The organism is Streptomyces sp. CG4 (assembly GCF_041080655.1).
Lineage (GTDB): Bacteria > Actinomycetota > Actinomycetes > Streptomycetales > Streptomycetaceae > Streptomyces.
In genome coordinates this window covers 7,457,959-7,571,210 of sequence record NZ_CP163525.1, presented here as the reverse complement: position 1 = coordinate 7,571,210, position 113,252 = coordinate 7,457,959, and the positions used below count along the sequence as shown (strand labels likewise).

Annotated in this window: 102 protein-coding genes, 1 tRNA gene and 2 pseudogenes (2 of these 105 only partly in view); 57 read left to right on the top strand and 48 right to left on the bottom strand. The window is 71.4% G+C overall.

The features are described 5' to 3' along the window. A protein-coding gene (locus AB5L52_RS34595) for a LacI family DNA-binding transcriptional regulator (RefSeq protein WP_369367579.1) crosses the window boundary here: on the top strand, positions 1–284 show its end. It extends 733 nt beyond the left edge of the window; 284 of the gene's 1,017 nt are visible here — the last part of the coding sequence; its start codon lies off the left edge, out of view; the stop codon is at positions 282–284. A 99-nt stretch (positions 285–383) separates the two neighbouring features. Here the strand turns inward: AB5L52_RS34595 and prcA are convergent, their stop codons facing one another. The 6 genes from prcA to arc form a co-directional block, all read right to left on the bottom strand. Beyond that, complete coding sequence (gene prcA / locus AB5L52_RS34590) at positions 384–1,136, bottom strand: proteasome subunit alpha (RefSeq protein ID WP_023551936.1); 753 nt, start codon at positions 1,134–1,136, stop codon at positions 384–386. A gap of 63 nt (positions 1,137–1,199) precedes the next feature. After that, a complete protein-coding gene (prcB, locus tag AB5L52_RS34585) occupies positions 1,200–2,045 on the bottom strand; it encodes a proteasome subunit beta (protein ID WP_351021950.1) in 846 nt (281 codons plus the stop codon). Further along, complete coding sequence (locus AB5L52_RS34580) at positions 1,997–2,293, bottom strand: endonuclease VII domain-containing protein (RefSeq protein WP_351021953.1); 297 nt, start codon at positions 2,291–2,293, stop codon at positions 1,997–1,999. The genes prcB and AB5L52_RS34580 overlap by 49 nt, the downstream gene beginning before the upstream one ends. Positions 2,294–2,445: 152 nt before the next feature. Continuing rightward, positions 2,446–2,664 carry a ubiquitin-like protein Pup gene (locus AB5L52_RS34575; RefSeq protein WP_020939002.1) on the bottom strand — a complete coding sequence of 73 codons (219 nt, stop codon included), beginning with the start codon at positions 2,662–2,664 and terminating at the stop codon, positions 2,446–2,448. 172 nt (positions 2,665–2,836) lie between these two features. After that, positions 2,837–4,348, bottom strand: a complete 1,512-nt coding sequence (gene dop, locus AB5L52_RS34570) for a depupylase/deamidase Dop (RefSeq protein WP_351021955.1) — start codon at positions 4,346–4,348, stop codon at positions 2,837–2,839. 232 nt (positions 4,349–4,580) lie between these two features. After that, positions 4,581–6,347, bottom strand: a complete 1,767-nt coding sequence (arc, locus tag AB5L52_RS34565) for a proteasome ATPase (protein WP_351021958.1) — start codon at positions 6,345–6,347, stop codon at positions 4,581–4,583. Between the two features lie 521 nt (positions 6,348–6,868). On the opposite strand from arc, the gene AB5L52_RS34560 reads away from it, so the two are divergent. Next, the gene (locus tag AB5L52_RS34560) at positions 6,869–7,171 is read left to right on the top strand and encodes a ferredoxin (RefSeq protein WP_351022347.1); all 303 of its coding nucleotides are present in this window, start codon (positions 6,869–6,871) and stop codon (positions 7,169–7,171) included. Between the two features lie 70 nt (positions 7,172–7,241). Here the strand turns inward: AB5L52_RS34560 and AB5L52_RS34555 are convergent, their stop codons facing one another. The 3 genes from AB5L52_RS34555 to AB5L52_RS34545 form a co-directional block, all read right to left on the bottom strand. After that, positions 7,242–7,820, bottom strand: a complete 579-nt coding sequence (locus AB5L52_RS34555; RefSeq protein ID WP_369367578.1) for a hypothetical protein — start codon at positions 7,818–7,820, stop codon at positions 7,242–7,244. A gap of 247 nt (positions 7,821–8,067) precedes the next feature. Further along, complete coding sequence (locus tag AB5L52_RS34550) at positions 8,068–8,970, bottom strand: tRNA (adenine-N1)-methyltransferase (protein ID WP_067050546.1); 903 nt, start codon at positions 8,968–8,970, stop codon at positions 8,068–8,070. Positions 8,971–9,008: 38 nt separating this feature from the next. Beyond that, on the bottom strand, positions 9,009–10,679 hold the full coding sequence (locus AB5L52_RS34545) for a site-2 protease family protein (RefSeq protein WP_369367577.1): 1,671 nt from the start codon (positions 10,677–10,679) through the stop codon (positions 9,009–9,011). Positions 10,680–10,858: 179 nt separating this feature from the next. Between AB5L52_RS34545 and AB5L52_RS34540 the strand changes: the two genes are divergently transcribed. Both AB5L52_RS34540 and AB5L52_RS34535 read left to right on the top strand, forming a co-directional pair. Continuing rightward, positions 10,859–11,989 (top strand): RecB family exonuclease, encoded by a 1,131-nt coding sequence (locus AB5L52_RS34540; protein ID WP_351021965.1) that lies wholly within the window; start codon positions 10,859–10,861, stop codon positions 11,987–11,989. 14 nt (positions 11,990–12,003) lie between these two features. Further along, positions 12,004–12,675 (top strand): response regulator transcription factor, encoded by a 672-nt coding sequence (locus AB5L52_RS34535; protein WP_351021968.1) that lies wholly within the window; start codon positions 12,004–12,006, stop codon positions 12,673–12,675. Positions 12,676–12,798: 123 nt separating this feature from the next. On the opposite strand, the gene AB5L52_RS34530 is transcribed toward AB5L52_RS34535, so the two are convergent. The 4 genes from AB5L52_RS34530 to metH all read right to left on the bottom strand — a co-directional run bounded on the left by AB5L52_RS34530 (position 12,799) and on the right by metH (position 20,943). Next, the gene (locus AB5L52_RS34530; RefSeq protein ID WP_351022350.1) at positions 12,799–14,379 is read right to left on the bottom strand and encodes an ABC transporter substrate-binding protein; all 1,581 of its coding nucleotides are present in this window, start codon (positions 14,377–14,379) and stop codon (positions 12,799–12,801) included. A 95-nt stretch (positions 14,380–14,474) separates the two neighbouring features. Then, positions 14,475–16,079, bottom strand: coding sequence for an ABC transporter substrate-binding protein (locus AB5L52_RS34525; RefSeq protein WP_351567375.1), 1,605 nt, complete (start codon positions 16,077–16,079; stop codon positions 14,475–14,477). Positions 16,080–16,511: 432 nt separating this feature from the next. Beyond that, positions 16,512–17,213 (bottom strand): HAD family phosphatase, encoded by a 702-nt coding sequence (locus tag AB5L52_RS34520; RefSeq protein ID WP_351021974.1) that lies wholly within the window; start codon positions 17,211–17,213, stop codon positions 16,512–16,514. Positions 17,214–17,427: 214 nt separating this feature from the next. Continuing rightward, positions 17,428–20,943, bottom strand: coding sequence for a methionine synthase (gene metH, locus AB5L52_RS34515; protein ID WP_369367576.1), 3,516 nt, complete (start codon positions 20,941–20,943; stop codon positions 17,428–17,430). Positions 20,944–21,292: 349 nt separating this feature from the next. On the opposite strand from metH, the gene AB5L52_RS34510 reads away from it, so the two are divergent. From AB5L52_RS34510 to AB5L52_RS34480, 7 genes are all read left to right on the top strand, one after another. Further along, positions 21,293–22,057 (top strand): IclR family transcriptional regulator, encoded by a 765-nt coding sequence (locus tag AB5L52_RS34510; protein ID WP_351021978.1) that lies wholly within the window; start codon positions 21,293–21,295, stop codon positions 22,055–22,057. Between the two features lie 365 nt (positions 22,058–22,422). After that, the gene (locus AB5L52_RS34505; RefSeq protein ID WP_351021981.1) at positions 22,423–23,217 is read left to right on the top strand and encodes an MIP/aquaporin family protein; all 795 of its coding nucleotides are present in this window, start codon (positions 22,423–22,425) and stop codon (positions 23,215–23,217) included. Positions 23,218–23,277: 60 nt separating this feature from the next. Beyond that, positions 23,278–24,816 (top strand): glycerol kinase GlpK, encoded by a 1,539-nt coding sequence (gene glpK / locus AB5L52_RS34500; protein WP_351021984.1) that lies wholly within the window; start codon positions 23,278–23,280, stop codon positions 24,814–24,816. A gap of 42 nt (positions 24,817–24,858) precedes the next feature. Then, the gene (locus AB5L52_RS34495; RefSeq protein ID WP_351021987.1) at positions 24,859–26,475 is read left to right on the top strand and encodes a glycerol-3-phosphate dehydrogenase/oxidase; all 1,617 of its coding nucleotides are present in this window, start codon (positions 24,859–24,861) and stop codon (positions 26,473–26,475) included. A gap of 107 nt (positions 26,476–26,582) precedes the next feature. Next, complete coding sequence (locus AB5L52_RS34490) at positions 26,583–27,128, top strand: SMI1/KNR4 family protein (protein WP_369367574.1); 546 nt, start codon at positions 26,583–26,585, stop codon at positions 27,126–27,128. Positions 27,129–27,195: 67 nt separating this feature from the next. Next, on the top strand, positions 27,196–27,867 hold the full coding sequence (locus AB5L52_RS34485) for a FadR/GntR family transcriptional regulator (RefSeq protein WP_351021993.1): 672 nt from the start codon (positions 27,196–27,198) through the stop codon (positions 27,865–27,867). A 164-nt stretch (positions 27,868–28,031) separates the two neighbouring features. After that, entirely contained in the window at positions 28,032–29,036 is a 1,005-nt protein-coding gene (locus AB5L52_RS34480; RefSeq protein WP_351567389.1) for a PAC2 family protein, read from the top strand. Between the two features lie 115 nt (positions 29,037–29,151). On the opposite strand, the gene mshC is transcribed toward AB5L52_RS34480, so the two are convergent. From mshC to AB5L52_RS34460, 4 genes are all read right to left on the bottom strand, one after another. Further along, entirely contained in the window at positions 29,152–30,381 is a 1,230-nt protein-coding gene (gene mshC, locus AB5L52_RS34475) for a cysteine--1-D-myo-inosityl 2-amino-2-deoxy-alpha-D-glucopyranoside ligase (protein ID WP_369367573.1), read from the bottom strand. Positions 30,382–30,535: 154 nt separating this feature from the next. Next, positions 30,536–31,375: an SCO1664 family protein gene (locus AB5L52_RS34470; RefSeq protein ID WP_369367572.1), complete on the bottom strand. Its 840-nt coding sequence runs from the start codon at positions 31,373–31,375 to the stop codon at positions 30,536–30,538. Next, positions 31,339–31,929 carry a DUF3090 domain-containing protein gene (locus AB5L52_RS34465; RefSeq protein ID WP_351022003.1) on the bottom strand — a complete coding sequence of 197 codons (591 nt, stop codon included), beginning with the start codon at positions 31,927–31,929 and terminating at the stop codon, positions 31,339–31,341. The genes AB5L52_RS34470 and AB5L52_RS34465 overlap by 37 nt, the downstream gene beginning before the upstream one ends. 98 nt (positions 31,930–32,027) lie before the next feature. After that, complete coding sequence (locus AB5L52_RS34460) at positions 32,028–32,726, bottom strand: histidine phosphatase family protein (RefSeq protein WP_369367571.1); 699 nt, start codon at positions 32,724–32,726, stop codon at positions 32,028–32,030. 62 nt (positions 32,727–32,788) lie between these two features. Between AB5L52_RS34460 and AB5L52_RS34455 the strand changes: the two are divergent. Continuing rightward, positions 32,789–33,818: pseudogene (locus AB5L52_RS34455) on the top strand (magnesium and cobalt transport protein CorA). A 31-nt stretch (positions 33,819–33,849) separates the two neighbouring features. On the opposite strand, the gene AB5L52_RS34450 reads toward AB5L52_RS34455, so the two are convergent. Then, positions 33,850–34,638: a ferritin-like domain-containing protein gene (locus tag AB5L52_RS34450; RefSeq protein ID WP_351022009.1), complete on the bottom strand. Its 789-nt coding sequence runs from the start codon at positions 34,636–34,638 to the stop codon at positions 33,850–33,852. Positions 34,639–34,904: 266 nt separating this feature from the next. Continuing rightward, positions 34,905–35,960, bottom strand: a complete 1,056-nt coding sequence (locus AB5L52_RS34445; RefSeq protein ID WP_369367570.1) for an LLM class F420-dependent oxidoreductase — start codon at positions 35,958–35,960, stop codon at positions 34,905–34,907. A gap of 158 nt (positions 35,961–36,118) precedes the next feature. Between AB5L52_RS34445 and AB5L52_RS34440 the strand changes: the two genes are divergently transcribed. Together AB5L52_RS34440 and AB5L52_RS34435 are read left to right on the top strand one after the other, a co-directional pair. Further along, the gene (locus AB5L52_RS34440; RefSeq protein ID WP_351022013.1) at positions 36,119–37,102 is read left to right on the top strand and encodes an aldo/keto reductase; all 984 of its coding nucleotides are present in this window, start codon (positions 36,119–36,121) and stop codon (positions 37,100–37,102) included. Next, positions 37,099–39,573, top strand: a complete 2,475-nt coding sequence (locus tag AB5L52_RS34435) for a helix-hairpin-helix domain-containing protein (RefSeq protein ID WP_369367569.1) — start codon at positions 37,099–37,101, stop codon at positions 39,571–39,573. The genes AB5L52_RS34440 and AB5L52_RS34435 overlap by 4 nt, the downstream gene beginning before the upstream one ends. Positions 39,574–39,694: 121 nt before the next feature. Here AB5L52_RS34435 and AB5L52_RS34430 read toward each other — a convergent pair whose 3' ends face one another. Then, positions 39,695–40,387: a hypothetical protein gene (locus AB5L52_RS34430; protein ID WP_351022018.1), complete on the bottom strand. Its 693-nt coding sequence runs from the start codon at positions 40,385–40,387 to the stop codon at positions 39,695–39,697. A gap of 47 nt (positions 40,388–40,434) precedes the next feature. On the opposite strand from AB5L52_RS34430, the gene AB5L52_RS34425 reads away from it, so the two are divergent. Then, positions 40,435–40,623, top strand: coding sequence for a DUF5703 family protein (locus AB5L52_RS34425; RefSeq protein ID WP_014671721.1), 189 nt, complete (start codon positions 40,435–40,437; stop codon positions 40,621–40,623). 62 nt (positions 40,624–40,685) lie between these two features. Here AB5L52_RS34425 and AB5L52_RS34420 read toward each other — a convergent pair whose 3' ends face one another. From AB5L52_RS34420 to AB5L52_RS34410, 3 genes are all read right to left on the bottom strand, one after another. Further along, positions 40,686–41,504: a chaplin gene (locus tag AB5L52_RS34420; RefSeq protein WP_369367568.1), complete on the bottom strand. Its 819-nt coding sequence runs from the start codon at positions 41,502–41,504 to the stop codon at positions 40,686–40,688. Positions 41,505–41,713: 209 nt separating this feature from the next. Next, entirely contained in the window at positions 41,714–41,947 is a 234-nt protein-coding gene (gene chpH, locus AB5L52_RS34415) for a chaplin ChpH (protein ID WP_351022024.1), read from the bottom strand. Positions 41,948–42,093: 146 nt separating this feature from the next. Further along, complete coding sequence (locus AB5L52_RS34410) at positions 42,094–43,419, bottom strand: M20/M25/M40 family metallo-hydrolase (protein ID WP_351022027.1); 1,326 nt, start codon at positions 43,417–43,419, stop codon at positions 42,094–42,096. Positions 43,420–43,635: 216 nt separating this feature from the next. Here AB5L52_RS34410 and AB5L52_RS34405 point away from each other — a divergent pair. The 4 genes from AB5L52_RS34405 to polX all read left to right on the top strand — a co-directional run bounded on the left by AB5L52_RS34405 (position 43,636) and on the right by polX (position 51,116). Continuing rightward, positions 43,636–43,723, top strand: a tRNA-Leu gene (locus AB5L52_RS34405). A 275-nt stretch (positions 43,724–43,998) separates the two neighbouring features. Further along, entirely contained in the window at positions 43,999–47,967 is a 3,969-nt protein-coding gene (locus AB5L52_RS34400) for a Pls/PosA family non-ribosomal peptide synthetase (RefSeq protein WP_369367567.1), read from the top strand. A gap of 80 nt (positions 47,968–48,047) precedes the next feature. Further along, entirely contained in the window at positions 48,048–49,385 is a 1,338-nt protein-coding gene (locus AB5L52_RS34395; protein WP_369367566.1) for a M1 family metallopeptidase, read from the top strand. A gap of 9 nt (positions 49,386–49,394) precedes the next feature. Next, positions 49,395–51,116, top strand: a complete 1,722-nt coding sequence (polX, locus tag AB5L52_RS34390; RefSeq protein ID WP_369367565.1) for a DNA polymerase/3'-5' exonuclease PolX — start codon at positions 49,395–49,397, stop codon at positions 51,114–51,116. A 6-nt stretch (positions 51,117–51,122) separates the two neighbouring features. Here polX and AB5L52_RS34385 read toward each other — a convergent pair whose 3' ends face one another. Then, complete coding sequence (locus tag AB5L52_RS34385) at positions 51,123–51,440, bottom strand: dsRBD fold-containing protein (RefSeq protein ID WP_351022038.1); 318 nt, start codon at positions 51,438–51,440, stop codon at positions 51,123–51,125. Positions 51,441–51,529: 89 nt separating this feature from the next. On the opposite strand from AB5L52_RS34385, the gene AB5L52_RS34380 reads away from it, so the two are divergent. Further along, complete coding sequence (locus AB5L52_RS34380; protein WP_369367564.1) at positions 51,530–51,904, top strand: YchJ family protein; 375 nt, start codon at positions 51,530–51,532, stop codon at positions 51,902–51,904. 10 nt (positions 51,905–51,914) lie between these two features. On the opposite strand, the gene AB5L52_RS34375 is transcribed toward AB5L52_RS34380, so the two are convergent. After that, the gene (locus tag AB5L52_RS34375) at positions 51,915–52,616 is read right to left on the bottom strand and encodes a FadR/GntR family transcriptional regulator (RefSeq protein ID WP_351022044.1); all 702 of its coding nucleotides are present in this window, start codon (positions 52,614–52,616) and stop codon (positions 51,915–51,917) included. 141 nt (positions 52,617–52,757) lie between these two features. Between AB5L52_RS34375 and AB5L52_RS34370 the strand changes: the two genes are divergently transcribed. From AB5L52_RS34370 to AB5L52_RS34355, 4 genes are read left to right on the top strand one after another with little or no spacing between them, the layout of a single operon-like run. Next, entirely contained in the window at positions 52,758–53,276 is a 519-nt protein-coding gene (locus AB5L52_RS34370; RefSeq protein ID WP_369367563.1) for a gluconokinase, read from the top strand. Positions 53,277–53,324: 48 nt separating this feature from the next. Further along, positions 53,325–54,722, top strand: a complete 1,398-nt coding sequence (locus AB5L52_RS34365) for a gluconate:H+ symporter (protein WP_351022050.1) — start codon at positions 53,325–53,327, stop codon at positions 54,720–54,722. 10 nt (positions 54,723–54,732) lie between these two features. Beyond that, the gene (locus AB5L52_RS34360) at positions 54,733–55,494 is read left to right on the top strand and encodes an SDR family oxidoreductase (protein ID WP_369367562.1); all 762 of its coding nucleotides are present in this window, start codon (positions 54,733–54,735) and stop codon (positions 55,492–55,494) included. Positions 55,495–55,508: 14 nt separating this feature from the next. Beyond that, the gene (locus AB5L52_RS34355; RefSeq protein ID WP_369367561.1) at positions 55,509–56,528 is read left to right on the top strand and encodes an L-idonate 5-dehydrogenase; all 1,020 of its coding nucleotides are present in this window, start codon (positions 55,509–55,511) and stop codon (positions 56,526–56,528) included. 19 nt (positions 56,529–56,547) lie between these two features. Here AB5L52_RS34355 and AB5L52_RS34350 read toward each other — a convergent pair whose 3' ends face one another. The 3 genes from AB5L52_RS34350 to AB5L52_RS34340 all read right to left on the bottom strand — a co-directional run bounded on the left by AB5L52_RS34350 (position 56,548) and on the right by AB5L52_RS34340 (position 58,974). Continuing rightward, positions 56,548–57,174 (bottom strand): cytochrome b/b6 domain-containing protein, encoded by a 627-nt coding sequence (locus AB5L52_RS34350; protein WP_351022058.1) that lies wholly within the window; start codon positions 57,172–57,174, stop codon positions 56,548–56,550. Continuing rightward, positions 57,158–57,886, bottom strand: coding sequence for a molybdopterin-dependent oxidoreductase (locus AB5L52_RS34345; RefSeq protein ID WP_351022061.1), 729 nt, complete (start codon positions 57,884–57,886; stop codon positions 57,158–57,160). Before AB5L52_RS34345 ends, AB5L52_RS34350 begins: the two co-directional genes overlap by 17 nt. 101 nt (positions 57,887–57,987) lie before the next feature. Then, positions 57,988–58,974: a hypothetical protein gene (locus tag AB5L52_RS34340; RefSeq protein ID WP_369367560.1), complete on the bottom strand. Its 987-nt coding sequence runs from the start codon at positions 58,972–58,974 to the stop codon at positions 57,988–57,990. Positions 58,975–59,303: 329 nt separating this feature from the next. Between AB5L52_RS34340 and AB5L52_RS34335 the strand changes: the two genes are divergently transcribed. From AB5L52_RS34335 to AB5L52_RS34300, 8 genes are all read left to right on the top strand, one after another. Continuing rightward, on the top strand, positions 59,304–60,200 hold the full coding sequence (locus AB5L52_RS34335) for a DMT family transporter (RefSeq protein WP_351567445.1): 897 nt from the start codon (positions 59,304–59,306) through the stop codon (positions 60,198–60,200). 36 nt (positions 60,201–60,236) lie between these two features. Continuing rightward, positions 60,237–60,752, top strand: coding sequence for an NUDIX domain-containing protein (locus tag AB5L52_RS34330; protein WP_351022353.1), 516 nt, complete (start codon positions 60,237–60,239; stop codon positions 60,750–60,752). A 21-nt stretch (positions 60,753–60,773) separates the two neighbouring features. Further along, the gene (locus tag AB5L52_RS34325) at positions 60,774–61,166 is read left to right on the top strand and encodes a DUF202 domain-containing protein (protein WP_351567447.1); all 393 of its coding nucleotides are present in this window, start codon (positions 60,774–60,776) and stop codon (positions 61,164–61,166) included. After that, the gene (locus AB5L52_RS34320) at positions 61,154–61,477 is read left to right on the top strand and encodes a DUF202 domain-containing protein (RefSeq protein ID WP_351022071.1); all 324 of its coding nucleotides are present in this window, start codon (positions 61,154–61,156) and stop codon (positions 61,475–61,477) included. Before AB5L52_RS34325 ends, AB5L52_RS34320 begins: the two co-directional genes overlap by 13 nt. A gap of 109 nt (positions 61,478–61,586) precedes the next feature. Then, complete coding sequence (locus AB5L52_RS34315; RefSeq protein ID WP_351022073.1) at positions 61,587–61,886, top strand: hypothetical protein; 300 nt, start codon at positions 61,587–61,589, stop codon at positions 61,884–61,886. 167 nt (positions 61,887–62,053) lie between these two features. Next, complete coding sequence (locus AB5L52_RS34310; RefSeq protein ID WP_369367559.1) at positions 62,054–63,076, top strand: phosphotransferase family protein; 1,023 nt, start codon at positions 62,054–62,056, stop codon at positions 63,074–63,076. A gap of 7 nt (positions 63,077–63,083) precedes the next feature. After that, on the top strand, positions 63,084–64,298 hold the full coding sequence (locus AB5L52_RS34305) for an acyl-CoA dehydrogenase (protein ID WP_369367558.1): 1,215 nt from the start codon (positions 63,084–63,086) through the stop codon (positions 64,296–64,298). Between the two features lie 172 nt (positions 64,299–64,470). Then, positions 64,471–65,436: a LysR family transcriptional regulator gene (locus AB5L52_RS34300; protein WP_369367557.1), complete on the top strand. Its 966-nt coding sequence runs from the start codon at positions 64,471–64,473 to the stop codon at positions 65,434–65,436. Here the strand turns inward: AB5L52_RS34300 and AB5L52_RS34295 are convergent. From AB5L52_RS34295 to AB5L52_RS34285, 3 genes are read right to left on the bottom strand one after another with little or no spacing between them, the layout of a single operon-like run. Beyond that, positions 65,375–65,968 carry a TetR/AcrR family transcriptional regulator gene (locus AB5L52_RS34295; RefSeq protein WP_351022084.1) on the bottom strand — a complete coding sequence of 198 codons (594 nt, stop codon included), beginning with the start codon at positions 65,966–65,968 and terminating at the stop codon, positions 65,375–65,377. The two genes, AB5L52_RS34300 and AB5L52_RS34295, sit on opposite strands and share 62 nt — an antisense overlap. Positions 65,969–65,994: 26 nt before the next feature. Continuing rightward, complete coding sequence (locus tag AB5L52_RS34290; RefSeq protein WP_351022087.1) at positions 65,995–67,674, bottom strand: AMP-binding protein; 1,680 nt, start codon at positions 67,672–67,674, stop codon at positions 65,995–65,997. Continuing rightward, the gene (locus AB5L52_RS34285) at positions 67,671–68,444 is read right to left on the bottom strand and encodes an SDR family NAD(P)-dependent oxidoreductase (RefSeq protein ID WP_351022089.1); all 774 of its coding nucleotides are present in this window, start codon (positions 68,442–68,444) and stop codon (positions 67,671–67,673) included. Before AB5L52_RS34285 ends, AB5L52_RS34290 begins: the two co-directional genes overlap by 4 nt. Positions 68,445–68,634: 190 nt before the next feature. Between AB5L52_RS34285 and AB5L52_RS34280 the strand changes: the two genes are divergently transcribed. Both AB5L52_RS34280 and AB5L52_RS34275 read left to right on the top strand, forming a co-directional pair. Next, a complete protein-coding gene (locus AB5L52_RS34280) occupies positions 68,635–69,855 on the top strand; it encodes an exo-beta-N-acetylmuramidase NamZ domain-containing protein (RefSeq protein ID WP_369367556.1) in 1,221 nt (406 codons plus the stop codon). Between the two features lie 92 nt (positions 69,856–69,947). Then, entirely contained in the window at positions 69,948–71,243 is a 1,296-nt protein-coding gene (locus tag AB5L52_RS34275) for a serine-threonine protein kinase (RefSeq protein ID WP_369367555.1), read from the top strand. A 38-nt stretch (positions 71,244–71,281) separates the two neighbouring features. On the opposite strand, the gene AB5L52_RS34270 is transcribed toward AB5L52_RS34275, so the two are convergent. After that, the gene (locus AB5L52_RS34270) at positions 71,282–74,068 is read right to left on the bottom strand and encodes a penicillin acylase family protein (RefSeq protein ID WP_369367554.1); all 2,787 of its coding nucleotides are present in this window, start codon (positions 74,066–74,068) and stop codon (positions 71,282–71,284) included. A 218-nt stretch (positions 74,069–74,286) separates the two neighbouring features. On the opposite strand from AB5L52_RS34270, the gene AB5L52_RS34265 reads away from it, so the two are divergent. The 3 genes from AB5L52_RS34265 (at position 74,287) to AB5L52_RS34255 (ending at position 77,049) form a co-directional block, all read left to right on the top strand. Next, positions 74,287–74,889, top strand: a complete 603-nt coding sequence (locus AB5L52_RS34265; protein ID WP_351567474.1) for a hypothetical protein — start codon at positions 74,287–74,289, stop codon at positions 74,887–74,889. A gap of 214 nt (positions 74,890–75,103) precedes the next feature. Continuing rightward, positions 75,104–75,829: a 3-keto-5-aminohexanoate cleavage protein gene (locus AB5L52_RS34260; protein ID WP_369367553.1), complete on the top strand. Its 726-nt coding sequence runs from the start codon at positions 75,104–75,106 to the stop codon at positions 75,827–75,829. A 152-nt stretch (positions 75,830–75,981) separates the two neighbouring features. Next, the gene (locus tag AB5L52_RS34255) at positions 75,982–77,049 is read left to right on the top strand and encodes an RNA ligase (ATP) (RefSeq protein WP_369367552.1); all 1,068 of its coding nucleotides are present in this window, start codon (positions 75,982–75,984) and stop codon (positions 77,047–77,049) included. Between the two features lie 62 nt (positions 77,050–77,111). On the opposite strand, the gene soxR is transcribed toward AB5L52_RS34255, so the two are convergent. After that, positions 77,112–77,570: a redox-sensitive transcriptional activator SoxR gene (gene soxR / locus AB5L52_RS34250; RefSeq protein ID WP_351567483.1), complete on the bottom strand. Its 459-nt coding sequence runs from the start codon at positions 77,568–77,570 to the stop codon at positions 77,112–77,114. Between the two features lie 105 nt (positions 77,571–77,675). Here soxR and AB5L52_RS34245 point away from each other — a divergent pair, with 105 nt between their 5' ends. Next, entirely contained in the window at positions 77,676–78,137 is a 462-nt protein-coding gene (locus AB5L52_RS34245) for a MaoC family dehydratase (RefSeq protein ID WP_351022111.1), read from the top strand. A gap of 13 nt (positions 78,138–78,150) precedes the next feature. On the opposite strand, the gene AB5L52_RS34240 is transcribed toward AB5L52_RS34245, so the two are convergent. From AB5L52_RS34240 to AB5L52_RS34230, 3 genes are all read right to left on the bottom strand, one after another. Beyond that, positions 78,151–78,774, bottom strand: a complete 624-nt coding sequence (locus AB5L52_RS34240) for a TetR/AcrR family transcriptional regulator (protein ID WP_351022114.1) — start codon at positions 78,772–78,774, stop codon at positions 78,151–78,153. Between the two features lie 93 nt (positions 78,775–78,867). After that, positions 78,868–79,155, bottom strand: a complete 288-nt coding sequence (locus AB5L52_RS34235; RefSeq protein WP_351022116.1) for a YiaA/YiaB family inner membrane protein — start codon at positions 79,153–79,155, stop codon at positions 78,868–78,870. A gap of 75 nt (positions 79,156–79,230) precedes the next feature. Next, the gene (locus AB5L52_RS34230) at positions 79,231–80,382 is read right to left on the bottom strand and encodes an acyl-CoA dehydrogenase family protein (protein ID WP_369369016.1); all 1,152 of its coding nucleotides are present in this window, start codon (positions 80,380–80,382) and stop codon (positions 79,231–79,233) included. A gap of 90 nt (positions 80,383–80,472) precedes the next feature. Here AB5L52_RS34230 and AB5L52_RS34225 point away from each other — a divergent pair, with 90 nt between their 5' ends. The 3 genes from AB5L52_RS34225 to AB5L52_RS34215 all read left to right on the top strand — a co-directional run bounded on the left by AB5L52_RS34225 (position 80,473) and on the right by AB5L52_RS34215 (position 82,961). After that, positions 80,473–81,120 carry a TetR/AcrR family transcriptional regulator gene (locus AB5L52_RS34225; protein ID WP_369367551.1) on the top strand — a complete coding sequence of 216 codons (648 nt, stop codon included), beginning with the start codon at positions 80,473–80,475 and terminating at the stop codon, positions 81,118–81,120. Between the two features lie 41 nt (positions 81,121–81,161). Further along, positions 81,162–81,875 carry a winged helix-turn-helix domain-containing protein gene (locus AB5L52_RS34220; protein WP_351022122.1) on the top strand — a complete coding sequence of 238 codons (714 nt, stop codon included), beginning with the start codon at positions 81,162–81,164 and terminating at the stop codon, positions 81,873–81,875. Between the two features lie 147 nt (positions 81,876–82,022). Further along, positions 82,023–82,961 (top strand): DMT family transporter, encoded by a 939-nt coding sequence (locus tag AB5L52_RS34215; RefSeq protein ID WP_351567494.1) that lies wholly within the window; start codon positions 82,023–82,025, stop codon positions 82,959–82,961. Between the two features lie 3 nt (positions 82,962–82,964). Here AB5L52_RS34215 and AB5L52_RS34210 read toward each other — a convergent pair whose 3' ends face one another. The 8 genes from AB5L52_RS34210 to AB5L52_RS34175 form a co-directional block, all read right to left on the bottom strand. After that, positions 82,965–84,047: a Zn-dependent alcohol dehydrogenase gene (locus AB5L52_RS34210; protein WP_369367550.1), complete on the bottom strand. Its 1,083-nt coding sequence runs from the start codon at positions 84,045–84,047 to the stop codon at positions 82,965–82,967. Positions 84,048–84,062: 15 nt separating this feature from the next. Next, positions 84,063–85,451 carry an aldehyde dehydrogenase family protein gene (locus tag AB5L52_RS34205; protein WP_351567497.1) on the bottom strand — a complete coding sequence of 463 codons (1,389 nt, stop codon included), beginning with the start codon at positions 85,449–85,451 and terminating at the stop codon, positions 84,063–84,065. Between the two features lie 134 nt (positions 85,452–85,585). Then, complete coding sequence (locus AB5L52_RS34200) at positions 85,586–86,926, bottom strand: ABC transporter ATP-binding protein (protein WP_351567500.1); 1,341 nt, start codon at positions 86,924–86,926, stop codon at positions 85,586–85,588. Between the two features lie 183 nt (positions 86,927–87,109). After that, positions 87,110–87,796: a class F sortase gene (locus tag AB5L52_RS34195; protein WP_351567503.1), complete on the bottom strand. Its 687-nt coding sequence runs from the start codon at positions 87,794–87,796 to the stop codon at positions 87,110–87,112. Beyond that, positions 87,783–88,514 (bottom strand): hypothetical protein, encoded by a 732-nt coding sequence (locus tag AB5L52_RS34190; protein ID WP_351022137.1) that lies wholly within the window; start codon positions 88,512–88,514, stop codon positions 87,783–87,785. Before AB5L52_RS34190 ends, AB5L52_RS34195 begins: the two co-directional genes overlap by 14 nt. Positions 88,515–88,859: 345 nt before the next feature. Then, entirely contained in the window at positions 88,860–91,091 is a 2,232-nt protein-coding gene (locus AB5L52_RS34185) for a molybdopterin oxidoreductase family protein (RefSeq protein WP_369367549.1), read from the bottom strand. Between the two features lie 222 nt (positions 91,092–91,313). Then, entirely contained in the window at positions 91,314–91,934 is a 621-nt protein-coding gene (locus AB5L52_RS34180) for a TetR family transcriptional regulator (RefSeq protein ID WP_369367548.1), read from the bottom strand. Between the two features lie 64 nt (positions 91,935–91,998). Then, positions 91,999–92,568: a hypothetical protein gene (locus tag AB5L52_RS34175; protein ID WP_351022145.1), complete on the bottom strand. Its 570-nt coding sequence runs from the start codon at positions 92,566–92,568 to the stop codon at positions 91,999–92,001. A gap of 173 nt (positions 92,569–92,741) precedes the next feature. Between AB5L52_RS34175 and hmgA the strand changes: the two genes are divergently transcribed. The 3 genes from hmgA to AB5L52_RS34160 are packed head-to-tail and all read left to right on the top strand — an operon-like array spanning position 92,742 to position 96,063. Continuing rightward, positions 92,742–94,088: a homogentisate 1,2-dioxygenase gene (gene hmgA, locus AB5L52_RS34170; protein ID WP_369367547.1), complete on the top strand. Its 1,347-nt coding sequence runs from the start codon at positions 92,742–92,744 to the stop codon at positions 94,086–94,088. Between the two features lie 45 nt (positions 94,089–94,133). Beyond that, complete coding sequence (locus AB5L52_RS34165; protein ID WP_351022149.1) at positions 94,134–94,883, top strand: GntR family transcriptional regulator; 750 nt, start codon at positions 94,134–94,136, stop codon at positions 94,881–94,883. A 25-nt stretch (positions 94,884–94,908) separates the two neighbouring features. After that, a complete protein-coding gene (locus tag AB5L52_RS34160; RefSeq protein WP_351022152.1) occupies positions 94,909–96,063 on the top strand; it encodes a type ISP restriction/modification enzyme in 1,155 nt (384 codons plus the stop codon). A 95-nt stretch (positions 96,064–96,158) separates the two neighbouring features. Here AB5L52_RS34160 and AB5L52_RS34155 read toward each other — a convergent pair whose 3' ends face one another. Beyond that, a complete protein-coding gene (locus AB5L52_RS34155) occupies positions 96,159–96,869 on the bottom strand; it encodes a TetR/AcrR family transcriptional regulator (protein ID WP_351567519.1) in 711 nt (236 codons plus the stop codon). A 63-nt stretch (positions 96,870–96,932) separates the two neighbouring features. Here AB5L52_RS34155 and AB5L52_RS34150 point away from each other — a divergent pair, with 63 nt between their 5' ends. The 4 genes from AB5L52_RS34150 (at position 96,933) to AB5L52_RS34135 (ending at position 100,213) form a co-directional block, all read left to right on the top strand. Beyond that, complete coding sequence (locus AB5L52_RS34150; RefSeq protein WP_369367546.1) at positions 96,933–97,901, top strand: ATP-binding cassette domain-containing protein; 969 nt, start codon at positions 96,933–96,935, stop codon at positions 97,899–97,901. Continuing rightward, positions 97,898–98,677 (top strand): ABC transporter permease, encoded by a 780-nt coding sequence (locus tag AB5L52_RS34145; protein ID WP_369367545.1) that lies wholly within the window; start codon positions 97,898–97,900, stop codon positions 98,675–98,677. The genes AB5L52_RS34150 and AB5L52_RS34145 overlap by 4 nt, the downstream gene beginning before the upstream one ends. A gap of 47 nt (positions 98,678–98,724) precedes the next feature. Continuing rightward, positions 98,725–99,921, top strand: a complete 1,197-nt coding sequence (locus AB5L52_RS34140; RefSeq protein WP_369367544.1) for a CaiB/BaiF CoA transferase family protein — start codon at positions 98,725–98,727, stop codon at positions 99,919–99,921. A gap of 157 nt (positions 99,922–100,078) precedes the next feature. Beyond that, on the top strand, positions 100,079–100,213 hold the full coding sequence (locus AB5L52_RS34135) for a hypothetical protein (protein WP_351022157.1): 135 nt from the start codon (positions 100,079–100,081) through the stop codon (positions 100,211–100,213). Positions 100,214–100,382: 169 nt separating this feature from the next. On the opposite strand, the gene AB5L52_RS34130 is transcribed toward AB5L52_RS34135, so the two are convergent. Then, on the bottom strand, positions 100,383–101,216 hold the full coding sequence (locus tag AB5L52_RS34130; protein ID WP_369367543.1) for an anti-sigma factor: 834 nt from the start codon (positions 101,214–101,216) through the stop codon (positions 100,383–100,385). Further along, on the bottom strand, positions 101,213–101,755 hold the full coding sequence (locus AB5L52_RS34125; protein WP_351022162.1) for a sigma-70 family RNA polymerase sigma factor: 543 nt from the start codon (positions 101,753–101,755) through the stop codon (positions 101,213–101,215). The genes AB5L52_RS34130 and AB5L52_RS34125 overlap by 4 nt, the downstream gene beginning before the upstream one ends. Before the next feature lie 210 nt (positions 101,756–101,965). On the opposite strand from AB5L52_RS34125, the pseudogene AB5L52_RS34120 reads away from it, so the two are divergent. From AB5L52_RS34120 to AB5L52_RS34105, 4 genes and pseudogenes are all read left to right on the top strand, one after another. After that, positions 101,966–103,523: pseudogene (locus tag AB5L52_RS34120) on the top strand (DUF4331 domain-containing protein). Between the two features lie 100 nt (positions 103,524–103,623). Continuing rightward, positions 103,624–105,219 (top strand): tetratricopeptide repeat protein, encoded by a 1,596-nt coding sequence (locus tag AB5L52_RS34115; RefSeq protein ID WP_369367542.1) that lies wholly within the window; start codon positions 103,624–103,626, stop codon positions 105,217–105,219. Further along, positions 105,216–106,697, top strand: coding sequence for a nickel transporter (locus AB5L52_RS34110; protein WP_369367541.1), 1,482 nt, complete (start codon positions 105,216–105,218; stop codon positions 106,695–106,697). The genes AB5L52_RS34115 and AB5L52_RS34110 overlap by 4 nt, the downstream gene beginning before the upstream one ends. Before the next feature lie 44 nt (positions 106,698–106,741). Continuing rightward, the gene (locus tag AB5L52_RS34105; protein ID WP_369367540.1) at positions 106,742–108,373 is read left to right on the top strand and encodes a serine/threonine-protein kinase; all 1,632 of its coding nucleotides are present in this window, start codon (positions 106,742–106,744) and stop codon (positions 108,371–108,373) included. 39 nt (positions 108,374–108,412) lie between these two features. Here AB5L52_RS34105 and AB5L52_RS34100 read toward each other — a convergent pair whose 3' ends face one another. Next, positions 108,413–109,219 (bottom strand): SGNH/GDSL hydrolase family protein, encoded by an 807-nt coding sequence (locus tag AB5L52_RS34100; RefSeq protein WP_351022175.1) that lies wholly within the window; start codon positions 109,217–109,219, stop codon positions 108,413–108,415. A gap of 126 nt (positions 109,220–109,345) precedes the next feature. Here AB5L52_RS34100 and AB5L52_RS34095 point away from each other — a divergent pair, with 126 nt between their 5' ends. The 5 genes from AB5L52_RS34095 to AB5L52_RS34075 all read left to right on the top strand — a co-directional run. After that, positions 109,346–109,891, top strand: a complete 546-nt coding sequence (locus AB5L52_RS34095; RefSeq protein WP_369367539.1) for a hypothetical protein — start codon at positions 109,346–109,348, stop codon at positions 109,889–109,891. A 467-nt stretch (positions 109,892–110,358) separates the two neighbouring features. Further along, a complete protein-coding gene (locus AB5L52_RS34090) occupies positions 110,359–111,180 on the top strand; it encodes a glycosyltransferase family 2 protein (protein WP_351022184.1) in 822 nt (273 codons plus the stop codon). After that, entirely contained in the window at positions 111,177–112,166 is a 990-nt protein-coding gene (locus AB5L52_RS34085; RefSeq protein ID WP_351022187.1) for a glycosyltransferase family 2 protein, read from the top strand. Before AB5L52_RS34090 ends, AB5L52_RS34085 begins: the two co-directional genes overlap by 4 nt. After that, entirely contained in the window at positions 112,159–112,959 is an 801-nt protein-coding gene (locus tag AB5L52_RS34080; RefSeq protein ID WP_369367538.1) for a polysaccharide deacetylase family protein, read from the top strand. The genes AB5L52_RS34085 and AB5L52_RS34080 overlap by 8 nt, the downstream gene beginning before the upstream one ends. Further along, positions 112,952–113,252, top strand: the 5' end (the start) of a protein-coding gene (locus tag AB5L52_RS34075) for a lipopolysaccharide biosynthesis protein (RefSeq protein WP_369367537.1). It continues 3,551 nt past the right edge of the window; the window shows 301 of its 3,852 coding nt (coding positions 1–301); the start codon lies at positions 112,952–112,954; its stop codon lies off the right edge, out of view. The genes AB5L52_RS34080 and AB5L52_RS34075 overlap by 8 nt, the downstream gene beginning before the upstream one ends.

The following is a 113,252-nucleotide window of genomic DNA, read 5'->3' as shown; positions in this document are numbered from 1 at the left end:
CCATCATCTGCGACGACGACAAACTCGCCGCCGGCGCCTACAAAGCCGTCCGCCGCCTCGGCCTGCGCATCCCCGACGACATCTCCGTCACCGGCCTCGACGACCTCGCCCTCGCCACCGCCATCGACCCCGAACTGACCACCGTACGACTCGACGCCGAACTCTTCGGCGAACGCGGCATGCAGGCCCTCCTGGCCGTCCTGGAGGGACGGGAGCCGGAGGGCGGGGACATCCCGGTCCACCTGGTCGTCAGAGGCTCCACAGCCCCACCACGGGCCGCCTAGACATCCACCCCGACCCGGTGCCGCACCTAACGCCGTGTGCCCCGGCCAGAGACACGGCCGGGGCACACACAAGGCAGGCGGGCGGGACACGCCCGGACGTCACTCCTCCTCGGAGCCGTCCTCCTCGGCGCTCTCCGCCTCTGTGGCCGCACCGTCCGCCGCCAGCAGACGCGACAACCGACGACCGACGATCCGCTTGAACTTGCGCTTCTGCGGACGCGTACGATCCAGCACAGCCACCTCAAGACGCTCCGCGGGAATCTCCCGCTCACTGCCATTGGTGTCACGCGACAGCGCCTGCACCGCCAGCTTCAACGCCTCTGCCAGCGACATGCCATCACGGTGCCGCTGATCCAGGAAACTGCTGATCTGCTCCGCATTGCCGCCCACCGCGACCGAGCCATGCTCGTCCACGATCGAACCGTCATGCGGCAGCCGATAGATCTGATCGCCCTCCGGGGTCTCCCCCACCTCCGCCACGACCAGCTCCACCTCATACGGCTTCTCAGCGGCGGAGGAGAAGATCGTGCCGAGCGTCTGGGCATAGACGTTCGCCAGACCACGAGCGGTCACATCGTCACGGTCATAGGTGTAACCCCGCAGGTCGGCGTAGCGAACACCACCGATGCGCAGGTTCTCGTACTCGTTGTACTTACCGGCGGCCGCGAAACCGATCCGGTCATAGATCTCGCTGAACTTGTGCAGCGCACGGGACGGGTTCTCACCGACGAACACGATCCCGTCGGCATACTGCATGACCACAAGACTGCGGCCACGGGCGATGCCCTTGCGGGCATACTCCGCCCGGTCGGCCATGGCCTGCTGAGGTGAGACATAGAACGGCGTCGACACCGGTTATCCGTCCCTTTCTGTCCTGGTCACTGGATCACCTTGATAAGAAGCCGGGGCCCGCGCTCAGAGCAGGGCGGCCTTGGGGCCGTCCGGCTCCTCCAGACGCCGCTGGAGCACCGCCCGCGCGACCTCGGAGGACTCCTCCTCCGTGAGCCGACGGAAACCGTCCTCGGTGATCACGGTGATGATCGGGTAGATCCGGCGGGCGACATCGGGACCACCGGTCGCCGAGTCATCGTCAGCCGCGTCATACAGAGCCTGCACCACCAGCGTGGTCGCCTGCTCCTCGCTCAGATCGTCACGGAACAGCTTCTTCATCGCACCACGCGCGAAGATCGAGCCGGAACCCGTCGCCGAGAAGTTGTGCTCCTCGGAACGGCCGCCCGTCACGTCGTAGGAGAAGATCCGGCCCTTCTCGCGGTCCAGGTCGTAACCCGCGAAGAGCGGCACCACGGCCAAGCCCTGCATGGCCATGCCGAGATTGGAACGGATCATGGTCGACAGCCGGTTCGCCTTGCCCTCCAGCGACAGCTGCGCACCCTCGACCTTCTCGAAGTGCTCCAGCTCCAGCTGGAAGAGCTTGACCATCTCCACGGCCAGACCGGCGGCGCCGGCGATACCGACGGCCGAGTACTCGTCCGCCGGGAAGACCTTCTCGATGTCCCGCTGAGCGATCACATTGCCCATCGTGGCCCGGCGGTCACCGGCAAGCACCACGCCCCCGGGGAACGTCACGGCGACGATCGTCGTCCCGTGCGGCGCCTCGATCACGCCCTGTGTGGGCGGCAACTGCCGCTTGCCGGGCAGCAGCTCCGGCTGGTGCTCGGACAGAAAGTCCATGAAGGAGGAGGACCCGGGCGTCAGGAAGGCAGCTGGTAGACGCCCTGTGCTACGAGTGTTGGCTTCCACAGGTTTCCTTCCAGATAGGCAGCGGCCCGGCGTACGGCGTCGGGGTTGTCACCCAACTTGCCGATGGCCGAGTTGCAGTTGAAGCACAGTACGCCTCGGACCCTACCCGTCTTGTGGCAGTGATCCACATGCACGGGCGGGGCAGCCAGGCAGATCACGCAGAGGCCGAGCCGGGAGGCGATCATCGCGTCGCGCTCGGCTTCGGTGAGGCCGTAGTTTCGCCTGAGATGGCGCTGCCGACTCTTCACCGCCTTGCACGCCTTACAGACCCATCGCGCATCGCCTGGTTCCGTGCGAACGCTGCCCGCGGCTTGTGCTGCTTGCACCGCGAGCAGCGCTTCACGCCTTCTTCGCTTTCCAACTCCGCCCCCGACACCTTCCTTTGATCCGAAGGTAGAAGCTACTCTCCACCCTTCTGAACGAAGGAGCGCACGAAGTCCTCGGCATTCTCCTCGAGGACATCGTCGATTTCATCGAGGACGGAGTCCACGTCATCGCTCAGCTTCTCGTGCCGCTCCTTGAGGTCCTCCGAAGCCTGCGCGTCCTGCGCCTGCTCCTCGACCTCTTCGGTGGAGCGTGTGGCCTTCTGCTGGCCGCCGCCGGTGTCCTTGGTTGCCATATCCCTCACCCCGCTCAGTTCGCCTGCCGATCGGTGATGATCAGACCCTACAAGCCGGGTCCGACATCGGCCCCGCAGTTTCTCCAACGTACGGGGGCCACCTCGATGATTCCCGGGCGGTGGGATTTCCACCCTGTCCGCCCGGGGCGGGCCGGGTGCCCGCGTGGTCCGCTCAGCCGCCCGACAGGACCCTGACCAGGTCTTCCGCCGTGCGGCAGCGGTCCAGCAGTTCCTTGACGTGATTTCGCGTTCCGCGTAGCGGTTCCAGGGTTGGAACGCGCTGCAGCGAGTCCCGGCCCGGGAGGTCGAAGATGACCGAGTCCCAGCTGGCCGCGGCGACGTCGTCGGCGTACTGCTCCAGGCAGCGGCCGCGGAAGTAGGCGCGGGTGTCCTCCGGTGGCTTCGTCATGGCCTGCTCGACGTCTGTCTCCGCGAGGAGGCGCTTCACGCGGCCGCGGGCGACGAGGCGGTTGTAGAGGCCTTTCTCGGCGCGTACGTCCGCGTACTGGAGGTCGACGAGGTGGAGGCGGGCGGCGTCCCAGTCGAGGCCGTCGCGGCGGCGGTAGCCCTCCATGAGCTCGCGTTTGGCGACCCAGTCGAGTTCGCCGGCGAGGCTCATGGGGTCGTTCTCCAGGCGCGTGAGGGTGTCTTCCCAGCGGGTCAGGACGTCCTTGGTCTGGTCGTCGGCGTCGGCGCCGTAGCGCTCCTCGACGTACTTGCGGGCCAGTTCGAAGTACTCCATCTGGAGCTGGACCGCGGTCAGGGTCCGACCGCTGCGCAGAGTCACCAGCCGCTTCAGGGAGGGGTCGTGCGAGACCTGGTGCAGGGTGCGTACCGGCTGGTCGACCGCCAGGTCCACGGCGATGAAGGCGTCCTCGATCATGGAGAGGACCAGGGCGGTCGTGCCGAGTTTGAGGTACGTCGAGATCTCGGAGAGGTTCGCGTCGCCGATGATCACGTGGAGGCGGCGGTATTTCTCCGCGTCGGCGTGGGGTTCGTCCCGGGTGTTGATGATGGGGCGCTTGAGGGTGGTCTCCAGGCCGACTTCGACTTCGAAGTAGTCGGCTCGCTGGCTGATCTGGAAGCCGTGTTCGTGGCCGTCCTGGCCGATGCCGACGCGGCCGGCTCCGGCGAAGACCTGGCGGGAGACGAAGAAGGGGGTGAGGTGGCGCACGATGTCGGAGAAGGGGGTTTCCCGCTTCATCAGGTAGTTTTCGTGCGTGCCGTAGCTGGCGCCCTTGTTGTCGGTGTTGTTCTTGTAGAGGTGGATGGGCTGGGCGCCGGGGAGCTGGGCGGCTCGCTCTGCGGCCTCTGCCATGATGCGTTCGCCGGCCTTGTCCCAGAGGACGGCGTCGCGTGGGTTGGTGACCTCCGGGGCGCTGTATTCGGGGTGGGCGTGGTCCACGTACAGTCGCGCGCCGTTGGTGAGGATCACGTTGGCGAGGCCGATGTCCTCGTCGGTGAGCTGGCTGGCGTCGGCGGCCTCGCGGGCGAGGTCGAAGCCTCGCGCGTCCCGTAGCGGGTTTTCCTCCTCGAAGTCCCAGCGGGCCCGGCGGGCCCGGTGCATCGCCGCTGCGTAGGCGTTGACGATCTGGGACGAGGTGAGCATGGCATTGGCGTTGGGGTGGCCGGGGACGGAGATGCCGTACTCCGTCTCGATGCCCATTACTCGCCGTACGGTCATGCGGCCCTCCTTGCCGGGCGGCACCCTCGGTCGTGGGCGCCGCTCAAGTACCGCTGGCGCTCCGGTGCGTGTGCGGTGCCCGTCCCCGCACTGCGCGACTCGGCGGTAGGAACGAGCCTAGAACGCCTTTGCGCTGGTGGGGAGATCATTTGCGTCATTGCCTGCTCCGGTCGTGGCCAGAAAAACAGTCGGCTGCGGGTTCCCGGTGTGGGGACCCGCAGCCGCCCTGGTTTTACAGGTACTGGCCGGTGTTCGCCACCGTGTCGATGGAGCGGCCGGTGTCCGCGCCCTGCTTTCCGGTGATGAGGGTGCGGATGTAGACGATCCGTTCGCCCTTCTTTCCGGAGATTCGGGCCCAGTCGTCGGGGTTGGTGGTGTTGGGCAGGTCTTCGTTCTCCTTGAACTCGTCCACGCAGGCTTGGAGGAGGTGGGAGACGCGGAGGCCTTTCTGGTTCTTTTCGAGGAAGTCCTTGATCGCCATTTTCTTGGCGCGGCCGACAATGTTTTCGATCATGGCGCCGGAGTTGAAGTCCTTGAAGTAGAGGACTTCCTTGTCGCCGTTGGCGTAGGTGACTTCCAGGAAGCGGTTTTCCTCGGATTCGGCGTACATCTGCTCGACGGCCGTCTGGATCATGCTCTGGACGGTCGTCTCCTTGCTGCCGCCGTGCTCGCCGAGGTCGTCGGCGTGCAGCGGGAGCCGCTCGGTGAGGTACTTGCCGAAGATGTCCTTCGCCGCCTCGGCGTCGGGGCGCTCGATCTTGATCTTCACGTCGAGTCGGCCGGGGCGCAGGATGGCGGGGTCGATCATGTCCTCGCGGTTGGAGGCGCCGATGACGACCACGTTCTGCAGGCCTTCGACACCGTCGATCTCGGCGAGCAACTGGGGGACGATGGTGTTTTCCACGTCGGAGCTGACGCCGGAGCCGCGGGTGCGGAAGAGGGACTCCATCTCGTCGAAGAAGACGATCACGGGCGTGCCTTCGCTGGCCTTCTCACGGGCACGCTGGAAGACGAGGCGGATCTGGCGCTCGGTCTCGCCGACGTACTTGTTGAGGAGCTCGGGGCCCTTGATGTTGAGGAAGAAGCTCTTGCCGGCGGCCTGACCGGTGACCTCGGCGACCTTCTTGGCGAGCGAGTTGGCGACGGCTTTGGCGATGAGTGTCTTGCCGCAGCCGGGGGGGCCGTAGAGCAGGACGCCCTTGGGCGGGCGCAGCTCGTGCTCCTTGAAGAGGTCCGGGTAGAGGTACGGCAGCTCGACCGCGTCGCGGATGGCTTCGATCTGGTTGCCGAGTCCGCCGATCTGCTCGTAGCCGATGTCGGGGACCTCTTCGAGGACGAGTTCTTCGACTTCGCTCTTGGGGACGACTTCGTAGACGTAGCCGGAGCGGGGTTCGAGCAGGAGGGCGTCGCCGGGGCGGATGGTGACGTCCAGCAGCGGCTCGGCGAGCCGTACCACCCGTTCCTCGTCGGTGTGGCCCAGTACGAGGGCGCGCTCGCCGTCCTCGAGGATTTCCTTGAGGGTGACGATGTCGCCGACGCGCTCGAATTCCATGGCTTCGACCACGTTGAGCGCTTCGTTGAGCATGACTTCCTGGCCACGCCTCAGGTCGTCGAGGTCGACGCTTGGGCTGACGTTCACCCGGAGTTTGCGGCCGCCGGTGAAGATGTCGGCGGTGGCGTCTTCGTTGGCTTGCAGGAAGACTCCGAAGCCGGCCGGTGGCTGGGCAAGCCGGTCGACCTCTTCCTTGAGGGCCACGATCTGGTCGCGGGCCTCGCGGAGGGTGTTGGCCAGCCGTTCGTTCTGGGCGGACACACCGGCCAGGTTGGTCTGCAGCTCGACGATCCGCTCTTCGAGAATCCTCGTGTGTCGCGGAGAGTCGGCGAGCTTGCGTCGCAGGACGGCGATCTCCTGCTCAAGGTAGGCGATCTGCCCGGCCGGGTCGTCGGACCCTCGTCCCGGGCGGATGCCGCGGTTCATGTCGTCGTCGTGGGCTGCCACGGTCCTCACCTCCTCCAAGGGGAGCTGGACGCTTCCAGACCCTACCTGGGTGGGTGTCGATTGAAACCCCTAGATCACCAAGACTGTCAAGGTGTGTCGTCGGTCACCCGGTGCGCTCTCCCTCGCACGGAGGGGATACCCACTCAACGTGATGTGGAAGCAGCTTGTTCCGGGCATCACGTGGTCAAAACCCTTCAGGAGTGGGCGGAGTTGTCCGGTGCGGGCTGTTGGGACGGGTTGCGGGCAGGGTGGGCCGCGCTCCTATGGATCGTTACGCAGAGCGACGGTGCGGGCGGTGGGTGTCACGGTCGGCCCAGCCAGAAGTGGTCGTTCTCTCAGTGGGCTCCCCTGTGTCCTGGTCGGGCGCTGTTACCCGGGTGGGCGGGGGTGGAAACCCGGTGGCGGTGGAGGTCGGCCGGATGTGCGGCGGAGGTAGGGTCGGGGGTGTTCAACAGCCGCTGGAGCGGACCCGGCTGGCCCTGGTGGTGCCGGCGCCGCCCGGCGCATCGATGGCAGGAGAGGTGACCGTGCAGCAGGAGGCCCCGGGCGGGGAGGCGCTGGAGGTCTGGATCGACCAGGATCTGTGTACCGGCGACGGGATCTGCGCCCAGTACGCCCCGGAGGTGTTCGAGCTGGACATCGACGGGCTGGCCTATGTGAAGGGCGCGGACGACGAGCTGCTGCAGGCGGTGGGGGCGACGGCTCCGGTGCCGTTGCCGTTGCTGGTGGATGTGGTGGACTCGGCGCGGGAGTGTCCGGGCGAGTGCATTCATGTGCGCCGGGTTTCGGACAAGGTCGAGGTGTACGGGCCCGACGCGGAGTGAGTCCGGGTCGGGCCCGGGGTCGGGCGCCGGGCCGGGATCGGACGTTCGGCCGCTGTGTGCGGTCGGGCGTTCAGACGCTGTGAGCGTCGGTGGGTGTGGAGCGGACGAAGGCGTTGCCGCTCCATTTCCATGTGACGGGGGTCTTCAGGTCGGGGCAGCAGTTGGGGACGGCGGCGGAGGAGTAGCCGAGCAGGGTGGCGCCGACCGTGCCCGCGTGCAGGGTGAAGTCGGTGACGGTGAGCCGGTCCTTGGGTTCGACGAGGGTGGCGACGATGCGGGGTGTGTCGTTGTCCGCGCCGCGGGTGAGGACGTAGACGCCGTCGGGCGGGGTGCCCATGGCGGAGTCGCAGTGGACGACCGCGACGGTTTCCGGTCGGCCGTCGCCGTCCAGGTCTCCGGTGGCTTTCTTGGCGACCACGGGTTTGACGCGTCCGCACTGCAGCGGGAAGTCGACGCCGGTGGTGCTGGGCGGCTGGGCGGCCGCGGGGACGGACTTGCTCTGGGTGCCGGTGGCGGAGGCGGCCGTGGCCGATCCGGGCTGTACGAGGGAGGAGAGGGCCACGACGCCGGCGACGGCCGTGGCGGTGGCGACCCAGTGGATGGGCCGGGTCTGGGTGTGGGCGAGCTCCGGTACGGCGGATTGCTGCACTAGGAGTGTCTCCTGTGAGGGCTGTGCCGGTGGGATGGCCAGCATGGTGCCACACGTCACAGTGCGGGGGAACGGCGGGGTCCGGGATTCCCGCAGGCGGGGGCCCGCGTGGGGGGCGGGAGTTTGGAGCCGTGGGGGATGCGGGCTTCCTGGTGTCCTGTCAACGGACGGGCGCCGTGCCCGAGTTCCCGTGGCTTGGCGGGAACTCGGGCACGGCGCCCTTGCGTTGTGCTGTGTGCGGGGTGGGTCAGCGGCCGGTGCCGCCGTCGGCGTTGGGTCCTGCGTAGTCCTCGCCGTAGGCGCCCTTGGCGGGGCGGCGGCGGCGCATGGGCGGCTCGACACCGTCGGCGAGGCGGCGGGCGGTGAGCAGGAAGCCGGTGTGGCCGATCATGCGGTGGTCGGGGCGGACGGCGAGGCCCTCGATGTGCCAGTTGCGGATCATGGTTTCCCAGGCGGTCGGCTCGTTGAAGCAGCCGATCTCGCGGATGGATTCCACGGTCCGGGCGAGCTGGGTGGTGGTGGCCACGTAGCAGCACAGGATGCCGCCGGGGACGAGGGCCTTGGAGACGGCCTCCAGGCATTCCCAGGGGGCGAGCATGTCGAGGATGACGCGGTCGACGTCGGTGTCGGACAGGTTGTCCTGGAGGTCGCCGACGGTGAGCTGCCAGGCGGGGTGGGGGCCGCCGAAGTAGCGCTCGACGTTCGCCTGCGCGATCTCGGCGAAGTCCTCGCGGCGCTCGTAGGAGTGCAGCATGCCCTGGTCGCCGATGGCGCGCAGCAGGAAGCTGCTGAGCGAGCCTGAGCCGACGCCGGCTTCCACGACGCGGGCGCCGGGGAAGATGTCGGCGAAGGCGAGGATCTGCCCCGCGTCCTTGGGGTAGACGACGGCTGCCCCGCGGGGCATGGACAGGACGTAGTCGGGGAGCAGGGGGCGCAGCGCGAGGTAGGCGACGTTGCCGGTGGTGCGGACAACGCTGCCCTCGGGAGCGCCGATCAGTTCGTCGTGCGGGAAGGAGCCCTTGTGGGTGTGGAAGTTCTTCCCGGCTTCGAGCGTGAACGTGTAGTGGCGGCCCTTGGGGTCGGTCAGCTGTACCTGGTCCCCGACCTTGAAGGGCCCGCGCCTGCGGGCGGCACCGGTCGGTTCGGACATGTGACCAGCGTACCGGCAGCCGAGGGGGCTGCCGACCACTAGACGGACGGGCGGGCCATGGCCTGGACGAAGGCCCGCTCCACGTCTGCTGCGGACAGGACGCCGTAGATCTCGCCGGTTTCCTCGACGACGAGGTATTCGGTGGCCGGGGTGGCGCGCAGGACGTCCAGGAGTTCTTCCCCGGCGAGTTCGGCGGAGACGCGCATGCCGTCGGTGAGGTCCTGGGCGAGTCCGCTGACGGCGACCCAGGGGCGGCGGTGTTCGGGTACGCCGACGATGGCGGACTCGCGGACGAGGGAGAGGGGGTTGCCGTGGGCGTCGACGACGACGAGGGCGCGGGCTCCGGCGGCGTTGGCGCGGCGCAGGGCTTCGGAGAGCGGGGTGTCGGTCTGGACGGGTACGGCGCGGCGGGTGAGGGTGCGGGCGCGCAGTTCGGGGAGGTGTTCGCGCAGGCGGGCCATGCGCAGGCTGTTGCCGGCGCCGGTCCAGATGATCGCGGCCAGGATGGCGGCGAGCAGGGCGTCGGTGACGGTGTCCATGCCGCCGGCGTCGGTGTTGTCGCCGCCGAGGGCGCCGGACTGGTTGAGCAGGGGCAGACCGATGAGGACGGTGACGGCGAGGGCGCGGCCGACCCAGGCGGCGGCGACGGTGCCGGTCATGGGTTTGCCGGTGATTTTCCAGACGACGGCGCGGAGCATCCGGCCGCCGTCGAGGGGCAGGCCGGGCAGGAGGTTGAAGATCGCCACGATGAGGTTGGAGATCATCAGGCCGGCCAGCAGGACGCCGGGGACGGTGCCGGGTTCGACGGGTTTCATGGCGAGGTAGAACAGCCCGGCGAGGACGAGGGAGAGCAGTGGGCCGACGAAGGCCAGGACGAACTCCCGGCCCGGGGTCTCGGCCTCCTTCTCGATCTCGGAGACGCCGCCGAAGAACTGCAGCTGGATGCGGCGGACGGGGAGTTTGAAGCGGATCGCGGCGACCGTGTGGGCCAGCTCGTGGACCAGGACGGAGGCGTAGAAGGCGACGGCGAAGAACAGGGAGACCAGGTACCGGGCGGCGCCCAGTCCGGGCAGCACGCGGTCGAGCTGGCCGCCGAAGACCCAGGTGATCAGCGCGGCGACGAGGAACCAGCTGGGCGCGACGTACACCGGCACGCCGAACGGCCGCCCCATGAGGATGCCGCCACCGGGCTCCTTGGGCCGCGGCTGCGGCGGCTCGCCCTTGGCGATCCCGGAGTGCGCGAGCGAACGGTGCTCGCTGTGCGGGTCGCGGGGGGTGCGGGGGCCGGGGGCCGGGGTGTTCTTGGGGCGGTCGGGGGTGCCGGTGGCGGTCGTGCCGTGCGGCGGGGTTGACTCGTCGTGGGACGCGGCGGGCTTGTCCTGGGGCGGGACGCTGGGGCCGGGGGCCGGGGCGTCGGCGTCGGTGGCGCCTGTGGCGTCTGTGTCCTCGGGGGTGCCGGTGGTGTTCGGGCCGGTGGCGGTGCCGGTGGCGGCCTGGGGTGGGGGTGTGGTGGTCGGGCGGCTGGTCGGCTCGCTGGTGCCCTCGGGGCCGGAGCGGCCTTCGTCCGTGGTGTCCTGGTGCGGAGCCGTGTCGGGCCGGGGCTCCGGGCCGGGGGTGGGGCCGGTCGTCGGGGCCGTTGGACCTGCGGGGTGCTCGGCCGGCTTGTCGTCGCCGGACCGCGGCTGCCCGTTCCCGCCGCTCACGTCCACGGTTTCCCCTCGTTCGAAGCGTCTTCCGCACCTGCCGGACGGAAGGGTCTGTGGTCGATGGTATGCGGCCGTGGTGACGCGTTTCGCCCCGGCACCCCTTGTGTTTGCCCCGCTGTCGTGCGGTCGAACGCGGGCGGCGGCTGGGTCACTGTCAGTGGTGGGCCGTAAGGTCTGTGGGCATGGACAGCAGCATCGAGGACGCGGAAGCCCAGGCGGGCGGCGCCGAGCAGACGGATCCGGCCGAGGCGCCGCAGCCGACGCCCACGACGGCTCCGCCGGCGCCGGCCGCGGTCGCGGTGCCGGGCCCCTCGATACCGGCGGCGGCGACCGAAGAGGGCTCCGCGTCCGGGGCGGTTTCCGCAGCAGATACAGCGCCCACGTCCGCGACGCTCCCCGCGCCCGGTGCATCCCCCGCCTCCGGTTCCGACGCATCCTCCACCCCTGGTGCCGAGCGGGTCGCCGTGCCGCCCGCCTCGCTCTCTCCTTCGCGGGCCGGGGATTTCATGCAGTGCCCGTTGCTGTACCGGTTTCGGGTGATCGACCGGCTGCCGGAGAAGCCGAGTGCGGCGGCGACCAAGGGAACCTTGGTGCACGCGGTCCTTGAGCGGCTGTTCGACGCGCCCGCCGCGGAGCGGACCGCGCCGCGGGCCAAGGCGCTGATCCCGGGCCAGTGGGACCGGCTGCGGGAGAGCAGGCCGGAGGTCACGGAGCTGTTCGCGGACGACCCGGACGGGGAGCGGCTGGCCGGGTGGCTGGCGGAGGCCGAGCGGCTCGTGGAGCGCTGGTTCACGCTGGAGGATCCGACGCGGCTGGAGCCGGCCGAGCGGGAGCTGTTCGTGGAGGCCGAGCTGGAGTCGGGGCTGCGGCTGCGCGGGATCATCGACCGGGTGGACGTGGCGCCGACCGGTGAGGTGCGGATCGTCGACTACAAGACGGGGAAGGCGCCGCGGCCGGAGTACTCCGAGGGCGCGCTGTTCCAGATGAAGTTCTACGCGCTGGTGGTGTGGCGGTTGAAGCGGGTGGTCCCGCGCCGGCTCCAGCTGGTGTATCTGGGCAGCGGGGATGTGCTGACGTACGACCCGGTGCCGGCCGATCTGGAGCGGGTCGAGCGCAAGCTGCACGCGCTGTGGGAGGCGATCGAGCAGGCCACGCAGACCGGTGAGTGGCGGCCCCGTCCGACCAAGCTGTGCGGCTGGTGCGACCATCAGGCGCACTGCCCGGAGTTCGGCGGCACTCCCCCGCCGTATCCGCTGCCGGTGAGGGCGGCCGAGTCCGGGGCCGTTGCGCAGGGCAGAATGGGCCCGGACTAGCGAAGGAGTGTCACGTGGCCATCCGTGTCCTACTGGTCGACGACCAGCCCCTGCTGCGTACGGGTTTCCGGATGATTCTGGAGGCCGAGCAGGACATCGCGGTCGTCGGCGAGGCCGGTGACGGTCTGCAGGCCCTCGATCAGGTGCGGGCCCTGCAGCCGGATGTGGTGTTGATGGATATCCGTATGCCGCGGATGGACGGGGTGGAGGCGACCCGGCAGATCACCGGTCCGGGGCGGGACGGTCCGGCCAAGGTGCTGGTGCTGACCACGTTCGACCTGGACGAGTACGTGGTGGAGGCGCTGCGTGCCGGTGCGAGCGGTTTCATGTTGAAGGACGCGCCCGCCAATGAGCTGGTGCAGGCCATCCGGGTGGTGGCGGCCGGTGAGGCGATGCTGGCGCCGAGCATCACACGGCGGCTGCTGGACAAGTACGCCACGCATCTGCCCTCGGGCGACGAGCCGGTGCCGGACACGCTGAACACGCTCACCGACCGTGAGGTGGAGGTGCTGAAGCTGGTGGCGCGCGGTCTGTCGAACGCGGAGATCGCGGCCGATCTGTTCGTCAGCGAGACGACCGTGAAGACGCATGTGGGGCATGTGCTGACCAAGCTGGGTCTCAGGGACCGGGTGCAGGCCGCGGTGTACGCGTACGAGAGCGGTCTGGTGCGCCCCGGCGCCCAGTGAGCGGACGGTCCGCGATACGACGGCGGTTCGGTACGACAGCCAAGGGCGCCCCTCCCGTGCGGAGAGGGGCGCCCTTGTGCGTCGGCGGCGTCGGCACCCGTCCATCGAGGGTGCCGGCGGGCGTCAGCTCTTGCTGAGTTCCCAGAACCGGAACACCGTGGAGGCGTCCAGGCAGTACTCCAGGCCGTAGACGCCGTCGCGGGCGACCGCGTACTGCTTGGCCTGCCAGACGGGCAGGACGGGCAGTTCGGTGGCGACGATGTTCTGCAGCCGGCTGAAGTCGTTGTCGGTGGCGGCGCGGTCGCTCTGGGAGGCCGTGTCGGGGATCAGCGAGCCCGTGATGGTGTTGTTGCTGTAGTTGTTGCCGAGCACGTTGTCCTTGCCGAAGAAGGGCGCGGTGAAGTTGTCGGCGTCCGGGTAGTCGGGCACCCAGCCCTTGACGTAGACGCCGTACTTGCCGGCGGCGATGTCCTTCTCGTACTGGTCGAAGGCGACGGACTTGACGTCGGCGTCGAACAGGCCGCTGGCGTTGAGCTGGCCGGCGATGGCCTTCAGCTCCTCGTCGGTGGCGGGGCCGTAGCGCGACGGCGTGGACCACAGGGTGAGCTTGACCTTGCCGGTGATGCCGGCGGCGCGCAGTGCGGCGGCGGCCTTGGCCTGGGAGGGGCGGGCGCCGTAGGTGTCGAAGAATGCGGTGTTGTGGCCGACGATGCCCGCCGGGATGATCGAGTACAGCGGGGTGGCGGTGCCCTGGTAGACGTTCTTGATGAGGGCGTCGCGGTCGACCAGGTAGGCCATGGCCTTGCGGACCCCGGCCTTTCCGGCGACCGGGTCCTTCATGTTGAAGACCAGGTGCTGGACTTCGGCGCTGCTGCCCTCGATGACGTTGACGCCCTTGGTGCCGTCCTGCTTGTCCAGGCCGGCGATGTCGGAGGCGGCCAGGCCTCGGTAGGCGAGGTCGATCTTGCCGTCGAGGAGGGCCTTCTTCAGGGCGGAGCGGTCGCCGTGGAAGAACTTCAGGGTGACGCCGGAGTTCTTGACCTTGGCGGTGCCCTTGTAGTTGTTGTTGACGGAGAAGACCGCTTTGTCCTTGTCGAAGGAGTCCAGCTTGTAGGGGCCGGAGCCGACGGCCTGGTGGTCGCTGCGCAGGCCGTTCGCGTCGTACTGGCTGTGGTCGACGATGGAGCCGGCGCCGGAGGCGATCTTGCTGGGGAAGGTGGCGTCGGAGGACTTCAGGTGGAAGACCACGGTCTTCGCGTCGGGGGTGTCGATGCCGCCGAGCATCGGGAACATGATCGCGGGGCCGGCGGAGTCGTTGATCTTCAGCATGCGGTCGAAGGAGAACTTGACGTCCTTCGAGGTGAGGGCGTCACCGTTGCTGAATTTCAGGCCGTCCTTGAGTTCGCACTTGTAGACGGTGGCCCGGGAGTCGGTGAAGGAGCACTCCTTGGCCAGTTCGGGCTGGGGTTGGGTCGCGCCCTTGGGGAAGCTGAGCAGCGACTGGAAGACGTTGTCGAACAACAGCCATGAGCCGGGGTCGTAGCCGGATGCCGGGTCCGTGGCGAGGACGTCGTCGGACATCCCCATCACCACGGAGGAGCCGGTGCCCCCGGAATCACCGCTCCCCGAGCCGCAGCCGGTCAACAGGCCGGAGGCCAGTCCCGCCACGACGGGCAGGACTGGCCACTGGTTGCGCAGTTTCACTCGCATGTGCCTTATTCGTCGGTTCGTCACCCCGGGGCCGCCGTCCTGGCCTCGGGTTACCGGGGCAGCCGTCCCTGGCCCCCGGTGGAGAGCCGTCAGCCGCTCACACCGCGGCCGAGCTCCCACAGCTGAAGCGTCGAGGAGGAGTTGAGGGCGTACGCGACGCCCGTGACGTCGCTCCGCGCGGCGACGTACTGCTTGCCCTGCCACAGCGGCAGGATCGGGACGTCGTCGGCGACGGTGTCCTGGATCGCGGTGAGGCTCTTGGCTGCGGCGAGCCGGTCGGCCTCGCGGCGGGAGTCCGGGATCAGCGTGCGCTGGATGGTGGTGTTGGAGTACGGCGAGCCGAGGAAGTTGTCCTTGTCGAGGAAGGGCGCAAGGAAGTTGTCGGCGTCGGGGAAGTCGGGGAACCAGCCCATGCCGTAGACGTCGTACTGGCCCTTCTGCTCGGCGGGCCGGAAGGTGTCCCAGGTGTGGCCCTCGAGGGAGATGTCGAACAGGCCGCTGTCGTTCAGCTGCTGCTGCAGGACCTCGAACTCCTTCTTGCTGGCGGAGCCGTAGTGGTCGGTGGTGTAGTGCAGGGTCAGCTTCACCGGGGTGGTGATGCCGGCCTTGGAGAGCAGGCTCTTGGCCTTGTCGACGCTGGGGTTGCCGTACTTGTTGAAGAACGAGTTGGAGTGGCCGGTGAGGGTCGCCGGGACCAGCGAGTACAGCGGCTCCGCCTGGGTGCCGTAGACCTTGCCGACCAGTGCCGCGCGGTCGATGATCTGGGCCATGGCCTGGCGTACGGCCTTGGACTTCACGGTGGGCGCGTTGGTGTTGAAGGCCAGGTAGCGGATTTCCAGGCCGGGCATGTCGACGAGGTCGACCTTGTCGTCGCCGCCGGCGTCCAGCTTCTGGATCTGGGCGGGCGACATGGTGCGGCTCATGACGTCGATGTCACCCTTGTCGATCGCGGCGCTCATGGCGTCGGCGTCGGCGAAGGAGCGCAGTTCGACCTTGCTGTTGTTCACCTTGTCGAAGCCCTTGTAGTTGGGGTTCTTGGCGAAGGTGACGGTGGTGATCGCGTTGCCGCTGACGTCGGCGTGGAGGGTGTACGGGCCGGAGCCGTCGACGTCGAAGCCGTTGCGCAGCTTGTCCTTCGGGTAGTCCTTGGGGTTGATGATGCCCGCGACCGGGGTGGACAGCTTGTACGGGAAGGTGGCGTCGGCCGTCTTGAGGTGGAAGATGACCTCGCGGTCGCCCTGCGTCTCGATGGTGTCGATGGTGTTCAGCAGGGAGGACACGCCGCTGCTGGCCTTGATGCGCAGGGCGCGCTCGATGGAGTACTTGACGTCCTGGGCGGTGACCGGGTCGCCGCTGGCGAACTTGAGGCCGTCGCGGAGCTTGCAGGCGTAGCGTTCGCTGCCGCTGTCGGTGAAGGAGCAGCTCTCGGCGGCGTCCGCGACGGGGTTGCCCTCGCCCTTGGGCTGTGTCATCAGGGTCTGCACGCTCTGGCGCAGGATGTTCCAGGTGCCGACGTCGTAGGCGTAGGCCGGGTCGAGGGGTGCCGGGGCGTCGTTGGTGGCGGTGAACCGGTCCGTGGTGCCGACGACGATGGCGTCGCCGCTCTTGCTCCCGCTGCTGGATCCGCCGCATGCGGCGAGAACCGGGGTGAGCAGGCCGGCGACTGCCGGCAGCACCAAAGTCTTGCGGTTCATGCGGGGGTTTCTCCAGAGCTGTTCGGCTCCGTGTATCCGGCATGCATGGGTGGTGCGGCGGATCACGGGGGTTGCGGCGATGTTCTCGCGACGAGATTAGTCCGCGCTCGCAGGGGGGTTCACGGTCGCGTGAGTTGACCCCTCATCACGCAGGGGAACCGGGTGTGGACGCACCGAAAACCCGACAGCGGCAGGATTAGTGCAGCCTCCCACCAATCGGGACACAAAGACCCTGGAATCCGGCCCGAACGGGGGTGTTCAGCACACTCGACCTCACCTGTCGAGGGGCGTCAAGGTGGCGAACGTCACACTTCCAACTGTGCGGTGAGTCAGTGGAATTCAGCCGGAGGGCCGGGCCGGAATTCCCCGTGGGTGTACTTCCTCGGAAATGTGTCCAGCCGGGCCAATGGGTTTTTCACGCTGGGTGAACGGTTAGAGCAGTTCCGTCATCAGGCCGCGCAGAAATGCCAGGTCGACCTCTTCCAGCGAGGTGACCACGGTGCGTCGCTCGGCCGGGGTGATGGGGGCGACGGAGGGTACGGCGACGACGTGGCAGCCGGCGGCCTCGGCGGCGGCGACTCCGGTCGCGGTGTCCTCGACCACCGCGCATCGGTCGGGCTGTGCGCCGAGGCCGGCGGCGGCGAGCAGGTAGGGGTCGGGGTAGGGCTTGGTGCGCGAGACCTCGTCGCCGGCGATGGACAGGGCGAAGTGGTGCGGGCCGAGCACCTTCAGCACACGGTCGATGATGCGCCGGTGGGAGGCCGAGACGAGGGCCGTGGGGATGGCGTGCTCGTGGAGTTCGGCGAGCAGGCGGGCGGCGCCCGGCATCAGCGGCAGGGCATGGTCGATGCGGTCCTCGAAGCCCTCGTTGAGCAGCTCGGTGAGCTCGGTGAGGGGGATGTCGGCGCCGGTGGCCTCGATGAGGAAGCCGGCGCTGCGGGTCATGGGCCCGCCGACCACGACGTGCCGCCAGGATTCGTCCAGGGTGTGGCCGAGGCGGGCGAAGATCTCGACCTCGACGTCCCACCAGAAGCCCTCGGTGTCCACCAGGGTGCCGTCCATGTCGAGAAGCACCGCCTGCAGGGCGGAGCCCTCGGCCGTACGGGTTCCGAGCGCGGGGACCGTGCTGGTCATCCGGGCGCACCTCCTTGAGGGACGATCAGGCCGGTTCCCGGACAGGGAACCGGCCTGCAGTGGACCGACCAGTGTACGGCTCCTGCGCCCGATGCGCCTCGTTTATCACGCGGTCATCCGGGTAGCCTGATAGACCCTTGACGCAGGCCAGGGGGGCGATTCGGTATGCCCGCGGGAGGGGGAGCATGCCCGCGGGTCCGGTCACCGGGCGTGATCACCGGGCGTTGAAGTACTTCGCCTCCGGGTGGTGGATCACGATGGCGTCCGTGGACTGTTCGGGGTGCAGCTGGAATTCCTCGGACAGGTGGACGCCGATGCGTTCGGGCTGGAGCAGGTCGGCGATCTTGGCGCGGTCCTCCAGGTTCGGGCAGGCGCCGTAGCCGAGGGAGAAGCGGGCGCCCCGGTACTTCAGGGCGAACATGTCCTCGATCTCGGCCGGGTCCTCGCCGCCGAAGCCCAGTTCCGTACGCACGCGCGCATGCCAGTACTCGGCGAGCGCCTCGGCCAACTGGACGGACAGGCCGTGCAGTTCGAGGTAGTCGCGGTAGGAGTTCGACTCGAAGAGCTTCGCGGTCTCCTCGCCGATGCGTGAGCCGACCGTGACCACCTGCAGGCCCACGACGTCGGTCTCCCCCGACTCCTCCGGGCGGAAGAAGTCGGCCAGGCACAGCCGGCGGCCGCGGCGCTGGCGCGGGAAGGTGAACCGGGTGCGTTCGTTGCCCCGCTCATCCAGGATGATCAGGTCGTCGTCCTTGGACACACAGGGGAAGTAGCCGTAGACGACGGCCGCTTCGAGCAGGTTCTCCGTCTGGAGCCGGTCGAGCAGGCCGCGCAGGCGGGGGCGGCCCTCGCTCTCCACCAGTTCCTCGTACGACGGTCCCTCGCCGGTGCGGGCCTGCTTCAGTCCCCACTGCCCCTTGAACAACGCGCCTTCGTCGAGCCAGCTCGCGTACTCCTTGAGCTGGATGCCCTTGACGATCCGGGTGTCCCAGAACGGCGGGGCCGGCACCGGGTTGTCGGTGGCGACGTCGGAGCGGACGTGCCCCTCCTCCGGGCGCTCCTCGGCCTCGACGGCCGCGGTGGCGCGGACCCGGCGCTGCTTCAGTTCGGGCAGCTTGGCGCCGGGCACGCCGCGCTTGACGCCGATGAGGGCGTCCATCAGGTGCAGGCCCTCGAAGGCGTCGCGGGCGTAGCGGACCTCGCCCTCGTAGACCTCGTGCAGGTCCTGCTCGACGTAGGCGCGGGTGAGGGCGGCGCCGCCGAGGATCACCGGGAAGCGGGCGGCCAGGCCGCGCTGGTTCAGCTCCTCCAGGTTCTCCTTCATGATCACCGTGGACTTGACCAGCAGCCCGGACATGCCGATGACGTCGGCCCGGTGCTCCTCGGCGGCCTCCAGGATCGCGGAGACCGGCTGCTTGATGCCCAGGTTGACGACGTTGTAGCCGTTGTTGGACAGGATGATGTCGACGAGGTTCTTGCCGATGTCGTGCACGTCGCCGCGCACGGTCGCGAGGACGATGGTGCCCTTGCCCTCGGAGTCCGACTTCTCCATGTGCGGTTCGAGGTAGGCGACGGCGGCCTTCATGACCTCGGCGGACTGCAGCACGAACGGCAGCTGCATCTGGCCGGAGCCGAACAGCTCGCCGACGACCTTCATGCCGTCCAGCAGGGTCTCGTTGACGATGTCGAGGGCCGGGCGGTCCTGGAGGGCGGCGTCCAGGTCGGCCTCCAGGCCGTTCTTCTCGCCGTCGATGATCCGCCGCTTGAGGCGCTCCTCCAGCGGCAGCGCGGCCAGTTCCTCGGCCTTGCCGGCCTTCAGCGACTTCGCCGTGGCGCCCTCGAAGAGAGCCATCAGCTTCTGCAGCGGGTCGTAGCCCTCGGAGCGCCGGTCGTAGATCAGGTCCAGGGCCGTGGTGACCTGCTCCTCGTCGAAGCGGGCGATCGGCAGGATCTTGGAGGCGTGCACGATCGCCGAGTCCAGGCCGGCCTTGACGCATTCGTCGAGGAAGACGGAGTTCAGCAGGATGCGGGCGGCCGGGTTGAGGCCGAAGGAGATGTTGGACAGGCCGAGGGTGGTCTGGACGGCCGGGTGGCGGCGCTTGAGCTCGCGGATCGCCTCGATGGTGGCGATGCCGTCCCCCCGGGACTCCTCCTGACCGGTGCAGATGGTGAAGGTGAGGGTGTCGATGAGGATGTCGTCCTCGCGGATGCCCCAGTTGCCGGTCAGGTCGTCGATCAGCCGTTCGGCGATCTCGACCTTCTTCTCGGGGGTGCGGGCCTGGCCCTCCTCGTCGATGGTGAGCGCGATCAGCGCGGCGCCGTGCTCCCGCGCGAGTCTCGTCACGCGCGCGAACCGCGAGTCGGGGCCGTCGCCGTCCTCGTAGTTCACGGAGTTGATCACCGCGCGGCCGCCGAGCTTCTCCAGGCCTGCCTGGATGACGTCGACCTCGGTGGAGTCCAGCACGATCGGCAGGGTGGAGGCGGTGGCGAAGCGGCCGGCCAGCTCCTCCATGTCGGCGACGCCGTCGCGGCCGACGTAGTCCACGCACAGGTCGAGCATGTGCGCGCCCTCGCGGATCTGCTCGCGGGCCATCTCCACGCAGTCGTCCCAGCGGGCATCGAGCATGGCTTCGCGGAACTTCTTGGAGCCGTTGGCGTTGGTGCGCTCGCCGATGGCCAGGTAGGAGGTGTCCTGCCGGAACGGCACCGTCTGGTAGAGGGAGGCGGCGCCGGGCTCGGGGCGCGGGTCGCGCTCGGGCGGGGTGAGGCTCCGGACGCGCTCGACGACCTGGCGCAGATGCTCGGGCGTCGTACCGCAGCAGCCGCCGACGAGGCAGAGGCCGTACTCGCGGACGAAGGTCTCCTGGGCGTCGGCCAGCTCGGGCGCGGTCAGCGGGTAGTGGGCGCCGTCCTTGCCGAGGACGGGCAGGCCCGCGTTGGGCATGCAGGACAGCGGGATGCGGGCGTTGCGGGCGAGGTAGCGCAGGTGCTCGCTCATCTCGGCCGGGCCGGTGGCGCAGTTCAGGCCGATCATGTCGATGCCGAGCGGTTCCAGCGCGGTGAGCGCGGCGCCGATCTCGGAGCCGAGCAGCATGGTGCCGGTGGTCTCGACGGTCACCGACACGATGACCGGCAGGTCCAGGCCGAGGGCGTCGAGGCCGCGGCGGGCGCCGAGGACGGCCGCCTTGGTCTGCAGCAGGTCCTGGGTGGTCTCCACGAGGAGCGCGTCGGCGCCTCCGGCGACCAGGCCCTCGGCGTTGCGCTGGTAGGCGTCGCGCAGGGTGGTGTAGGGGGCGTGGCCGAGGGTGGGCAGCTTGGTGCCGGGGCCCATGGAGCCGAGGACCCAGCGGGGGCGGCCGTCCCGGGCGGTGAACGCGTCGGCGGCCTCGCGGGCCACGCGGGCGCCGGCCTCGGACAGCTCGTGGACGCGCTCGGGGATGTCGTACTCGCCGAGGGCGGAGTGGTTGGCCCCGAAGGTGTTGGTCTCGACGCAGTCGACGCCCACGGCGAAGTACGCATCGTGGACGGAGCGGACGATGTCGGGGCGGGTGAGGTTGAGGATCTCGTTGCAGCCCTCCAGCTGCTGGAAGTCCTCAAGGGTGGGTTCCTGGGCCTGGAGCATGGTGCCCATGGCTCCGTCGGCGACCACCACACGGGTGGCGAGCGCCTCACGGAGCGCGGACGCACGGGTCCGGCTGTCGGCGGAAGGGGACGGTGGCAACGAGGCCATGAAGGGGCTCCCTCTGTGCGACGGCTGTCGGCTATGCGGCTTCCCCGGACGGGCCGGGATGCCGCACGGCGCCAGGGTAACCGGGACTCGGCCGGGATGGGCAGCGGCGTCCACGAGGCGGACGCGGGTGGCCCTGCCGTCACGGCCAGGTCACGTGTGATGTAACAGGTGCCGTACGGCCGTTAGCGGGAGGTCGGCATGGACCGGTAGTGTTCGACATTGCCGAACGGCGGGTAACACGACACACGACGGTGTAAGACAGCTGTCGACGGATACGACAGCGGTCGGCACCGCTGGGCGGCGCGCCCGGTGTTCGACGGCAGTCGAAGGGGACGGAGGCAGGACGGCGATGGCACGGAACATCCAGTCGCTCGAACGGGCGGCCGCGATGCTGCGGCTGCTCGCGGGCGGCGAGCGACGGCTCGGCCTGTCGGACATCGCCTCGTCACTGGGTCTCGCCAAGGGCACCGCCCACGGCATCCTGCGCACCCTCCAGCTGGAGGGGTTCGTGGAGCAGGACGACGCCTCCGGGCGCTATCAGCTGGGCGCGGAGCTGCTGCGCCTCGGCACCACGTATCTGGACGTGCACGAGCTGCGGGCCAGGGCCCTGGTGTGGACCGACGATCTCGCCCGCTCCAGCGGGGAGAGCGTGTATCTGGGGGTGCTGCACCAGCAGGGCGTGCTGATCGTGCACCACGTGTTCCGGCCGGACGACAGCCGGCAGGTGCTGGAGATCGGCGCCATGCAGCCGCTGCACTCCACCGCGCTCGGCAAGGTGCTGTCGGCGTACGACCCGGTGGCGCACAGCGAGGCGCTGGAGTCCGAGCGGAAGCCCTTCACCGACCGCACGGTGTACGACGCCGGGGACTTCGAGCACCTTCTCGACCTCACACGCGCGCGTGGCTACGCGGCGGACGTGGAGGAGACCTGGGAAGGGGTGGCGTCGCTCGCCGCGCCCATCCACGACCGGCGCCGCATGCCCGTGGGCGCGGTCGGCATCACCGGCGCCGTGGAGCGGCTGTGCCGGGACGGGGAGCTGCGTCCCGAACTGATCGCCGCGGTGCGCGACTGCGCCCGTGCGGTGTCCAGGGACCTGGGCGCGGGACGTTTCTGAGCGCGCCGGCCGCCACCGAGGGTCGGTGGCGCACCACTGTGGGTTGACCGGGACGCCGGGCGGCGTCCCGGATCTCGCCCTACCCTGAAATGGACATAAACGGCCAAATCCTACGTCAATGCGCGAAGAGTGATAGCCGGCGGCGATCAATAACGATCCTGTTTTCAATAACAGAACCCTTGACGCATGCGTAACGCCGAAGCAGACTCCCGTCCATCGGTCGGCATTGTCGAACACCTACCGGCAATACGCGCTAGAGTGTGACAACGCCAAGGACCGGCATCGCTCTCACCCCCGAGGGCGCCAGAACCTCCGGCGGGACCGGGGTTCGGCTATTCCCTGGACGAAGGACAAAGGAGTCGCGGGTGTCCAGCTCCGACATCTTCATCGGCGAGACCATCGGTACCGCCATACTCATCCTGCTCGGCGGCGGCGTCTGCGCGGCCGTCACGCTGAAGGCCTCCAAGGCCCGTAACGCCGGTTGGCTCGCCATCGCCTTCGGGTGGGGCTTCGCCGTCATGACGGCTGTGTACATCTCCGGACCGCTCTCCGGTGCGCACCTCAACCCGGCCGTCACCGTCGCCCTCGCCATCAAGAGCGGCGACTGGAGCAACGTTCCGACCTACTTCGCCGGCCAGCTGCTCGGCGCGATGATCGGCGCGGCCCTGGTGTGGGTCGCCTACTACGGCCAGTTCCACGCCCACCTCACCGACAAGGAGATCGTCGGCGGTCCGGGCGCGCAGGCCACCGCGGCCAAGACGGTCGAGGCCCAGGAGCAGGGCGCCGGCCCGGTCCTCGGCATCTTCTCCACCGGTCCGGAGATCCGGAACGTGGCGCAGAACCTCGCCACGGAGATCATCGGCACGGTCGTGCTGATCCTCGCGGTCCTCACCCAGGGCCTGAACGACAAGGGCAACGGACTCGGCATCCTCGGCGGTCTGATCACCGCGTTCGTGGTGGTCTCGATCGGTCTCTCGCTCGGCGGCCCGACGGGCTACGCGATCAACCCGGCCCGTGACCTGGGCCCGCGCATCGTGCACGCCCTGCTGCCGCTGCCCAACAAGGGCGGTTCCGACTGGGCTTACGCCTGGATCCCGATCGTCGGTCCACTGATCGGCGGCGCGATCGCTGCAGGCATCTACAACGTCGCATTCGCTTAATACGTATAAGCACGCGCCGTACGTAAAGCCCCTATACCACGGATCTTTCAGGAGCACACAGTGACCGACGCCCACACCGCAGGCCCGTTCATCGCCGCGATCGACCAGGGCACGACCTCCTCCCGCTGCATCGTCTTCGACAAGGACGGCCGGATCGTCTCCGTCGACCAGAAGGAGCACGAGCAGATCTTCCCGAAGCCGGGCTGGGTCGAGCACAACGCCAACGAGATCTGGACCAACGTCCAGGAGGTCGTCGCCGGAGCCGTCCAGAAGGCCGGCATCACCCGTGACGACATCAAGGCCATCGGCATCACCAACCAGCGCGAGACCACCGTGCTGTGGGACAAGAACACCGGTGAGCCCGTCTACAACGCCCTCGTCTGGCAGGACACCCGCACCGACTCCCTGTGCCGGGAGCTGGGCCGCAACGTCGGCCAGGACCGCTTCCGCCGCGAGACCGGCCTGCCCCTGGCCTCGTACTTCTCCGGGCCCAAGGCCCGCTGGCTGCTGGACAACGTCGAGGGCCTGAAGGAGCGCGCCGAGGCCGGCGACATCCTCTTCGGCACCATGGACACCTGGGTCATCTGGAATCTGACCGGCGGTGTCAACGGCGGCAAGCACGTCACCGACGTCACCAACGCCTCCCGCACCCTTCTCATGAACCTGCACACCATGCAGTGGGACGAGAAGATCGCCGAGTCCATCGGCGTCCCGACGCAGATCCTGCCCGAGATCCGCTCCTCCGCCGAGGTCTACGGCGAGGTCACCGGCGGCAAGCTGGGCGAGCTGCTCGGCGGCATCCCGGTCGCCTCGGCGCTCGGCGACCAGCAGGCGGCCCTGTTCGGCCAGTGCTGCTTCGCCGAGGGCGAGACCAAGTCGACCTACGGCACCGGCACCTTCATGGTGATGAACACCGGTGACAAGATCATCAACTCCTACGCCGGTCTGCTGACCACGGTCGGCTACAAGATCGGCGAGCAGCCGACGGTGTTCGCCCTGGAGGGCTCGATCGCCGTCACCGGCTCGCTGGTGCAGTGGATGCGCGACCAGATGGGCCTCATCTCCACCGCCGCCGAGATCGAGACGCTCGCGCTCTCGGTCGAGGACAACGGCGGTGCCTACTTCGTGCCGGCCTTCTCGGGCCTGTTCGCCCCGCACTGGCGTTCCGACGCCCGCGGTGTGATCGCCGGTCTGACCCGGTACGTCACCAAGGCGCACCTCGCGCGCGCCGTCCTGGAGGCCACCGCCTGGCAGACCCGGGAGATCGCCGACGCCATGGTGAAGGACTCCGGCGACGAGCTGGTGACCCTCAAGGTCGACGGTGGCATGACCGCCAACAACCTGCTGATGCAGACGCTCTCCGACGTCCTGGACGCGCCCGTGGTGCGCCCGATGGTCGCGGAGACCACCTGCCTCGGCGCCGCCTACGCCGCCGGCCTCGCCGTCGGCTTCTGGTCCAGCACCGACGAGCTGCGCGCCAACTGGCGCCGGGCCGCCGAATGGACCCCCCGCATGGACGCGGAGACCCGCGACCGTGAGTACAAGAACTGGCTCAAGGCCGTCGACCGGACCATGGGCTGGATCGAGGACGAGAGCTGAGCTGCCCCACAGATCAGCTCTGACGAGGAGTAAGTACCCGACATGACCAGTCAGTCCACCCTGCAGTCCGTGCCTGCCCTGGGGACCCACCCGGCCTCCGGCTCCAACCCGAGCCGCGCCGAGACCCGGGAGCAGCTCTCCAAGGCGTCGTACGACCTTCTGGTGATCGGCGGCGGCATCCTGGGCATCTCCACCGCCTGGCACGCCGCGCAGTCCGGCCTGAGGGTGGCTCTGGTCGACGCCGGCGACTTCGCCGGCGCCACCTCCTCCGCCTCCTCCAAGCTGCTCCACGGCGGTCTGCGCTACCTGCAGACCGGCGCGGTGAAGCTGGTGGCGGAGAACCACTTCGAGCGCCGTGCGGTCTCCCGTCAGGTGGCCCCCCACCTGGCGAACCCGCTCACCTTCTACCTCCCCGTGTACAAGGGCGGGCCGCACGGCGCGGCGAAGCTCGGCGCGGGCGTCTTCGCCTACTCCGCGCTCTCCGCGTTCGGCGACGGCGTCGGCCACCTGCTCTCCCCCGCCAAGGCGGCGCAGGACGTGCCCGAGCTGCGCACCGAGAACCTCAAGGCCGTGGCCGTGTACGGCGACGACCAGATGAACGACGCGCGCATGGCGCTGATGACGGTCCGTGCGGCCGTCGAGGCGGGCGCGGTGGTCCTCAACCACGCCGAGGTCACCGGCCTGCGCTTCACCCAGGGCCGGGTCACCGGTGCCGAGCTCAAGGACCGGCTGTCCGGTGCGGAGTTCGGCGTCAACGCCCGCCTGGTGCTGAACGCGACCGGCCCCTGGGTGGACCACCTGCGCCGGCTGGAGGACCCGAACGCGGCGCCGTCCATCCGCCTGTCCAAGGGCGCGCACCTGGTCCTCAAGCGCACCTCCCCGTGGAAGGCCGCGCTGGCGACCCCGATCGACAAGTACCGGATCACCTTCGCCCTCCCCTGGGAGGACATGCTCCTGCTCGGTACGACCGACGAGGAGTACGAGGGCGACCCGGCGGACGTCGACGTCAACGAGAAGGACATAGCCCAGATCCTGGACGAGGCCGCGTTCTCCGTGCGCGACCAGCAGCTCAAGCGTGACCTCATCACCTACGCGTTCGCCGGTCTGCGGGTACTGCCGGGCGGCCCCGGCGACACCGCCAAGGCCAAGCGCGAGACCGTGGTGACCGAGGGCAAGGGCGGCATGCTGTCCGTGGCGGGCGGCAAGTGGACGACGTTCCGGCACATCGGCCGTACGGTGATGCAGAAGCTGGAGGCGCTGCCGGGTCACCCCCTCGGCGACGACTTCGAACCGATCTCCTCGCTGCCGAAGAAGCTGCCGCTGCCCGGCGTCGCCAACCCGCGCGCGGTCGCCCACCGCCTGCTGGTCGACCACCCGGCGCCGGGTCCGCGGATGGCCGCCGACACCGCCAAGCACCTGGCCACGCACTACGGTTCGCTGGCCTTCGACATCGCCCGCCTGGCGAACGAGAACCCGGACCTGGCCGAGCGCGTCCACCCGGACGCCCCGGAGATCTGGGCGCAGGTCGTCTGGGCCCGTGACCACGAGTGGGCCGAGACGCCGGACGACGTGCTGCGCCGCCGTACGACGCTGACGATCCGGGGCCTGGCCACGGACGAGGTCCGCGCCAGGGTGCAGGACCTGCTCGACAAGAAGTAGGCGGGCGCGGGCGACCGGGCCTGGCCGAGGGGCTGTTCCACTGCGGTGGGGCGGCCCCTTTCGCCTGGTCAGGGGGCGTTGTCAGTGCCGGGTGCTTCCATGGGGGCATGAACAGCGATCAGGTGGATCCGGCGGAACTCGCGGCCCTGCGCGAGGCGTTCGGCGTCGGCGACGGGGGCGCGTCGGCGCTGGGCTGGGAGGCGGTGCGGGCCTTCGAGGCGGAGCACGGGGTGATACTGCCGGAGCCGTACCGCACGTTCGTCGCGGAGGTGACGGACGGTTCGTCCCAGGGACCGCCGGAGTACGGGCTGGTGGCACTGGCCGAGGGCGGCGGCAAGCAGCGGCTGGGCGAGCCGTTCCCGCTCACCCGGACGTGGCTGTGGGAGAGGGACGACGGGGGGTACGAGGATCCGGACGCCGTCATCGAACAGGTCGCCCGTGACGGGTCGGTCGTGCTGGGCACGGACGGCTGCGGCATGGACTGGCATCTGATCGTGAGTGGCCCTCACCGGGGTCACATATGGCAGATCACCGGTGAGGGTGCGGTTCCGTTCGGCGCGGAGTTCGGTCACACCACCGCCGGGCCGGGCTTCGCCGGCTGGGTGCGGCACTGGGCGGACGGCAGGGAGTGGTTCGACGGCCCGGCCGCCTGATGCCCGGCCCCATAATGTGCTGAGACATCCGATGTCTGAGGCACGGGGCGGGCGACAGGAGGCCGGCATGGCAGTCACCGACGAGGCGATCGAGAAGATCAAGGACATGATCGTCTCCGGTGCGCTGCGCCCTGGCGACCGGCTGCCCAAGGAGAGCGAGCTGGCGGCCGAGCTGGGCTTGTCCCGCAACTCGTTGCGGGAGGCCGTACGTGCCTTGTCGCTGATCCGGATCCTGGACGTGCGCCAAGGCGACGGCACCTATGTCACCAGCCTCGATCCGCAGCTGCTGCTGGAGGCGATGAGCTTCGTCGTGGACTTCCACCGCGACGACACCGTGCTGGAGTTCCTCGCGGTGCGCCGGATCCTGGAGCCGGCCGCGACGGCGATGGCGGCCTTCCGGATCAGCGAGCAGCAACTGGACGCCCTGTCCGCCCAGTTGGACGCGCTCGGCGAGGAGCCCTCGGTGGAGGAGCTGGTCGCTGCCGACCTGGAGTTCCATCGCGGCATCGTGCGCGGCGCCGGCAACTCGGTGCTGTGCTCGCTGCTGGACGGGTTGTCGGGGCCGACCACGCGGGCCCGGATCTGGCGGGGGCTGACCCAGGAGGACGCGGTGGGCCGCACCCTGCGCGAGCACAGGGCGATCCTGGCCGCGCTGCGCGACCGGGACGCGGAGGCGGCCCGCTCCTGGGCGACCGTGCACATCGCGAGCGTCGAGCAGTGGCTGCGCAGCACGCTGTGAACGCCTGTGCGGGACAGGCGGGGCTCCCGGTGACAGGGGGTGTTCCCCTGTGGGGATCGGGGCAGTGATCCGGTCACTCCCCCACGCAAGGGGGCTGCGGGCGCCCCCGCCGGACGCCGTAAGGTTGGTGAGTCAAGCGAGGGCACGTCGGAAGGAGGCACTGGGTGATCGAGCTGGAGGGGGTTCCCGAGCTGATCGACCCAGTCATGGTGGCCGCGTTCGAGGGCTGGAACGATGCCGGCGACGCCGCCTCCACGGCGGTCGCGCATCTGGAACGCGAGTGGAAGGGCGAGGTGTTCGCGGCGCTGGACGCCGAGGACTACTACGACTTCCAGGTGAACCGCCCCACGGTGTTCATGGACGGCGGTGTGCGCAAGATCACCTGGCCGACGACCAGGTTGTCGGTGGTGCGGGTCGGCGGCGACAAGCCCCGCGACCTGGTGCTGGTCCGCGGCATCGAACCGTCCATGCGCTGGCGCTCGTTCTGCAACGAGCTGCTCGGCTTCGCGCACGAGCTGGGCGTGGAGCTGGTGGTCATCCTGGGCGCGCTGCTCGGAGACACCCCGCACACGCGTCCCGTGCCGGTCAGCGGGGTCACGTCCGACCCGGAACTGGCCCAGCGGATGGACCTGGAGGAGACCAAGTACGAGGGCCCGACGGGCATCGTCGGCGTCCTGCAGGAGGCGTGCACGCACGCCGGGGTCCCGGCGGTGTCGCTGTGGGCGGCCGTACCGCACTACGTCTCCCAGCCGCCCAACCCCAAGGCCACGCTGGCGCTGCTCAACCGCCTGGAGGACCTGCTGGACCTGCGCGTCCCGCAGGGCGAGCTGCCGGAGGACGCGCGGGCCTGGCAGGTGGGCGTGGACCAGCTGGCCGCCGAGGACAGCGAGGTCGCCGAGTACGTCCAGACGCTGGAGGAGGCCCGGGACACCGCGGAGCTGCCGGAGGCGTCGGGTGAGGCGATCGCCCGCGAGTTCGAGCGGTATCTGCGGCGCCGGGACGTCAGCCCTCCCCCTCCGGGCGGGCATGCGACGGCGGACGGCGGGGACACGGGCTCCTGGCTGCGGGACAACCCGAGCGGGAAGACCCGGCCGTCGCGGCCGGATGCCTCCGGCGGTTCGAAGGGCGGCGACGCGAAGGGCGACGACGAGGACGACTCGGAGGACTGAGGGCACGGAAAGGGGCGGTTCCCACGCGGGGAACCGCCCCTTCTCCGCCCACGCGGCGGCAGCCGCACGGCGAACTCGGCCCCGCGTCCCTCTGGGCCGCGGGGCTGCTCGGCGCTTAGAGAGCCACTCCCAGCAAGGCGTCCACCGCCCGCGTCACCAGGCCCGGCGCACCCGTGTCCGTGCCGCCCTCCTGCTCCTGCCGCTCCGCCCAGCGGTCCACGGCCGCGAGGGCTGCCGGTGCGTCCAGGTCGTTCGCGAGGGCCTCGCGGATCTCCTCGACGAGTGCGTCGGCGGAGGGGCCGTCGGGGCGGGAGACGGCGGCGCGCCAGCGGCCGAGACGGGCCACGGCATCCGTCAGGACCTGGTCGGTCCACTCCCAGTCGGCGCGGTAGTGGTGGGCGAGCAGGGCGAGGCGGATCGCGGCCGGGTCGACGCCTTCGCGGCGCAGCGCCGAGACGAAGACCAGGTTGCCCTTGGACTTGGACATCTTCTCGCCGTGCAGGGCGACCATGCCGGCGTGCACATAGGCCTTGGCCATGGGGAACTCGCCGGTGAGCACCTGGGCGTGCGAGGCGCCCATCTCGTGGTGCGGGAAGGCGAGGTCGGAGCCGCCGCCCTGGACGTCGAAACCCATGCCGAGGTGGTCGAGGGCGATGGCCACGCACTCGATGTGCCAGCCGGGCCGGCCCCGGCCGAGGGAGGCGCCGTCCCAGCTGGGCTCGCCCTCGCGGGCGGCCATCCACAGCATCGGGTCGAGGGGGTTCTTCTTGCCCGGGCGGTCCGGGTCGCCGCCGCGCTCGGCGGACAGCAGCCGCATGGCGGCCGCGTCGAGGTTCGAGACCGAGCCGAAGTTCGTGTCGGACTCGACGGAGAAGTAGATGTCGCCCTCCAGCTCGTAGGCCGCGCCGAGTTCGCGCAGCCGCTCCACGAGCGGGACGATGCCGGGTATCGCCTCGACGGCGCCTATGTAGTGCCGCGGCGGGAGCATCCTGAGGGCGGTCATGTCCTCGCGGAAGAGGGCCGTCTCCTTCTCGGCGAGGGCGACCCAGTCGACGCCGTCGCGCTCCGCGCGCTTCAGCAGCGGGTCGTCGACGTCGGTGACGTTCTGGACGTAGTGAACCTGCCGCTTGGTGTCGAGCCACACGCGCTGCACGAGGTCGAACGCGTTGTAGGTCGCCGCGTGCCCCAGGTGGGTCGCGTCGTACGGCGTGATGCCGCAGACATAGATTCGGGCGACGGGACCGGGGTCGAGGGTGACGAGGCCGCCGGTCGCGGTGTCGTGGATCCTCAGGTCGCGGCCCTGACCAGGCAGGGCGGGGACCTCGGAAGCGGGCCAGGCATGCATGTACATGAGCCTAACCGGCCGTCGGCCGCGTATACGAACGGGATCGCGTCGGATGGCCGGTTGGGCACTCTTGCATCTCGGCGCCCAATGTGCTCACCGGGTTCGGCCGGTGGCCGCCGATCGTGCTCACGCCCATGCGTTCACACCGGCGGGTTCACACCGGCGGCCAGGGGATGGCGGGCCACTCCCCGCTCGGCTCCGGGTGCACTCCCGCGGTGAGCAGCGCGTCGACACGCGCGCGTGTGGCATCGATCTCGCCCGGGGTGATCAGTCCGGTGAGCCGCTCGCGCAGCGGCCCGCCGAGGGCTCCGCGCAGTTCCCCGAGGACGCCGACGGCCTCGCCGGTCAGCGGCTCCCCGGCCCAGCCCCACAGGAGCGTGCGCAGCTTGTTCTCGACGTTGAAGGTGACGCCGTGGTCGATGCCGTAGAGCCGGCCGTCGGGGGTGGGCAGCAGATGGCCGCCCTTGCGGTCGGCGTTGTTGATCACCGCGTCGAGGACGGCGAGCCGGCGCAGCCGCTCGTCGTCGGCGTGCACGAGGAGCGCGGTGCGGCCCTCCCCGACCTCGGCCAGGCCGATCGCCTTCCAGCCCGGCTCCGGTTCCTCGGCCTCGACCAGGGCGAGCAGCTCGGCCTCGGCCTGGACGTCGATCCACAGCTGGACCATGCCCTCGCCGTACGGCCCGTCGCGCAGCACGGTCGGCGGGACGAGCCCCCAGCCGGTGGCTTCGGAGACCTCGTAGGCGGCCGCCTCGCGGCCGGCGAGGGTGCCCTCGGGGAAGTCCCACAGCGGGCGCTCCCCGGCCACCGGCTTGTAGATGCAGGAGGCTTCCCGGCCGTCCAGGGCGATCGTGCAGAACAGTGCCGCGTTGGAGGCCTCGCGGATCCGGCCGCGCACGGTCAGCTCACCCCGCGCGAGCAGTTCGGCGGCGGCCGCGTCGGCCGCGGTGTCGGCAGCCGTCACGCTCCGCGGCGGTATCCGTTCTGGCGCGGACATACATGTCCTTCCGGATCGAGCGGGAGGCTGCACAGCGGACACGGCGGCCGCCCGGCGTTGACGACGTCGAGGGCGCGCTTGGCGAAGGCCCTGGCCTGCGCGCCGGTCAGCCGGACCCGCAGCATCGGGGGCCCGTTCTCCTCGTCCTGCAGCAGTCGCTCCTCGGCCTCGGCGAGGTCCTCCTCGGTGTCGGCGTCCAGCTCCACCAGGGCCTGCGCCTCGACGATCATGCGCTGTTCCTCGCCGTCCCAGGCCAGCGCCATGGTGCCGACGCGGAACTCCTCGTCGATGGGGGTCTCCAGCGGGGCGGTGTCGGCGACCTCGGTGGGCGCCACGGCGGGGACGGCGGCGCTGCCGCCACTACGCCGTACGACCTCGTCGAGCAGTTCGTCCATGCGTTCGGCGAGCGCGGCCACCTGGGTCTTCTCCAGGGCCACGCTGGTCACCCGGGAGCCTGCGACGGCCTGGAGGAAGAACGTACGGCGTCCGGGCAGTCCGACCGTGCCGGCCACGAAGCGGTCCGGCGGGTCGTAGAGGAACACCTGACGGGACACGTCCTGTCTCCATTGGATTCGAGAGTTTCAGCGGTGCGGGAGGCTCAGCGGGCGGATGAGCGACGGTGCGGACCGCTTCACCCTACTGCGGCGGACGATCACGGTGCGCCCGCACCACCCCCGACCGGTGCGTCGCCCTCACCGGCTTCCTCACCAGCTTCCTCGCGCGGGGCGAGCGACGCGAAATCCCCGGTGTCGCCGAGGCGAACGAGAAACGGCCGAAGGCGGGTGTAGCGGATCGCGGTGACGGAACACGGTTCCACGGAGATCCGCTGGAACAGGTCGAGATGGAGGCCGAGAGCGTCGGCGACCAGGGATTTGATGATGTCACCGTGGGAGCACATCAGGTAGACGGCGTCGGCGCCGTGCTCGCGCTCCACGCGCGCGTTCCACTCGCGTACGGCCTCGGCGGCGCGGGTCTGCATGGCGCGCAGGGACTCGCCGCCGGGGAACGCGGCGGCCGACGGGTGGGCCTGGACGATCTCCATCAGGGGTTCGTCCTTCAGCTCGGCGAGCTTGCGGCCGGACCAGTCGCCGTAGTGGCATTCCCCGATCCGTTCGTCGACGTGGACGCGCAGGCCCGGGCGGGCCTCCAGCAGCGGCCGCAGGGTCTCCTGGCAGCGCTGCAGGGGGCTCGTGACGACCTCGGAGAGCGGCAGCGCGGTGAGCCGTGCGGGCAGCGCGGCGGCCTGTGCGGCGCCGCGCTCGTCCAGGGTGACGCCGGGCGTCCAGCCGGCGAGTACCCCGGAGGTGTTGGCGGTGGAACGTCCGTGCCTGACGAGGATCAGCGTGGGCATGCGGCCCAGGGTAGGCGCATCATCACATGCATGGGTGACCGGGCGAAGGGAGAATGCGCTCCGTGATCGTCGACTGCGCCGTCTACCGGCACGGGATCCGTACCGAGGGTCCGGAGGACCTGTCCGACGCGCTCACCGAGGCGCGGGCGGCGGGCGGTTTCGTGTGGATCGGCCTGTACGAGCCGTCCGAGCGCGAGTTCGACCTGGTCACTCAGGAGTTCGCGCTGCATCCTCCCCCATAGCCCTGAACGGGCATGGGAGGTGCCCCCAGCGGTCGAGGACGCCCTCAACGCCCATCAGCGGCCCAAGCTGGAGGTGTTCGACGACTCGCTGTTCATGGTGCTGAAACCGGTCCGGTACGACGCCGACAGCGACACCGTCTCGACCGGCGAGATCATGGTCTTCATCGGCGACTGCTTCGTGGTCACCGTCCGCCACGGCGAGTTCTCGCCGCTGGCCGCCGTACGGCACCGGCTGGAGGAGGAGCCGGAGATGCTCGACAAGGGCCCGACTGCGGTGCTGTACGCGATCTCCGACGCCGTCGTCGACCACTATCTGGACGTGGCGACGGAGCTGGGGAACGATCTGGAGGAGCTGGAGGCGGAGGTGTTCCGGCCGGAGGGCGGCGGCTCGCGCCACACCGCGTCCCGGATCTACGGCTTCAAACGGCAGATCCTGGAGTTCCGCCGGGCCACCGGCCCGCTGGCGCTGCCGCTGACCCGGCTGGCGGGCACCGGACCGTTCGGCGGCACGGTGCCCTTCGTGCACGACAAGGCGCGCCCGTTCTTCCGGGACGTCGGCGACCACCTGATGCGGGTGAACGAGTCCGTGGAGGCCCTGGACCGGCTGGTGTCGGACGTGCTGGCGGCGCATCTGGCGCAGATGAGCGTGCGGCAGAACGACGACATGCGGAAGATCTCCTCGTGGGCGGCGATGGCCGCGGTCCCCACGATGATCGCGGGTATCTACGGCATGAACTTCGACCACATGCCGGAGCTGCACTGGCTGTGGTCGTACCCGGCGGTGATCCTGCTGATGGCGGCCCTGGAGGTGCTGCTGTACCGGCTGTTCAAGCAGCGCGGCTGGCTGTGACGGCCTTGAGCTGTGAGGGCCTTGATGTGTGTCAGGCGAACTCGTGGGCGGGAGCGGCGGGGCCGCCGAGGGCGTCGCGGCGCTCGGGCATGCGGAGGGCGACCATGCGGCGCCAGCCGGCGAGGCGCTCGTAGCCGTACAGGGCGTGGATGCCGGCCGCGAGGACGACGGACTTCGCCCTCGGCCAGCCGAGGATGCGGCCCATGTGGGCCATCACGGCGAGGCTGACGTCCCGGTAGACGCGGATCTCGGCGAGGACACATGTGCGCAGGGTGTGCCGGATCAGCCGGCCGTGCCCCGCGGCGGCGAACCGGAGCAGTTCCTCGTGGGTGTAGGCGAGGTGGTTGTCCTCGTCGTCCGAGATCAGGCGGACGGCCTTGCCGACCTCGGGATGGTCGCCGAAGCAGCGGCGCAGCATCACCATCTGGTCGGCGGCGCGCTGTTCGGTGACCCGGCTGTGGGAGAGGTAGACGATGATGTCCGGCACGGTGAGCGGCTCGTCCCGCCGGAGCCTGTCGTGGGCCAGGCCGATGCCGCTGCGCTCCAGGAGCATCGTGTAGTCGGTCTCGGGCGGTACGGCGACGGGGGCGAGCCCGCGCTTCCTCAACAGGGCGTGGAAGATGCGTCCGTGCTTGTCCTCGTCGGCGCCGTGGCGGGCGATCTTCGGGGCCAGTCCGCGTGCGCCGCCGGGTACCAGAGCGGCGATCCGGCCGTTCTCCCAGCCGCCCTGGGACTCCCCGCCGGCGGCGATGGAGCAGAAGAGCCGGAACGAGTCGTCGTTGTCGAGGATCTCCTGGAACAGACTCCTGGCCGACAGCATGGACGCCACCTCTCCGGACGGTTCCTCAGCACTCCGCGACGGTCAGCGCTCCGGGCACGCGGCGCCCTTCGCATGGGACACTCTTCGCGACATTCCGCAAAGAACTAGTCAATTGCGGGCAGAGGGGGGTCGCAACACGGGTGTCGGGTGACTCGGCCGAAAGAAGGAATGCCGGTGTCGTAACCGTGCGACGCCCGGCGCGTTGTTTCCGGTGACGGCCGTGGCGGGGAAGACCCCCGAGCCCCCACCACGGCCGCTGAAGCTGTCTAGGCCAGTCCGGTGCGTTCCAGGGCCTCGCCGCCGGCGCGCAGGGAGGCGATCCGCTCCTCCAGGGTGAAGCCGGCGGGCGACAGGTTGAGCGTGGTGACTCCGGCGGCGGCGTAGGCCTTCATGCGGTCGGCGATCCGGTCGACGGAGCCGAGCAGCGTCGTGCTGTCGATGAGGTTCTGCGGGATCGCGGCCGCGGCGCCCTGCTTGTCGCCGGACAGGTACTTCTGCTGGATCTCGGCGGCCTCCTTCTCGTATCCCATGCGCTGGGCGAGCTGGTTGTAGAAGTTCTGCTTGGCGCTGCCCATGCCGCCGACGTACAGCGCGGTGTAGGGGCGGAAGGTGTCGGCGAGGCGGGCCACGTCCTTGTCGTCGCCGACGGCCAGCGGCAGGGTCGGGGACACATCGAACCCGTCGAGCGTCTTGCCCGCCTTCTCGCGGCCCGCGCGCAGGTACCTGAGCGTGGTGTCCTCGAGGTGGTCGGCGGAGGGGAAGATCAGCAGGGCGCCGTCGGCGATCTCGCCGGTCTGCTCCAGGTTCTTCGGGCCGATCGCGGCGATGTAGAGCGGGATGTGCTCGCGCTGCGGGTGCACGGTCAGCTTGATCGGCTTGCCCGGGCCGCCGGGCAGCGGCAGCGTCCAGTGCTGGCCCTCGTACGTCAGCCGCTCCCGGGTCATCGCCTTGCGCACGATCTCCACGTACTCGCGGGTGCGGGCCAGCGGCTTGTCGAACTTGACGCCGTACCAGCCCTCGGAGACCTGCGGGCCGGAGACGCCGAGGCCGAGCCGGAAGCGGCCGCCGGAGAGCGAGTCGAGGGTGGCCGCGGTCATCGCCGTCATCGCGGGCTGGCGGGCCGGGATCTGGAAGATGGCCGAGCCGACGTCGATGCGCTCGGTCTGCGCGGCGACCCAGGACAGGACCGTCGCCGCGTCGGAGCCGTAGGCCTCGGCGGCCCAGCACACCGAGAAGCCCAGCCGGTCGGCCTCCTGCGCGACCGCCAGATTGTCCGCGTCCATCCCGGCACCCCAGTAGCCGAGGTTGATCCCGAGCCGCATGCGTTCCCCTTACCGATCAGTAACGTCCCTGTGGGGCCGACCTTAGCGCGGGGGTGGGGCCCGGGGCAGTACTCGGGCCACGGCACCAGGCGCCCGCAACCGATTCGGTTGTCCACAGGCCACCCACCGCACGGGTTCTGGCCAGTAATCTCGCCCGCATGGAGCAGAGGCATCTCGGCCGTACCGGCCTGCGCGTGTCCCGGATCGGACTCGGCACCCTCACCTGGGGCCGGGACACCGATGAGCACGACGCCGCGGACATGCTGAAGGCGTTCTGGGAGGCCGGCGGCACGCTCGTCGACACCGCGGACGTGTACGGCGACGGAGAGGCGGAGTATCTGCTCGGGCAGCTGATGGACGGGCTGGTGCCGCGCCGGGACCTGGTGATCTCCACCAAGGCGGGCAGCGTCCCCGACCCCGACCGCCGCTTCGACGGCTCCCGCGGCCATCTGCTCGGCGCGCTCGACGCCTCCCTGACCCGCCTGGGCACGGACCACGTCGACCTGTGGCACGTCCATGCCTACGACCCCGACACCCCACTGGAGGAGACGCTCCAGGCCCTGGACATAGCGGTGAGCAGCGGCCGCGCCCGCTACGCCGGCGTCTCCAACTTCTGCGGCTGGCAGCTCGCCAAGGCGGCCACCTGGCAGCTCGCCGCGCCCGGCGTCCGGACCCGGCTGGCCAGCACGCAGATGGAGTACTCACTGCTGCAGCGGGGCGTGGAGCGCGAGGTGCTGCCCGCCGCACTGGACCTCGGCGTCGGTCTGCTGCCCTCCTCCCCGCTCGGCCGGGGCGTGCTGACCGGGAAGTACCGGCACACCACTCCGCCGGACTCGCGCGGCGCCTCCGAGCACCTCGCGCCCTTCGTCGAGCCCTACCTCGACGACACGGCGACCCGGATCGTCGACGCGGTGACGACGGCCGCCGACGGGCTCGCCGTCACCCCGCTGCAGGTGGCCCTCGCCTGGGTCCGGGACCGGCCCGGCGTTGCCGCGCCGATCGTGGGCGCGCGCAACGCGCAGCAGCTCACGGCCGCATTGTCAGTGGAGGCCCTTAGTCTTCCTGACGAGATCTGCCGGGCGCTGGACGATGTGTCGGCGCCCGTGCACCGCTATCCCGATCACGACTGGAGCACGCTGTGAGCACGGAGCCGGAGACCACGGAGAAAGCCGGACCGGGCACGCCGGACACACCCGAGACCTCGGGCGCGGAAACCCCCGCACCCGCGAAGAGCCGCGCGGACGGCGCCGAGGTGAGCGGGGGCGAGGACAGCGTGGGCACGAGCGAGGCCGCCGAGGGCGAGACCGCCTCGGACGGCGACGGCGGTACCGAAGGCGCGGACGGCGAATCGGGCGCGAGTGGCAACGCCGGTACCAACGGCGCGAGCAGGAGCGAGGCCGGCGGCGAGACCGGTTCGGACGACGACGGCGGTGCCGAAGGTCTGGACGCGAGCCAGGCCGACGACGGCGCGATCCCCGCAGACGGTGTCGCGGACGCGAACGACGGGCGCGGTGCCGAAGGCTCAAGCACGAGCGAGGCTGCCGAGGGCGAGACCGGTTCGGGTGGGGACAGTGGCGCCGGGAGTGGTGACGGCGGCGGGGCCCAAGTGTCCGAGGCCGAGGCCGAGTTGGCGGCGCAGCGGGTCGAGCGGGAGCGGATCGAGCGGCGCAGGGCGGAGAAGAAGGTGCCGATCGAGAGCGGCACCAAGCTGAGCGGCAAGGCGGCCGACCTGCTCGCGGCGGTGCGGGCGGTGGAGAGCGGTGAGAAGCCGGTGGCCACGGCGTTCGCCGAGCCGTCTCCGGCGCCGCGCCGCCCGGCCCCGGAGCCCGTGCGCCGGCCGCAGCCCGCACCCGCCCCGGCCGCCGTCGCCCCCGGCGCCCCCGCGCCGGAGACGGTGGAGAGCGTCCGCCGGGTGCTGGCCGAGGGCGGCGCGCCCGAGGCCCTGGCTGCCCAGGTGGCCGCGGCGCTCGGCGAGGGCGCCGATGCGGCGCTGCGCGAGGACCCCTGGCAGCTGCTGCGGGTCGGCGGCGTACGGCCCGACCAGGCCGACGGGTTCGCACGGGCGCTGCTCGGCGCCGACTGCGGTCCGGGCGACGAGCGGCGCGGCCGAGCGCTCACCGTCTGGCTGCTGGAGCAGGCGGCCCTGGCCGGGCACACCGCGCTGGAGCTGCCCACGCTCACCGCGGCGCTCGGCCGGCAGGGCGTGCCGGACCCGGACGCGGCGGTGCAGAGCACGCTCGCGGAGGGCGAGGCCCTGGCCTTCCAGGACGCCCTGGAGGAGCCGGGAGCCGCTGCCCCGCAGGAGGCGGAAGACGGCGAGGAGGAGGAGCGCCCGGTCCGGGTCCTCGTCGGCCTGGAGCGGTACGCGCTGGCCGAGGAGAGCCTCGCCGACGGCCTGGCCCGGCTGGTCAACTCGCTGTCCAAGGAGACCGATCAGGCCTGGCAGACGGCTGCCGGCGGCGTCTCCGGCGGGGCGGCCGAACTGGTCCGCGCGGTGGCCGGGCACGGCCTGGTGCTGCACACCGGCGGGGAGGCGGCCCGCGCCGAACCGGCCGCGCTGCTCGGTGCCGCACGCGCCGCGGGCCTGCGGGCGTTCGCCGTCTGCCACACCCCCGACGGACGTCACCGCCTCACCGCGCTGCAGGGAGCGGACCCGGCGGAGCAGGCCGTGGGTACGGTCGCCGGTCTGCTGTCCGGCACCGAGGGGCCGGGCCGGGACCCGGACGGCGCGCTGGAACTGGACCTGTTGATCGTGCTGGACGCCCCGCAGCTCGACGTGGAGAGCGCCGCGATGCTGGTGGAGTCCCTGCCCGACGGGGCCCGGCTGGTGCTCAGCGGTGACCCGGCGGTGCTGTGGTCGGCCGGTCCTGGGCGGGTCTTCGCCGATCTGCTCGCCGCACGCGTCTGCCCGCAGCCGGCCTCCCGCCGGCCCGACCCGGGCCCGATCGGCGAGCTGGTCTCCGGCATCGGCATCGGCGAGCTGAACCAGGTCGCGGCCCCCGGCAAGGAGATCGTCATCGTCCCGGTGCGGGACGCGGGCGAGGCCGTGCACCGGACGGTGCAGCTGGTCGCGGACTCGGTGCCGCGGGCGATCGGGGTCCCGGCCGACCAGACCGTGGTGATCACCCCGGGACATGGCGGCGCCGCGGGCACCCGTGTCCTCAACTCCGCGCTGAAGGAACGCCTCAACCCCGGTCCCGGCCGCTTCGGCGGCTTCGACCCCGGTGACCGGATCGCCTACTCTCCCGCGCCGGGTCGTACGGTGCCGGGTGTGGTCGTCAAGGCCGACGCGGACGGACTACACCTGACGTGCGCTGACGCCCCGGTGGTCGTACCGCGCGAGCGGGTGGAGGGCACCGTACGGCACGGCTGGGCGCTGACCGCGCACCAGGCGGTGGGCGCGCGCTGGCCGGCGGCGGTCGTGGTGCTGCCCGGCGATGCGGCGCAGGCGCTCAGCAGACCCTGGGTGTACACGGCGTTCGGCCGGGCGGAGCGGCATCTGTCCGTGGTCCACGGGGTGGAACAGGCTCTGCCGAAGGCGGTGGCGGAGACCCCGGCCAAGCCCCGCACGACCCGCTTGCAGACGCTGCTGCGCACGCAGGTCCCGGGATAGACCCTTCTTCCACCGCCACGGCGCTCGGCCGCGGCGGCGGAATCCGGCGGTGCCGAGCCCGTTCCAGGCCACCCGGCACCGCCGGGATCGGCACTGCCGGACTCGGCACCGCCGGCTCCGCTCACTTCTCGGCGTCCAGCGGCTCCAGATCCTCGGCCTCGTCCTCGACGAATTCGAGATCGTCTTCCTCGTCGCCGTCGTCGGAGTCGTCGTCGAACACCGCGCTCACGTCGAACCGGCACACCACCCGTTGCGGATCGATGTGGTCGTACGGCGCCCCCAGCCACTCGCCCGCCTCGGGTGCCTCGTCCGCCGCGGTGACCCAGAGCGTGGAGTCGCCCTCCTCCAGGCCGAACTCCTTGTGCCGGGAAGCGATCTCGTCCGGCTCGAACTCGCCGAACAGGATGCCGAGCGCGCCCGGAACCGTACTGGCGGCGTCCTCGGGCAGGCCGCCCGCGGCCTCGTACTCCGCCGCCTCGACCCGCTGGGCCTGAGCCAGCAGCCGCTGCGGTTCCGCCACGGCGTAGTCGCGGCGGATCAGCACGCTGATCGCGTTCGGTTCCTCGGGACCCGCGTACGGCGGCAGCTCCTCCGACCCGGGGATCTCGAAGGGTGTGACCTCGTCGTAGCGGTCGTAGAGCAGCTCGTCGTACACCTCGGCGGCCGCGGCCAGCTGGTTGAACGCCTCAAAGACAGCCGGGTCGTCCTCCCCCGACCTGCGTTCGACGGCCGCCAGATGACGATCCAGGGCGGTCTTGACCGCCTCGGCGGCGGCGCGTACCTCGGCAGCGGTGGGCTGCGCAGCATCAGACATAGTGCAGACGCTATCCGTACCGGGCCCCAGCCCGCACAATAGATGCGATGCCGGAATACGAATTTGTCGACGTGTATGTACCGCGCGGGGTGTCCCGCAAGGAGGCGACACGTCTGCTGACGGACCATGCCGAGTACGGACACTGGGAGTTGGACCGACTGAGCCTGCTGCGCGACGGCAGCCGCAGGGTGCGGTTGCGCCGGCGGATCATCCGCCAGGTGCGTGCCACATGGTGAGCCTGGACAGCTGAACGGAGCGGGCCCCGCCGGCATCGGCGGGGCCCGCTCCGTTTGCCGTACTACGCCGTGGCCCGGGCCTTGCGGTAGAGCACCGCGCCCGCGAGCAGCGCGCCCGCACCGGCCGGCAGCGCGAGGCCCACCGGCAGATCACTGCCGGTGTGCGCGAGCTGACCGTTGGTCAGGGGCTGGGTGGAGGGACCACCCTGCTGATGGCCCGGCGTGGACCCGTGGGACCCCTGGGGGCCGTGGGGCGTGTGACCGCCCTTACCGGGCGGGGTCCCCGGGTGGCCCGGCTGACCGGGGTGCCCCGGGTGACCGGGGTGGCCCGGATGCCCCGGGTGACCGGGATGGCCCGGGTGCCCCGGGTGACCGGGATGCCCAGGGTGGCCCGGCTGTCCGGGCGGGTTGCCGTGGCCGCCGCCCGGCGGCTGGGTGTGCCCGCCGCCGCCTCCGTTGGCGCAGTCGTTGCCCGTGGTGGCGTTGCCGACCCCGACGGCGTTCACGCTGTTGCCGCAGACGTTCACCGGGACGTCGATCGGCACCTGCACCGTGTTGCCGGAGCCGATGCCGGGCGAGCCGCCGGTGTGCCCGCCCGCGTGCGAGCCGCCGGAACCGCCGTGTCCCCCCGAAGCGCCACCGTCGTTGGCGCACTTGTTGCCCGCGGACGGGTTGAGCAGCCCGACGACGTTCACGGTGTTGCCGCACACGTTCACCGGCGCGTGCACCGGCACCTGCACGGTGTTGCCGGACAGTACGCCGGGAGAGCCGGCGGCGGTGCCGAACGCGCCCGCGTCGGCGTGGGCATAGCCGCTCGCGGCGGCGATCACACCGGTGGCTGCCGCCATCGTCATCAGGCCCTTGCGGGTGCCCTGTCGCATGTTCTGATTTCCCCTGCCTTCGATCCTGCTGTGCCTCGCGATTGCGTCGCATTGCATTGCATTGCATTGCACTGCGTAGCGATGCGTTGCCTTGCATTGCGAACCTCGCGGATCATGTGTCCGCGCAAGAGACCGGTCGGCCCCGGAGCGCATGGCACGCACTCCGGGGCCGACGGCTCGAAAAAGACGCCCCCCTCAGGAGGTCGTCGTCACTTGTTGACGCAGGTGTTGCCGAAGGCGGGGTTCAGGAGCCCAACCACGTTGATCGTGTTGCCGCAGACGTTCGCGGGAACGTGCACGGGCACCTGAACGACGTTGCCGGAGACAACGCCCGGGGAGTTCACGGCGGCACCCTGGGCTCCGGCGTCTGCGACAGCGAGGCCCGCGCCCGCGAGAACCAGCCCACCGGTGGCAGCCGCAGCAGCGACGACCTTCTTGATCATTATTCCTCCTTGTTGGCAATGCGACCCCAAGGTGCGGAGTCACATCACCTGTAACGAGGAGGAACTAATGAAGCTACGAACCGATCGTCGCATTCACCCGTTCCAGTCACCCCCGTACGCGCGCCCGAATATCTGGGCCCAGAACCTCACGACGCGTCGATGAACCGGTCCAGTACGCGCACCCCGAACCGCAGCCCGTCGACCGGCACGCGCTCGTCCACGCCGTGGAACATGCCGGCGAAGTCCAGCTCCGGCGGCAGCTTCAGCGGGGCGAAGCCGAAGCCGCGGATGCCGAGGTCGTCGAAGGACTTGGCGTCGGTGCCGCCGGAGAGCATGTAGGGGATCGCCTTGGCGGTGGGGTCCTCGGCCAGCAGCGCGGACTGCATGGCCTCCACCAGTGCCCCGTCGAAGCCGGTCTCGACCGCCTTGTCGGCGTGCACGTCCTCGCGCCGGACGTTGGGGCCGAGCAGCCGGTCGAGGTCGCCGAGGAACTCCTCCTCGTAGCCGGGCAGGAACCGGCCGTCGATGTGCGCGGTGGCCTCGCCCGGGATGACGTTGACCTTGTAGCCGGCGTTCAGCTGTGTGGGGTTGGCGGTGTTGCTGAGGGTCGCGCCGATCAGCTTGGCGATGCCGCCGAGCTTGGCGAGCGTGGCCTCCATGTTCTCGGGGTCCAGCTCGGTGCCGAGCGCGTCGCCGAGTTCGTCGAGGAAGGCCCGGGTGGTCTTGGTGACCCGCACCGGGAACTTGTGCCGGCCGACCCGGGCGACGGCCTCGGACAGCTCGGTGATGGCGTTGTCCCGGTGGATCATCGAGCCGTGCCCGGCGGTGCCGGCCACGGTCAGCTTCATCCAGTGCATGCCCTTCTCGGCCGTCTGGATCAGATAGAGCCGGCGCTGCTCGTTCACCGTGAACGAGAAGCCGCCCACCTCGCTGATCGCCTCGGTGACGCCCTCGAACAGCTCGGGGTGGTGGTCCACCAGGTACCGGGCGCCGTAGGTGCCGCCGGCCTCCTCGTCGGCGAGGAAGGCGAGCACGATGTCGCGCGGGGGCCGTCGGCCGCTGCGCAGCCGGTCGCGCACGACCGCGAGGGTCATGGCGTCCATGTCCTTCATGTCGACGGCCCCGCGCCCCCACACGCACCCGTCGGTGACCTCGCCGGAGAACGGATGGTGGGTCCAGTCGTCGGCGTTGGCCGGTACGACGTCCAGGTGCCCGTGGATCAGCAGCGCGGGCCGGGACGGGTCCTCGCCCTCGATGCGAGCCACGGTCGAGGCGCGGCCCGGGTGAGACTCGTAGATCTTCGGCTCCAGCCCGACCTCGGCGAGCTTCTCGGCGGTCCACTCGGCGGCCTGGCGCTCGCCGGGGCCGGAGTGGTCGCCGTAGTTGCTGGTGTCGAACCGGATCAGCTCGCGGCAGAGGTCCACGACCTCGTCCTCACCGGTGACGCTCCTGGCCGTGTCCGTCTCGCTCACGTGCTTCCTCCCGCGCTGTCGCTGCTGGTGGTCCTCCTCATCCTCCCTCTCCCCCGGCCGCGGCCCAAGACCGGTCTCGGCCCGTCACACACCGTTCACGCGCGACCGGCCGCCGGGGCGGGGGGTGATCAGCCGCCCTCGAAAGCCTGGTAATGTTTCCTTCGTCGCCGCGAGGGAAACCCCGCCGAAAGGCTTTCCCCGCACGACAGACACCTTGTCCGGGTGGCGGAATGGCAGACGCGCTAGCTTGAGGTGCTAGTGCCCTTTATCGGGCGTGGGGGTTCAAGTCCCCCCTCGGACACCATCGAAGGCCCCTGCTCACGCAGGGGCCTTCTTCGTGTCCTCCGCACCGGCCCGCCCGAGGGCCCCGCTCCCCGCGAACTGCCCCTGGATGTCCGCTCCTTGGCGGTGTGTGGGGCATGTCTCGTGCGGGGTGCGGAACGGCAGCTCAGGGGCGTCGGGCCGGGTCCCCCGCGGCCGCGGGCAGGGCCCTGCCGAGTGGCCGGACGAAGAGCCTGCGCCTAGCGTCGTACTAAAATTTCTGGTTTGTGACTTCGGCCGAACCGACGTGAGGACCTGATGGCAGCCATAGACGAGAGCAGCGCTCTCGGCCTGCTCGACGAAGAGATCCGCACGCAGTTCGGCGACCGGGCGCGGTTCTCCGCGGGTCCCGCGGCCTCGCCGCGCACCCTGGTCGACCTCTTCGACGCGACCGTGCGGTCCCACCCGGACGAGCCCGCCCTGGACGACGGTACGGCATGCCTCACCTACCGCGCGCTGGCCGTCGAGGTGGAGCGGCTGCGGCAGCGGCTGGCGGGCGAGGGGGTCGGGCTCGGGGACCGGGTCGGGGTGCGGGTTCCCTCGGGGACCAATGAGCTGTACGTCGCGATCCTCGCCGTCCTCGCCGCCGGTGCCGCCTATGTCCCCGTCGATGCCGAGGACCCGGACGAGCGGGCCGAGCTGGTCTTCGGGGAGGCCGGGGTGCGGGCGGTCATCGGCGCCGGGCACGGCATCACCGTCACCGGGCACGCCGTCGCCGACCACGCCGACACCATCGGCCACGCCAGCACCGTCGACCAGGCCGGCACCGTCAGCCACGTCGGCACCATCAGCCAAACCGGCACCGCGCACGGCGCCTCCGGCTCCCCCGCCGCGCGGCCCGGTGCCGAGCACGACGCCTGGATCATCTTCACCTCCGGGTCCACCGGGAAGCCCAAGGGCGTCGCCGTCACCCACCGCAGCGCCGCCGCCTTCGTGGATGCCGAGGCCGCGCTGTTCCTGACCGAGGAGCCGATCGGGCCCGGCGACCGGGTCATGGCCGGGCTGTCGGTCGCCTTCGACGCGTCCTGCGAGGAGATGTGGCTGGCCTGGCGGTACGGCGCCTGTCTGGTGCCGGTGCCACGGTCGCAGGTCAGGAGCGGTGCCGATCTCGGGCCGTGGCTGGTCGAGCAGGAGATCACGGTCGTGTCCACCGTGCCCACGCTGGCCGCGCTGTGGGAGCCCGAAACCCTCAACGACGTACGGCTGCTGATCTTCGGCGGCGAGGCCTGCCCGCCCGAACTGGCGCAGCGGCTGGTCACCGAGGGGCGCGAGGTGTGGAACACCTACGGGCCGACCGAGGCGACCGTCGTGGCCTGCGCCGCGCTGCTCACCGGCGAGGAGCCCATCCGGATCGGGCTGCCCCTGGGCGGGTGGGAGCTCGCCGTCGTGGATGACGCCGGGGAACCGGTGGCCATGGGCGGCAGCGGGCAGCTCGTGATCGGCGGGGTCGGGCTCGCGCGGTACCTCGACGCCGAGAAGGACGCGGAGAAGTACGCGCCGCTGGAATCCCTCGGCTGGGAGCGGGCCTATCGGAGCGGTGACCTGGTCAAGGCCGATCCCGAAGGGCTGGTCTTCCTGGGGCGGGCCGACGAGCAGATCAAGCTCGGCGGGCGGCGGATCGAGCTGGGCGAGGTGGATGCCGCGCTGCAGGCGCTGCCCGGGGTGGCGGGGGCCGCGGCCGCCGTGCGCACCGCCCGCAGCGGCAATCAGCTACTCGTCGGCTATGTCGTCACCCAGGACGGCTGGGACCACGCGGCCGCCGTGGAGAAGCTGCGGGCCGCGCTGCCCGCCGCGCTGGTGCCGCTGCTCGCGCCCGTCGCCGAGCTGCCGACCCGGACGTCCGGGAAGGTGGACCGGAGCGCCCTGCCCTGGCCGCTGGAGGGTGTGGAGACCCCCAAGGCCGATCTGTACGGCACCGAGGCCTGGCTCGCCGAGCAGTGGGCGGAGGTCCTGGGCATCCCGGTGACCGGCGCATCCGACGACTTCTTCGCGATCGGCGGCGGCAGCCTCGCCGCCGCCCAGCTCACCACCCGGCTGCGCACCCGCTACCCGAGCGTCGCCGTCCTCGACATCTACCAGCAGCCCGTCCTGCGCAAGCTGGCGCGGCGGCTGGAGGCGTCCGTGCAGGACGACGGCGCGCGGCGGACGGTCGCGCCGGTCCCGGTCCGCGCCCAGGCGCTGCAGCTCCTGCTGCTCGTCCCGCTGGTCACCCTGCTCGGGCTGCGCTGGACGCTGGCCCTGGCCGCCGTCGGGAACCTGCTGCCCGGCTACGGCTGGCTGCCCACCGCCCCCTGGTGGCTGCTCGCGGCCGGTGCGCTGCTGTTCTTCACCCCGCCCGGCCGGATCGCGGTCGCGGCGGGCGGGGCGCGGCTGCTGCTGCGGGGCCTCGCACCCGGGCGGTATACGCGGGGCGGCAGCGTGCACCTGCGGCTGTGGGCCGCCGAGCGGCTGGCCGAGTTCAGCGGGGCCACCACGCTGACCGGATCCTGGCTGGAGCGGTACGCGCGGGCGCTGGGCGCCAGGATCGGGCCCGAGGTGGATCTGCACTCGCTGCCGCCGGTCACCGGCCTGCTCAAGGTGGGCCGGGGCGCGGCCGTCGAGTCCGAGGTCGACCTGTCCGGGTACTGGCTGGACGGCGACCGGCTGGAGATCGGCACGGTCAAGGTCGGCGCGCACGCCGTCGTCGGCACCCGCAGCATGCTCTTCCCGGGCGCCCGGGTCGGCAAGCGGGCCGAGGTGGCGCCGGGTTCCGCGGTGTCCGGGCAGGTGCCCACCGGTCAGCGGTGGGCGGGCGCGCCCGCGGTCAAGCTGGGCAAGGCCAAGCGCAACTGGCCCAAGGAACGCCCGCAGCGGGGCACGTACTGGCGGGTCATGTACGGCATCACCGGTCTCGCGCTGAGTGCCCTGCCGTTGCTCGCCGGCGGGGCCGCGCTGCTGGTCGCCCGGCTCTTCGTGACGCCCGGCGGCTCCCTCGCCCAGGCGCTGCGCGGGGCCGCGCTCGGGCTGGTCCCGGCCACGCTGGCCTACGGGCTGGCGTACGCGCTGCTGATCCTGGTCTCCGTACGGCTGCTGAGCCTGGGGCTGCGGGAGGGCACGCATCCGACGCACAGCCGGGTCGGCTGGCAGGCGTGGACTGTGACCCAGCTGATGGACCGGGCCCGCGAGACCCTGTTCCCGCTGTACGCCGGGCTGGTCACGCCGGTGTGGCTGCGGCTGCTGGGGATGCGGATCGGGCGGGGCGCCGAGGTGTCGACCGTGCTGGCGCTGCCGAGCCTGACCACCGTCGGCGAGGGCGCGTTCCTCGCGGACGACACGCTGACCGCGCCGTACGAGCTGGGCGGCGGCTGGGTGCGGATCGGGCACGCGCGGATCGGGCGGCGGGCGTTCCTCGGGAACTCGGGGATGACCGCGCCGGGGCGGCGGGTGCCGGACGGCGGCCTGGTCGGTGTGCTGTCGGCGACGCCGAAGAAGGCGAAGAAGGGCACCTCGTATCTGGGGCTGCCGCCGGTGAAGCTGCCGCGCAGCACCGCCGACGGGGACCAGAGCCGTACGTACGACCCGCCGGCCCGGCTCCTGTGGGCGCGCGGGCTGGTGGAGCTGTGCCGGATCGTGCCGGTGCTGTGCTCGGCGGCGCTGGCCGCGGCGACGGTGGCGGCGCTGTGTGCGCTGGGCCCGTGGGCGTGGGCGCTGTCGGGTGTGGTGCTGCTCGGGGCGGGTGTGGCCGCGGCGGTCGTCTCGGTCCTCGCGAAGTGGCTGCTCGTGGGGCGGCACCGGGCCGGGGAGCATCCGCTGTGGAGCTCCTTCGTGTGGCGCAACGAGCTCGCGGACACGTTCGTCGAGGTGCTGGCGGTGCCGTGGCTGGCCGGGGCCGTGCCGGGCACGCCGGTGATGACGGCATGGCTGCGCGGGCTCGGCGCGCGCATCGGCAAGGGCGTGTGGGTGGAGAGCTACTGGCTGCCGGAGACGGACCTGGTGACCCTGGAGGACGCCGCGACCGTGAACCGTGGCTGCGTCCTGCAGACCCACCTCTTCCACGACCGGATCTTGCGGACGGATACTGTGGTTCTCCGTGAGGGCGCCACGCTGGGCCCTGGCGGGATCGTGCTGCCCGGCAGCGCGGTCGGGGCGCGTGCGACCCTGGGTCCCGCGTCGCTCGTCATGGCAGCCGAGTCCGTCCCGGACGACACCCGCTGGCTCGGCAACCCGATCGAGGCGTGGCGTTCCTGAGCGCGGGCCGCTCGGGTCGGCAGCGGGTGCGGGATGCACCGGCACAGAGTGGTGGCACAGCGCAGGGAGCAGACACAGCAGTGGCAGTTCAGCAGTCGGTCGGTCCGGACTCGTACTTCCCGGACAACGGTGACGCCCGCTACCGGGTGCACCGCTACGAGCTCACGCTGGACTACCGCCCGGGCCCGAACCGGCTGGCGGGCACCGCGCGGATCAACGCCATCGCGGGCCGGGCGCCGCTGCCCGAGTTCCAGCTCAATCTGGCCGACTTCAAGATCGGCCGGATCCGGGTGGACGGCCGGCAGCCGCACTACACGCACCGGGGCGGCAGGCTGCGGGTGAAGCCGGCGAAGCCGTTGCGGGCCGGGGCCGCCTTCACCGTCGAGGTGCACTGGTCCGGGAACCCGAAACCGGTGGTCAGCCCCTGGGGCGGGATCGGCTGGGAGGAACTGGCGGACGGGGCGCTGGTGGCGAGCCAGCCGATCGGGGCGCCGTCCTGGTATCCGTGCAACGACCGGCCCGCCGACAAGGCGTCGTATCTGATCTCGGTGACCACGCCGTCGGCGTACGCGGTGGTCTCGGGCGGGCGGCTGCTGACCCGGACGACGAAGGCGTCGACGACCACCTGGGTGTACGAGCAGTCCGCTCCCACGTCGAGCTATCTCGTCGGGCTCGCGATCGGCAAGTTCCAGACGGTGCTGCTGGGCGATCCGGGGCCGGGCGGGGTGCCGCAGCACGGGCACATCCCGGCTCATCTGCTGCCGGAGTTCTCCCGGGACTTCGCGCGGCAGCCCGCGATGATGGAGCTGTTCCAGGAGCTGTTCGGGCCGTACCCGTTCGAGGAGTACGCGGTCGCGGTGACCGAGGAGGAGCTCGATGTGCCGGTCGAGGCACAGGGGTTGTCGCTGTTCGGCTCCAACCACGTGGACGGCGCCCGCGGTTCGGAGCGGCTGGTGGCGCACGAGCTGGCGCACCAGTGGTTCGGCAACTGTGTGTCCATAGCCGACTGGCGGCACATCTGGCTGAACGAGGGTTTCGCCAAGTACGCGGAGTGGCTGTGGTCCGAGCGCTCGGGCGGCCGCAGCGCGCAGCAACTCGCGGCCGCCGCACACCGGTTGCTGGCCGGGCTGCCGCAGGATCTGCGGCTCGCCGATCCGGGGCGCCGGTCGATGTTCGACGACCGGCTCTACGAGCGCGGCGGTCTGGTCCTGCACGCGCTGCGCTGCGCGCTCGGCGACGACGCGTTCTTCCGCATGCTGCGCGCCTGGGTGCGGCTGCACCGGAACGGGACGGTGACGACGGCGGTGTTCACCGAGCATGTGGCCCGGTTCGCCGATGAGCCGCTGGACGGGCTGTTCCAGGCGTGGGTGCACGGGGCGAAGCTGCCGCCGCTGCCGATGCCCGGCAACCTTCCCTAGACTTGAGGGGTGGCCCGGCCCAATGACGAGGTCGAGGCGCTCCTGCGGGAGTACGCGGACCTCATCGCCATCACGGGAGGCGACGCCTTCAAGGCGCGCGCCTACGAGAAGGCGGCGCGTGCCATCGGCGGCTATCCGGCCGACATCGCCAAGCTGGACGCGGACGGCCTGAAGGAGATCCCGAACGTGGGCCGGTCGATCGCCGACAAGGTGATCGAGTATCTGCGCACGGGGAAGATGGCGGTGGTCGAGGAGCGCCGCGCGAAGATCCCCGCCGGGGTCCGCGAGCTGATCACCATCCCCGGTCTGGGCCCCAAGAAGGCACTGCGGCTCTACGAGGACCTGCACATCTCCTCGGTGAGTGAGCTGACCTCGGCGATCGAGGCGGACGCGCTGGCCGATCTGAAGGGCTTCGGCGAGAAGACGCAGGACAACATCCGGCACGGCATCGAGCTGCTCCAGCAGGCGGGCGCCCGGGTGCCGCTGTCGCTGGCCCTGGACACCGCGGAGGAGATCGTCGCCGAGCTGTCCGGGGTGACCGGCTGCACGCGCTGTGCCTACGCCGGTTCGCTGCGCCGGATGCGGGAGACCGTCGGGGATCTGGACGTGCTGGTCGCGGCGAAGCGGTCGGACCGGTTCATGGCGGCGCTGTGCGAGCTGCCCGCCACCGCGGAGGTCATCGCGCGCGGCACGAAGAAGACGTCGGTGCGCACCGCGAAGGGGCTCCAGGTGGATCTGCGGGTGGTGCCGCCCGAGTCGTGGGGTGCCGCGATGCAGTACTTCACCGGCTCGAAGGCGCACAACATCCGTACCCGCACCATCGCGGTGCACCAGGGGCTGAAGCTCTCCGAGTACGGCCTGTTCGACGCCGAGAGCGGGGACTCGCTGGCCTCCCGCAGCGAGGAGGAGGTGTACGCCCGGCTCGGGCTGCCGTGGATCGCGCCGACGCTGCGGGAGGACCGCGGGGAGATCGAGGCGGCCCTGCACGGCGAGCTGCCCGAGGTGGTGACCGAGCGGGACATCCGCGGTGACCTGCACACCCACACCGATCTCACGGACGGCCTCGCCCCGCTGGAGGAGATGGTGGCGGCGGCCGCCGAGCGCGGGTACAAGTACTACGCGGTCACCGACCACGCGCCCAACCTGTACATGCAGCGCATGACCGACGAGAAGATCCTCGCCCAGCGGGAGCGGCTGCGGGAGCTGGACGGCACCCACCACAAGATGCGGCTGCTGCACGGCACGGAGCTCAATATCGACCCGGACGGGGAGGTGGACTGGCCGGAGGAGTTCCTGGCCGGCTTCGACCTGTGCGTGGCCTCCCTGCACTCGCACTTCGACCTGGGCCGAAAGGCCATGACCCGGCGGCTGGTGCGGGCCTGCGAGAACCCGTACGTCACCATCCTCGGGCACCCGACGACCCGGCTGATCGGCAAGCGGCCGGGCGTCAACGCCGACTGGGACGAGGTGTTCGCGGCGTGCGCGCGCACCGGCACCGCGCTGGAGGTGAACGCCCAGCCGGACCGGCTCGACCTGTGCGACGAGGACATCCTGCGGGCCCGCGGGCACGGTGTGAAGTTCGCCGTGAACACCGACGCCCACGCCGTCCCGCACCTGGCGCAGCTGCGCTACGGCGTCGGCACGGCGCAGCGTGGCTGGCTCACCCGGGACGACGTGATCAACACCTGGCCGCTGACCCGGCTGCGCGCGTTCCTGCGCAAGGGGAGATGAGCGGCGTCATTCCCATTGCCGGTCCATCCACAGCGGCGACGGGCCGTCCTTCTCGTTCGAGCCCACCGCCTTCATGTCCCCGTCGGCGGCACGCAGCAGGATCCGGCCCATGGCGATGAGCGCCCGCCCGGCCGCGAGTTCGTCGCCGATCTCCGGTACGTCGGGGTCGTACGGGCTGCGGCGGGCCTCGGCGCAGCTCTCCAGGACGTTGTCCCCGGTGTCCAGGACGATCCGGGCGGTGGTGTCCGGGTCGTGCTCGGACAGATACAGGTTCAGCCGCCACTCCTTGACGGCCGGAGGACGGCTCCTCGCGGGTCGGGTCATGGCCGTTCCTCCTCACTGTGCTGCGCTGCCCTTCCACTGTGCATCCGGCCCGCGGCGGACGCCTCTCCTGCTGCGGGCAGAATGGGCCCATGACCTCGCGTGCCTGCCCCTGCGGACTCCCCCGGCCCTACGACGCCTGCTGCGGCCGTTTCCACGCGGGACCGGTGAGCGCGCCGAGCGCCGAGCTGCTGATGCGGTCCCGGTACAGCGCGTTCGTGACGGGGGACGCGGGGTATCTGCTGCGCACCTGGCATCCGCGGACCCGGCCCGAGACCCTGGACCTCGACCCGCGGATGAAGTGGACGGGGCTGGAGATCCTCGACCGCACCGACGGGTCCGCCTTCCACACCACGGGCACGGTGACGTTCCGCGCCTCCTACCGGGGCGGTTCGCTGCACGAGCGCAGCCGCTTCGAGCGGGTGGACGGGGCGTGGGTGTACGTGGACGGGGACTTCCTCGACTGACGTCCGTCGGTCAGGGCGCCAGGATGTCCAGTTCCTGGAGCGCGCCCATGGTGATCTCCCTGGTCAGCTGTTCGGCGCGGGTCGCGTCACCGGCACGGACGGCTTCCGCGACCTGTACGTGCAGGGTGACCGCCGCCGGGTCGGGGTCCTCGAACATGACCTCGTGGTGGGTGCGGCCGGCCAGGACCTCCGCGACGACGTCGCCGAGCCGGGCGAACATCTCGTTGCCGGAGGCGGTCAGGACGACCCGGTGGAAGGCGACGTCGTGGATCAGGTACGCCTCCAGTTCGTGGCCGCGCGAGTGGGCCACCATGCCGAGCGCGCACTCGGTGAGTTCGGCGCACTGCTCGGCCGTGGCGTGCTTGGCGGCGAGGCCGGCCGCGACCGGTTCGACCGCCGAGCGCAGCACGGTCAGTGAGCGCAGCTGGTGGGGCCGGTCGGCGCCCGCGAGGCGCCAGCGGATGACCTGCGGGTCGTAGACGTTCCACTCGGCCTTCGGCCGGACCGTCACACCCACCCGGCGGCGGGACTCGACCAGGTGCATGGACTCCAGCACGCGGACCGCCTCGCGCATCACGGAGCGTGACACCTCGAAGTGCTGGGCGAGTTCGTCCGTGCGCAGCACGCTGCCCGGCGGGTACTCGCCGGCGGTGATCGCGGGGCCGAGGGTGTCCAGGACATGGCCGTGCAGCCCCCGGCCCGGTGTGGTCATGCACTCAGCGTACGGCGTGGATCACCGCCCTAAAAAGTCAGACTTATATGTCACACACCCTTGAATTCGTCGTACCTAATGGGTTTCAGTGTGCCGACGCCGACGTGGCGTCGGATGTCGAGGAAGACAGCGAGGCAGTTCATGCGAACCCCCCAGGTCGTCGTCGTGATGGGCGTCGCGGGGACGGGCAAGACCACGATCGGTCCCCTGCTCGCCGCGCGGCTGGGCGTCCCGTACGCCGAGGGCGACGACTTCCACCCGCAGGCCAACATCGACAAGATGGCGGCCGGCGTCCCGCTCGACGACAGCGACCGCCGGCCCTGGCTGGATGCCATCGGTCACTGGGCGCACGGGCGGGCCGGACTGGGCGGGGTGGTCAGCAGCTCGGCGCTGAAGCGGTCGTACCGCGACCGGCTCAGGGCCGCCGCCCCCGGCATCGTGTTCGTGCATCTCACCGGCGACCGGAAGCTGATCGAGGACCGGATGGCCCAGCGGCAGGGGCACTTCATGCCGACGGCGCTGCTGGACTCCCAGTTCGCCACGCTGCAGCCCCTGGAGCCGGACGAGGCCGGAGTCGCCGTGGATGTCGGCGGCGGCCCCGAGGAGATCACCGAGCGCGCCGTGCGGGCCCTTGAGGCGCTTCCCGACACCACCGAGTAGTACGCACCCCCCCTCCCCCTCGTCCCCGTACACCGCAAGGGAACTCCCGTGACCAGACTCAGCGTCGAGATGCTGGCAGCGGACGCGCCTCCGCCGATCACCTCCGCCGGACACGCCCAGCTGGGCATCGCCGTCCTGGTGGGCATCGCCGTGATCGTCCTGCTCATCACCCAGTTCAAGCTCCATGCCTTCCTGGCGCTGACCCTCGGGTCACTGGCGCTCGGGGCGGCCGCCGGGGCGCCGCTCGACAAGGCGATCACCAGCTTCACCACCGGGCTCGGCTCCACGGTGGCCGGCGTCGGCGTCCTGATCGCGCTCGGGGCGGTCCTGGGCAAGCTGCTCGCCGATTCCGGCGGCGCGGACCAGATCGTCGACACGATCCTCGCCAAGGCAGGGGGGCGCGCGATGCCCTGGGCGATGGTGCTGATCGCCTCGGTGATCGGGCTGCCGCTGTTCTTCGAGGTCGGCATCGTGCTGCTGATCCCGGTCGTGCTGATGGTCGCCAAGCGCGGCAACTACTCCCTGATGCGCATCGGCGTCCCGGCCCTCGCCGGTCTGTCCGTGATGCACGGCCTGATCCCGCCGCACCCCGGCCCTCTGGTCGCGATCGACGCGCTCAAGGCCAACCTGGGCGTGACCCTGGCGCTCGGCATCCTGGTCGCGATCCCGACGGTGATCGTCGCCGGTCCACTGTTCTCGAAGGTCGCGGCCCGCTGGGTGGACGTCCCGGCCCCCGACCGGATGCTGCCGCAGCGCACCTCCGAGGAACTGCGCCACCGTCCCGGCTTCGGCGCGACCCTCGCCACCGTGCTGCTGCCGGTGGTGCTGATGCTGGCCAAGGCGCTGGTGGACATCGTCGTCGACGACCCGGCGGACCGCACCCAGCGGGCCTTCGACGTCATCGGCTCCCCGCTGATCGCCCTGCTCGCCGCCGTGATCACCGGCTTCTTCACGCTGGGCCGGCCCGCCGGATTCAGCAGGGAGCGGCTCCAGCAGACCGTCGAGAAGGGGCTGATGCCGATCGCCGGCATCCTGCTGATCGTCGGCGCGGGCGGCGGCTTCAAGCAGACGCTGATCGACTCCGGGGTGGGCCGGATGATCCTGGACATCTCCAAGAGCTGGTCGATCCCGGCCGTGCTGCTGGCCTGGCTGATCGCGGTGGTGATCCGGCTGGCGACCGGCTCGGCGACGGTGGCGACGGTCTCGGCGGCCGGTCTGGTCGCGCCGCTCGCGGCCGGCACGTCGACCACCCACACCGCCCTGCTCGTCCTGGCGATCGGCGCCGGCTCGCTCTTCTTCAGCTTCGTCAACGACGCCGGCTTCTGGCTGGTGAAGGAGTACTTCGGACTGAGCGTCGGGCAGACCGTCAAGACTTGGTCGATCATGGAGACGATCCTCTCGGTGGTCGCCGGCGGCCTGGTCCTGCTTCTCTCACTGATCCTCTAGGGGTACGGGGATGACTCACCCGCTCTTCGACATCCGCGGCCGTACGGCCCTGGTCACCGGCTCCAGCCGGGGCATCGGCCACGCACTGGCCCGGGGCCTGGCCGAGGCCGGCTGCACGGTGGTCCTCAACGGACGTGACGGCGACCGGCTGGCCGACGCGGCCGCGGAACTGCCCGGGGACCGGATCCACACGGCGGTGTTCGACGTGACCGACGGCGCCGCGGTGGCCGCCGGGATCGCCGGCGTCGAGGAGCGGGTGGGCCCGCTCGACATCCTGGTGAACAACGCGGGCATGCAACTGCGCGCCCCCTTGCTGGAGTTCGCCGACGCCGACTGGCACCGGATCCTGGACACGAACCTCACCAGCGCGTTCCTGGTCGGCCGGGAGGCGGCCCGGCGGATGACCGAGCGCGGCCACGGCAAGATCGTCAACATCTGCTCGCTGCAGAGCGAGGTCGTACGGCCGGGCATCGCGCCCTACGCCGCCGCCAAGGGCGCGCTGAAGATGCTCACGAAGGGCATGTGCGCGGACTGGGGGCCGTACGGCGTCCAGGTCAACGGGCTCGGGCCCGGCTACATCGAGACCGAGCTGACCCGGCCGCTGGTGGCGGACGAGGAGTTCAGCGCCTGGGTCCGCCGGCGCACCCCGGCCGGCCGCTGGGGCCGCACCGAGGACCTGGTCGGCGCCCTGCTCTTCCTCGCCTCCCCCGCGGCGGACTTCGTGGGCGGGCAGATCCTGTACGTCGACGGCGGCATGACGAGCGTGCTCTGAAAGGAGCTGCGGCAATGCTGGGTTGTGTGATCCACGGCGCGGGCGATCTGCGCGTGACGGAACTGCCGGCGCCCGAACCCGGGCCCGGCCAGGCCCTGGTGGCCGTCCGCTACGGCGGGATCTGCGGGTCGGATCTGCACTACTGGCGGCACGGCGGGGTCGGGGACTTCCGGCTCCGGGAGCCGATGGTGCTCGGGCACGAGGTGGTGGGCACGGTGGTGTCCTACGGCGCCGGGGCGACGGGTCCCGCGCCGGGTACGGCGGTCGCCGTGCACCCCGCCACCCCGTGCGGGCGCTGCCCGGAGTGCGCCGACGGGCGGCCGAACGTGTGCCGGGACACCCGCTATCTGGGCAGCGCGGCCCGCTTCCCCCATGTCCAGGGCGGGTTCGCGGCCCAAGTGGCCGTATCTGCTGGGCAGTTGAGGCCTCTGCCGGACGGTCTCGGGCTGCGCCGGGCCGCGCTCGCGGAGCCGCTGTCGGTGGCGCTGCACGCGGTGCGGCGCGCCGGGGACGTGTCCGGCGGGCAGGTGCTGGTGACCGGGGCGGGGCCGATCGGGTGCCTGGTGGTCGCGGCGGCGAAGGCGGCCGGCGCGGCGCGGGTGACGGTGACCGATCCGGTACCCGAGGCCCTCGGGTACGCGGCCGTCGCCGGGGCGGACACGCTCGTACGGGCCGACGATCCGGCTGACGCCGGGTGGCCCGCGGAGGTCGACGTGGCCGTCGAGGCGTCGGGGGTCGCGGCCGGGCTGGACACATGTCTGCGGCGGATACGGCGCGGTGGTGTGGTCGTCCAGCTCGGCATGCTGCCGCCGGGGCAGTCGCCGTTCGCCGGACATCTCGTGGTGAGCCGGGAGATCGAGCTGCGGGGGGCGTTCCGGTTCGCCGCGGAGTTCGACGATGTGCTGCAACTGCTGGCCGCGAAGGGGGAGTTCGACGGGTTGATCAGCGCGGTGGTGCCGATACGGGACGCCGCGGCCGGGTTCGACCTGGCCGCCGACCGGGGGCGGTCCTGCAAGGTGCTGCTGGAGTTCTGACCGGGATGTTCGACCGGGATCAGGGGCGCCACAAGGGGTGTTCGAGCTCCGCCCACTCCCTGCTCACGCGTCCTGTGCGCAGGCCCCTTCGCGCCTCCGGGTCGCCGAGAGCCATGCCGATGTGGCCCGCCAGGACCACGCCGATCGTCAGGGCGAGCCAGTCGTGGACGAAGGTCGCCGAGGTGCGCCACATCAGGGGGGTGAGGTGGGTGAACCACATCATCAGGCCGGTGCCGAGCATGACCAGCGTGGCGCCGGCGATCCAGGCGGCGTAGACCTTCTGACCGGCGTTGAACTTGCCCGCGGGACGGGACGAGCGGCGCTTGTCGCGGAACAGCGCGGCCCGCAGCCAGACCCGGTCGTGCGGGCCGAAGCGGTTGAGGAAGCGCAGGTCGGCGCGGAAGGCACGGGAGGCGAGGCCCAGCAGGACCGGTACGGGGAGCGCGAGCCCGGCGCACTCGTGGACGCGGACGACCAGCTCCCGGCGACCGACCATGACGGCCAGCTGGGGGATGTAGAGGACGGCCGCCGTGACCACGCAGACGCCCATCAGCGCGGCCGTGGCGCGGTGCACCCAGCGTTCGGCCCGGCTGAAGCGGTGGACGCGGGCCGCCGGCGGGGCGGGGGTGTCAGCTCGTAGGGACATCGGTGCGTCCGTTCGACTTGCCGACCCAGGCGTCTACGTCGTAGCCGAGGTTTTCCCAGTAACCGGGCTCGACCCGGTCGGTGACCGTGATCCCGGAGAGCCACTTGGCCGACTTGTAGAAGTACATGGGGGCGACATAGAGGCGGACCGGGCCGCCGTGGTCGTGGCCGATGTCCTTGTCCTGCATGCGCAGGGCCACCAGGATGTCCGGGCGGCGGGCCTGGTCGAGGGTGAGGCTCTCGGAGTAGGTGCCGTCGAAGCAGGTGAAGCGGATCGCCTTCGCGGTGCCGCGCACCCCGGCCAGGTCCAGCAGGTGGGCGAGGCGTACGCCCTGGAAAGGGGTGCCGGGGACGCGCCAGCCGGTCACGCACTGGACGTCCTTGACCAGCCGGGTCTGCGGCAGGGCGCGCAGGTCGGCGAGGGTGTAGGTGCGCGGGCGGTCGACCAGGCCGTCGATCTTCAGCTGGTAGTTCCCGGCGTTCTTGTGGGGCACCGACGCGGCGACGGAGTAGTAGCGGAAGCCGCCGCCGTTGGGCAGCAGGCCGGTCAGGCCCGTGGGGTCCTTGCCGGCCACGGTGCCGAGGAAGCCCTCCATACCGCGTTGCAGCGTGGGTGCGGCGACGACGCCGAGCGCACCCAGGCCGAGCGTGCCGAGGAAGACGCGGCGGCCGACGGGCCGACCGTCCTGCTCCTCGGATTGTTCAGAGTTCACGTATTCATTCGAGCACTCGGGGCCCGGTGGGGCCAGGGGATCGGGTCCGCGGTCAGACTTCCGTAATCACTTCTTACGCACCTCTCGGCAAGCAGTACGGCTCAGCGGGCCGCGCCGTTCAGTGCGCGGGCGCGGGCCGCCCGGAAGGCCGCCCGGGGGTCGTGGTGCGCGTAGCACCAGGGCGCCCGGGTGGCGTGCCGGCCGATGCGCCGGAACAGGGCCGCCGCCTCGGCCGGTCGGCCGGCGCAGGACAGGGCGAAGGCGAGGTGGTTGAGGTCGAGGTGATGGCGGGGGTGTTCGTCGTGCTCCCACTCCAGCCACCAGTCGAAGGCGTCGCGCAGGATCCGCCGGGCCCTGGGGCCGGACCAGTGCCCGGAGGCGGCGGGGTCGGCGGGGGCGAGACCGGTGGCGGCGAGGACCCGGTAGCGCTCGGCGTAGGCGACGACCGGGAGTACGGCGAGCGGGGAGTCGGCGGGGGCCTCGGCGGCGGCCAGCTCGGCGAGGTCGTACACCTCGTGGTCCTCGGCCGCCCGGCCGCCGGCGGGCCGCTCGGCGAGGCGGGCGAGGAGCAGCTGGTGGGCGTGGTGGTGCTCGGGGTGGCGGCGGCGCAGTTCGGCGAAGGTGCCGAGGACCTCGTGCTCCGGGCCGAGGGTGCGGGCGAGCCGTAACCGGCCGAGCCAGGGGGTCGGGTCGGCGGGGGCCTGCGCCGCGGCGTCGGCACAGGCCGCGCGGGCCAGGTCGGGGTCCGTCTTGCCGCGCAGGGCGCGCTGGACCTGGGCGAGGGCGTACAGGGTGGCGGCGTCGGCGGAGCCGGGTTCGGCCTGCAGCCACTCGCTCGCCCAGGCCGCGGCGTACGGCTCCCGGGCGAGGACGGTCAGGCGGTGGCCGCGGCGGTCCCAGTCGTCACCCGTGTGCAGCAGCAGGGAGCGGGCGGCCTGCCGTCGGCCCTGCGCCAACGCGGCGCGCGCGGTGCGCAGTTCGGCGTCGTCGAGCGTGTCGTCGAAGGCGCCGGAGTCGTCCGGGGCGGTGTCGCCGGACGGGTCCGTGGCGGCCAGGCGTGCGCCGAGCAGGGGTGGGAATGGGGGCACCGCGGGACTTCCTGTTTCTCGGGCTGCCATCGACCGATCACGCACAGCAAACCCTCAGCCATGGATTGCGTCAAGCGGAACGGTGCAGTTATTGGGTTCAACTACCGTTGCCCACAGGGAACTTGGAGAACTCCGCGCAGGTGGGTCGAGGCGCGGGCGGGCTGCCCGGTGGATTCCTGTGGCGTACGCCATGGCGCCGGGCGGCCGGGCCACGGAGCATGGCGAGTCAACTGCCCTGTTCCGCGTACTTCCGGGTCAATGGTGTCCCGGGAGCGCTACAGTCGGCCACTACGCGCCCGTGGTCCGGCCGGATGATCGAGGTACGCAGCGTGTCCGTTCTGGTTCTCCTTCTCGCCGTGAGTGCGGCCTGCTGTCTGGGCTTCGGGTTCGTGCTCCAGCAGAACGCCGCACAGAAGGCACCGCTCAGCGACTTCCTCTCCTTCCGGCTGCTGCTCGACCTGATGCGGGTGCCGCGCTGGCTGGGCGGGCTCGGTCTGATGATCGCCGGCATGGTGCTCGGCGCGATCGCCCTCGGCAAGGGCGAGATCTCGCTGGTGGAGCCGCTGCTCGCGACCAACCTGCTGTTCGCGCTGGCCCTCTCCCGCTACCAGACCAAACAGCCCCTGGGCCGTCAGGGCTGGGCGGGACTGCTGCTGCTCGCGGGCGGGGTGAGCGCGTTCATCACGGCGGGCGAACCGCGCGCCGGGCACGCCGTGTCCGATCCGCTGCGGCACTGGCTGATCATCGGCGCGATGGTGGGCGCGGCCATGGTGCTCACCACGTACGGCAAGCGCTCCCGGCTGAGCTGGGGCCCGGTGTTACTGGCCACGGCGGCCGGGCTGCTGTACGGCGTGCAGGACGCGCTGACCCGGGTGAGCGGCATCCGGTTCGCCGAGGGCGGCTTCACCGAGCTGTTCACCGGCTGGCAGCCGTACGGCGTGCTGGCCTGCGGGGTCACCGGGCTGCTCCTGGTGCAGAGCGCGTTCGAGACGGCCCCGCTGCGCATGTCGCTGCCCGCGCTGACCGCCGCCGAGCCGCTCGCCGGGATCCTGTGCGGCGTCGGCTTCCTCGGCGACCGCCTGCGCACCGACACCGGGGCGCTGGCCTGGGAGGCGGCCGGGCTCGCGGCCGTGGTCGCCGGCATCGTGCTGCTCGGGCTGCACCCGGCGATGCCGTGCGGCACGGCCGAGGCGGAGCTCTCCGCCCGGGACCTCCAGCGCCGCTGAGCAGCCGCCTGGTTGGATACCGGTATGAACCCCGCCGTGCACCCCGCCGACGAGATCCTCGACGTCGTCGACGAGAACGACCAGGTCGTCGCCCAGCACCCGCGCGGCGAGGTGTATGCCCGCGGGCTGCGCCACCGCTGCGTGTTCATCCAGGTCCGGGACGCGGCCGGCCGGCTCTTCGTGCACCGGCGCACGGCCACCAAGCTGGTCTTCCCGGCTCTGTACGACATGTTCGTCGGCGGGGTCGTCGGGGCGGGCGAGTCCTACGACGAGGCCGCGCTGCGGGAGGCCGAGGAGGAGCTGGGGGTGACGGGCCTGCCCCGGCCGGCGTACCTGTTCAAGTTCCTCTACGCCGACGGGGCCGGGAACAGCTGGTGGTCGGCGGTGTACGAGGTGCGCTGCGACCTGCCCGTACGGCCTCAGGTGGAGGAGGTCCAGTGGCACGACTTCCTGGCCGAGGACGAGGTCGAGCGGCGGCTCGGCACCTGGGAGTGGGTACCGGACGGCCGGGCGGCCTACGAGCGGCTGAAGGCGTTCCGCAGCGGCCGGTGAGACGCCGGTAGGGTCGGCCACGTGAGCGAATTCGTACGGAACATCCGGCTGTGGTTCGCGCCGGAGCTGGTCCGGGCCGAGGGCGGCACGCCCGACTACCGGTTCTCGCTGGCCAACGAGCGCACCTTTCTGGCCTGGCTGCGCACGGCCCTGGCGCTGATCGGCGGCGGATTCGCGGTGGACCAGTTCCTGCCGGGCCTGCCCTGGGCCTGGAGAGTCGGGCTCGCGCTGGCACTCCTGGGCGCGGGTGTGCTGTGCTCGCTGCGGGCCGTGAACCACTGGGTGCGCTGCGAGCGGGCGATCCGGCGTGGCGACGATCTGCCGGCGTCCCGGTTCCCGGCGCTGCTGAGCCTGGTCGTCGCGGTGGTGGCCGTGGCGATGATCGTGGTGGTGCTGGCGGGATGGGCGGGGTGAGCCCGGCCGGGCGCGACCCGGGGCTGCAGCCGGAGCGCACCCGGCTGGCCTGGCGTCGTACGACCCTCTCGGCCGCCGTGGTCGCCGTACTCGCCGCCCGGGCCGCCCTGCGCGGGGGCGCCTCGGCCGCCGGAGTGACCGTCTGCGCCCTGTGCTGTGCGCTCTTCCTGGGGTTCCTCCGGGTGGCTCACCACCGGATAGGGACCCTGGCCGCCGTGGTCCGGCCGCCGGCGCTCGCTCCCCGGCACGCGACGGCGGCGGTGCTGTGCGCGGTGGCGCTGGCGGTGTGCGCGTCCGTCCTGGTCGTCTGATCTCTCGCCGGGTCGCCCGGACACCACGCATGCGCTAATACGCCGATATGTCACGGTTCGCGCGTAGCCTGTCGGCCGTCAGACCCCCGTACCCCCGAAGGCGAGCACCATGACCACCCTTCACCAGGAACACATCGCACACGGCACGCACAGCCACGGTCCGGGCTGCGGGCACGACGCCGTGCGGCACGGCGACCACCTGGACTACGCCCACGACGGACATCTGCACCGCGAGCACGACGGCCACTGGGACGAGTGCGAACCCGCCGGGCACACCGTCCACGAGGGCCACGAGCACGTGCACTACGACGAGTGCGGGCACGCCCAGGTGCGGCACGGCGACCACGTCGACTATCTGCACGACGGGCACCGGCACGCGGCGCACGACGGCCACTGGGACGACCACTGACCCCAGCGGGAACAAGGCCGACGGCTCCCGGGGCAGCGCGGCGGGGGTCCGTCGGCCTATCGTGGCTCCGGTCACGTTCGGACGCGTGTCCGGCTTGCGCACTGGACGGCATACCGACCGGTCGGCATCATGAATGGGTCCTGTTCACCCGTTCGTAGGAGTCACGTATGAGCGCCGACCACCCGCCCGGACTCGACCTGGACCGGCTGCGCGCCCTGCTCGACCGTGAGCGCCCCGGTCTGGTGACCGGCCCCCTGACCGGCCGGCTGATCGAGGGCGGACGGTCGAACCTCACCTACGCGGTCTCCGACGGCACCGCGCGATGGGTCGTACGACGGCCCCCGCTCGGCCATGTGCTGGCCACCGCGCACGACATGAAGCGCGAGCACCGCGTGATCAGCGCCCTGCACCCGACCCGGGTGCCGGTGCCGCGCCCGGTGCTGCTCTGCGAGGACGAGCAGGTGCTCGGGGCGCCGTTCTACGTCATGGAGTTCGTCGAGGGCACCCCGTACCGCACCGCCGAGCAGCTCGCCCCGCTCGGTGCGGAGCGCACCCGGAACGCGGTGCTGTCCCTGGTGGACACGCTGGTCGAGCTGCACGCGGTGGACCCGGCCGAGGTGGGCCTCGCGGACTTCGGCCGCCCCGAGGGCTTCCTGGACCGGCAGCTACGCCGCTGGGGCAAGCAGCTGGACGCCTCCCGCAACCGCGAGCTGCCCGGCATCGACGAGCTGCACGCCGCCCTGGGGCGCGCCCTGCCCGCCTCGCAGGCCCCGGCGGTCGTCCACGGCGACTACCGCCTCGACAACGTCCTGATCGGCGCGGACGACCGGATCAACGCGATCCTCGACTGGGAGATGTCCACCCTCGGCGACCCGCTCACCGACCTGGGCCTGCTGGTGATGTACAGCCAGCCGCTGGAACTGCCCGACTCCCCCATCTCCACGACCGCCACGGCCGTCGGACATCCCTCCCCGCAGGAGCTGATCGAGCGGTACGCCGCGCGCTCGGGGCGCGACGTGTCCGCCGTCTCCTGGTACACGGCCTTCGCCTGGTTCAAGCTCGCCGTGATCCTGGAGGGCATCCACTACCGGTACACGCTGGGCCAGACGGTGGGGCGCGGCTTCGACCGGATCGGCGATCTCGTACCCGTCTTCATCGACCACGGACTGACCGTTCTCCAGGAAGGCTGATCCAGAAATGGACTTCGCGTTCGACGCGCGCACCGAGGAACTGCGCGCCAAGCTGCTCGCCTTCATGGACGAGTACGTCTACCCGGCCGAGCCCGTCGCCGAGGAGCAGCGAGCCGCGCTGGCCTCCCCCTGGGACACCCCGGCCGTGGTCGAGGAGCTGAAGGCCGAGGCCCGCAGGCAGGGCCTGTGGAACCTGTTCCTGCCGGACGCCGAGTACGGCGCCGGGCTGACGAACCTGCAGTACGCGCCGCTCGCCGAGATCACCGGCCGCTCCCCGCATCTCGCCCCCACCGCGACGAACTGCGCCGCCCCCGACACCGGGAACATGGAGGTACTGGCGCAGTTCGGCGACGAGCAGCAGAAGAAGCAGTGGCTGGAGCCGCTGCTGGCCGGTGAGATCCGTTCGGCGTTCGCGATGACCGAGCCGGAGGTGGCCTCCTCGGACGCCACCAACATCACCACGCACATCGAGCGGGACGGCGACGCCTACGTCGTCACCGGTCGGAAGTGGTACATCTCCGGGGCGATGAACCCGGACTGCAAGATCTTCATCGTGATGGGCAAGACGGACCCGGACGGCACCGACATCCGCCGCCAGCAGTCGATGATCCTGGTACCGCGCGACACGCCGGGAGTGACCGTCAAGCGCGCGATGCAGGTCTTCGGGTACGAGGACCACTCGCACGGCGGCCACGCCGAGGTGATCTTCGACCACGCGCGCGTGCCGGTGTCGAACCTGATCGGCGAGGAGGGCGGCGGCTTCGCCATCGCCCAGGCCCGGCTCGGCCCTGGCCGGATCCACCACTGCATGCGGCTGATCGGCATGGCCGAGCGGGCGATCGAGCTGATGTGCCGGCGGGCCGTCTCGCGTACCGCGTTCGGCAAGGCGCTGGCCCAGCAGGGGGTCGTCCAGAACTGGATCGCCGACGCCCGGGTCACCGTCGAGCAGCTGCGGCTGCTGGTGCTGAAGACGGCCTGGCTGATGGACACCGTCGGCAACAAGGGCGCCCACACGGAGATCCAGGCCATCAAGATCGCCACCCCGCGCGCGGTGGTCGGCATCCTGGACCGGGCCATCCAGTTGCACGGCGCGGGCGGCGTGAGCCAGGACTTCCCGCTGGCCGAGCTGTACGCGAGCGCCCGCACCCTGATGCTGGCCGACGGCCCGGACGAGGTGCACCAACGGTCGCTGGCGCGGCGGGAGTTGAAGCAGTACCTCTGAGGTACCTCTAGTAGCCGCCCGAGTAGTGGTGGTCCTCGCGGGCGAGCGCCCGGAGGAACGACAGGAACCGGTGCAGGAGATTCGGTCTGCGCGTCATGTGTTCAGCGTGGCCCGCAGGCCGCCCACCGGTCCAACAGATGGTTTCGCTGGCGGACATCTCTAGAATGGATGGATGGAGATGCGTCAGCTCCGCCACTTCATGGCCGTGGTGACCGAGGGAAGTTTCACGGCCGCCGCCCGCAGCGAGCTCATCGTGCAGTCGGCGCTCAGCACGTCCGTCCGGAACCTGGAACGGGAGCTGGGCGCCGACCTGTTCGACCGTACGGGCCGCCGGGTGGTGCTCACGGAGGCCGGGCGGGCGCTGCTCCCGCAGGCCCGTGCGCTGCTCGCCGGTGCCGAGGCGGCCCGGGAGGCGGTGGCGGCCGTCGCGGGACTGGCGAGCGGCCGCGTGTCCATCGGTACGATCCAGACCCTGACCTGCGTGGACCTGCCGGGCGAACTGGCCGCCTTCCACGAGGAGTTCCCTGGCGTCCAGGTCTCCGTGCGGGACGCGACCGTCACCGAGCTGACCGACGCGCTCCGGGCCGGCGAGCTGGACCTCGCTTTCGTCGCCCCGGACGCCCGGGAACTGCCCGAGGGCCTGCACGCGCACGCCGCCTGGCAGGAGGAGCTGGTGCTGATCACCGCGCCGGGGCACCGGCTGGCCGTGGCGGGCCGCACGCTCATCAAGGACCTCGCCGAGGAGCCCTTCGTCGACTTCCGCGCCGGGACGGGCCTGGAGACGGCCGTACGGCGCCTGGCGGCCCACTGTGGCCTGGATCGCCGTATCACCTGTGACGTCACCCAGATCGGGCTGCTGGTGGACCTCGTGCGGGCCGGGATCGGGGTGGCGTTCGTGCCCCGGGCCATCGGCGAGCGGGCCGGGCTGCCGTGCGTGCGGATACGGCAGCCGGAGCCGGGCCGTACGGTCGTCCTCGCGGGACGCGGGGAGCGGCCCCGGAACCCGGCGGCCGCCGCCCTCGTCCGTCACCTCACGGACGCGCACCCCACGGACGCGCACCCCACGGACGCACGCCTCATGGACGCAGCGCCCGCAGCAGCAGGTCGGCGAGGTGGTCGGCGACCTGCTGCGGGGTGAGCGGGCCGTCGGGGCGGTACCAGGTCGACAGGTGGTGGACGGAGCCGAAGTGGTAGTCCACGACCAGGTCGGCCGGGGTCGCCGTGGAGAAGACGCCCTCCTTCTGGCCCTCCTCGATGAGCGCGCGGAACCGTTCGTGGTAGCGCCGGCGCTCGGCGCGGACCTGCTTGTTCTTCTCCGGGCTCAGATGGTGCATGGACCGGAAGAAGATCATCGCGTCGTCGAGGTTCTCGATGGTCGTGACGACCACGTCCGCCGCGGCACCTCTGAGCCGCTGCTCGACCGGCGCGTCCATGCCGGCGAAGTGGTCGAGCCGCTCCATCTGGACGCGCAGCACGCGCGCGTACACCTCGTGCAGGAGGTCGTCCTTGGAGCCGAAGTAGTGGTACAGCGCCCCCTTGGTGACGCCGGCCGCCTCCACGATCTCCTGCACGGAGGTCCGGTCGTAGCCCTGCTCGGCGAAGAGCCGGGTGGCGGCGGCGAGCAGCCGCTGCGGAACGGGGGCTCCGTCTCCGTCCGTCGTCCTGGGCACTGCCGCCACCTGCCTTTCCTCGTCGCCTACTGACCGGCGTTGCTGTTGTCGCGCGCGCGGGAACGCAGTTCCCGACGGAGGATCTTGCCACTCGCCGTCTTGGGCAGGTCGGGCAGGATCTCCACCTGGCGCGGATATTTGTAGGCGGCCAGTCTCTCCTTGCAGTACACCGCGATGTCGTCCGGGTCCGCCTCCGCGCCCGGACGCAGGCTGACATAGGCCTTGACCGTCTCGCCGCGATAGCCGTCGGGGACACCGACGACGGCCACCTCGCGCACCGCCGGGTGGGTGTACAGCACGTCCTCGACCTCGCGCGGCCACACCTTGAAGCCGGACGCGTTGATCATGTCCTTCTTGCGGTCGACGACGTACAGCCAGCCCTGGGCGTCCATGAAGCCGATGTCACCGGTGCGCAGCTCGCCGTCCGGGAAGGTCTCGGCGGTGGCGTCCGGGCGCCGCCAGTAGCCGGGGATCACCTGCGGGCCGCGTACGACGATCTCGCCCTGCTCCCCGAACGGCACCTCCACGCCCTGCTCGTCCACGATCCGCACGAGCGTGTCGGCGCCGGGCAGGCCCACCGACAGCGTCCCGGAGACGGGGTCCACGGGTGCCTCCAGGCCGGGCGGGACGGCGGCGCACGGGCCGGAGCACTCGGTGAGGCCGTAGCCGACGCGGATGTACGGCCCGAAGAGCCCGCGGAACTTCTCCACCAGGGCCGGCGGCACGGGCGCGCCGCCCGAGGAGATGTTCACGAAGGAGGCGAAGTGCTCCCGGGTGGCGTCCGGGTGGGCGGCCAGCGCCATGAAGGCGGTGGACGGCCCGACCGTGTAGTGCGGCCGGTGCTCGGTGAAGGCCTCCAGCACGAGTCCGGGCTCGAAGCGGTAGGCGAGCACCAGAGTGCCGGCGCTGTTCAGGCAGGCACCGAACTGGCAGACCATGCCGGTGATGTGGAACAACGGCGCGAGCGCGTAGTAGACGGGCGCCCCGGGCAGCGCGAGCCCGGTCCGCTGCCGCTCGGCGTTGTACATGATGTTGCCGTGCGTGTTGGTCGCGCCCTTGGGCGTACCGCTCGTACCCGAGGTGTAGCTGATCAGCGCGATGTCGTCCGGGCCCGGCGCGCGGCCCTCGGGGGCCGTACCGCCGCGCCGGGCCACGGTGACCAGGTCGTCGGCGTCCGGTGCCTGGGGCAGCCGCTCGAATCCGAGCACGCGCGCGTCGTTGCGGGTCTGGAAATCCAACTCGCACCCGGTGAGCACGATCCGCACCGGCGAGTCGGCGGCCGTGTCCCTGAGATACGCCTCCCAGGCCCGGTCGGAGCAGATCAGCGCGGTCACCTCGCCGTCCCGCAGGACGTGCCCCACCTCGCCCGACTTGTACATGGGGTTGACCGGGACGACGGTCGCGCCCGCCTTCCAGGCGCCGAGGACGGCGAGCACGAAGTGCGGGGAGTTCTGCAGCAGCACGGCCACCCGGTCGCCGCGCTCCAGCCCGCGCGCGGCGAGATGGGCGGCGACGGAGTCGCTCAGCTCGTCCACCGCGCGGTAGCTCAGCCGGGCGTCGAAGTAGGCGAGGAAGGTGCGCTCGGGCGCCTCGGCGACGGCGGTGCGCAGCGCGTGCACCAGGGAGTCGGCGGGCTCGACGGGACCGCGCTGGGCGTCGTCGAGCAGCGCCAGCCAGGGCCGGTCCGCGTACCGGGCGGGGCTCACCGGGCCTCCTCCCACTTGCGCTGGATGTGGTTCATGCCGCTCAGCCAGCGGCCCGGATCGGCGGCCCGCGCCTGGTAGTACTCGGCCACGTCGGGGTGCGGCAGGATCAGGAAGCGATCCTCCTCGATGCCCCGGAACAGCGCGTCCGCGACGGCCGCCGGCTCGATCGCGGTCGACTGGAGCACCAGCTCCCCGGCGCTGCCGGTCGCGGCCAGCATGTCCGTGCGCACGCCCTGCGGACAGATCGCGTGCACCCGCAGACCCCGGTGGCGGTAGGTCAGCGACAGCCACTCGGCGAAGGCGTAGGCGCCGTGCTTGGTGACGCTGTACGAGGGGGCCCCGATCATGGTGAGCAGCCCGGCGGCCGACACGGTGGACACGAACCGCCCGGCACCCCGCTCCAGCCAGTCCGGGAGCAGCTCATTGGCCGCGCGGACGTGCGCCATGACGTTCACGTCCCAGGACACCGCCCACGACCTCTCGTCGAGCGGTCCGCCCGCGCCGCCGTCCTCGAAGGCGACCCCGGCGTTCGCGCAGTAGACGTCGACGGTGCCACCGAGTGCGTCACGGGCCTCGCCGACGATCGCGGAGGCGTCACCCGGCACGGCGATCCCGCCGATCTCCTCGGCCACTGCCTTCGCCTTGCCGGCATCCAGGTCATTGACGACGACCCGCGCCCCCTCGGCGGCGAACCGCCGGGCCAACGCGGCCCCGATCCCCCCGCCCGCCCCCGTGACGACCACTCCCGCATCCTGCACGGCTTCCACCATCGGTCTCCTTCGACACGACTTCGCGCGGCGCGCATCGGCTCTGATCGACCCAGACTAACCAGTCGGTATGTGTGAGGGAAGGGCGACCGTCCCAACCTCTAGGGGCGCGGAGCTGTATCGATATGCGGCTCCGCCGCGCGGGCACGAGCAACCACAGACGACGTGCACCTCACACCCGACGGAGGCCCCCATGCACCTGTCCCGACGGTCCCTTCTCGCCTCGGCGACGATCGCAGCCGTTCCCGCTGGACCCGAACCCCGCGAACGACTGCACACCGGGTTCGAAAGACTCGCCGCCGAAGGCTACGCAATACTGGGCGGACAGCGCGTCGGCATCGTCACCAACCCCACGGGCGTCACCCGCGACGTCCAGCACATCGTCGACGTCATGCACAACGACACCCGCGTGAAGCTGACGGCGGTCTTCGGCCCGGAGCACGGCTTCCGAGGCACCGCGCAAGCGGGCGGATCCGAGGGCCGCTCCACCGACCCGGCGACCGGACTGCCGGTCTACGACACGTACCTCAAGAGCGGCAAGGCCCTCGCCGACATCTTCACCACCTCAGGGGTCGACACGGTCGTCTTCGACATCCAGGACGTCGGCGCCCGCTTCTACACGTACATCTGGACGCTCTACGACTGCATGGAGGCGGCCCAGCTGGCCGGCAAGCGCTTCGTGGTCCTGGACCGCCCGAACCCGGTCACCGGACGCGTCGCCCGAGGCCCTGTGCTGCACAAGGAGTTCGCCACGTTCGTCGGGCGGCAGCCCGTCGCGCAGGCGCACGGGATGACCGTCGCGGAGCTGGCCCGGCTGTTCAACAAGGAGTTCCTGAGCAGGCCGGTCGCGCTGGACACCGTCCTGATGACCGGCTGGCGGCGCGCGGACTGGTACGACACGTCCGTACTGCCGTGGGTGCCGCCGAGCCCGAACATGCCGACCCCGGACACGGCGCTCGTCTACTCCGGCACCTGCATGTTCGAGGGCACCAACGTCTCGGAGGGCCGGGGCACGACCCGCCCCTTCGAACTGCTCGGCGCCGAGGGCGTCGACGGGCGCTGGGCCGCCGCCGCGAACGGACTCGCCCTGCCCGGAGTGCGCTTCAGGGAGGCGTACTTCGCGCCCACGTTCTCCAAGTTCGAGGGCAGGACGGTCGGCGGGGTACAGATCCATGTGTACGACCGGGACGCCTACGACCCCGTACGCACCGGGATCGCGCTGCTGGTGACGGCGAAGAAGGTCTGGCCCGGGTTCGCCTGGCGCCCCGACGGCTGGATCGACAAGCTCACCGGCTCCGCCCGGGTGCGCACGATGATCGACGCGGGGGCGGGCACCGACGAGGTGACCGGCGCCTGGCAGGAGGAGCTGGCCGCGTTCCGGCGGGTCCGCAGGGAATATCTCCTCTACAGGTGAGGCGCGGTGTATGGCCAACTCCGCCCCGGAGCAGGACGATGCGTGCGCGACGCATCGTTACGCATTTTTCCGGGGGGACGAGGGAGCCTGGCATGGCGGATCCTGGGATGAGCGTGACTCCCTACTGGGAGCTGACCTTCGACGCGGACGGGGATGTCGACGGCCGCGAACGCGACCGGCTGATGGCGCAGGTGCCGGAGCACGGCGTCCGCGACCTGATCGTCTTCGCGCACGGCTGGAACGACGACCGCTCGGGCGCGACCGCGCTGTACCGCCGTTTCTTCGCCCCGATCCCGGGGCTCGCCCCGCACGCGCGCCTCGGGTACGTGGGTGTGATCTGGCCGTCGATGCGGTTCAGCGACGAGCCGATCCCCGACTTCCCGAGGTCGGCGGCGCCCGCGACGCCCCCGACGGCGGCCCTGGACGCGGACACCCGGCGGGCACTGGTGTCGGTCTTCCCGGAGCGGGCGGCCCTGATCGACCGGCTGGCCCGGCTGCTGGACGAACGGCCGGACGGCGCCCAGGGGTTGACGGAGTTCGGGCGGCTGGTACGGCAGCTGATCGACGGGGAGCGGCGGCCCGGCGTGGCCGACACGGAACAGGAGGGCGAGCCGGGCGTGTTCACCGCGGACCCGGCCGCCGCGTGTCAGGAGTTCGCCGAGGCGCTGGCGGCGGTGCGGTCCGCCAGGGCGCCGTCCCGGGAATTCAGCATCCCGAACCCCTGGGACGGCGCCAAGGAGCTGCTGCGGCAGGCGGCGTACTACACGATGAAGCGGCGTGCCGGGACGGTCGGCGAGCAGGGACTCGGGCCGCTGATCGGCACGCTGGCCGGCGCGGCGCCCGGGGTGCGGGTGCATCTGATGGGGCACAGCTTCGGCGGGCGGCTGGTGTCGTTCGCGCTGCGCGGGCTGCCGGACGGGGTGCGCACGGTGAAGTCCGTGACCCTCCTGCAAGGCGCCTTCTCGCATTTCGCGTTCGCGGAGCGGGTGCCGCAGGATCCGGGCAGGGCGGGGGCGCTCAAGGACCTGCAGCGACGGATCGACGGGCCGCTGGTGTGCTGCCACTCGCATTTCGACATGGCGCTCGGCACGTTCTATCCGCTGGCCTCCCGGCTGTCGGGGAACGACCGCTCGTACCTGGGCGGCGAGATCGCGGCCGTGCTGGGACCGGAGTGGGGCGCCCTGGGGTACGACGGGGTGCAGGCGGTGCCGGGCACCGCCCGGCTGGACCTCGCGGCGGCCCTGAACGGACCGCTGCCCGCGGCGGGATGCGTGAACGTCGACGCGGCGGCCGTGGTCCGCAGCGGAGGCCCGCCGGCCGGGGCGCACAGCGACATCGTGCACCCCGAACTGGCGCGACTGGTACTGGCGGCGGGCCGCATCGGCTGACCCGCCGCCGGTATCGGTACATCGCCCGAAGGCTTGCGTCACCGGTGTGAGGTGTACTCCACGACCTGCTGGAAGGTCGGCCGGTTCTGCCAGCTGATCTTGCCGTGTTTGATGCCGCCCAGGGTGCGCTGGTTGATCGAGTCGGCGCACCACTGGTCGCCGGCCGAGCACTGGTCGTCACCCGGGTAGACCTGGGCCGCGGTCGTCCCGGCCGCCTGGTCCAGCGTGCTGATCAGGGCGTCCCGGCAGCCGCTGAGGCTGCCGCCGCCGCAGTACTTCTCGGCGAGCCCGCCCTGCACGTTCTCCCCGAGCACCGCCCGGATGTCCTTGTCGACATAGCTCCACCAGCCGTACTGGAAGGAGCTACCGGCGTGCGAGCCGGTCGGGCCGTGTCCGGCGGACGGGGCCTCGTCGACCGGCAGGTCGTTGGTGAAGGCGGTGTACAGGTCGCTGCCGAGGCCCGGTGCGAACTCGGCCTTGACCAGCAGCGGCCACCAGGCGTCGAGGATGCGGATCGCGTCGGCGTCGGCGTAGGTCTTCGAACCGGCGGACGTCTCCGTCCGCTTGGCGCCCGCGTCCACCCAGGCCTGGAGCTTCTTCACCGCGTCGGCGGCCGTGGAGTCGGTCACCGTCGAGGAGTTGATCACCTTGAGCAGCTTCGGCAGCACGTCCTCCGCGCGCAGATCGGCGAGGGCCGCGTCCGCCATGGCCTGCACCAGCTTGGTACGGGTCACTCCGCCGGCCGCGACCAGCTTCTTCACCCGGTCGTCCAGCAGATTGCCGCGGTGCACCGACCCGTCGCCCCAGGACGCGGTCGTGTAGTCCTTGGCCTGCTTGTTGTTCCAGGAGACGTAGTAGTCCTGGTCGATGGAGTTGGGGTGCGCGGAGGCCGGGGTGTAGTCGGCGGTGTTGGTCGCCGGGTCCCAGTTCTGCCACTCGTACGCGGGCTGCGCCCAGACCGGGAACTCGGAGTCGACGCCGGCCGCCCTGACCGGGTTGTCACCGCTGTTGTAGTACGCGGTGTGCTGGGAGTCGGCGTAGAACCAGTTGAAGGTGTAGTTGATGTGCTGGGCCGCGCTCTGGAAGTCCTTCGGGCCCTTGACGAAGTCGGGGTCGTTCAGCATCTGGAAGCCGATGATCGAGTCGGCCTCGTGCAGATACGAGGAGCGCAGCGTGGTGTAGGCGACCTTCTTTCCGCCGACACTCGCGCGGTACTCCACCGGCCCGTACTTCGTGCGCCACACCCGCATGGTGTATGACCCAGCCGGCGTACTGTCGGCCGTGGTCGGCGACCAGGCGTTCTTCTGCTCGACCTTGTCCATGGCCGTACAGGTGCCGTGGTACAGGTAGTGGTAGTCGTCCTGGCACAGCTCGACGGCGTAACTGTCGATGATGTCCTGGCCGGACGTGGTCGCGGACCACGAGTAGTCCTGGCCGCGGCCCAGTTCGACGTACATGCTCAGACCCGCGAAGGAGGCGCCGCGCGCGCTGAGGCCCGGCCCCTGGATCTCCTGGAGCATGAGCAGCTGCGGGGCGAAGTAGCCGGTCTGCGGTCCGAAGACGGCGATCGGATGCCCGCTGGCGGTGTACTTGCCGCTCACGACCAGCGCGTTGGACATGCCGCGCCTGGCCGAGCCGAGCGTGGTCCTCGCGGCGGTGGCGGAGGTGCTCTTGGCGGCCGCGGTGGCCGCGCTGCCCGTACGGTCGTAGACGAGCGGTTCCTGGGTGACCGTGCCGGGGTCGGGCAGGGCCTCGCCCTTGGCGTCGGCGGGCTTGCCGCCGTACGGGAAGCCCGAGCCGTCGTGGACGGTCAGGGCGGCCTCGGGGTCGTTGCGTTCCCGGAAGGACTCCCAGACCTTGGTGCCCTCCTCGACGCCGTACTTGGACTGCGCGGCCATCAGCGAGAGGGCGTTGTTGACCTCGCCGCCACCGCCGGAGCCGAACAGCGAGCCGATGACGGAGGCCAGCGCCACCAGATCGGTGATCTTGAAGTGGTCAATGGTCCCGGCGTTGGTGATCGCGTCCTTGTGGCCGGTCAGGTCGTACTCGCCGGGGAAGTAACGGCCGCTGTCCGAGGCGTCGATATAGGCGTTGATGCCGGCGAGGTAGGCATTGGCGTCGGCGAGGGCCTGCTGGCCGCGGGCGCCGTTCCTGGCCACCGCGTTGTCGATCTGCGCCTGCAGATCGGCCTCGGTGTACGGCGCGTTGCGGTAGAACTCCTGCTCCAGGCCCTGGTTGGCGGCCGCGCCGCCGGCGAAGGCGGTCAGCCGGCCACGGCCGACGTGCCGGAAGACGTCCATCAGCCACAGCCGGTCCTCGGCCGCCGCGTAGCCGGCGCCGTACTCGGTGCCGTACCGGGTGGAGCCGGTGATGTGCGGCACACCGGACTTCTTGTCCCGGACGATGGTCACATCGCCGCGGCCGCCCGGTTTCTCGGTCGAGGCGACCTGGTCGGAGGGGACGCCGTAGGAGGAGTCGTTGAAGAAGTTGTTGATCGTCGAATCGGTCAGGCCCGCATAGCCGGTGGCAAGGCCGGCGTACGGTCCGAGCTGGTCCTCGGCGTGCGAAGGCTGGGTGCCGAAGGCCTGGTTGAGCAGGACCTGCGCCAGCGTCGCGTTGCCGTTCTCGCCCGGCGGCAGGATGTCCGAGCACCGGCCGCCGCAGTAGTCGTTGGCGGCGGTGGCCTGGGCGGCGGCCGCCTGCTGGGAGAGCGGGGAGAGAAGTCCGGCGACGAGAACGCATATCGACGCGGTCTTCAGGAACCCGGGGAAGCGGCGGGACGTTCTCAATCTGTCAAATGCGGTACGTGGGGTTCGCCGTGGCATGGCAGCTCCTAGCGACAGGGGTGGCCGACGTTACCGCCGGTATCCCCAGCTTTAAAGATGAACATGCGTCACTTTCTGGAGTCCGCGAGCAGAGCGAAGAGAAGACCACGCGAAGAGATGGAGCCGAATCGCCTGTCGATACGTCTATTCGGCGACGTCCGTGCGACGACGCCGAAGTGACCGAAGTACAGGTGCAGGTGTGACGGAGGTGCAGGGCGATGGCCGGTTTCCGGAGTCTGGCGAGACAGGTACGTGATCCGGGCTGCGATCTGGCGCTGCGGCGCTACTCACTGCGCAAGTGCCTTGAGAAGTTCGCCCCTTACGGGCATCGGGCGACCTGGGACCATCTGTGCTCCCGGGCGGGCTTCGGCCCCGAGGACCGCTCCCCCGACCCGGTGCGGCTCGTGGCCGCGCTGGAAGAGCTGGAGGAGGCGCGGTCCGTCTGGCTCGCCTATGAGACCGACTTCACCGAGCGGCGCAGGAAGGAGAAGCACGACGGGCTGCGCCGGCCGGGCAGCGTGGACGACTGGCACCGGCTGACCTGGGGCGGCTTCGGGGTCGCCTGGTGCGACGACCCGCGCGTCCACCCCGGCGAGCCGCTCGCGGTGGTGCTGCGCCGGCTGATCGCCGCCCTGGAGCGGACACCGGGCGGGGGCTGCCCGGTATGCGACGGCGATCGTCTGATCTGGCGCTACGGCCTGGACCACGAGCCGTCGTCCGGCCCGGTCTGCACGGCCTGCGGAATACTGGTGCCGCGCCCGGTGCTCACACCGCAGGCGCTGGCATCGGCCAGGCGGGGGCAACTGCTCATGTCGGCCTGAGTGTTGGGGGGATTTCCCGGGGGGTGCGTAGGGGGATGCCGCACCCCTGTCGACTCGGGGCGACTTTTCAGCGGGGGCTGGGCAGCCCCCAAGGGGCGCGGGGCTGTATCGCTATGCGGCTCCGCCGCGTGGGCGCGACCAGCCACGACGGTGCCGCAGCCGACCGACGACCCATCTCGGCACTGCGCCATACGGCACTGCAAAGGGGAGCACTGTGCAGGTTTGCCTGAACGGCCGCCGATCCCCGGCGGACAGCGCCACCGTGCCGATGTCACCCGAGGACCTGGCCCGTTCCGCCGCGAAGGCGGTCGCCGCCGGGGCCACGGCGGTGCACGTCCACCCGAAGACACCGTGCGGGCACGACAGCCTCTCCCCGCGCGTCCTCGCGCCGACGCTGGAGGCGATCCGTGCGCGGGTGTCGGTGTCGGTCGGGGTGACGACCGGCGCCTGGGCGGAGCCCGATCCGGCGGCGCGGCTCGCGCGGGTGCGCAGTTGGTCGGTGCTGCCCGACTTCGCCTCGGTCAACTGGCATGAGCCGGGCGCCGAAGCGGTCGCCGAGCAGCTGCTGGCCATGGGCGTGGGCGTCGAGGCGGGCATCTGGTCCGGGACCGACGGCGCGGCCCGGTTCGCGGCCTCGCCCCTCGGGCCGAGGGTGCTGCGCGTGCTGGCGGAGGTGACCGACCCGGACCCGGCGACCGCCGCGGCCACGGCGCGGGCCCTGCTGGCCGACCTGGGCGAGGCGTGCGCACGGCCGGTCCTGCTGCACGGCGAGGACGGCGGCACCTGGCCGGTGCTGCGGCTGGCCGGCCGACTGGGCTGCGAGACCCGGATCGGACTGGAGGACACCCTGCTGCTGCCGGACGGCCAACGGGCGTCCGACAACGCTCAGTTGGTGGCCGAGGGGCTGGTCCAGTACGGGTCTTGGCCGCGCTCGTCGTAGGGCAGGTACGACGAGCCGGGCTTGCCGCCGGCCGAGGGCGTGACGCTAGCAGAGCCGAATCCGGTCGCTCCACCCCTTTGTCCTGCGGACAGTGGGAGGCGATGAATCACATCTGACGGGCATCGATGTGCCCGCACACCCGAGGAGTCGCGATGTCGACGCTGCGCGTCACCGCCGAAGTGCTGACCGTCCATGAGCATCCGAACGCCGATGCGCTCGAACTGGCCCAGGTGGGCCTGTACCGAGCCGTCGTCGCCAAGGGCGCATACCGCACCGGTGAGGCCGCCGTCTACATCCCCGAGCAGTCCGTGCTCCCGCCCGGCCTGATCGAGGAGCTGGGGCTGACCGGACGACTGGCCGGCGGCGCGGCCAACCGGGTCAAGGCGGTACGGCTGCGGGGCGAGCTGTCGCAGGGCATCGTGTGCCGGCCGAAGGAGCTGGCGGACGTCGATCTGGCGCGGGCGGCGGCCGAGGGCACGGACTTCGCCGAGCGGCTGGGCATCACCAAGTGGGTGCCGCCGATCCCGCCGACCATGAACGGCGACGTGGAGTCCGCGCCCGAACTGCTGCCGTGGGTCGACATCGAGAACATCCAGCGGTACCCGGACATCTTCACGCCGGGCGAGCCGGTCGTCCTGACGGAGAAGCTGCACGGCTCGGCCTGCCTGCTGACGTATGTCGCCGACGAGGGACGGGTGTACGTGTCCTCCAAGGGCTTCGGCGCCAAGTCCCTGGCGCTGCAGGAGGATCCGCGGAACCTGTACTGGCGGGCGGTGCGCGGGCATGGCGTCGCCGAGGCGGCGGCGGGGCTGTGCGAGCGGCTGGGCGCGACGCGGGTCGGCATCTTCGGGGAGGTGTTCGGCGCGGGGGTGCAGGATCTGTCGTACGGCGCCGACGGACGGCGGGAGACGCTGGGGTACGCGGCGTTCGACGTCTCGGCGGAGGTGGACGGGGCCGTGCGGTGGCTGGACGCGGCCGAGTTGCTGGAGGGAAAGCTGCCGGTGGTGCCCCGGCTGTACGCGGGGCCGTACGACATCGAGCGGGTGCTGGAGTTCGCGAGCGGACGGGAGACGGTGTCCGGGCGGGGGCTGCATCTGCGGGAGGGCGTGGTCATACGGCCTGCGGTCGAGCGGTACAGCACGGTCACCGGGGGCCGGGCCATCGCCAAGGCAGTGAGCCCGGCGTACCTGACGCGTAAGGGCGGCACCGAGTACGAGTGAGGCGCCGCCCGCCGGGGCGGGTCGCGGTGGGTCGCTCACCGGCGCCGGCGAGGAGCCGGGACTCAGCGCTTCTCTGCCAACAGCCGGGACCCGGTGAGCCGTTCGCCGAACACGTCGTCCGGGTTGGACAGGACGCAGTTCTCCAGGGACAGGCAGCCGCAGCCGATGCAGTCGGTCAGATGGTCGCGCAAACGGTTCAGCTGCTTGATGCGTTCGTCGAGCTCCGAGCGCCATGTCTCGGACAGCCGCGCCCAGTCCTCCCGCGTCGGCGTCCGTTCCTCCGGCAGTTCCGCGAGGGCGTCCCGGATCGTGGCCAGCGGGATGCCCACCCGCTGCGCCGCGCGGACGAACGCGACCCGCCGCAGGGTGTCACGGCTGTAGCGTCGCTGGTTGCCGGACGTGCGGCGGCTGCTGATCAGGCCCTTGGACTCGTAGAAGTGCAGGGCGGAGACGGCGGCGCCGCTGCGCGCGGACAACTGGCCGACGCTCAGCTCGTGGATCTTCTCAGGAATCTGGGGCACTCCCCAGAGCGTAGTCGCCCGACGCCGGCCGCAGTCCGTTGACAGGCGCCCCGCACCCGACCATGCTAAGCAGTTGCTTAGAGACGCGAGCGAGAGGCCGGGATCATGGCAGAACCGAGGACCTTCACCTCCCCCGACGAGCTGAAGGCGGCCGTCGGCGAGCAGCTGGGGTACACCGACTGGCTGGAGGTCGACCAGAAGCGCATCGATCTGTTCGCCGAGGCCACCGGCGACCACCAGTGGATCCATGTGGACCCGGAGAAAGCGGCGGCGGGGCCCTTCAAGACCACCATCGCGCACGGCTATCTCACCCTGTCCCTGCTCCCGCTCTTCGGCCCGCAGCTCATCCGGGTCGAGGGCGTGAAGATGGGCGTGAACTACGGCACGAACAAGGTCCGCTTCCCCGCCCCCGTCCCCGTGGGTTCGCGGCTGCGCGCCACCGCGCAGATCACCGGCGTCGAGGACGTCACCGGCGGCGTCCAGGTGACCGTCGCCTTCAGCGTGGAGCGCGAGGGCGGCGACAAGCCGGTCTGCGTCGCGGAGTCGGTGTCCCGGTACTACCTGTGAGACCGGGGGCGGATCACTTCGCCCCGACCATCCGGAGCACGAGGTCGGCGTAGAGCGCGCCGACCTCCTCGGGGGTGCGCGGACCGTTCACGGTGAACCAGCGGGCCACGTCGATGCACAGCGACAGCACGGCGAGGGTGGTGCCGTGGACATCCGGTACGTCGAACTCACCCGCGGCCACGCCGTCCTCGATGATCCCGCGCACCTCGGCGTCGACCTGGCGGCGCAGCGCGACGATCTCGGCACGGGCCTCGGGGCCGAGGGCGTCGAGTTCGTACTGCACGACCCGCGCGGTGGTGCGGCGCCCCGCGTGCCAGCGGACGAAGGAGCTGACCGCGTCGGCGAGCCGTTCCTTCGCCGTGCCCTCGCGCCCCGCCGCCGTGCGCAGGATGTCGAGGGCCCTGTCGTGACCGATGCGGCTGATCCGGTGGAGCAGCTCTTCCTTGGTCTTGTAGTGGATGTAGAGCGCGGCCGGGCTCATGCCGGCGCGGCCGGCGATGTCGCGGGTGGTCGTCGCGTGGTAGCCGCGCTCGGCGAAGGCCTCCACGGCGGCGACGAGCAGCCGCCGGGCCGCTTCAGGGGTGACCTCTTCCCACGGCTCCACTTCGCCGCCGGTCGTCTCCTCCGCCGTACTCATCGCTCGCTGGCCCCTCTCCGTGACAGGAGCACCACCATACCGCCGAAGGTGAGCGAGCGCTTAGAGCGCCTGCCCGGGTCTTTCCGGAGGGACTCAGATCTTCTCGAAGGGGTCGTGCTCGGCGAGGAGCTTCTCCAGCCGCGCCTGGTCGACCCGGCTCACGATCTGCCCCGCCTCCTGCCGGTCCCTGACCACCTTGGCCAGGGTGAAGGCGGAGGTGACGAGGTAGAGGACCGCGATCGCGAGGAAGGCCCGGACCCAGGCGTCGGTGTCGAGCTGGTAGATGCCGACGGCCGTGGCCGCCATGGCGATGGAGAAGGAGGCGACGGCCTGGCCGTAGAAGGCGGCCGTGCCCTGCTGCTTGACCGGTGTGTCACTCATGGGGAGAGCATCGTTGAATGTGGCTCGCACCACATCCGCCGAGGTACTCAGACCGGTACTCAGCCGGACAGGTGCTCAGAACGCCGAAATCCCGGTCAGGGAGCGCCCGATGAGCAGCTTCTGGATCTGGCTGGTGCCCTCATAGAGGGTCATCACACGGGCGTCGCGCAGGAGTTTGCCGGCCGGGTACTCGTCGATGTAGCCGTAGCCGCCGAAGACCTGCAGGGCATTGTTGGCGGCGCGGACGGCGGCCTCGGAGGCGAAGAGCTTGGCCTTGGAGGACTCGACGGCGAACGGCCGCCCCCGGTCGATCAGATCGGCGACCCGCCAGGTGAGCAGCCGGGCGGCGTCCACGTCGACGGCGATGTCGCTGATCAGCTCCTGCACCAGCTGGTGCCGGGCGATCGGCTTGCCGAACTGCTCGCGCTCACCGGCGTACCGCACGGCGGCGTCCAGCGCGGCCTGGGCGATGCCGACGCAGCCCGCGGCCACCGACATCCGCCCCTTGGCGAGCGCCGACATGGCGACGGAGAACCCTTTGCCCTCCTCCCCCAGCATCGCCGTGGCGGGCACCCGCACGTCCTCCAGGACCAGCTCGGCGGTGGCCTGGCCGCGCAGGCCGAGCTTGCCGTGGATGGTGCGGCGGGTCAGGCCGGGGGTGTCGGTGGGCACGAGGAAGGCGCTGACGCCCTTGTGGCCGGGGGCGTCGGTGGAGCGGGCGAAGAGCAGGACGACGTCCGCCCAGGTCCCGTTCGTGATGAACATCTTGGTGCCGTTGATGACGTAGTCGTCGCCGTCGCGTACGGCCCGGGCGGTGAGGTTGCCCGCGTCGGAGCCGGTGCCGGGCTCGGTCAGGCCGAAGCAGCCGACGTACTCGCCCGCGGTCAGCCCCGGCAGCCAGCGCCGCTTCTGCTCCTCGTCGCCCCAGGCGGCGATCGTCTTGGCGACGAGCCCGAGGGACACGGAGACGATGCCGCGGACGGAGGAGTCACCGCGCCCGAGCTCCTCGGTGACCAGGCAGTACGCGAGATGGTCGCCGCCGGATCCGCCGTACTCCTCGGCAACGGTCAGCCCCAGGAAGCCGACCTCGCCGAGCTTCTTCACCAGCCCCCGGTCGACCTCCTCGCCCCGGTCCCACGCCACGACGTGCGGGGCGATCTCGCGCTCCACGAAGTCCCGGGCGAGCTGCCGTACGGCGGCTTGCTCCTCGCTCAGCTCCAGGTTCACCACGCGATCACCCCACACCGGATGTAGCTTGAAAGCCGTACATTTAAATTAGCACTGCTAGTTTCTGTTCGCAGCCCTACTATGTGCGCCATGGCCCGACCGCGCAAGCCCCTCCTCAACACCGACCGGATCGTCGAGACGGCCCGGGAACTCGTGGACCGGGAGGGCCTGGCGGCCGTGTCCACCCGCCGGCTCGCCGCCGAGCTGGGGGTGAGCGGGCCCTCGCTCTACAACCACTTCCGCACCAAGGACGAGATCCTGGAGGTGGTCGCCGACTCGGTGAGCGGTCTGGTCGATCTGTCGATGTTCGAGGACGGCCGCGACTGGCGGACCGCGCTGCACGACTGGGCCGTCTCCTACCGGACCGCCCTGCGCGACCACCCGAACATCGTCCCGGTGCTGGCCAGGGGTCCGGGGCGCCGGCCGGCCGCACTGCGCCTGGCCGACGCCGTGTACGGCGCGATGGTCGAAGCCGGCTGGCCACCCGCCCAGGCGACCTCCATCGGCGCGCTGATGCGGTACTTCATCATGGGCTCCGCGCTCGGTTCGTTCGCCGGTGGCTTCGTCGACGACGAGAGCGCGTACGACCCCGCCGACTATCCCCACCTCGGCCAGGCTCATCTGCTCGCCGAGCAGCAGGAGAAGATCGACGAGCGGGCCTTCGAGACGGGGCTGACGGCACTCCTGGACGGCCTGGCGCAGCAGTACGAACAGGTACGGCGGAGCGCGCAGCGATAATTCGGTGGGGGCCGAAGAGTCCGTGCCGCATGCTGGGACCCATGACCGCCAAGGACTCCCGGGCCGCCGGTCTCGCCGCGCTCGCCTCGCTGCTCGCCGACGAGACGCGGGCCGCTTGTCTGCTGGCGCTGCTCGACGGGCGGGCCTGGACCGCGGGTGAGCTGGCCCGGCATGCCGGGGTCGCGGCGTCGACGCTCAGCGAGCACCTGGGCAAGCTGGTGGCCGGGGGCCTGCTCGCGGAGGAACGGCAGGGGCGGCACCGGTATGTACGGCTGGTGGACGCGCGCGCTGCGGGGCTCGTCGAGGAGCTCGCGGCACAGGTGCCTCCGGCAGCCGTACGGCGGACTCCCCGGACGCTGCGGGAGTCGAGTGCCGGGTCCGCGATGGCGCGGGGGCGTACCTGTTACGACCATCTCGCCGGGCGGCTCGGCATGGCGGTCACGGACGCGCTGACCCTCCGGGGGCTGTTGCGGCAGGACACGGGGTTCGCGCTGACCGATGCGGGGGTGGAGTGGTTCGGGGCGGCGGGTATCGCGCTGGACGTCTCGGGTCGGCGTCCGCTGGTCCGGGGGTGCCTGGACTGGACCGAGCGGCGGCCCCATCTCGCAGGGGCGGCGGGGGCCGCGCTGTGCCGGCATGTGCTGGATGCGGGGTGGTGTGTCCGGATCGGCTCGGAGCGGGCGGTGAAGGTGACTCCGTCGGGGGAGCGGGAGCTGGCGGCGCTGCTGGGTATTTCTCCTGCTGCCTTGCGTTGAATTCGGCTCCGGGGGTGGGGGGTTGTGTGGTGTGCCGGGTGCGGGTGCGCGGTGGCTGGTCGCGCAGTTCCCCGCGCCCCTCAGGTACTCACCGCGCCGTCCGATTTCCGCCAGCCCGGACCATGACCAGTGCCTAGCCTCGGGAGCATGATGAACGCCGACCCACGCCAACGCCTGCTGCCCGCCGGCGCGGCCGTCGTCACCGTCGTCCTCTGGGCGTCGGCCTTCGTGGCGATCCGGAGTGCGGGGCAGGAGTACTCACCCGGCGCGCTGGCCCTCGGGCGGCTGGCGTCGGGGGCCCTCGCGCTGGGCGTCATCTGGGCCGTGCGCCGGGAAGGACTGCCGCCGCGGGCCGCCTGGCGCGGAATTCTGCTGTCCGGGGTGCTGTGGTTCGGGTTCTACATGGTCGTCCTGAACTGGGGCGAGCAGCAGGTGGATGCCGGCACCGCGGCCCTCGTCGTGAACGTCGGCCCGCTGCTGCTCGCCCTGCTCAGCGCCCGGTTCCTCGGTGATCCGATGCCGCCGCGGCTGCTGGCGGGCATGGCCGTGTCGTTCGCCGGTGCGGTGACCGTCGGGCTGTCGATGTCCGGTGGCGGGGGCAGCTCCGTGCTCGGCGTGGTCCTGTGTCTGCTCGCCGCGGTGGCGTACGCCGCCGGGGTCGTCGCGCAGAAGCCGGCCCTCGGGCATGCGAGTGTCCTCCAAGTGACGACGTTCGGGTGTCTGGTCGGCGCCGTGGTCTGTCTGCCGTTCGCCGGGCAGCTGGCGCACGAGGTCGCCCGCGCACCCCTGCCGGCGACCCTGGGCATGGTCTATCTGGGCGTCTTTCCGACCGCGCTCGCCTTCACGACCTGGGCCTACGCCCTGGCCCGCACGACGGCGAGCCGGATGGGCGCGACGACGTACGCCGTGCCCGCGCTGGTGGTGCTGATGTCGTGGCTGGTGCTCGGCGAGGTGCCGGGCGTGCTCACCCTGGCCGGCGGTGTGCTGTGTCTGGCCGGTGTGGCGGTGTCGCGGTCCCGGGCGCGCGGGGGCCGGGCCGTTCGGGTCGCGGCCGGGGAGGAGCCGCGACCCGAGAAGGTCGGCTGAGCCTCAGAACACCACCAGCGCGCGGCCGCCCTTGCCGGCGAGCATGTTCTCGAAGGCGGCCGGAATGCCTTCGAGGGCGATCCGTTCGGTGACGAGCGCGGAGAGGTCGAGGCGGCCTTCCCGCACGTGCTCGGCGAGCACCGGCACATCGCGGGCCGGGTCGGTGTTGCCGTAGACGCAGCCGGACAGGGTGCGGCCCCAGTGGAAGATCTCCAGGGCGTTGAAGGTGACCTCCTGGTCCTTGCCGCCGATGCCGACGACCGTCGTACGGCCGCCCCTGCGGGTGGAGTCCCAGGCCGCGCGGATGCTGACCGCGCGGCCCACGCACTCGATCGAGACGTCGACGCCCTGCTTGCCGGTGAGGGCGCGGATCTCCCGGGGGGTGGTGTCGGAGGCGAGGACGTAGTCGGTCGCGCCCGCCGTCCTTGCCAGCTCCTCCTTCTCCGGCGACACGTCCACGGCGATGATCCGGGACGCTCCCGCGATCCGGGCCGACTGGAGGGTGGCGAGGCCGACTCCGCCGGCACCGAAGACGGCCACCGTCTCGCCCCGGCGGACCTTCGCCGAGTGGTGGACGGCGCCGTAGCCGGTGAGGACGGCGCAGCCGAGGAGGGCGGCGTCCACCAGCGGTACCCCCTCCGGGAGAGGCAGCACGCAGGATGCCGCCACCACCGTCTCCTCGGCGAACGCGGCCACGTTCAGGCCGGGGTGCAGGTCGGTGCCGTCGGTGGTACGGGCGTAGACGTCGGCGGCGCCGCCCAGCGCGTTGGCGCACAGCCAGACCTCGCCGAGCGCGCATGCGTGGCAACTGCCGCAGGACGGAGCCCAGTTGAGGACGACGGGACTGCCTTCGGCGACGTGGGTGACGCCCTCGCCCACGGCCACGACCGTGCCGGCGCCCTCGTGGCCGAGGACAGCCGGGACCGGGACGCGCATGGTGCCGTCGGACAGGGACAGGTCGGAGTGGCAGACACCGGCCGCGGCGAGGCGGACCCGGACCTGGCCGGGGCCCGGGTCGGGCAGCTCGATCCCGGTGATCTCCAGGGGGGCGCCGATGGCGGGCAGGACGGCGGCTCGTACGGCCATGGGTCGCGTACTTCCTTAGAACTGGAGGGACTTGGTCTGGAGGTACTCGGCGAGTCCGTGTGCGCCGAGTTCCCGGCCGACCCCGGACTGCTTGTAGCCGCCGAAGGGGGCGAGGGGGTTGAACCGGCCGCCGTTGATGTCCACCTGGCCGGTGTCCATGCGGCGTGCGAAGGCGACGGCCTCGGCCTCGTCGGCGGCCCAGACGGCACCGGCGAGGCCGTACACCGTGCCGTTGGCGATGCGCAGGGCGTCCTCCTCGTCGTCGTAGGGCAGGATCGTGAGGACCGGGCCGAAGATCTCCTCCTGGGCGATGGTCATCCCGGGTGTCACGTCGGCGAAGACGGTCGGGCTGATGAAGTAGCCCTTCTCGTGCGGGGACTCGGGGCCGCCCGCGACCAGGCGGGCGCCCTCGGCGATGCCCTTCTCGATGTAGCCGCGCACCCGGGCCTGCTGCTTGGCGCTGACCACCGGGCCGATGCGGTCGCCGTACTTGGCGGCGGCCGTCCGGGCCAGCTCGACGGCCTCGTCGTACCGGTCGCGGTGGACCAGCATGCGGGTCCAGGCGCTGCACGTCTGGCCGGAGTTGGACATCACGTTGGCGACACCGACGTTGACCGCCTTGGCGAGGTCGGCGCTCGGCAGGATCACGTTGGCGGACTTGCCGCCGAGTTCGAGGGCCACCTTCTTGACGGCCGCGCCGGCCACCGCGCCGATCTGCCTGCCGACCGCCGTGGAGCCGGTGAAGGAGACGAGGTCCACGCCGGGGTGCTCGGCGAGCGCCTGCCCGGCGACCGGGCCGAGGCCGGTGACCAGGTTGAACACACCGGCCGGTACGCCCGCCTCGTGGACGGCCTCGGCGAACAGCTGGGCGGTGAGCGGGGTGTCCTCGGCGGGCTTGAGGACGACCGTGCAGCCCGCGGCGAGCGCCGGGGCGACCTTGGCGACGATCTGGTGGAGGGGGTAGTTCCAGGGGGTGATCGCGCCGACCACGCCGATCGGCTCGTGCAGGACGGTGGAGTTGCCGACCTTCTCCTCGAAGGAGTGGGTCGCGGCCAGCTCGGCGTAGGAGCCGGCAACCGCGATGGGCACGGCCGCGTGCACGGCCTGGGAGAACGGGAGCGGGGCGCCCAGTTCGGCGGTGACCGTCTCGGCGATCTCGTCCTTGCGGGTCACGAGGACGTCCCGGAGGGCGGCCAGGCGGGCCGCTCGTTCGGCGGGCGGAGTGGCTGCCCAGGCGGGCAGGGCGGCGCGGGCCGCACGGACGGCGGTGTCGACGTCCAGGGGGCCGGCCGCCGGGACGCGGGCGATGATCTGCTCGTCGGCCGGGTTCACGACCTCGATGGCGTCCGTGCTCGTGGCGGGGCGCCAGGCGCCGTCGATGTACAGGTCGTCGTGTGCCTTCATGCTGCTTCCTCCCGGCGGGGTCCGCGTCGTCCGGCACACAAACTAGCGGCGATAGTTTTTCGGCGCCAGACGTGGCCGGACGTCGCCCGACCGTGGCAGACGTTCCCGGCCATCATCGCCGGGCGGGCCGGCGCTCACTCGTCCAGGTCGGGCAGCCGGTCGGGGGACGGGCAGATACGGTCGCCCTGCTGGTCGAAGACGAAGAGATGGGCGAGGTCGACGAGGAGCGGGACCTGCATACCGTGGCGCAGCCGGAGGTCGGGGGTGGTGCGGACCACCAGGTCGCCGGGAAGCCGGCCCTCCAGGGGCGTGCGCCCGGGTTCGGCGTCCGCGGGGTGTTCGAGCACCACCACCGGCCCGGCGCGCCACCCACCGGCCCGCTCCCGCAGCCGGTCCAGCACGGTCGGGCTCTCCCTGCGCCGCCGGCGCGCCGGCCGGTCCACCGGGCGCGGGGCCTCCAGTTCGGGTACGACGGCGGGCCTGGAGCCGGTGGTGAAGTGGACGAGGATCTCGTGCCCCTGGAACTCCACGTGCTCGACCAGCCCGGTGATCGCCACCTCGCCCGGCCGGGCCGAACTGTGCTGGGCGATGCGGACCGCCTCCGAGCGCAGTCCCACGATCACCTCGCGGCCCTGGTGCACGCGCAGTAACTGGTGGTCCAGGCACAGGGGTTCGGGCAGCGGCAGTGCCTGCTTGCCCAGGCTGATGGTCATGGCGCCGTCCAGCGGGGCGCGGATCAGGCCGCACAGCAGGTTGATGCGCGGGATGCCGATGAAGGCGGCGATGAAGACATTGCGGGGCAGCGCGTAGACCTCGCGCGGGGTGCCGACCTGCTGGAGCACTCCCCCGCGTAGCACGGCCACCCGGTCGCCGAGGGACATCGCCTCGGCCTGGTCGTGGGTGACGTACACCGTGGTGGCCCCCAACTCGCGGGTGAGCTGGGATATTTCGGCGCGCAGACGGTTGCGCAGCTTGGCGTCGAGATTGGACAGCGGCTCGTCCATCAGGAACGCCGACGGGTGGCGGGCGATGGCCCGCCCCATCGCCACCCGCTGCCGCTCGCCGCCGGACAGCTGGCTCGGGAACCGGTCGAGCAGGTCCTCGATCCCGAGCATGCGCGCGGTGGCGGTGACCCGCGGGGCGGGGTCGGCGCCGGGGTCCTCGATGCGCAGCGGGAAGCCGATGTTGTCGCGGTTGGTCATGCTCGGATAGAGGGCGAAGTTCTGGAAGACCATGGCGAGATGCCGCTCGGCGGGCTGCCAGTCGTTGGCGTACTCGCCGTCGAGCAGCAGCTCGCCCTCGTCGATCTCCTCCAGGCCGGCGATCATCCGCAGCACGGTGGACTTGCCGCAGCCGGACGGGCCGAGCAGCACGAGGAACTCGCCGGGTGCGATGTCCAGCGAGAGCCGGTCGACCACGCGCGGGCCGCGTGCGTAGGACTTGCTCACGTCGTGCAGTGCGATGGCGCGTGTCATGGCTGCTGCCCCCGGGGGCTGTCCGGAGCGCCGCCGCTCCGTGGGCCGAAGACCCCGCGCGGGTCGAACGGGGCCTGTGCGTCACGGAAGTTAACGGACTGTGGCGGGCCCAGGGAAGAGATGGCACGGCCTGTCCCGCCACTTGGTCGCGGCTCGTCCCGTCACGTGGTCGCGGGCCGTCCGTCACTTGGTCGCGGTCAGGTGGGCGAAGACCACCACGTTGCTGGTGTAGCCCGTGCGCCGGCTGTAGAGGCCGCCGCAGGTCAGCACGCGCAGTTCCGGTCGCCGAGCCGGGCCGTAGACCTCCTTGTCCGGGAAGCCCGCCTTGTCGTACACCTTCATCCGGTCCACGGTGTAGACGGCGGTGCGGCCGTCGGCGCGCTCGACCTCGATGAGCTTGCAGGGTTTGACCTGAGCGAGCCCGGCGAAGACGGCCGGGCCGGTCAGGGTGTCGCGGTGGCCGACGGCGATCGCGGTGCCGGACTCGCCCGGCGTGGGGCCGCCCTCGTACCAGCCGACCAGCCTGGCCCTGTCCACGGGCGGGGTCTCCAACTGCCGTTGGCTGTCGAGCCCGAGGGCCGCGATCGGGGCGTCGACGCCCAGGGAGGGGATACGGAAGGACGTCGGCCGGGACCGGGGCAGCGTGCGGGGCGGGGGCCCGGCCGGGGGCTCGCAGGGCTTGTCCTCACTCGCGCCGCCTCCGCCGGCGGCCGTCACCGCGTCCGGGTCGCCCGCCCGGCCAGGCCCGATGTGCCCGACCCCGCACCGGTGCCCCGCCGTCACCAGGACGGTCACCAGCAGGGCCGTCCTGGTGAGGCGGTAGGCACGGGTCCGGTACCAGGGCCTGCGTCTGCGCCTACGCGACGCCATGAGGCCGTCGGCGGCTGCGCCGGATGTACACGGCGCCGCCGAGTGCGATCAGGCCCACGGCACCCGCGGCGGTCACCGGCGCGTATGCGGCGGCTGTGTCGATGAGCCCGCCCCCGCCCGCGTGCACACCGCCTCTCGGGGGATCGTTGTTGTCTCTTCCGCCCCAGCCCGGGCCTTCCTGCCGGTCGTGGTCGCGGTCGTGGTCCCCGCGGTGGTCCTGGTGGTCCTCGATCGGCCCGTTCGGACCGTTGCCCCCTTCATGCTCGTGCTCGTGTTCATGCTCGTGCCGGCCGTCGTGGCAGTTGACGCGGAAGAGCTTCTCCTTGACGGCACCCGCCGCGACCCAGGTGAGCTTGTACTGACCGTCGGTCAGACCGATCGCGTCGGTGTGTCCGGCGCCGCCGGCGAGCTGGATGATGCCGGTGACGGTGGCAGCGCTGGGCAGCGGGGGCTGGGCTTGGATGATGTAGGCGATATTGGGCAGGATGTCGAAGTTGACGGCATCGAGATAGAACTTGCAGACCGTCGGCTCGTCCTTCGTCACACCGTAGGGCACACCGACGCTGTGCACCCTGATGTCGCCGTTCTCCCCCTGAGCCGCCGCGTTCGGCGCCGCCACCCACGAGGCACCCACCGCGGCGAGAGCGGTGAGGACGACAGTGGCGCCTGCTCGGGTACCGAGGGGACGGAGAGGACGTGGGAGTGTCGGGGTGGCCATGAGCAATCCTCCGAGTCAGACGATTTTCATACAAATCGCTCTTTCGCCTGAACTCTGCGCGATAGAGGCCTCGACCCGCGGCAACGACGCCCGGCGCGCCGTCAGAGATCGCCCGTGCGGCGCAATCCCGAGCACCACGACCGCTTCCCCGCCACCCGTCCGGCCCCCTCGGGCCGCCCCGGCGAGCGCATTCCGACCACCGACGACAGCAGCAGCAACGCGCCGGGCATCACGAACGGCGCAGCAGGCAGAAGCCCAGCGCCGTGGGCGTCTCGCCCGGCACCCACACCGGCACGGGCGGCGCGACGCCCGCGCACAGGGCCGCCGCGGGCACGAAAGGGCAGGTCACAGGCTTGCGGTGAGCTGAACGGGGATGCCGTTGAGGACCGCGTTGCCCGAGAGCGGGTCCAGCAGGCTGCCGTCGAGGAGCTGGTTGACGTTGACTCCGGGAGTCGCGGCGGCGTGCCCGAGACGGGTGCCGGGGCGGTCGTGGCCCCAGCCGTGCGGCAGGCTCACCACACCGGGCCGTACGACGTCGGTGACCTCGGCGGGCGCCACGACCTCTCCCCCGGCGCCCCGCACGCGTACGTCCGCCCCGTCCCGGACGCCGAGCCGGGCCGCATCCTGGGGGTGGATGTGCAAGGTGCAGCGGTTGGAACCGCCGGTGAGGGCGGGCACGTTGTGCATCCAGCTGTTGTTGGAGCGCAGATGGCGACGGCCGACGAGGACCAGTCCGGCGGGACGTTCCCGCAGGGACCGGCGGAGTCGGGGCAGATCGGCGGCGATCGGCCCGGGCAGCAGCTCGACCTTGCCGCTGCGGGTCTTCAGCGGCTGCGGCAGCCGCGGGCGCAGCGGGCCGAGATCGATGCCGTGCGGGTGAGCGAGCAGCCGGGCCAGGGTCAGCCCGTCCGGCCGGGCGCCGAAGCCGTCGCCGTACGGGCCGAGGCGCAGCATCAGGTCCAGGCGCCGCTCCGGACCGGTCTCGCCGCTGAGCTGTGCGGCGAGTTCGCGCGGGTCACGGCCGTACACCGGGGAGTGCTTCTCCTGTACGGCCTTGCCGAGAGCCTGGTCGACGACCATGGCGTCCACGGCGGCCGGGTCGGCGCCGTGCATGCCGGTGACCGCGAGGATCAGCCGGGCGAGGATCTCGCTCTCGGCCATCCGGCCGGGCTCCAGCGGGACGGCGGGGCGGGTGTAGCGGACCTGGTTGCGCACGGCGAGGGTGTTGAAGGCGAAGTCGTGATGCGGGCTCTGGGAGGGCGGGGGCGGGGGCAGCACGACGTCGGCGTGGCGCGAGGTCTCGTTCAGGTACGGGTCGACGGTGACCATGAAGTCCAGGGAGTCCAGGGCCTTGTCGAGGCGGTCGCCGTCGGGCGCGGACAGCACCGGGTTGGCGGCGACGGCGATCAGCGCGCGTACCGCTTCTCCCGCGTCGGTCGGGGTGTCGATCTCCTCGGCGAGCGCGGACAGCGGCAACTCGCCCTTCGCCTCGGGAAGTTGGCGGACCCGGGAGTGCCAGCGGCCGAGCGCGAAGCCGTGCCCGGGACCGGCCGGGCGGGGTGTCCTGTCGGTGGCGGCCTGCGGGAAGAGGGCGCCGCCGGGCCGGTCCAGGTTGCCGGTGAGGATGTTCAGGACGTCGACCAGCCAGCTGGCCAGGGTGCCGTGCGGGACGGTGCAGCTGCCGATGCGGGCGTAGACGGCGGCGGTGGGGGCGGCGGCGAGTTCGCGGGCGAGGGTGCGGATGAGGCCGGCGTCCAGGTCACAGGCCTCGGATACGGCTTCGGGAGTGAAGTCCTGTATGGCTTCCCGGAGTTCGTCGAGCCCCTGGACATGCGGGGCGAGGTCCTTGAGGTCGGTCAGGTCCTCCGCGAACAGGGTGTGGGCCATCGCCGCGAGCAGCAGGGCGTCGGTGCCGGGGCGGATGGCCAGGTGCCGGTCGGCGAGCTTCGCGGTGCGGGTGCGGCGCGGGTCCACCACGGTCAGGTGTCCGCCGCGGGCCTTGAGCGCCTTGAGCTTGCCGGGGAAGTCGGGGGCGGTGCACAGACTGCCGTTGGACTCCAGGGGGTTGGCGCCGATGAGGAGCAGATGGCCGGTGTGGTCCAGGTCCGGCACGGGGATGGCGTTGGCGTCGCCGAAGAGCAGCCCGCTGGAGACGTGCTTGGGCATCTGGTCGACCGTGGAGGCGGTGAACAGGCTGCGGGTGCGCAGGCCGGCGAGGAGGACCGGCGGGTAGAGGGCACCGGCCACGGTGTGCACGTTGGGGTTGCCGAGGACCACGCCGACGGAGTCCGCGCCGTGGCCCTCCACGACGGGGCGGAGCCCTGCGGCGACCGCGTCGAAGGCCTCCTCCCAGGTGGCCTCGCGCAGCTCGCCGTCCGTGCGGACGAGCGGGGTGCGCAACCGGTCGGGGTCGGAATCGACGGCTCCGAAGGAGGCGCCCTTGGGGCAGATGAAGCCCTTGCTGAAGACGTCCTCGCGGTCACCGCGGGCGCCGGTGACACGGGTGCCTTCCAGGGTGAGGGTCAGCCCGCAGGTGGCCTCGCACAGGGGGCAGATTCGCAGGGCGGTGCGGGACACGGGTCCTCCCGGGGGTCGGCGGCGATGCCGGGTGAGCACGGGGGCTCGGGGCGAGCATACCGACCGGTATGCATGGAGGGGAGTCCTTCGGGTGACTCTTCGGATTCGGCCGGGTGAGCGTTCGGTCGAGTTCGGCCGAGGACCGTTCCGTGGAGTTCGACCGCGCGACCGTTCGGTCGGGTTCGGCCGGGGACCGTTCGGTCGGATTGGGCCGGGGACCGTTCAGTCGAGCACGCGCCCCAGATACGCCCGCAGCAGCTCCCGGGTCTCGGTGATGATCGCCTCGTCCCCGTCCGGGTCGGTCCGGAAGGCCAGTTGGACGAGGGTGTCCGCGGTTTCCACGGCGACCAGGAAGACCCGGCGCAGCTCGTCGTCGGGTGTGCGGTCGAGGTAGCCGGAGAGCAGCTTGGTGAGCCGGTCGGCGACGCGGGTGTTGGGCCCGGCATGGCGGGCGCCGACCGGTATCTGGTTGCCGAAGTCGACCAGGGAGAAGCCTGGCGCGGTGCGCTTCATGGTCAGGTACTCGTCGAGGACGGCATCCATCGCCGCCCGCCAGCCTCCCCCACCGCGTGCCTGCTCCAGCCGCTCGGTGACACGCTCGGTGTACCGCTCCAGGTTGCGCTGGGCGAGGGCGTCGGCCATCTGCCGTTTGTTGCCGAAGAACCGGTAGACGGAGCCGATGGGGACACCGGCGCGCAGGGCGACGGCGCGGGTGCTCAGCGCGTCGTAGCCGACCTCGTCGAGGAGTTCGGCGCAGGCGTCGAGGATCCTGGTCAGCCGTTCGGCGCTGCGCCGCTGAACGGGCGCACGGCGGAGCGATGTCGCATGGGGCACGGACTTCATGATGCCTCTCCGGCGGGGTCCGGTGAACCTCGCCCTCCCGTACGGAGAAGAGTGGGCGGTGCACTCATTTCCCGACGACCACGGTCGTGGTGGAGGTCGTGGTGGACGTCGAGGGCCGGTCCGTGGCCGCCTCCGCGTCGGACACCGTGATGTCGGCGGTGCTCTGCACCGGCTTGGCGCGTACGGCCCACACGGTGCCGTCGTCGGCGTACAGGCGCGCGGTGACGTGGTGGGTGCCGTGCGGGACGAGGCGGTCGGGCAGGCGGTACGCGCGGGTGCGCAGCCGGGTGACCGGGTGGCCGTCGACGAGGAGGTGCACGAGCCCGCGCCCGGTCACCGCCGTCGGGGCGGCGCCGGGGGCCGAGCAGCGGAAGTTCCGGAAGGACAGCCGGACGTCCCAGCCGCCGCCGAAGTGCGGGGTCACCTCGACTTCGACCTCGGGCGCGTTCTTCTTGTCGACCTCGCGCAGATGCCGGCCGGTCTCGTCGGTGTCGTCCAGGACCTTGCCGACCGGCGAGGACGAGACCGTGGCCCCGTGGGCGTGGCCGGTCGTGCAGCCCGCCGCGCCGAGCGGCAGCAGGACGCATGCCGCGAGCGCGGCGAGCGTCCTGCGGGTCCACGGCGTCATGGGCATGTCCGGGAGAGTAGAACAACGTTCCGGCCCCGCGAATCCGTCTGAGGTCTGGTTCCGGCCACCCCGCGCAGTCCGCCGGACGGAGTACTCGGGGTCCCCTTGCGCACTCCCCCAGCTATTCCTACGGTGATACATAGGAATCAGGAGTGCCTCAGGAGCGCAAGGGAGCGATCATGAGCGATGGGGGTACCTCCCGCGCGAGCGAATGCGAGCGTGGGGGAGCGCGGAAGACCGCCGCGGGACTGTCGTATCTGACCGGGTTCGGCAATGAACACGCCTCGGAGGCGGTGCAGGGCGCCCTGCCCGAGGGCCGCAACTCGCCGCAGCGGGCCCCGCTCGGGCTGTACGCGGAGCAGCTGAGCGGTTCGGCGTTCACCGAGCCACGCGCGCACAACCGCCGCTCCTGGCTCTACCGCATCCGCCCGTCGGCCGCGCACCCGGCGTTCACCCGAGCCGACAACGGCGCGATCCGTACGGCCCCGTTCACCGAGACCGTGCCCGACCCCAACCGGCTGCGCTGGAACCCTCTGCCCGAGCCGCCGGCCGGCACCGACTTCCTGGGCGGGCTGTGGACGCTCGGCGGCAATGGCGACGCCGGACAGCGCACCGGCATGGCGGTGCACCTCTACCACGCCAACGCCTCGATGGACCGCGTCTTCTCCGACGCCGACGGCGAGCTGCTGATCGTGCCGGAGCACGGCGGACTGCTGCTGCACACGGAGTTCGGCCTGCTCCCTGTGGAGCCCGCCCATGTGGCGTTGATTCCGCGTGGGGTGCGCTTCCGTGTGCTGCTCCTGGACGAGTCCGCCCGAGGCTATGTGTGCGAGAACTATGGGGCGCCGTTCCAGCTGCCCGATCTCGGCCCGATCGGCGCCAACGGGCTTGCCAACGCCCGGGACTTCCGGGCACCCGTCGCTGCGTACGAGGACGTGAGTGGCCCGGTGGAGGTGGTGAACAAGTTCTGCGGCAACCTCTGGACGGCCACGTACGACCACTCCCCGCTCGATGTGGTCGCCTGGCACGGCAACCATGTGCCGTACGTCTATGACCTGCGCCGTTTCAATGTGATCGGCACCATCTCGTACGACCACCCGGATCCGTCGATCTTCACGGTGCTGACCTCGCCCTCGGACACCCCGGGCCTGGCCGGCGTCGACTTCGTCGTCTTCGCCCCCCGCTGGCTGGTGGGCGAGAACACGTTCCGGCCGCCGTACTTCCACCGGAACGTGATGAGCGAGTACATGGGCCTGATCGAGGGCGCGTACGACGCCAAGGCGGAGGGCTTCGTGCCGGGCGGCGGCTCGCTGCACAACATGATGTCGGCGCACGGGCCGGACCGGGAGACCTTCGACAGGGCGAGCGCGGCGGAGCTGAAGCCACAGAAGATCGACGACGGGCTGGCGTTCATGTTCGAGACCCGCTGGCCGGTGACCCTCACCCCGCACGCGGCCGGCGCGGACCACCTCCAGCAGCGCTACGACGACGTGTGGCAGGGGCTTCAGCGTCATTTCCGTGCCTGACGCCTCTGTTGCGCCGCATGTTCATCGACAGGTACGGATAGCCGCGTGACCTCCTTCGCTCCGGATTCGATCGTCCTGAACCGCAAGCTGCCGCTGTGGTACCAGGTGTCGCAGTCGCTGCGCGCCTCGATACTCGGCCGCTCCCCCGAGGACCCGCTGCGGCTGCCCACGGAGGAGCAGCTGGCGGAGCACTACGGCGTGAGCGTGCTGACGATGCGGCAGGCGCTGAAGGAGCTGGAGGACGAGGGGCTGATCAGCCGGCACCGGCGGCGCGGCACGTTCATCGAGCCCGGGGTGCTGCGCGGGGCGCCCGTGCGCCTGCTGGGCTCGGTGGATGCGATCGTGGCCCAGCAGTCCGGGATGACGACCGAACTGCTGGACCACGGCCCGGTGCCCGTGCCGGCCGGGCTCGCCGAGTACTTCCCCGGCCTCCCTCACGTGGCGGCGTACCACCGCCTGCGCCACGACGAGAAGACCGGCGAGCCGACCAACCACGCCGTCAACCACATCCGCCCCGAACTCGCCGCGCGGCTCGATCCGGACGACCTGGTCCGCTGGCCGATGACCAAGGTGCTGCGGGACGTCGTCAAGGCGGACATCAGCCGGATCACGGACACTGTGGAGGCCCGCCTCGCCGACCCGGAGACCGCCCGCCTCCTCCAGGTGCCGCTGCTCAGCCCGATCCTGCACTACACGGGCGTCACCTACGACACCGAGGGCCGGGTGCTGGATGTGGCGGTGATCCATTACCGGGGGGACCGCTTCTCGTTCACGGTAACCCTGGAGGCGACCTGATACCGCGTCCCGGTCAGGTCGTACGATGCCCCGCGTGACGTACGACGACGCTCCGCTGCTGGCGGACCTCATGCCGTGGTCCGTCGCACCGCTGCGGCTGGGCCGTGGCTGGCCGGCGGCACCCGACCCCGGCTCCCTGAAGGCCCGCTGGGACGCCCTGCTGAAGGCCGAAGGGCCGGACCGGGAGGCTCTGTTCGAGCCGACGCGCGCCCGCACGACCGGTTCGGCGGTGGGCCAACTGCCCGGCCAGTCCACCGGCACCGAGCGGCTGGTCCGCGCCGAGGGCCCCTGCGCGGAGCCCGTGCGTGTGCTCGCTGGGCCCTTCGACGAGCAGTGGCTGATCCCGGACCACCGGCTGATCGACACCGCCCGGCCGGAGTTGTGGCGCGTGGCCGACGCGCAGCAGGTGTTCACCGTGGAGACGGGGGACGAGACCGACCCCCTGCTGGTCACCGCGCTGCTCCCCACCCTCCGCACGGGCCGCGTCCGTCCGCTGTACCGCCGCCCCGGCGGCACGGAACCCAATCTCGCGCCGGGCCTGACGGCCCACCTGGCCTGCCGCCTCGGCACCGCCCCCGCCCCGGCGGACGTCCTGTCCTGGATCCTGGCAGCCACCGCCCCCGACCTGACCGTGCCGCTCACGGACGACCCCGACCTCTGGTCGACCGGCGTCGAAATCGGCCGCCGCATGCTGTGGCTGATGCGCCGCGACGGCGAGCGCCCCAAGCTGCCCGGTGGCCGCCGCCCCTACGTACGCGCACCCCTGCCGGCCCGGCCCGTCACTCTCGGCTACGACCCCGAGGACGAAGCTCTCCACCTGGACGAGGGCCGCGTCTCCCCCGTCCCGCGGGCGGCCTGGGACTACGAGGTGGCCGGTGCCCGCGTCCTGGAGTCCTGGTTCACGGCCCGCACGACCCCGCCCGACCCGGGCACCCTCGCCGCGATCCGCCCGCCGGCCTGGCCCCAGGCCTGGACCTCGGAACTCCTGGAACTGATCACGGTCCTGGCCCTGCTGGCCGAACTGCGCCCACAGCGGGCGGAGTTGAAGGTGACGTCGGCGATCACCGCGACCGACCTGCGGGAGGCGGGCATCCTCCCGGCACCCGAGGCATCCCACCGCCCCGCCTCGGTCCTGGACCACCACGAGGAGGGCCCAGAGGGCCAGTTCGCCCTCATCTAGCCCGCTTTGCAGACGGGTTGGGGGCAATCCCCCCCAGGGGCGCGGGGAACTGCACGACCAGCCGCCCACGAGCCGCACCCGCCGGACCAGCCAGGTCAGCGCAGCGCGAACGCATCCAGAAGCCGCCCCAACGCCCGCTCGAAAACCGCGTCCAGATCGATCGGCCCCGCATCCTCCCCGAACGCCGCCGCCATCCTCGGATACGCGCCGGAAGCGACCTGACGGCCGAGGTAGGCACCGCGCACCGCGTTCTCCTCGGCCTCGGACCACGGCAGCGCCCGCACCCGCTCGGCGGTGTCGAGTTCGTTGCGGACGTACGTCGTCACGATGCCGTTCAGCATCGCGAGCAGCTCCAGCTTGGTGCCGTAGGACGCCTCCAGCGGGTCCAGGCAGGCCAGGCAGTGCTCCAGATAGCGCAGGGCATGGGGGCTGAAGCCGTACACCGGTGACATCAGGCGCGGCAGCCAGGGATGCCGACGCATCAGCTCACGCGTCTGCCGGGCCACCCGGAGCATGTCGGCCCGCCAGTCCCCGCTCGGCTCCCACAGCTCGTGCTCCGAGCTGATCGCGTCGACCATCAGCTCGTACAGGTCCTCCTTGCGGGGGACGTAGTTGTACAGCGACATCGTGCCGCAGCCCAGCTCGGCCGCGACATGCCGCATCGACACCGCGTCGAGCCCCCGCTCGTCGGCGATGCGGACGGCGGCGGCCGCGATGTCGTCGCGAGTGTACGCCGGTCTCGGGCCCCGGCCGGTGCGCTCGGGACGCGCCCAGATCACTTCGGGGACGGCCCCTCGGACTGCCATCGATCATCACCTCGGCCACCATCCTAGTTTCGTACAGCGTACGCAGTGCGTTATGGTCACGACATGACTTCTACGTACGCTGTACTTAGTGAGGGCTTGGAGAAGCGCTTCGGCGCGGTGCACGCCCTGCGTGGACTGGATCTGGCGGTGGCGCAGGGGACGGTCTGCGGGCTGCTCGGCCCGAATGGCGCCGGCAAGACGACGGCCGTGCGGCTGCTGACCACGCTGCTGCGGCCGGACGCCGGTTCCGCGCGGGTCGCGGGGCACGACCTGGTGCGGGACGCCGCCGCCGTGCGGAGCCGGATCGGGGTCACGGGGCAGTACGCCTCGGTCGACGGCGATCTCACCGGCCGCGAGAACCTGCGGCTGTTCGCCCGACTGCACCGGGTGCACGGACCGGCCGCGCGGGCCGACGACCTGCTGGCGCGCTTCGGTCTGACCGAGGCCGCCGACCGCAGGGCCGCGACCTACTCGGGCGGCATGCGGCGTCGGCTGGACCTCGCGGCGAGCCTCGTCCGCAGCCCCGATGTGCTCTTCCTCGACGAGCCGACCACCGGACTCGACCCGGCGAGCCGCGCCCGTATCTGGCAGGCGGTGCGCGAGCTGAAGGCGGACGGTACGACCGTGCTGCTGACCACTCAGTATCTGGAGGAGGCCGACCAGCTCGCGGACGACATCGCCCTGGTGGACCAGGGCCGGGTCGCGCACACGGGGTCGCCCGCCGAACTCAAGGCGCTCATCGGATCGTACGCGGAGGCCGTGGTCGCGGACGGCGACGCGCTGTCGAAGGCGGCCGCCGTACTTGACCAACTCACCGGCAGCGAGCCGGTGTTCGACCGTGACCGCAACGCCGTCGGCGCCGTCAGCACCGATCCGACCCTGACGCTGCCGCGCCTGGTGCGCGAACTCGACGCGGCGGGCGTGCCGTTGCTGGACGCCGGCCTGCGCCCGCCCACCCTCGACGACGTCTTCCTGCGGCTCACCGGCGAGTCCGCGCCCGAGTCCCCCGACGGCAAGGAGCGTGCCGCATGAGCGCGCTGGCCCACGACGGTCTGGCGATGACCGGCCGGCAGCTGCGCAGGGTCCGCAACAGCCCGGGGCTGGCGGTCCTGACCCAGATGATGCCGATCAACATGCTGCTGTTCTTCGGCTATGTCTTCGGCAGCGCGCTGGCGATGCCCGGCCGCGAGTACCGGGCCTTCCTGGTGCCGGGGCTGCTGGTCGCGACCGCGGCCGGCGGGCTGATGACCGGTATGTTCCAGGCCGCCGCGGACACCCACCGGGGGGTGATGGACCGGTTCCGCTCGATGCCGGTGAGCCGGGCCGCCGTACCGCTCGGGCAGGCGGCCGCCGACCTGGCCGTCACGGCCGTCGGCACGGTGCCGCTGCTGCTGGTCGGGCTCGCCGTGGGCTGGCGGATCGAGGGGTCCGCGATCGACGCGGCCGGTGCCGTGGGGCTGCTGCTGCTCTTCCGGTTCGCCTGCACCTGCGCCGGGATCTTCCTGGGGCTGCTCACCCGCAGCGAGGACGCCGCCGGGCAGCTCGGCGCCTCCTCCTTCGTGCTGCCGTTGCTGTCCGACGCCTACATCCCGACGGATCATCTGCCGGGCTGGCTGCGCACGCTCGCCGACTGGAACCCGATCAGCGCGGTGACGACCGCCCTGCGCGACCTCTTCGGCAACGCCCCCGTGCCACCGGACTCGGCCTGGCCGGTGGCCCACCCGGTCGCCGGGGCGCTCACCTGGAGCCTCGCCCTCGTCGCCGTGTTCCTGCCGCTGGCCGTGCGCCGGTACAGCCGCGGCGAGTGATCCGGCGCTACTGACAAACCCGCCGGTCACGGGCCATGATCCGGTGCATGGATCAGCAGCCCCTGCCCCTCGCGGGCATCACCGTCGTCGCCGTCGAACAGGCCGTGTCCGCCCCCTTCGCGACCCGGCAGCTCGCCGACCTGGGCGCCCGGGTCATCAAGGTGGAGCGGGTCGACGGCGGCGACTTCGCGCGCGGCTACGACACGGCGGCCCGCGGTCTCGCCTCGCACTTCGTGTGGTGCAACCGCGGCAAGGAGTCGCTCGCGCTGGACCTGAAGGACCCGCGCGGCCTGGCGGTCGCACGCCGGCTGATCGCGGACGCGGACGTGTTCGTGCAGAACCTCGCCCACGGGGCCGCCGCCCGGCTCGGCCTCGACGCGGCCACGCTGTGCGCCGCGCATCCACGGCTGATCGCCGTGGACATCTCGGGCTACGGCGGCTCGGGGCCGTACGCGGACAAGCGGGCGTACGACATGCTCGTGCAGTGCGAGGCGGGGCTCGTGTCGGTGACCGGGACGCCGGAGCAGCCGGTGAAGGCGGGGATCCCGGCGGCGGACATCGCGGCGGCCATGTACGCGTTCTCGGGTGTCCTCGCGGCTCTCGTGCGGCGGGGGACGACGGGGCGGGGCGGGCCGGTGGAGGTGTCGATGCTGGAGGCGCTCGCCGAATGGCTGGGGCATCCGCTGCACCATGCGATGCATGGGGGTGAGCCCCCGGCGCGCACCGGTCTCGCGCACGCCGTCATCGCACCGTACGACGCCTATCCCACGGCGGACGGCGGACGGGTGCTGCTGTCCGTGCAGAACGACCGGGAGTGGCGACGGCTGGCCGAACAGGTCATGGGACGCCCGGAATTGGGGACGGACCCGGTGTACGCGACAAACGCCTCGCGGGTCGCGAACCGGGAGAAGACCGACGAGCTGGTGGCGGGGGCGCTCGGCGTGCTGGGCACCGAGGAGGCGCTGGGCCGGCTGGAGAAGGCGGGCATCGCCTGTGCCCGGCTGAGGGATCTGCACGAACTCGCGGCGCATCCGCAGCTGGCGGCCCGGGAGCGGTGGCGTGTGGTGGGGTCGCCGGTCGGGCCGTTGCAGGCGTTGCTGCCTCCCATCACACTGCCGGGCGGGGACGAGGCGCGGATGGGTGATGTGCCCGCGCTCGGACAGCACACCGGGGCGCTGCTGCGTGCCGTGGGGATGACGGACGACGAGATCGCAGCCATGCGCCGGGACGGTGCGGCGGCCTGAGCACGGGCACCCCGGAAGGACTCCAGAGGGGCCGTCGACCGGGTCGACGGCTGCTCAGTGGCCGTTCAGTGGCCGCCGAACAGTGAGCGCCGCAGTCGGCGCAGCGGCGCGAAGAGGGAGACACGACTGACCCGTCGGCCCCGGTCGCTGCGCTGCTGTGCGGTGTCACGCGCCGTCAGCTCACGCATCAGCGAGGTCGCCTCGACCGTCTCCCGCTGCGGTATGGCGGGGCCCGCCAGCACCGACAGATGGCGGTCCAGACGCGAACTGGTCGCGCTGCTCCCGCAGGTGATCGCAGGGACCCTGGCCCTGCTGCGCATTGTTATCTGATCCATGTCACTCCCCACCCGTACGAGTCCACCCGGCCCGGGCAGGCTAACCCTATCGCCCCACCGGGGCACGCGGGTATCTCGGGCACAGGATTCACCTTCCCCATAAGGCTGTTGACCATCCCTCTTTGACTACTCTCCGAATCCGACCGATTTCAGGGTGAGTTGGACTATGGGCTGGCTGGTGGGTTGGGCCGAGCCGCCATCAGGCTCGACGGTCACGGCGAGTGACGTCGAGGAGGCGTCGAGGCCCTGCGCGACCAAGGGCGTGTCGCCCGCGAAGAGCCCGAGGGAGCGCGGTTGCACGCGGGGGCGCATGAGCCAGAGCTGCCGGACGCGGCCGCCGGGCGGGGTGCCGTATCCGCTGAGGGTGACGACGGCTGCGCCGCGCGATGCGGAAGCGATCACTCCGATACCGCGGCCCCGCGCGTCCTCGCTGGTGACGGCGCGGGCGTCGGGCGCGGCCAGAACGTGGGCGATCTCACGTGCCCGGGACCGCTCCGCGTCGAGCCGGTCCTGGGTGTGGTGCGCCTGGACGGCGAAGAGGGAGGCGACGACGAGGGCCGCCGCCGCGGTGGCCGTGGCGAGCGGCACGAAGAGCGGGCGCGTACGGGGCGTGCGGGGCGTACGGGTGCGTCCCGGCGGCGGCTGCGTGCCCCAGACGTGCGGCGGCAGCTGGGGTGTGCGCTCGCGGGCCGGGGTCCGGTCCGGTGCCTGGTCCTGAGCGGTGGTGCGCACGGCGGCCAGCACCCGCTCGCGCAGGGCGGCGGGCGGCGGGGCCGCCGCGGACCAGGCGAGGCGTACGGCGTCCTCGGCCAGCTCCCGCACCTCGGCGGCGCAGCGGTCGCAGCCCCGCAGATGCTTCTCGAACCGGCGCCGCTCGCCCGGTTCCAGGGCGTCGAGCGCGTAGGGCGCGGCCAGGGAGTGCGGGTCCTCGCGGCGCAGCAGCCTGCCCAGGATGCTCATGCGGCTCCTCCCAGGCACTCGCGCAGCCGGGTGAGTCCGTCGCGCATCCGCGTCTTGACCGTGCCGAGCGGCAGCGCGAGCCGTTCGGCCACCTCACGGTAGGTGTAGCCGTCGTAGTAGGCGAGCGTCACGGACTGGCGTTGCAGGGCCGTGAGCCGGTGCAGACAGCGGCGCACCCATTCGCGTTCCAGACCGGCCTCGACCTCCTCGGCGACCTGGTCGAAGGCGGGCTCCCCGGCGCGCAGGGCCTCCCGCTGCTCGCGTTCGCCGGCCGCGCGGGCGCTGCGCACCCGGTCCACGGCACGGCGGTGGGCGAGGGTGAGGATCCAGGACAGCGCGCTGCCCCGGCCGGGGTCGAACCGGGCGGCCGAGCGCCACAACTCCAGCAGCACCTCCTGGGCGACCTCCTCGGACTGGGCGGGGTCGCGCACCACCCGTCGTACGAGCCCGTACACCGGCCCGGACACCAGTGCGTACAGGTCCTCGAACGCTCTCTGGTCACCGCCCGCGACGAGCAGCAGCAGCTCGTCCGCCTGCATGCGGGCCCCCTCTCCGTGGCCGCAGCCGGCCCCTCCGCGCACTCCACGCATCCGCATGAACGCACACCTCCGGCGGGTGATACGGATCAGCGGGCCGAAAACGCGGGTCGGAACGTGGCCAAAAGTTTTTCTCCGGCCGACCAATCCGCGCGGCGGGCCCGCTCCGAAGACCCGTCCGTCAAAGGCAAGTCGGCACTGAGGACGGACGGCATGACACCTCTCTTCTCCAGGGGTCCCTTCTCCAGAAGCGGCTCGGGACGCACCGGCCTGGTCACGCTCATCTGCGGGGCGCTGGCCGCCGGGGGGCTCACCGCCGCCGGCGTCGCCGCGCTGGCACCCGGGGCGGCGTCCGCCTCCTCCCACCGGGAGGCCCCGCTGATCTCGGGGACCCCGCAGTACGACAACACCGACCTGTACGCGTTCGTCAGCCCCGACAAGCCCGACACGACGACGGTCGTGGCGAACTGGATCCCGTTCGAGGAGCCGGCGGGCGGACCGAACTTCTACACGTTCGCCGACGACGCCCAGTACGACATCCACATCGACAACAACGGCGACGCGAAAGACGATCTGATCTTCCGCTACACCTTCAAGACCCACACGAAGAACGGCAACACGTTCCTCTACAACACCGGTGTCGTGAGGAGCCTCGACGACGCGAACCTCAACATCACGCAGACCTACGACATCGATCTGCTCCGGCTCAAGCACGACCGGGTGGCGTACCGGACCAGGCTCGCCGAGGACGTTCCGGTGGCGCCGTCGAACGTCGGCAAGGCCTCCATGCCGGACTACGCCAAGCTGCGCTCGCAGGCCGTCTACAAGACCGCGGCCGGCGCCACGACCTTCGCCGGGCAGGCGGACGACCCGTTCTTCGCCGACCTGCGCGTTCTTCGACCTGCTCTACGGCGGCAACCTGAGCGAGGTCGGCAACGACACCCTCAAGGGCTACAACGTCAACACCGTCGCCCTCCAGGTGCCCACCGACCTGATCCGCGAGTCCTCGAAGCAGCCGGTCGTCGGCATCTGGTCCACCACCCAGCGCCGCAACGCGCAGGGCTCCTACACGCAGGTCTCGCGCCTGGGCAACCCGCTGGTCAACGAGGTCGTGAACCCGCAGAGGGACAAGGACAAGTTCAACGCCTCGCAGCCCGCGTACGACGCCCAGTTCCTGAAGAACGTCACCAACCCCGAACTGCCCAAGCTCATCGAGCAGATCTACAAGATCAAGGCGCCGAGCGAGCCGCGCAACGACCTGGTCGACGTGTTCCTCAAGGGCGTCAAGGGCCTCAACCAGCCGCCGTACGTACGGCCTTCGGAGGAGCTGCGCCTGAACACCTCGATCAAGCCGAGCATGCACCCCAAGCGGCTCGGTGTCCTGGACGGCGACAACGCGGGCTTCCCGAACGGACGTCGCCTCACCGACGACGTGGTGGACGAGGCACTCCAGGTGATGGAGGGCTCACTGGTCGGCATGAAGAACAACTTGGGCGACGGGGTCGACAAGAACGACCAGAACTTCGAGAAGTACTTCCCGTACGTCGCCGAGCCCACCTCCGGTTCCCGCGGCCCGCTCGCCAAGGGCACGGCCGCGGGCACGGACGTGCGCAGCCAGCTGGGTGACGCCCTGCAGCCGGCCGGGTCCTCCGCCGACGGCTCGGGCAACACGGTGCTGATCGCCGCCTCGGCGGCCTCGGGCGCGGCCGGGATCCTGCTGATCGGCACCGCCGTCGGCTGGTGGCGCCGCCGTATCCGCCGCCCCTACTGACCCCGCCCCCACCCAGACCGGCGCGGCCCGTATCTTCCCCTCCCCCACGGCGGGCCGCGCCTTCTCCTTCCGACCAGGACCAGGCGACCGAGGAGCGGCCATGTCTCCGCGCACGAACGACGACGAGAGCGGCGAGCGGCAGGTGAACAGGGAACAGGACGGGACCGCGCCGGACGGGACGGCACAGGACGACGCCGAGTCCTCGGCCGGCGGCTGCGCGGATGCGTCGGCTTCCGGCGCCGGGAACCCGGCTGCGGGCCTGGAAGAAGACGCGGAGCCGGACTCCGCCGAGCGTGCAGCCCCCGGCTCCGAGGAGCCTTCCGCGCCCGGCCCCGACCGGCGCGTCGCAGCGCTCCGGCGGTTCGCCGACGCCGGCCGGCGCTGGCGGGCCGTGCAACTCGTCGGATGCGCCGCCCTGTTGGCGGTCGCGGTGACCGGTGGGGCCATCGCCTTCGGTGCGGATCGGGCGCCCGCCTCGGCGCCGGTCGCCTCCAGTGCCGTGGACCCCGGTGTCCTGGGTGGCGGAAGCCTGGACGCCTCCGTCGCCGCGCTCCAGGCGCATCTGCGCACCCAGCCCAAGGACGCCGGCAGCTGGGCCACGCTGGGCCTGGCCTATGTGGAGCAGGCGCGGACCAAGGGCGACCCCGCTCGCTATCCGCAGGCGGAGCAGGCGCTGCGGCGGTCCCTGTCGCTGGCCCCGGACAGTGACCAGGCACTGGCCGGCCGTGCCGCCCTCGCCGCCGCCCGGCACGACTTCACCGGCGCCCTGACCTGCGCGGACGCGGCGCTGCGCCAGAACCCGTACAGCGAGCGTGCGCTGTCCTCCCGTATCGACGCGCTGGTCGAACTCGGGCGGTACACCGAGGCGTCGAAGGCAGCCGAGACCGCCGACGCCCGCAGGCCGGGCGTACCGGTCTTCACCCGGTACGCGTACGTGCACGAGCTGCGGGGCGACGTGACCACGGCGCGCCGGGTCCTCCAGCAGGCCCTGGCGAGCGCCACGTCACCCGGCGACCTCGCGTACGTGGCCGCCCAGCTCGGTCAACTCGCCTGGAACCAGGGCGACTACAGGACCGCCCTCGGCTACTACGCCCGCGCCCTCGCCGCCGACGACAGCTACCTCCCGGCGCTGGAGGGCCGGGCCCGGACGCAGGCGGCGGGCGGCGACCGCGCGGCGGCGATCAAGGGGATGGAGACGGTGGTGTCCCGCTATCCGCTGCCGGGCCCGCTCGTCGAACTGGGCGAGCTGTACGAGGCGCGTGGCGCGGCCGGCGACCGGGCCAGGGCCCAGCGGCAGTACGCCCTCGTGGACACCTGGATCACGCTGGCCCGCGCGGGCGGCGTCAACGCCGACCTGGACACCGCGCTGGCCGCCGCCGACCACGGCGACAAGGCGGCCGCCCTGCGCGCGGCCCGCGCCGAATGGGCCCGTCGGCACACCGTGCACACCGCGGACGCGCTGGCCTGGGCGCTGCACGTCAACGGCCTTGACGCGCAGGCGCTGCCGTACGCCCGCCGGGCCACCGCCACCGGGTACCGCAACGCCGCGTTCCTGTACCACCGCGGCATGATCGAGCTGGCCACGGGCCACCGGACGGACGGACGCGCCTCGCTGACCTCGGCGCTGCGGCTGAACTCGGGCTTCTCCCCCTTGGGCGCCGCCCAGGCCCGTAAGGCGCTGGAGGCCGCGAAGTGAGACTGCGCATCCCGCTCGTCCTCGGCGCCCTGTGCGCCCTCGTGCTGCTGCCCGCCCACGGCGCGAGCGCGCATCCCCTCGGCAACTTCACCGTCAACCGGTACGACGGCCTCGTCGCCGGGCCGGGCCGCCTCCGGGTCGACCATGTCGAGGACCTGGCCGAGATACCGGCGACCCAGGCCAAGCCGGACCTGGCGCGGCTGGGCGGCACGGAGTGGTCCCGGCAGCGCTGCGCGCAGGCCGCCCGGGACAGCGAGGTGGCCGTGAACGGGCGCGAGGTCCCCCTCACCGTGCGGGAGAGCCGGGCCGCCCTGCGCCCGGGGCAGGCGGGCCTCAACACCCTGCGCGTGGAGTGCCGTTGGACGGCGCCGCTCCCCCGGGCCGGCTCGGTCACGCTCGGCTTCCGCAGCGCGACGAACTGGTCCGGGCCCGGCTGGCGGGAGATCACCGCGCGCGGCGACCGTATGACGCTGACCTCGACGGACGTATCGAGGACGTCGGTCTCGCACGAACTGACCACGTATCCGAAGGACTTGCTGTCCTCCCCGGCCGACACCACCACGGCCTCCGTACGGCTGCGCCCCGGCGGTCCGGCCCTCGTCGAGGAACCGCGGACGGAACCGGGGGCCGCCGTCCTGCCGCGGGGCGCCGACCGCTGGACCCGCGCGCTGGACGACCTGGTGGCCCGTCAGGACCTCACCCTCGGCTTCGGCGCGCTCGCGCTGCTCATCGCGGTCGTGCTGGGCGCGCTGCACGCGCTCGCGCCGGGCCACGGCAAGACCCTGATGGCCGCGGCCGCGGCGGCGCGCGGGGGCCGGGCCCGGCCGCGGGACGTGCTGCCGCTGGCGGCCTCGGTCACGGTGACCCACACCCTGGGCGTGGTCGCTCTGGGCCTGCTCGTCACGGCCGGTTCCGCCGCCACGCCCTCGGTGATCGCCTGGCTGGGCATCGCCGGCGGCGCGCTGGTCCTCGCGACCGGCGCCGGTCTCGTACGGAGAGTGTGGTCCGCCCGCCACCATCACCCCGCCCAGCATGTTGGGCACACCCATGGCGAGCACACCCACACCCACGACGGCCACACGCACACGCACACGCACACGCATGGTGGTCACACGCACACCCACCCCGCCGCCCCCACCCTCCGGGGCACGCTCCTGCTCGGCTTCGCCGGTGGGCTGGTGCCCAGTCCGTCCGCCGTGGTCGTCCTCGTCGGAGCCGCCGCGCTCGGCAAGGCCTGGTTCGGACTGCTGCTCGTCGTGGCCTACGGCGCCGGGCTCGCGCTGACGCTCACGGCGGCAGGGTTCGCCGTGGTCCGGCTGGGTTCGGGGGTGACCCGGGTGCTGGCACGGCGTCCGCGCTGGACCGCCCACCCGGTGGCAGCGTTGCTTCGCCGCTCCGTGCCTCTCGTGTCCGCGCTGGTCGTCATGGCCCTGGGTGCCGGACTGGTACTCAGGGGGGCCGCATCCGCGCTGGGCTGAGCTACTTTTGTGAAGAAGCCACGCGACATGCCTTGGGGGCGCCCGTGTCCGAAGAGCCGGGCCGTGAACGTGTGATCGCGGGCCGCTACCGTCTGCTGTCCCCGCTGGGCGAGGGCGGCATGGGCACGGTGTGGCGCGCCCGGGACGAGGTGCTGCACCGCGAGGTGGCCGTCAAGGAGGTGCGGGCCCCGGCCGGGCTGCCGGCCTCCGATGTGGAGCGGATGTACGCGCGCCTGGAGCGCGAGGCGTGGGCGGCGGCCCGCGTCTCGAACCGCAACGTGGTCACGGTGTACGACGTCGCGATCGAGGGCGGCCGGCCGTGGATCGTGATGGAGCTGGTGCGCGGGCTGTCGCTCGCCGACCAGCTGGAGGCGGAGGGTCCGCTGGCGCCGCAGCGGGCGGCGCACATCGGTGCGGAGGTGCTGTCCGCACTGCGCGCCGCGCACGCCGTCGGAGTGCTGCACCGGGACGTGAAGCCGGCCAACGTCCTGCTGGCGAACGACGGCCGGGTGGTGCTGACCGACTTCGGGATCGCCTCGGTCGAGGGCAGCTCCGCGCTGACCATGACCGGTGAGGTGGTCGGCTCGCCCGAATTCCTCGCCCCGGAGCGGGCGTTGGGGCGGACGCCGGGGCCGGAGTCCGATCTGTGGTCGCTGGGGGTGCTGCTCTACGCGGCCGTGGAGGGCGTCTCGCCGTTCCGGTACGACACCCCGATCAGCACGTTGCGTGCCGTGGTGGACGAGGAGTTGCCGCCGCCGCGCCGGGCCGGGCCGCTCGCGCCGGTCATCGAGGGGTTGCTGCGCAAGGACCCGGCCGAGCGGCCGGCCGCCGAGCGGGCGGAACACGAGCTGCGCATCGTCGCGGCCGGGGGTGCCCCCTCCGGGGGAGGCGCGCCCCGCGCGGTCACGATGCCGCTGCCACCGCCGTACACCGCCCCGACCGCTGTGGACCGGGAGTACGCGGCCCCGTACCCGCAGCCGCCCACTCCCACCCCGCCGGCTCCCCTGCACGGCGCGACGACGTCCGCGGTGCCGGAGCGGACGCGGCGGGCCGGTGCGGTGCTGGTGGCGGGCCTGCTCGCGGTCGTGCTCGCGCTGGCGGGGCTGACGTACGCGCTGCTGCACCGCGACAACGGCGGCGGCCGGGGGAACGCGGGCGGCGCCTCGGCGAGCGACAGCGCACACGCGCCGACCGCGAGCGGCAGCACCGACTCGAACACCGGGACGCCGTCGACCGCGAGCCGCAGCGCGTCGTCCAGCACACGGCCGGCGCAGTCCGTGCAGGTCACCGTGGCCGGTGCGCATACGACGTACTCCGGGGCCTGTCCCCCACCGGCCGCGCAGACGCCGGCCTTCACGGCGACGTTCACGGTGGGCCGGCTGCCGGCGCGGGTGGAGTACCGCTGGGTGTCGACGCGCGGGTCGGTGTCGGACCCCGGGTGGCGGGCGCTGTCGTTCCCGGACGGCGGCGGGAGGACGCGGAAGGCGGGGGTGACACTGACGGTGGACTCGGGCAGCGGGACGACCGAGGACCGGATCAGTGTGCAGGTGCGCGGTCCCGTGCAGACGACCTCGAACTCCGTGCCGTTCGCAGTGAGTTGCTCTCGAACGGCGACGGAGACCCCGACGGGCGGGGCCTCCGCTTCGGCTTCGGGCTCACCGGGGAGTTCACCTTGAGGGCGGGAAGGTTCGCCCTCGGGGGCTAGCCCGTCCGGGTCACGTGTTGTTCGTGAGCGCCGGCAGATAGCCGCCGGACTGGCCGGCCGCGGTGGGGTGGTACGACTCGCTGATGTCGAGCCAGTTGACGCTGTGCAGCCAGGAGTCGCCGGAGCAGATCTCGTGGCTGGAGAACGCGGAGCGGACGTCGCCGAAGACGAACCCGTGGGCCTGGGCGCGCTTCTGGATGGCGGCGTCGATGTAGTCGGCGGCCCCGTTGATCGCGGACCGCTTGGTGTCGGAGAGGCCGAGGCAGGTCTGGCCGAGCAGATAGAAGCGGGGGTAGCTGAGGACGACCACCCTGGCGCCTGGCGCCCTGGCGGTGATCGCGTCGTAGACGGTGTCCAGCTTGCCGGGGAGCGTGGAGTCGACGTACGCCTTGGCGGTGTCGATCCGGGAGAGGCAGGCGCTGTCGGACTGGATCACACAGGTCGTCATGACGTCGGAGAAGCCCGCGTCGTTGCCGCCGATGGTGAGGGACACCAGTGAGGTGGCGGAGTTCAGCGAGCCGAGCTGATGGGCCATCACATCGTCCGTGGTGGCCCCGGAGCAGGCGTTGAAGGCGAACGAGGACGGGCTGTGGGCGGCGTTCCACAGATACGGGTACGCCTTCGTGCTGCGGTCGCAGCTTCCGCTGGAGCTGATGTAGCTGCCCGAGCCGACTCCGGACGAGTAGGAGTCGCCGAGGGCGACATAGCCGCCGGTCGCGGTCGTCGAGGACGCCTGTGCCGACGCGGCTCCGGTGAGTCCGAGGCCGGCGGCAAGGAGGAGTGAGGTAACGAGTCCGGTAAGTCGGGAACGTCTCATGGAACCTCCCTTTAGCAGGATCTCTGCCGCAACTGTCGTAGCAATTACGCGTGTTGACGGGAAGTGTCCATGCCAAGACTTTTGCGGTCTCAACAGGATCAACCAGAAACATTCACCGTTCATCTATTGCGCGTACATGTCACCTCTGGTGACGGTTCGGCAACCGTCGTCTTGACGACGCCGCTTGGACTGCGCCACATTGAAGCCCGGCATCCGGCGCGTCGGGGGGCAAAGTCGCCAATGCAGACCTTACGCATCAAGACACCTTCACCAGACGGCTCGTCGGCGGACGCCGAGGGAGCGCGACCAGGCTCGGGGAGGGGCCTGTCACCGCTGCTCGCGGGGGCCGGGACGGCCGTCGCGGCGGTCGGCGCGCTGCTCGCTCTCATCGACTCGGCCTCACCGCTGCGCGGCCCGTGCACCTTCTTCTTCCTGCTCGCGGCGCCGGCCGTGGCGCTCGCCGCGGCGCTGCGCGGGCTGGATCCCTTCGGCCGGGCGCTCTGCGCGCTTGCGGGCTCGGTCGTCGTCAACATGCTGGTGACCCAGGGCATGCTCGCGGTCCACCACTGGTCGGTCCGTGGCGGGGTGGTCGCGGTGACCGTGCTGAGTGCGCTGCTTCTGTTTCTGGTGTCACTCCGGGAACAAATTTCCGGAAAACGCACACAACACTGAGCAAGACCGGCCAAAGTTGTGTAACGGCCAAACCAACAAAAGCGTGAGGCAGCCTTCCAGGGCTTGCCTTTCGGGTTCAATCGTCAATACCGTCATACAACTCACCCGCACCGGCACGTCGGCATACGGCTCCAGGGGAGGGCTCAGGGCCGCGACGTTCACCGGCGCGGGGCGCGGTAGGGGGGTGCCGTGCTCGGTGACCACACGTGTGACCGAGCCGTGCCGCGCGACCGGCTGTCGTATTTCTCCGGCAGGTCGGCCAGCTTTGCCAGCTCGTCCGTGGACACGGAGATCAATTCACCGGAGATCAATCCATCGGAGGTCGATCCGTCAATGACCGATCCGCCGATGATCGATTCCCCGGTGATCCATTCGCCGTGCCGAAGATGAGTACCCCCCTTTCGAACCGGACACAGAGCCGGGCCGCCCGGGGGTGGGCGGTCCACCGGACGAGAGGGAAAAGACCCATGAGTTCTGTTCTGCGCCCGCCGAGTTCGGATCAAGATCCGTTCATCGGCACGTACTATCGGCCGATCTCCTCTCACCTGGCGATCACTCCGCCGGTGAGCGTGGTCATTCCCGCCATGAATGAGGCGGAGAATCTTCCGTACGTCTTCAAGACACTTCCGGACTGGATACACGAAGTCGTTCTGGTGGACGGCAATTCCACCGACGACACCGTCGAAGTGGCCCGTGCCCTGTGGCCGGGCGTCAAGGTCGTCGAACAGCACGGCAAGGGCAAAGGGGATGCCCTGATCACCGGGTTCGAGGCCTGCAGCGGCGACATCATCGTCATGGTCGACGCGGACGGCTCGGCCGACGGCGGCGAGATCGTCAGCTATGTCTCCGCGCTGGTCTCCGGCGCCGACTTCGCCAAGGGCTCGCGCTTCGCCAACGGCGGCGGCACCGACGACATGACCTTCATCCGCAAGCTCGGCAACTGGGCGCTGTGCACGGTCGTCAACCGCAAGTTCGGCGCCCGCTACACCGACCTGTGCTACGGCTACAACGCGTTCTGGCGGCACTGCCTCGACAAGATCGACCTGGACTGCACCGGCTTCGAGGTCGAGACGCTGATGAACATCAGAGTGGTCAAGGCCGGTCTGAAGGTCCAGGAGATCCCGAGCCACGAGTACCTCCGCATCCACGGCACCAGCAATCTGCGGGCCGTACGCGACGGGATCCGAGTGCTCAAGGTCATCCTCCAGGAACGCTCCAACCGGCGCGAACTGCGCCGCCAGGAACACCACTCCCCGATGCTCGACACGGTCCGGGGAGAGCTGTCTTGACAGATCCCGGCATCTCCGTCGTGATCTGCGTGTACACCGAGGACCGCTGGGAGGACATCCTCGCGGCGGTCTCCTCGGTGCGCGCGCAGTCGTACCCGGCGCTGGAGACCCTCCTCGTCGTGGACCACAACCCGGCCCTGCGGGACCGGCTGTCCCGCGAGTACAAGGAGACCGGCGGCGTCCGGGTGCTGGACAACACGGGCCCGCGCGGCCTGTCCGCCGGCCGCAACACCGGCATCGCCGCCTCCCACGGCGAGGTCATCGCCTTCCTGGACGACGACGCCGTGGCCGAACGCGACTGGCTGCGCCGCTTCGCCGAGGGGTACGCCGACCCGCGCGTCATGGCGGTCGGCGGCCGTACCGAACCCGTCTGGGCGTCGGGCCGGCGCCCGGCCTGGTTCCCGGAGGAGTTCGACTGGGTGGTCGGCTGCACCTACAAGGGACTGCCGCCCGGCCGGGTACGCGTCCGCAACGTGCTCGGAGGAAACGCTTCCTTCCGGCGTACGGCGTTCGACGCGGCGGGCGGCTTCGCGACCGGCATCGGCCGCGACGGCGATCGCCGGCCGCTCGGCTGCGAGGAGACGGAGCTGTGCATCCGGCTCACCCGGGCCCGCCCCGACGCCGTCCTGCTCATCGACGACCGCGCGGTCATCCACCACCGGGTGCCCGCACCCCGCGAGCACTTCGCCTACTTCCGCACCCGCGCCTACGCCGAGGGCCTGTCCAAGGCGCTGGTCGCCCGCAGCGTCGGCGCGCAGAAGGGGCTGGAGTCCGAACGCCGCTACACCACAAGGGTGTTGCCCGCCGGAGTCGCCCGCGGCCTGCGGGACGCCCTGCTGGCCCGGCCGGGCGGAGCGGGCCGCGCGGGCGCGATCGTCGCCGGCGTGCTCACCGCGGCGGGCGGCTATGTGGTGGGCAGTGTGCGGGCCCGGCGAGGCGGGACGACGTTCTCGTCGGCGCCGATCGAAGGGGGCACAGGTGAGTGACACTCCCGTACCGATCCTCATGTACCACTCCGTGGCCACCGCGCCCAACGACGCCACCCGCGCCCTGTCGGTCGCGCCGGAGGCGTTCGCGGAGCAGATGGCGCTCATCGGTGACCTGGGCCTGACCCCGGTCACCACCGCCGACCTCGCGGACCGCTGGCGCAGCGGCCGCCCGCTGCCCGCCCGGCCGGTGCTGATCACCTTCGACGACGGCTACGAGGGCGTGCACCGGCACGCGCTGCCCGTGCTCGCCAAGCACGGCTTCCCCGCCACGCTGTTCGTCTCCACCGGCTGGATCAGGGGGGCGTACGACAACGGGGCCGGCCTGGACACCATGCTCGACTGGCGGCAGGTGCGCGAACTGGCCGCCGTCGGCGTCGAGATCGGCGGGCACAGCCACACCCACCCGCAGCTCGACCAGCTGGACGACGGCGCGCTGCACACGGAACTGACCCGCTGCACGGAGATCGTCACGGCCGAACTCGGCGCCCGCCCGGTCTCGTTCGCCTACCCCTACGGCTACTCCAGCCGCAGGGTCCGCCAGGCCGTGCGCGCGGACGGCTACGCCCAGGCGCTCGCCGTCGGCAACGCGCTCGCCCGCCGCCGCCAGGGGCCGTACGCGCTCGAACGGGTCACGGTCCGGCGGGCCACGGGGGCGGCGGAGTTCGAACGGCTGCTGCACGGCCGTGCCGTCGCCCGCACCTTCGCCAGGGACCGCGCCCTCACCAAGGGGTACGCCCTCGTCCGCAGAGCCCGCCAGGTCCGCCGGAAGGCCATCCGTTCCCGTGTCTGACACGACCACAACAACCGAGGCCGCGACGCCCGACGCCGAGGCGCCCGAGAAGTCCGGGCGCCGCCTCCGGCTGCCCCGCACGGGCCGGTCCGCCGGCGGCAGTCCGCTGTTCCGCAACGCCTATGCGCTGATGCTCAACACGGGGATCAGCGCTGTCCTCGGACTCGGCTTCTGGCTGGCGGCGGCGCGCTACTACTCCGAGTCGGCGGTCGGGCAGGGCTCGGCCGCCATCGCCGCGATGAAGTTCCTGGCCGGGCTGACCGCGGTCACGCTGACCGGTGCCCTGGCCCGCT

What these genes read in the sequence shown, in the direction of transcription:
- AB5L52_RS34575 (WP_020939002.1), bottom strand. Translation starts at nt 2,664, where the DNA reads ATGGCAACCAAGGACACCGGCGGCGGCCAGCAGAAGGCCACACGCTCC.
- dop (WP_351021955.1), bottom strand. Translation starts at nt 4,348, where the DNA reads ATGACCGTACGGCGAGTAATGGGCATCGAGACGGAGTACGGCATCTCC.
- AB5L52_RS34550 (WP_067050546.1), bottom strand. Translation starts at nt 8,970, where the DNA reads ATGTCCGAACCGACCGGTGCCGCCCGCAGGCGCGGGCCCTTCAAGGTC.
- AB5L52_RS34540 (WP_351021965.1), top strand. Translation starts at nt 10,859, where the DNA reads ATGGACAGCAGCATCGAGGACGCGGAAGCCCAGGCGGGCGGCGCCGAG.
- AB5L52_RS34525 (WP_351567375.1), bottom strand. Translation starts at nt 16,079, where the DNA reads ATGAACCGCAAGACTTTGGTGCTGCCGGCAGTCGCCGGCCTGCTCACC.
- AB5L52_RS34520 (WP_351021974.1), bottom strand. Translation starts at nt 17,213, where the DNA reads ATGACCAGCACGGTCCCCGCGCTCGGAACCCGTACGGCCGAGGGCTCC.
- metH (WP_369367576.1), bottom strand. Translation starts at nt 20,943, where the DNA reads ATGGCCTCGTTGCCACCGTCCCCTTCCGCCGACAGCCGGACCCGTGCG.
- AB5L52_RS34510 (WP_351021978.1), top strand. Translation starts at nt 21,293, where the DNA reads ATGGCACGGAACATCCAGTCGCTCGAACGGGCGGCCGCGATGCTGCGG.
- AB5L52_RS34495 (WP_351021987.1), top strand. Translation starts at nt 24,859, where the DNA reads ATGACCAGTCAGTCCACCCTGCAGTCCGTGCCTGCCCTGGGGACCCAC.
- AB5L52_RS34490 (WP_369367574.1), top strand. Translation starts at nt 26,583, where the DNA reads ATGAACAGCGATCAGGTGGATCCGGCGGAACTCGCGGCCCTGCGCGAG.
- AB5L52_RS34485 (WP_351021993.1), top strand. Translation starts at nt 27,196, where the DNA reads ATGGCAGTCACCGACGAGGCGATCGAGAAGATCAAGGACATGATCGTC.
- mshC (WP_369367573.1), bottom strand. Translation starts at nt 30,381, where the DNA reads ATGCATGCCTGGCCCGCTTCCGAGGTCCCCGCCCTGCCTGGTCAGGGC.
- AB5L52_RS34470 (WP_369367572.1), bottom strand. Translation starts at nt 31,375, where the DNA reads ATGTCCGCGCCAGAACGGATACCGCCGCGGAGCGTGACGGCTGCCGAC.
- AB5L52_RS34460 (WP_369367571.1), bottom strand. Translation starts at nt 32,726, where the DNA reads ATGCCCACGCTGATCCTCGTCAGGCACGGACGTTCCACCGCCAACACC.
- AB5L52_RS34450 (WP_351022009.1), bottom strand. Translation starts at nt 34,638, where the DNA reads ATGCTGTCGGCCAGGAGTCTGTTCCAGGAGATCCTCGACAACGACGAC.
- AB5L52_RS34445 (WP_369367570.1), bottom strand. Translation starts at nt 35,960, where the DNA reads ATGCGGCTCGGGATCAACCTCGGCTACTGGGGTGCCGGGATGGACGCG.
- AB5L52_RS34440 (WP_351022013.1), top strand. Translation starts at nt 36,119, where the DNA reads ATGGAGCAGAGGCATCTCGGCCGTACCGGCCTGCGCGTGTCCCGGATC.
- AB5L52_RS34430 (WP_351022018.1), bottom strand. Translation starts at nt 40,387, where the DNA reads ATGTCTGATGCTGCGCAGCCCACCGCTGCCGAGGTACGCGCCGCCGCC.
- AB5L52_RS34425 (WP_014671721.1), top strand. Translation starts at nt 40,435, where the DNA reads ATGCCGGAATACGAATTTGTCGACGTGTATGTACCGCGCGGGGTGTCC.
- AB5L52_RS34420 (WP_369367568.1), bottom strand. Translation starts at nt 41,504, where the DNA reads ATGCGACAGGGCACCCGCAAGGGCCTGATGACGATGGCGGCAGCCACC.
- chpH (WP_351022024.1), bottom strand. Translation starts at nt 41,947, where the DNA reads ATGATCAAGAAGGTCGTCGCTGCTGCGGCTGCCACCGGTGGGCTGGTT.
- AB5L52_RS34400 (WP_369367567.1), top strand. Translation starts at nt 43,999, where the DNA reads ATGGCAGCCATAGACGAGAGCAGCGCTCTCGGCCTGCTCGACGAAGAG.
- AB5L52_RS34385 (WP_351022038.1), bottom strand. Translation starts at nt 51,440, where the DNA reads ATGACCCGACCCGCGAGGAGCCGTCCTCCGGCCGTCAAGGAGTGGCGG.
- AB5L52_RS34380 (WP_369367564.1), top strand. Translation starts at nt 51,530, where the DNA reads ATGACCTCGCGTGCCTGCCCCTGCGGACTCCCCCGGCCCTACGACGCC.
- AB5L52_RS34375 (WP_351022044.1), bottom strand. Translation starts at nt 52,616, where the DNA reads ATGACCACACCGGGCCGGGGGCTGCACGGCCATGTCCTGGACACCCTC.
- AB5L52_RS34370 (WP_369367563.1), top strand. Translation starts at nt 52,758, where the DNA reads ATGCGAACCCCCCAGGTCGTCGTCGTGATGGGCGTCGCGGGGACGGGC.
- AB5L52_RS34360 (WP_369367562.1), top strand. Translation starts at nt 54,733, where the DNA reads ATGACTCACCCGCTCTTCGACATCCGCGGCCGTACGGCCCTGGTCACC.
- AB5L52_RS34355 (WP_369367561.1), top strand. Translation starts at nt 55,509, where the DNA reads ATGCTGGGTTGTGTGATCCACGGCGCGGGCGATCTGCGCGTGACGGAA.
- AB5L52_RS34350 (WP_351022058.1), bottom strand. Translation starts at nt 57,174, where the DNA reads ATGTCCCTACGAGCTGACACCCCCGCCCCGCCGGCGGCCCGCGTCCAC.
- AB5L52_RS34320 (WP_351022071.1), top strand. Translation starts at nt 61,154, where the DNA reads ATGGGCGGGGTGAGCCCGGCCGGGCGCGACCCGGGGCTGCAGCCGGAG.
- AB5L52_RS34315 (WP_351022073.1), top strand. Translation starts at nt 61,587, where the DNA reads ATGACCACCCTTCACCAGGAACACATCGCACACGGCACGCACAGCCAC.
- AB5L52_RS34310 (WP_369367559.1), top strand. Translation starts at nt 62,054, where the DNA reads ATGAGCGCCGACCACCCGCCCGGACTCGACCTGGACCGGCTGCGCGCC.
- AB5L52_RS34305 (WP_369367558.1), top strand. Translation starts at nt 63,084, where the DNA reads ATGGACTTCGCGTTCGACGCGCGCACCGAGGAACTGCGCGCCAAGCTG.
- AB5L52_RS34300 (WP_369367557.1), top strand. Translation starts at nt 64,471, where the DNA reads ATGGAGATGCGTCAGCTCCGCCACTTCATGGCCGTGGTGACCGAGGGA.
- AB5L52_RS34285 (WP_351022089.1), bottom strand. Translation starts at nt 68,444, where the DNA reads ATGGTGGAAGCCGTGCAGGATGCGGGAGTGGTCGTCACGGGGGCGGGC.
- AB5L52_RS34280 (WP_369367556.1), top strand. Translation starts at nt 68,635, where the DNA reads ATGCACCTGTCCCGACGGTCCCTTCTCGCCTCGGCGACGATCGCAGCC.
- AB5L52_RS34275 (WP_369367555.1), top strand. Translation starts at nt 69,948, where the DNA reads ATGGCGGATCCTGGGATGAGCGTGACTCCCTACTGGGAGCTGACCTTC.
- AB5L52_RS34270 (WP_369367554.1), bottom strand. Translation starts at nt 74,068, where the DNA reads ATGCCACGGCGAACCCCACGTACCGCATTTGACAGATTGAGAACGTCC.
- AB5L52_RS34265 (WP_351567474.1), top strand. Translation starts at nt 74,287, where the DNA reads ATGGCCGGTTTCCGGAGTCTGGCGAGACAGGTACGTGATCCGGGCTGC.
- AB5L52_RS34255 (WP_369367552.1), top strand. Translation starts at nt 75,982, where the DNA reads ATGTCGACGCTGCGCGTCACCGCCGAAGTGCTGACCGTCCATGAGCAT.
- AB5L52_RS34245 (WP_351022111.1), top strand. Translation starts at nt 77,676, where the DNA reads ATGGCAGAACCGAGGACCTTCACCTCCCCCGACGAGCTGAAGGCGGCC.
- AB5L52_RS34240 (WP_351022114.1), bottom strand. Translation starts at nt 78,774, where the DNA reads ATGAGTACGGCGGAGGAGACGACCGGCGGCGAAGTGGAGCCGTGGGAA.
- AB5L52_RS34235 (WP_351022116.1), bottom strand. Translation starts at nt 79,155, where the DNA reads ATGAGTGACACACCGGTCAAGCAGCAGGGCACGGCCGCCTTCTACGGC.
- AB5L52_RS34225 (WP_369367551.1), top strand. Translation starts at nt 80,473, where the DNA reads ATGGCCCGACCGCGCAAGCCCCTCCTCAACACCGACCGGATCGTCGAG.
- AB5L52_RS34220 (WP_351022122.1), top strand. Translation starts at nt 81,162, where the DNA reads ATGACCGCCAAGGACTCCCGGGCCGCCGGTCTCGCCGCGCTCGCCTCG.
- AB5L52_RS34215 (WP_351567494.1), top strand. Translation starts at nt 82,023, where the DNA reads ATGATGAACGCCGACCCACGCCAACGCCTGCTGCCCGCCGGCGCGGCC.
- AB5L52_RS34210 (WP_369367550.1), bottom strand. Translation starts at nt 84,047, where the DNA reads ATGGCCGTACGAGCCGCCGTCCTGCCCGCCATCGGCGCCCCCCTGGAG.
- AB5L52_RS34205 (WP_351567497.1), bottom strand. Translation starts at nt 85,451, where the DNA reads ATGAAGGCACACGACGACCTGTACATCGACGGCGCCTGGCGCCCCGCC.
- AB5L52_RS34200 (WP_351567500.1), bottom strand. Translation starts at nt 86,926, where the DNA reads ATGACACGCGCCATCGCACTGCACGACGTGAGCAAGTCCTACGCACGC.
- AB5L52_RS34195 (WP_351567503.1), bottom strand. Translation starts at nt 87,796, where the DNA reads ATGGCGTCGCGTAGGCGCAGACGCAGGCCCTGGTACCGGACCCGTGCC.
- AB5L52_RS34190 (WP_351022137.1), bottom strand. Translation starts at nt 88,514, where the DNA reads ATGGCCACCCCGACACTCCCACGTCCTCTCCGTCCCCTCGGTACCCGA.
- AB5L52_RS34180 (WP_369367548.1), bottom strand. Translation starts at nt 91,934, where the DNA reads ATGAAGTCCGTGCCCCATGCGACATCGCTCCGCCGTGCGCCCGTTCAG.
- AB5L52_RS34175 (WP_351022145.1), bottom strand. Translation starts at nt 92,568, where the DNA reads ATGCCCATGACGCCGTGGACCCGCAGGACGCTCGCCGCGCTCGCGGCA.
- hmgA (WP_369367547.1), top strand. Translation starts at nt 92,742, where the DNA reads ATGAGCGATGGGGGTACCTCCCGCGCGAGCGAATGCGAGCGTGGGGGA.
- AB5L52_RS34160 (WP_351022152.1), top strand. Translation starts at nt 94,909, where the DNA reads ATGCCCCGCGTGACGTACGACGACGCTCCGCTGCTGGCGGACCTCATG.
- AB5L52_RS34155 (WP_351567519.1), bottom strand. Translation starts at nt 96,869, where the DNA reads ATGGCAGTCCGAGGGGCCGTCCCCGAAGTGATCTGGGCGCGTCCCGAG.
- AB5L52_RS34150 (WP_369367546.1), top strand. Translation starts at nt 96,933, where the DNA reads ATGACTTCTACGTACGCTGTACTTAGTGAGGGCTTGGAGAAGCGCTTC.
- AB5L52_RS34145 (WP_369367545.1), top strand. Translation starts at nt 97,898, where the DNA reads ATGAGCGCGCTGGCCCACGACGGTCTGGCGATGACCGGCCGGCAGCTG.
- AB5L52_RS34140 (WP_369367544.1), top strand. Translation starts at nt 98,725, where the DNA reads ATGGATCAGCAGCCCCTGCCCCTCGCGGGCATCACCGTCGTCGCCGTC.
- AB5L52_RS34130 (WP_369367543.1), bottom strand. Translation starts at nt 101,216, where the DNA reads ATGAGCATCCTGGGCAGGCTGCTGCGCCGCGAGGACCCGCACTCCCTG.
- AB5L52_RS34125 (WP_351022162.1), bottom strand. Translation starts at nt 101,755, where the DNA reads ATGCAGGCGGACGAGCTGCTGCTGCTCGTCGCGGGCGGTGACCAGAGA.
- AB5L52_RS34115 (WP_369367542.1), top strand. Translation starts at nt 103,624, where the DNA reads ATGTCTCCGCGCACGAACGACGACGAGAGCGGCGAGCGGCAGGTGAAC.
- AB5L52_RS34100 (WP_351022175.1), bottom strand. Translation starts at nt 109,219, where the DNA reads ATGAGACGTTCCCGACTTACCGGACTCGTTACCTCACTCCTCCTTGCC.
- AB5L52_RS34090 (WP_351022184.1), top strand. Translation starts at nt 110,359, where the DNA reads ATGAGTTCTGTTCTGCGCCCGCCGAGTTCGGATCAAGATCCGTTCATC.